Source organism: Campylobacter sp. US55 (assembly GCF_004378955.1).
Taxonomy (GTDB): Bacteria; Campylobacterota; Campylobacteria; order Campylobacterales; family Campylobacteraceae; genus Campylobacter_D; species Campylobacter_D jejuni.
This window is the reverse complement of sequence record NZ_RYYF01000005.1, coordinates 1-115,343: the sequence shown is the minus strand read 5'-3', so window position 1 is coordinate 115,343 and position 115,343 is coordinate 1. Positions and strand designations below refer to the sequence as shown.

General features: G+C 30.3%; 108 protein-coding genes, 2 tRNA genes and 3 pseudogenes. 39 read left to right on the top strand and 74 right to left on the bottom strand.

Annotated features, from left to right (window positions below; translation table 11 throughout):
• Positions 1–7: 7 nt before the first annotated feature.
• Together rsmH and ELQ07_RS04865 are read left to right on the top strand one after the other, a co-directional pair.
• Positions 8–946: a 16S rRNA (cytosine(1402)-N(4))-methyltransferase RsmH gene (gene rsmH, locus ELQ07_RS04870; RefSeq protein ID WP_134224816.1), complete on the top strand. Its 939-nt coding sequence runs from the start codon at positions 8–10 to the stop codon at positions 944–946.
• Positions 946–1,866 carry a hypothetical protein gene (locus ELQ07_RS04865; RefSeq protein ID WP_134224815.1) on the top strand — a complete coding sequence of 307 codons (921 nt, stop codon included), beginning with the start codon at positions 946–948 and terminating at the stop codon, positions 1,864–1,866. The genes rsmH and ELQ07_RS04865 overlap by 1 nt, the downstream gene beginning before the upstream one ends.
• On the opposite strand, the gene ELQ07_RS04860 is transcribed toward ELQ07_RS04865, so the two are convergent.
• Positions 1,854–2,345, bottom strand: coding sequence for a hypothetical protein (locus ELQ07_RS04860; protein WP_134224814.1), 492 nt, complete (start codon positions 2,343–2,345; stop codon positions 1,854–1,856). The two genes, ELQ07_RS04865 and ELQ07_RS04860, sit on opposite strands and share 13 nt — an antisense overlap.
• Before the next feature lie 148 nt (positions 2,346–2,493).
• Here ELQ07_RS04860 and ELQ07_RS04855 point away from each other — a divergent pair, with 148 nt between their 5' ends.
• Positions 2,494–6,246 carry a class I SAM-dependent DNA methyltransferase gene (locus tag ELQ07_RS04855; protein WP_134224813.1) on the top strand — a complete coding sequence of 1,251 codons (3,753 nt, stop codon included), beginning with the start codon at positions 2,494–2,496 and terminating at the stop codon, positions 6,244–6,246.
• A 27-nt stretch (positions 6,247–6,273) separates the two neighbouring features.
• On the opposite strand, the gene ELQ07_RS04850 is transcribed toward ELQ07_RS04855, so the two are convergent.
• Together ELQ07_RS04850 and pta are read right to left on the bottom strand one after the other, a co-directional pair.
• A complete protein-coding gene (locus tag ELQ07_RS04850) occupies positions 6,274–7,464 on the bottom strand; it encodes an acetate kinase (RefSeq protein WP_134224812.1) in 1,191 nt (396 codons plus the stop codon).
• Between the two features lie 13 nt (positions 7,465–7,477).
• Positions 7,478–8,983, bottom strand: coding sequence for a phosphate acetyltransferase (pta, locus tag ELQ07_RS04845; RefSeq protein ID WP_072238616.1), 1,506 nt, complete (start codon positions 8,981–8,983; stop codon positions 7,478–7,480).
• Positions 8,984–9,072: 89 nt separating this feature from the next.
• On the opposite strand from pta, the gene flgH reads away from it, so the two are divergent.
• Complete coding sequence (gene flgH / locus ELQ07_RS04840; RefSeq protein WP_002854917.1) at positions 9,073–9,771, top strand: flagellar basal body L-ring protein FlgH; 699 nt, start codon at positions 9,073–9,075, stop codon at positions 9,769–9,771.
• A gap of 29 nt (positions 9,772–9,800) precedes the next feature.
• On the opposite strand, the gene ispG is transcribed toward flgH, so the two are convergent.
• The 5 genes from ispG to ELQ07_RS04815 all read right to left on the bottom strand — a co-directional run bounded on the left by ispG (position 9,801) and on the right by ELQ07_RS04815 (position 13,671).
• Positions 9,801–10,874: a flavodoxin-dependent (E)-4-hydroxy-3-methylbut-2-enyl-diphosphate synthase gene (ispG, locus tag ELQ07_RS04835; RefSeq protein ID WP_134224811.1), complete on the bottom strand. Its 1,074-nt coding sequence runs from the start codon at positions 10,872–10,874 to the stop codon at positions 9,801–9,803.
• A gap of 65 nt (positions 10,875–10,939) precedes the next feature.
• Positions 10,940–12,793, bottom strand: coding sequence for a primosomal protein N' (locus tag ELQ07_RS04830; protein WP_134224810.1), 1,854 nt, complete (start codon positions 12,791–12,793; stop codon positions 10,940–10,942).
• On the bottom strand, positions 12,775–13,212 hold the full coding sequence (locus ELQ07_RS04825) for a prepilin-type N-terminal cleavage/methylation domain-containing protein (protein WP_002852324.1): 438 nt from the start codon (positions 13,210–13,212) through the stop codon (positions 12,775–12,777). The genes ELQ07_RS04830 and ELQ07_RS04825 overlap by 19 nt, the downstream gene beginning before the upstream one ends.
• Complete coding sequence (locus tag ELQ07_RS04820) at positions 13,209–13,451, bottom strand: hypothetical protein (RefSeq protein WP_002854947.1); 243 nt, start codon at positions 13,449–13,451, stop codon at positions 13,209–13,211. Before ELQ07_RS04820 ends, ELQ07_RS04825 begins: the two co-directional genes overlap by 4 nt.
• Positions 13,441–13,671: a hypothetical protein gene (locus tag ELQ07_RS04815; protein WP_002852327.1), complete on the bottom strand. Its 231-nt coding sequence runs from the start codon at positions 13,669–13,671 to the stop codon at positions 13,441–13,443. The genes ELQ07_RS04820 and ELQ07_RS04815 overlap by 11 nt, the downstream gene beginning before the upstream one ends.
• A 153-nt stretch (positions 13,672–13,824) precedes the next feature.
• On the opposite strand from ELQ07_RS04815, the gene uvrB reads away from it, so the two are divergent.
• Entirely contained in the window at positions 13,825–15,798 is a 1,974-nt protein-coding gene (gene uvrB, locus ELQ07_RS04810; RefSeq protein ID WP_134224809.1) for an excinuclease ABC subunit UvrB, read from the top strand.
• On the opposite strand, the gene ELQ07_RS04805 is transcribed toward uvrB, so the two are convergent.
• The 10 genes and pseudogenes from ELQ07_RS04805 to ELQ07_RS04760 all read right to left on the bottom strand — a co-directional run bounded on the left by ELQ07_RS04805 (position 15,793) and on the right by ELQ07_RS04760 (position 26,632).
• Positions 15,793–17,724: a sensor histidine kinase KdpD gene (locus tag ELQ07_RS04805; RefSeq protein WP_070316955.1), complete on the bottom strand. Its 1,932-nt coding sequence runs from the start codon at positions 17,722–17,724 to the stop codon at positions 15,793–15,795. The two genes, uvrB and ELQ07_RS04805, sit on opposite strands and share 6 nt — an antisense overlap.
• 2 nt (positions 17,725–17,726) lie before the next feature.
• Positions 17,727–18,335 carry a potassium-transporting ATPase subunit KdpC gene (gene kdpC, locus ELQ07_RS04800; protein ID WP_070316954.1) on the bottom strand — a complete coding sequence of 203 codons (609 nt, stop codon included), beginning with the start codon at positions 18,333–18,335 and terminating at the stop codon, positions 17,727–17,729.
• 1 nt (position 18,336) lies between these two features.
• Entirely contained in the window at positions 18,337–20,382 is a 2,046-nt protein-coding gene (gene kdpB, locus ELQ07_RS04795; protein WP_134224808.1) for a potassium-transporting ATPase subunit KdpB, read from the bottom strand.
• Positions 20,383–20,391: 9 nt separating this feature from the next.
• Positions 20,392–22,083 (bottom strand): potassium-transporting ATPase subunit KdpA, encoded by a 1,692-nt coding sequence (gene kdpA / locus ELQ07_RS04790; RefSeq protein WP_134224807.1) that lies wholly within the window; start codon positions 22,081–22,083, stop codon positions 20,392–20,394.
• A 9-nt stretch (positions 22,084–22,092) separates the two neighbouring features.
• A pseudogene (kdpF, locus tag ELQ07_RS04785) lies at positions 22,093–22,280 on the bottom strand (K(+)-transporting ATPase subunit F).
• Positions 22,281–22,421: 141 nt separating this feature from the next.
• Complete coding sequence (locus ELQ07_RS04780; RefSeq protein WP_070316951.1) at positions 22,422–23,846, bottom strand: anaerobic C4-dicarboxylate transporter; 1,425 nt, start codon at positions 23,844–23,846, stop codon at positions 22,422–22,424.
• A 165-nt stretch (positions 23,847–24,011) separates the two neighbouring features.
• The gene (locus ELQ07_RS04775; RefSeq protein ID WP_134224806.1) at positions 24,012–25,262 is read right to left on the bottom strand and encodes an RNA polymerase factor sigma-54; all 1,251 of its coding nucleotides are present in this window, start codon (positions 25,260–25,262) and stop codon (positions 24,012–24,014) included.
• Positions 25,262–25,990 (bottom strand): LPS export ABC transporter ATP-binding protein, encoded by a 729-nt coding sequence (gene lptB / locus ELQ07_RS04770; protein ID WP_002855252.1) that lies wholly within the window; start codon positions 25,988–25,990, stop codon positions 25,262–25,264. Before lptB ends, ELQ07_RS04775 begins: the two co-directional genes overlap by 1 nt.
• On the bottom strand, positions 25,983–26,390 hold the full coding sequence (gene tsaE, locus ELQ07_RS04765) for a tRNA (adenosine(37)-N6)-threonylcarbamoyltransferase complex ATPase subunit type 1 TsaE (protein WP_002854905.1): 408 nt from the start codon (positions 26,388–26,390) through the stop codon (positions 25,983–25,985). The genes lptB and tsaE overlap by 8 nt, the downstream gene beginning before the upstream one ends.
• A complete protein-coding gene (locus tag ELQ07_RS04760; RefSeq protein ID WP_134224805.1) occupies positions 26,387–26,632 on the bottom strand; it encodes an RNA-binding S4 domain-containing protein in 246 nt (81 codons plus the stop codon). Before ELQ07_RS04760 ends, tsaE begins: the two co-directional genes overlap by 4 nt.
• Positions 26,633–26,785: 153 nt before the next feature.
• Here ELQ07_RS04760 and ELQ07_RS04750 point away from each other — a divergent pair, with 153 nt between their 5' ends.
• From ELQ07_RS04750 to ELQ07_RS04700, 10 genes and pseudogenes are all read left to right on the top strand, one after another.
• The gene (locus ELQ07_RS04750) at positions 26,786–28,006 is read left to right on the top strand and encodes an argininosuccinate synthase (protein ID WP_134224803.1); all 1,221 of its coding nucleotides are present in this window, start codon (positions 26,786–26,788) and stop codon (positions 28,004–28,006) included.
• Between the two features lie 12 nt (positions 28,007–28,018).
• The gene (rplI, locus tag ELQ07_RS04745; RefSeq protein WP_070298739.1) at positions 28,019–28,462 is read left to right on the top strand and encodes a 50S ribosomal protein L9; all 444 of its coding nucleotides are present in this window, start codon (positions 28,019–28,021) and stop codon (positions 28,460–28,462) included.
• On the top strand, positions 28,462–29,004 hold the full coding sequence (gene hslV, locus ELQ07_RS04740; protein WP_002781630.1) for an ATP-dependent protease subunit HslV: 543 nt from the start codon (positions 28,462–28,464) through the stop codon (positions 29,002–29,004). The genes rplI and hslV overlap by 1 nt, the downstream gene beginning before the upstream one ends.
• Positions 29,001–30,320: an ATP-dependent protease ATPase subunit HslU gene (gene hslU / locus ELQ07_RS04735; RefSeq protein WP_002877690.1), complete on the top strand. Its 1,320-nt coding sequence runs from the start codon at positions 29,001–29,003 to the stop codon at positions 30,318–30,320. Before hslV ends, hslU begins: the two co-directional genes overlap by 4 nt.
• Positions 30,317–31,192: a GTPase Era gene (era, locus tag ELQ07_RS04730; protein WP_134224802.1), complete on the top strand. Its 876-nt coding sequence runs from the start codon at positions 30,317–30,319 to the stop codon at positions 31,190–31,192. The genes hslU and era overlap by 4 nt, the downstream gene beginning before the upstream one ends.
• Positions 31,179–32,285 (top strand): hypothetical protein, encoded by a 1,107-nt coding sequence (locus ELQ07_RS04725; protein ID WP_134224801.1) that lies wholly within the window; start codon positions 31,179–31,181, stop codon positions 32,283–32,285. The genes era and ELQ07_RS04725 overlap by 14 nt, the downstream gene beginning before the upstream one ends.
• A complete protein-coding gene (locus ELQ07_RS04720) occupies positions 32,278–32,826 on the top strand; it encodes a hypothetical protein (RefSeq protein WP_002855032.1) in 549 nt (182 codons plus the stop codon). Before ELQ07_RS04725 ends, ELQ07_RS04720 begins: the two co-directional genes overlap by 8 nt.
• Before the next feature lie 126 nt (positions 32,827–32,952).
• Positions 32,953–34,437: pseudogene (locus tag ELQ07_RS08430) on the top strand (peptide MFS transporter).
• A gap of 170 nt (positions 34,438–34,607) precedes the next feature.
• Entirely contained in the window at positions 34,608–36,161 is a 1,554-nt protein-coding gene (locus ELQ07_RS04705) for a peptide MFS transporter (protein ID WP_134224799.1), read from the top strand.
• A 15-nt stretch (positions 36,162–36,176) separates the two neighbouring features.
• Positions 36,177–37,967 carry an aminopeptidase P family protein gene (locus ELQ07_RS04700; RefSeq protein ID WP_070316948.1) on the top strand — a complete coding sequence of 597 codons (1,791 nt, stop codon included), beginning with the start codon at positions 36,177–36,179 and terminating at the stop codon, positions 37,965–37,967.
• A 119-nt stretch (positions 37,968–38,086) separates the two neighbouring features.
• Here ELQ07_RS04700 and mrdA read toward each other — a convergent pair whose 3' ends face one another.
• From mrdA to ELQ07_RS04640, 12 genes are all read right to left on the bottom strand, one after another.
• Positions 38,087–39,892 carry a penicillin-binding protein 2 gene (gene mrdA / locus ELQ07_RS04695; protein ID WP_002859991.1) on the bottom strand — a complete coding sequence of 602 codons (1,806 nt, stop codon included), beginning with the start codon at positions 39,890–39,892 and terminating at the stop codon, positions 38,087–38,089.
• Positions 39,893–40,387, bottom strand: coding sequence for a membrane protein (locus ELQ07_RS04690; protein WP_002857018.1), 495 nt, complete (start codon positions 40,385–40,387; stop codon positions 39,893–39,895).
• Positions 40,384–40,980, bottom strand: coding sequence for a ribosome biogenesis GTP-binding protein YihA/YsxC (gene yihA / locus ELQ07_RS04685; protein WP_002876714.1), 597 nt, complete (start codon positions 40,978–40,980; stop codon positions 40,384–40,386). Before yihA ends, ELQ07_RS04690 begins: the two co-directional genes overlap by 4 nt.
• On the bottom strand, positions 40,977–41,438 hold the full coding sequence (locus ELQ07_RS04680) for an LptA/OstA family protein (RefSeq protein WP_002859586.1): 462 nt from the start codon (positions 41,436–41,438) through the stop codon (positions 40,977–40,979). The genes yihA and ELQ07_RS04680 overlap by 4 nt, the downstream gene beginning before the upstream one ends.
• Positions 41,420–41,935 carry a hypothetical protein gene (locus ELQ07_RS04675; RefSeq protein ID WP_002876713.1) on the bottom strand — a complete coding sequence of 172 codons (516 nt, stop codon included), beginning with the start codon at positions 41,933–41,935 and terminating at the stop codon, positions 41,420–41,422. The genes ELQ07_RS04680 and ELQ07_RS04675 overlap by 19 nt, the downstream gene beginning before the upstream one ends.
• The gene (locus tag ELQ07_RS04670; RefSeq protein ID WP_002876712.1) at positions 41,926–42,414 is read right to left on the bottom strand and encodes an HAD-IIIA family hydrolase; all 489 of its coding nucleotides are present in this window, start codon (positions 42,412–42,414) and stop codon (positions 41,926–41,928) included. Before ELQ07_RS04670 ends, ELQ07_RS04675 begins: the two co-directional genes overlap by 10 nt.
• Positions 42,415–42,419: 5 nt before the next feature.
• The gene (locus ELQ07_RS04665) at positions 42,420–43,247 is read right to left on the bottom strand and encodes a septal ring lytic transglycosylase RlpA family protein (protein ID WP_002876709.1); all 828 of its coding nucleotides are present in this window, start codon (positions 43,245–43,247) and stop codon (positions 42,420–42,422) included.
• On the bottom strand, positions 43,207–44,325 hold the full coding sequence (locus ELQ07_RS04660; RefSeq protein WP_002852087.1) for a lytic transglycosylase domain-containing protein: 1,119 nt from the start codon (positions 44,323–44,325) through the stop codon (positions 43,207–43,209). Before ELQ07_RS04660 ends, ELQ07_RS04665 begins: the two co-directional genes overlap by 41 nt.
• Entirely contained in the window at positions 44,325–45,140 is an 816-nt protein-coding gene (locus ELQ07_RS04655) for a TatD family hydrolase (RefSeq protein ID WP_002856820.1), read from the bottom strand. Before ELQ07_RS04655 ends, ELQ07_RS04660 begins: the two co-directional genes overlap by 1 nt.
• Positions 45,131–46,375: a bile resistance response regulator CbrR gene (cbrR, locus tag ELQ07_RS04650; RefSeq protein ID WP_002876704.1), complete on the bottom strand. Its 1,245-nt coding sequence runs from the start codon at positions 46,373–46,375 to the stop codon at positions 45,131–45,133. The genes ELQ07_RS04655 and cbrR overlap by 10 nt, the downstream gene beginning before the upstream one ends.
• A 102-nt stretch (positions 46,376–46,477) precedes the next feature.
• The gene (locus ELQ07_RS04645; RefSeq protein WP_002876701.1) at positions 46,478–48,001 is read right to left on the bottom strand and encodes an AAA family ATPase; all 1,524 of its coding nucleotides are present in this window, start codon (positions 47,999–48,001) and stop codon (positions 46,478–46,480) included.
• A complete protein-coding gene (locus tag ELQ07_RS04640; RefSeq protein WP_002876698.1) occupies positions 48,001–48,861 on the bottom strand; it encodes an NAD(+) kinase in 861 nt (286 codons plus the stop codon). Before ELQ07_RS04640 ends, ELQ07_RS04645 begins: the two co-directional genes overlap by 1 nt.
• A gap of 90 nt (positions 48,862–48,951) precedes the next feature.
• Here ELQ07_RS04640 and aspS point away from each other — a divergent pair, with 90 nt between their 5' ends.
• The 4 genes from aspS to msrA are packed head-to-tail and all read left to right on the top strand — an operon-like array spanning position 48,952 to position 52,344.
• Positions 48,952–50,703, top strand: coding sequence for an aspartate--tRNA ligase (gene aspS, locus ELQ07_RS04635; RefSeq protein ID WP_002854803.1), 1,752 nt, complete (start codon positions 48,952–48,954; stop codon positions 50,701–50,703).
• Positions 50,700–51,278, top strand: a complete 579-nt coding sequence (locus ELQ07_RS04630; protein ID WP_002855137.1) for an adenylate kinase — start codon at positions 50,700–50,702, stop codon at positions 51,276–51,278. Before aspS ends, ELQ07_RS04630 begins: the two co-directional genes overlap by 4 nt.
• Positions 51,279–51,287: 9 nt before the next feature.
• Positions 51,288–51,806: an inorganic diphosphatase gene (ppa, locus tag ELQ07_RS04625; RefSeq protein ID WP_002855031.1), complete on the top strand. Its 519-nt coding sequence runs from the start codon at positions 51,288–51,290 to the stop codon at positions 51,804–51,806.
• A gap of 40 nt (positions 51,807–51,846) precedes the next feature.
• Positions 51,847–52,344, top strand: a complete 498-nt coding sequence (msrA, locus tag ELQ07_RS04620) for a peptide-methionine (S)-S-oxide reductase MsrA (protein ID WP_002876697.1) — start codon at positions 51,847–51,849, stop codon at positions 52,342–52,344.
• Positions 52,345–52,519: 175 nt separating this feature from the next.
• Here msrA and ELQ07_RS04615 read toward each other — a convergent pair whose 3' ends face one another.
• The 5 genes from ELQ07_RS04615 to ilvC are packed head-to-tail and all read right to left on the bottom strand — an operon-like array spanning position 52,520 to position 56,639.
• Entirely contained in the window at positions 52,520–53,359 is an 840-nt protein-coding gene (locus ELQ07_RS04615) for an RsmB/NOP family class I SAM-dependent RNA methyltransferase (RefSeq protein WP_083262324.1), read from the bottom strand.
• Positions 53,360–53,387: 28 nt separating this feature from the next.
• Complete coding sequence (gene ruvX, locus ELQ07_RS04610; RefSeq protein WP_002856861.1) at positions 53,388–53,771, bottom strand: Holliday junction resolvase RuvX; 384 nt, start codon at positions 53,769–53,771, stop codon at positions 53,388–53,390.
• Complete coding sequence (locus ELQ07_RS04605; protein WP_070295605.1) at positions 53,768–54,541, bottom strand: DNA-processing protein DprA; 774 nt, start codon at positions 54,539–54,541, stop codon at positions 53,768–53,770. Before ELQ07_RS04605 ends, ruvX begins: the two co-directional genes overlap by 4 nt.
• Positions 54,531–55,613, bottom strand: a complete 1,083-nt coding sequence (locus tag ELQ07_RS04600) for a divergent polysaccharide deacetylase family protein (RefSeq protein WP_070295604.1) — start codon at positions 55,611–55,613, stop codon at positions 54,531–54,533. Before ELQ07_RS04600 ends, ELQ07_RS04605 begins: the two co-directional genes overlap by 11 nt.
• 3 nt (positions 55,614–55,616) lie before the next feature.
• A complete protein-coding gene (gene ilvC, locus ELQ07_RS04595; protein WP_002921147.1) occupies positions 55,617–56,639 on the bottom strand; it encodes a ketol-acid reductoisomerase in 1,023 nt (340 codons plus the stop codon).
• 118 nt (positions 56,640–56,757) lie between these two features.
• Here ilvC and ELQ07_RS04590 point away from each other — a divergent pair, with 118 nt between their 5' ends.
• Both ELQ07_RS04590 and holA read left to right on the top strand, forming a co-directional pair.
• The gene (locus ELQ07_RS04590) at positions 56,758–58,692 is read left to right on the top strand and encodes a ribonuclease R family protein (RefSeq protein ID WP_134224798.1); all 1,935 of its coding nucleotides are present in this window, start codon (positions 56,758–56,760) and stop codon (positions 58,690–58,692) included.
• On the top strand, positions 58,685–59,650 hold the full coding sequence (holA, locus tag ELQ07_RS04585; RefSeq protein ID WP_052835103.1) for a DNA polymerase III subunit delta: 966 nt from the start codon (positions 58,685–58,687) through the stop codon (positions 59,648–59,650). Before ELQ07_RS04590 ends, holA begins: the two co-directional genes overlap by 8 nt.
• A 1-nt stretch (position 59,651) precedes the next feature.
• On the opposite strand, the gene hypA is transcribed toward holA, so the two are convergent.
• The 14 genes from hypA to ELQ07_RS04515 all read right to left on the bottom strand — a co-directional run bounded on the left by hypA (position 59,652) and on the right by ELQ07_RS04515 (position 75,075).
• On the bottom strand, positions 59,652–59,996 hold the full coding sequence (hypA, locus tag ELQ07_RS04580) for a hydrogenase maturation nickel metallochaperone HypA (protein WP_134224797.1): 345 nt from the start codon (positions 59,994–59,996) through the stop codon (positions 59,652–59,654).
• Positions 59,996–60,970: a hydrogenase expression/formation protein HypE gene (gene hypE / locus ELQ07_RS04575; RefSeq protein WP_052835099.1), complete on the bottom strand. Its 975-nt coding sequence runs from the start codon at positions 60,968–60,970 to the stop codon at positions 59,996–59,998. The genes hypA and hypE overlap by 1 nt, the downstream gene beginning before the upstream one ends.
• Positions 60,967–62,058 (bottom strand): hydrogenase formation protein HypD, encoded by a 1,092-nt coding sequence (hypD, locus tag ELQ07_RS04570; RefSeq protein ID WP_134224796.1) that lies wholly within the window; start codon positions 62,056–62,058, stop codon positions 60,967–60,969. The genes hypE and hypD overlap by 4 nt, the downstream gene beginning before the upstream one ends.
• Positions 62,042–62,323 carry a HypC/HybG/HupF family hydrogenase formation chaperone gene (locus ELQ07_RS04565; RefSeq protein WP_002776342.1) on the bottom strand — a complete coding sequence of 94 codons (282 nt, stop codon included), beginning with the start codon at positions 62,321–62,323 and terminating at the stop codon, positions 62,042–62,044. The genes hypD and ELQ07_RS04565 overlap by 17 nt, the downstream gene beginning before the upstream one ends.
• The gene (gene hypB, locus ELQ07_RS04560) at positions 62,323–63,066 is read right to left on the bottom strand and encodes a hydrogenase nickel incorporation protein HypB (RefSeq protein WP_052835097.1); all 744 of its coding nucleotides are present in this window, start codon (positions 63,064–63,066) and stop codon (positions 62,323–62,325) included. Before hypB ends, ELQ07_RS04565 begins: the two co-directional genes overlap by 1 nt.
• 77 nt (positions 63,067–63,143) lie before the next feature.
• A complete protein-coding gene (gene hypF / locus ELQ07_RS04555; protein ID WP_070316941.1) occupies positions 63,144–65,333 on the bottom strand; it encodes a carbamoyltransferase HypF in 2,190 nt (729 codons plus the stop codon).
• Positions 65,314–66,834, bottom strand: a complete 1,521-nt coding sequence (locus tag ELQ07_RS04550) for a hypothetical protein (protein ID WP_052835095.1) — start codon at positions 66,832–66,834, stop codon at positions 65,314–65,316. Before ELQ07_RS04550 ends, hypF begins: the two co-directional genes overlap by 20 nt.
• Positions 66,835–66,875: 41 nt before the next feature.
• Positions 66,876–67,523: a M48 family metallopeptidase gene (locus tag ELQ07_RS04545; protein WP_134224825.1), complete on the bottom strand. Its 648-nt coding sequence runs from the start codon at positions 67,521–67,523 to the stop codon at positions 66,876–66,878.
• A complete protein-coding gene (locus ELQ07_RS04540) occupies positions 67,499–68,815 on the bottom strand; it encodes an MATE family efflux transporter (RefSeq protein WP_134224795.1) in 1,317 nt (438 codons plus the stop codon). Before ELQ07_RS04540 ends, ELQ07_RS04545 begins: the two co-directional genes overlap by 25 nt.
• A 2-nt stretch (positions 68,816–68,817) precedes the next feature.
• Complete coding sequence (locus ELQ07_RS04535) at positions 68,818–71,262, bottom strand: hypothetical protein (protein ID WP_134224794.1); 2,445 nt, start codon at positions 71,260–71,262, stop codon at positions 68,818–68,820.
• 71 nt (positions 71,263–71,333) lie between these two features.
• Positions 71,334–72,074, bottom strand: a complete 741-nt coding sequence (pstB, locus tag ELQ07_RS04530; RefSeq protein WP_096702995.1) for a phosphate ABC transporter ATP-binding protein PstB — start codon at positions 72,072–72,074, stop codon at positions 71,334–71,336.
• Positions 72,071–73,159, bottom strand: coding sequence for a phosphate ABC transporter permease PstA (pstA, locus tag ELQ07_RS04525; RefSeq protein WP_134224793.1), 1,089 nt, complete (start codon positions 73,157–73,159; stop codon positions 72,071–72,073). The genes pstB and pstA overlap by 4 nt, the downstream gene beginning before the upstream one ends.
• Positions 73,156–74,070 (bottom strand): phosphate ABC transporter permease subunit PstC, encoded by a 915-nt coding sequence (gene pstC, locus ELQ07_RS04520; protein WP_070316937.1) that lies wholly within the window; start codon positions 74,068–74,070, stop codon positions 73,156–73,158. The genes pstA and pstC overlap by 4 nt, the downstream gene beginning before the upstream one ends.
• 9 nt (positions 74,071–74,079) lie before the next feature.
• The gene (locus ELQ07_RS04515; RefSeq protein WP_134224792.1) at positions 74,080–75,075 is read right to left on the bottom strand and encodes a substrate-binding domain-containing protein; all 996 of its coding nucleotides are present in this window, start codon (positions 75,073–75,075) and stop codon (positions 74,080–74,082) included.
• A 180-nt stretch (positions 75,076–75,255) separates the two neighbouring features.
• On the opposite strand from ELQ07_RS04515, the gene ctf reads away from it, so the two are divergent.
• The 4 genes from ctf to ELQ07_RS04495 are packed head-to-tail and all read left to right on the top strand — an operon-like array spanning position 75,256 to position 79,354.
• On the top strand, positions 75,256–75,759 hold the full coding sequence (ctf, locus tag ELQ07_RS04510) for a non-heme ferritin (RefSeq protein ID WP_002852256.1): 504 nt from the start codon (positions 75,256–75,258) through the stop codon (positions 75,757–75,759).
• A 42-nt stretch (positions 75,760–75,801) separates the two neighbouring features.
• On the top strand, positions 75,802–77,178 hold the full coding sequence (locus ELQ07_RS04505; RefSeq protein WP_088303729.1) for an MBOAT family protein: 1,377 nt from the start codon (positions 75,802–75,804) through the stop codon (positions 77,176–77,178).
• Positions 77,179–78,189: a GDSL-type esterase/lipase family protein gene (locus ELQ07_RS04500; RefSeq protein WP_134224791.1), complete on the top strand. Its 1,011-nt coding sequence runs from the start codon at positions 77,179–77,181 to the stop codon at positions 78,187–78,189.
• The gene (locus ELQ07_RS04495; protein WP_088303731.1) at positions 78,176–79,354 is read left to right on the top strand and encodes an SGNH/GDSL hydrolase family protein; all 1,179 of its coding nucleotides are present in this window, start codon (positions 78,176–78,178) and stop codon (positions 79,352–79,354) included. Before ELQ07_RS04500 ends, ELQ07_RS04495 begins: the two co-directional genes overlap by 14 nt.
• Before the next feature lies 1 nt (position 79,355).
• Here ELQ07_RS04495 and ELQ07_RS04490 read toward each other — a convergent pair whose 3' ends face one another.
• From ELQ07_RS04490 to ppk2, 5 genes are all read right to left on the bottom strand, one after another.
• The gene (locus tag ELQ07_RS04490; protein ID WP_134224790.1) at positions 79,356–80,726 is read right to left on the bottom strand and encodes a TolC family protein; all 1,371 of its coding nucleotides are present in this window, start codon (positions 80,724–80,726) and stop codon (positions 79,356–79,358) included.
• 1 nt (position 80,727) lies between these two features.
• Complete coding sequence (locus tag ELQ07_RS04485; protein WP_134224789.1) at positions 80,728–82,653, bottom strand: ABC transporter permease; 1,926 nt, start codon at positions 82,651–82,653, stop codon at positions 80,728–80,730.
• The gene (locus tag ELQ07_RS04480) at positions 82,653–83,825 is read right to left on the bottom strand and encodes an efflux RND transporter periplasmic adaptor subunit (protein ID WP_070276045.1); all 1,173 of its coding nucleotides are present in this window, start codon (positions 83,823–83,825) and stop codon (positions 82,653–82,655) included. The genes ELQ07_RS04485 and ELQ07_RS04480 overlap by 1 nt, the downstream gene beginning before the upstream one ends.
• A 78-nt stretch (positions 83,826–83,903) precedes the next feature.
• Positions 83,904–85,094 (bottom strand): M20 family metallopeptidase, encoded by a 1,191-nt coding sequence (locus tag ELQ07_RS04475; RefSeq protein WP_070316930.1) that lies wholly within the window; start codon positions 85,092–85,094, stop codon positions 83,904–83,906.
• Between the two features lie 8 nt (positions 85,095–85,102).
• Positions 85,103–85,984: a polyphosphate kinase 2 gene (ppk2, locus tag ELQ07_RS04470; protein WP_070316929.1), complete on the bottom strand. Its 882-nt coding sequence runs from the start codon at positions 85,982–85,984 to the stop codon at positions 85,103–85,105.
• Positions 85,985–86,078: 94 nt separating this feature from the next.
• Here ppk2 and ELQ07_RS04465 point away from each other — a divergent pair, with 94 nt between their 5' ends.
• The 3 genes and pseudogenes from ELQ07_RS04465 (at position 86,079) to ELQ07_RS04455 (ending at position 89,842) form a co-directional block, all read left to right on the top strand.
• A complete protein-coding gene (locus ELQ07_RS04465; RefSeq protein ID WP_134224788.1) occupies positions 86,079–87,782 on the top strand; it encodes a protein-disulfide reductase DsbD in 1,704 nt (567 codons plus the stop codon).
• Positions 87,779–88,448, top strand: a pseudogene (locus ELQ07_RS04460) (MOSC domain-containing protein). Before ELQ07_RS04465 ends, ELQ07_RS04460 begins: the two are co-directional and overlap by 4 nt.
• Before the next feature lie 50 nt (positions 88,449–88,498).
• Positions 88,499–89,842 carry a sodium-dependent transporter gene (locus tag ELQ07_RS04455; protein ID WP_070316927.1) on the top strand — a complete coding sequence of 448 codons (1,344 nt, stop codon included), beginning with the start codon at positions 88,499–88,501 and terminating at the stop codon, positions 89,840–89,842.
• On the opposite strand, the gene ELQ07_RS04450 is transcribed toward ELQ07_RS04455, so the two are convergent.
• The 5 genes from ELQ07_RS04450 to peb4 form a co-directional block, all read right to left on the bottom strand.
• Positions 89,834–90,709 carry a 1-aminocyclopropane-1-carboxylate deaminase/D-cysteine desulfhydrase gene (locus ELQ07_RS04450; RefSeq protein WP_070316926.1) on the bottom strand — a complete coding sequence of 292 codons (876 nt, stop codon included), beginning with the start codon at positions 90,707–90,709 and terminating at the stop codon, positions 89,834–89,836. The genes ELQ07_RS04455 and ELQ07_RS04450 overlap by 9 nt on opposite strands.
• Positions 90,696–91,649, bottom strand: a complete 954-nt coding sequence (locus ELQ07_RS04445) for an OmpA family protein (protein ID WP_070316925.1) — start codon at positions 91,647–91,649, stop codon at positions 90,696–90,698. Before ELQ07_RS04445 ends, ELQ07_RS04450 begins: the two co-directional genes overlap by 14 nt.
• Positions 91,646–93,088, bottom strand: coding sequence for a MotA/TolQ/ExbB proton channel family protein (locus ELQ07_RS04440; protein WP_070316924.1), 1,443 nt, complete (start codon positions 93,086–93,088; stop codon positions 91,646–91,648). Before ELQ07_RS04440 ends, ELQ07_RS04445 begins: the two co-directional genes overlap by 4 nt.
• A gap of 94 nt (positions 93,089–93,182) precedes the next feature.
• A complete protein-coding gene (gene fbaA / locus ELQ07_RS04435; protein ID WP_070316923.1) occupies positions 93,183–94,247 on the bottom strand; it encodes a class II fructose-bisphosphate aldolase in 1,065 nt (354 codons plus the stop codon).
• Positions 94,247–95,068 carry a peptidylprolyl isomerase PEB4 gene (peb4, locus tag ELQ07_RS04430; protein WP_070316922.1) on the bottom strand — a complete coding sequence of 274 codons (822 nt, stop codon included), beginning with the start codon at positions 95,066–95,068 and terminating at the stop codon, positions 94,247–94,249. Before peb4 ends, fbaA begins: the two co-directional genes overlap by 1 nt.
• 80 nt (positions 95,069–95,148) lie before the next feature.
• Between peb4 and nth the strand changes: the two genes are divergently transcribed.
• The 5 genes from nth to ELQ07_RS04405 are packed head-to-tail and all read left to right on the top strand — an operon-like array spanning position 95,149 to position 97,775.
• Positions 95,149–95,775, top strand: a complete 627-nt coding sequence (nth, locus tag ELQ07_RS04425) for an endonuclease III (protein WP_070316921.1) — start codon at positions 95,149–95,151, stop codon at positions 95,773–95,775.
• Entirely contained in the window at positions 95,772–96,422 is a 651-nt protein-coding gene (locus tag ELQ07_RS04420) for a DNA/RNA non-specific endonuclease (protein ID WP_070316920.1), read from the top strand. Before nth ends, ELQ07_RS04420 begins: the two co-directional genes overlap by 4 nt.
• A gap of 10 nt (positions 96,423–96,432) precedes the next feature.
• Positions 96,433–97,065, top strand: coding sequence for a trimeric intracellular cation channel family protein (locus tag ELQ07_RS04415; protein ID WP_002852232.1), 633 nt, complete (start codon positions 96,433–96,435; stop codon positions 97,063–97,065).
• A 57-nt stretch (positions 97,066–97,122) separates the two neighbouring features.
• Positions 97,123–97,563 (top strand): EexN family lipoprotein, encoded by a 441-nt coding sequence (locus ELQ07_RS04410; RefSeq protein WP_096703010.1) that lies wholly within the window; start codon positions 97,123–97,125, stop codon positions 97,561–97,563.
• Complete coding sequence (locus ELQ07_RS04405; protein WP_079005306.1) at positions 97,554–97,775, top strand: EexN family lipoprotein; 222 nt, start codon at positions 97,554–97,556, stop codon at positions 97,773–97,775. Before ELQ07_RS04410 ends, ELQ07_RS04405 begins: the two co-directional genes overlap by 10 nt.
• Here ELQ07_RS04405 and cmoA read toward each other — a convergent pair.
• From cmoA to ELQ07_RS04355, 10 genes are read right to left on the bottom strand one after another with little or no spacing between them, the layout of a single operon-like run.
• Complete coding sequence (cmoA, locus tag ELQ07_RS04400) at positions 97,765–98,475, bottom strand: carboxy-S-adenosyl-L-methionine synthase CmoA (RefSeq protein ID WP_079862136.1); 711 nt, start codon at positions 98,473–98,475, stop codon at positions 97,765–97,767. The two genes, ELQ07_RS04405 and cmoA, sit on opposite strands and share 11 nt — an antisense overlap.
• Positions 98,462–99,316, bottom strand: a complete 855-nt coding sequence (locus ELQ07_RS04395) for a bifunctional riboflavin kinase/FAD synthetase (protein ID WP_079862135.1) — start codon at positions 99,314–99,316, stop codon at positions 98,462–98,464. Before ELQ07_RS04395 ends, cmoA begins: the two co-directional genes overlap by 14 nt.
• Positions 99,282–100,043 (bottom strand): TlyA family RNA methyltransferase, encoded by a 762-nt coding sequence (locus ELQ07_RS04390; protein ID WP_070316916.1) that lies wholly within the window; start codon positions 100,041–100,043, stop codon positions 99,282–99,284. The genes ELQ07_RS04395 and ELQ07_RS04390 overlap by 35 nt, the downstream gene beginning before the upstream one ends.
• On the bottom strand, positions 100,040–101,044 hold the full coding sequence (locus ELQ07_RS04385) for a hypothetical protein (RefSeq protein WP_079862141.1): 1,005 nt from the start codon (positions 101,042–101,044) through the stop codon (positions 100,040–100,042). Before ELQ07_RS04385 ends, ELQ07_RS04390 begins: the two co-directional genes overlap by 4 nt.
• Positions 101,025–102,968, bottom strand: coding sequence for an NAD-dependent DNA ligase LigA (gene ligA / locus ELQ07_RS04380; protein WP_096703012.1), 1,944 nt, complete (start codon positions 102,966–102,968; stop codon positions 101,025–101,027). The genes ELQ07_RS04385 and ligA overlap by 20 nt, the downstream gene beginning before the upstream one ends.
• The gene (gene folP, locus ELQ07_RS04375) at positions 102,969–104,111 is read right to left on the bottom strand and encodes a dihydropteroate synthase (protein ID WP_096703014.1); all 1,143 of its coding nucleotides are present in this window, start codon (positions 104,109–104,111) and stop codon (positions 102,969–102,971) included.
• A 1-nt stretch (position 104,112) separates the two neighbouring features.
• Positions 104,113–104,712, bottom strand: a complete 600-nt coding sequence (locus ELQ07_RS04370) for a DNA polymerase III subunit delta' (RefSeq protein WP_002867699.1) — start codon at positions 104,710–104,712, stop codon at positions 104,113–104,115.
• 5 nt (positions 104,713–104,717) lie between these two features.
• On the bottom strand, positions 104,718–105,254 hold the full coding sequence (locus ELQ07_RS04365) for a HobA family DNA replication regulator (RefSeq protein ID WP_002861289.1): 537 nt from the start codon (positions 105,252–105,254) through the stop codon (positions 104,718–104,720).
• Positions 105,255–106,457 (bottom strand): aspartate kinase, encoded by a 1,203-nt coding sequence (locus ELQ07_RS04360; protein WP_052823846.1) that lies wholly within the window; start codon positions 106,455–106,457, stop codon positions 105,255–105,257. It lies immediately after the preceding gene.
• Position 106,458: 1 nt separating this feature from the next.
• Positions 106,459–106,929 (bottom strand): RNA pyrophosphohydrolase, encoded by a 471-nt coding sequence (locus ELQ07_RS04355; RefSeq protein WP_032581179.1) that lies wholly within the window; start codon positions 106,927–106,929, stop codon positions 106,459–106,461.
• Between the two features lie 100 nt (positions 106,930–107,029).
• Between ELQ07_RS04355 and hemW the strand changes: the two genes are divergently transcribed.
• Genes hemW through queA form a run of 4 tightly spaced genes read left to right on the top strand, consistent with a single transcriptional unit; the run spans position 107,030 to position 110,322 of the window.
• Positions 107,030–108,097, top strand: a complete 1,068-nt coding sequence (gene hemW, locus ELQ07_RS04350; protein WP_002933508.1) for a radical SAM family heme chaperone HemW — start codon at positions 107,030–107,032, stop codon at positions 108,095–108,097.
• A gap of 58 nt (positions 108,098–108,155) precedes the next feature.
• Positions 108,156–108,563, top strand: coding sequence for a Sec-independent protein translocase protein TatB (tatB, locus tag ELQ07_RS04345; protein WP_134224787.1), 408 nt, complete (start codon positions 108,156–108,158; stop codon positions 108,561–108,563).
• On the top strand, positions 108,564–109,301 hold the full coding sequence (gene tatC, locus ELQ07_RS04340; protein ID WP_002856930.1) for a twin-arginine translocase subunit TatC: 738 nt from the start codon (positions 108,564–108,566) through the stop codon (positions 109,299–109,301).
• Entirely contained in the window at positions 109,294–110,322 is a 1,029-nt protein-coding gene (gene queA / locus ELQ07_RS04335) for a tRNA preQ1(34) S-adenosylmethionine ribosyltransferase-isomerase QueA (protein ID WP_096703018.1), read from the top strand. The genes tatC and queA overlap by 8 nt, the downstream gene beginning before the upstream one ends.
• Here the strand turns inward: queA and lpxD are convergent.
• Genes lpxD through ELQ07_RS04310 form a run of 5 tightly spaced genes read right to left on the bottom strand, consistent with a single transcriptional unit; the run spans position 110,311 to position 114,926 of the window.
• Complete coding sequence (lpxD, locus tag ELQ07_RS04330) at positions 110,311–111,276, bottom strand: UDP-3-O-(3-hydroxymyristoyl)glucosamine N-acyltransferase (protein WP_134224786.1); 966 nt, start codon at positions 111,274–111,276, stop codon at positions 110,311–110,313. The genes queA and lpxD overlap by 12 nt on opposite strands.
• Complete coding sequence (ilvN, locus tag ELQ07_RS04325) at positions 111,273–111,737, bottom strand: acetolactate synthase small subunit (protein WP_002852211.1); 465 nt, start codon at positions 111,735–111,737, stop codon at positions 111,273–111,275. Before ilvN ends, lpxD begins: the two co-directional genes overlap by 4 nt.
• Complete coding sequence (locus ELQ07_RS04320; RefSeq protein WP_070316908.1) at positions 111,734–113,434, bottom strand: acetolactate synthase large subunit; 1,701 nt, start codon at positions 113,432–113,434, stop codon at positions 111,734–111,736. The genes ilvN and ELQ07_RS04320 overlap by 4 nt, the downstream gene beginning before the upstream one ends.
• A 17-nt stretch (positions 113,435–113,451) precedes the next feature.
• Entirely contained in the window at positions 113,452–113,895 is a 444-nt protein-coding gene (locus ELQ07_RS04315) for a GatB/YqeY domain-containing protein (protein WP_002881863.1), read from the bottom strand.
• An 11-nt stretch (positions 113,896–113,906) separates the two neighbouring features.
• Entirely contained in the window at positions 113,907–114,926 is a 1,020-nt protein-coding gene (locus ELQ07_RS04310; protein WP_070316907.1) for a bifunctional 3,4-dihydroxy-2-butanone 4-phosphate synthase/GTP cyclohydrolase II, read from the bottom strand.
• A gap of 93 nt (positions 114,927–115,019) precedes the next feature.
• Between ELQ07_RS04310 and ELQ07_RS04305 the strand changes: the two genes are divergently transcribed.
• Both ELQ07_RS04305 and ELQ07_RS04300 read left to right on the top strand, forming a co-directional pair.
• Positions 115,020–115,094, top strand: a tRNA-Gln gene (locus ELQ07_RS04305).
• Positions 115,095–115,127: 33 nt separating this feature from the next.
• Positions 115,128–115,203: transfer RNA gene (locus tag ELQ07_RS04300), tRNA-Met, on the top strand.
• Positions 115,204–115,343: the final 140 nt, after the last annotated feature.

The following is a 115,343-nucleotide window of genomic DNA, read 5'->3' as shown; positions in this document are numbered from 1 at the left end:
ATTAGGATTGATTTTGGAAATTCCTCATATCCCAGTTTTACTTAATGAAGTTCAAGAGATTTTTAAAAATCTTAAAACAGGTTATTTTTTAGACTGCACTTTAGGATTTGGCGGACATAGTGAAGCTTTGCTTAAAAATCATCCTGATCTTAAATTCATTGCTTGTGATCAAGATCAACAAGCTTTAGAATTTTCTAAAAAACGTCTTAAAGATTTTCATAATAGGATAACTTTTATACAAAGTAATTTTAGTGAAGTTTTAGAAAAAATTTCACACAAAGAAGAATTAAGAGGTATTTTAGCAGATATTGGAGTTTCTTCATTTCAACTTGATAATAACGAAAGAGGTTTTAGCGTAAATTCTGACTTTTTGGATATGAGAATGAATCAAAACTCCAAAATATCGGCTTATGAGATTATTAATACTTATACAAAAGAGCAATTAATTTCCATTTTTAAAGAATATGGAGAATTACACGATGCACATTTTATTGCTGAAAAAATTTGCTTAGAAAGAAGTAAAAATCCAATCAAAAGTGCCAAGGAACTTTATCAAATCATAGGAAAAGGCAAACAAAATCATAGAAAAATTTCCAAAGCTACTTTAACATTTCAAGCCATTAGAATAGAAGTAAATCAAGAACTTAAAGTGCTTAAAGATTTTCTTGGGCATTTAGAAAATTTAAAACCAAAAAATTGCATTTTAGCAATCATTAGTTTTCATTCTTTGGAAGATAGAATAGTAAAAAATTTTTTCAAAAAATGGTCAAAAAACTGCATTTGTGATGAAAAAATAATGCGTTGCGAATGTGGAAATAACCATAGCCTAGGGCAAATAATAACCAAAAAAGCTATAAGCGTAAGCAAGGAAGAACTTTTAAAAAATTCTCGCTCTAGTTGTGCTAAAATGCGGGCTTTTTATTTTAATAATTTGGATAATAAATAATGCTAGAAGATGATTTTATAAAAGAACGCCAAAACATACGCCAAAAAATGCTGAAATTTTCTCGTGCCATAAATCAAGGCAAACCGCTTGATGATGATTTAAGAGATGAAATTTCTAGCGATGATATTTTAAGACGTCGTTTTAAAAAAAAGACTCCTAATAAATTCTTAGAAGAACTCGATGAAGAGTATGAGTCAAAACATACTAAAAAATCAAATATATATTTAAAAGAAGATCTGATCAATGTTAAATTAGAAGAAAAGCAATCTCTTGCTAAAAAAATTTTTTCCAAAATGAAAGAAAGAAAAAAAGAAGAAAATAAAAAAACTAAAAAGATTTTTTCGTTTGGAAGAAAAAAAATAAACGAGATAAAAAATATTCAAACCAAACCAAAAATTCAAACAAAAAATGATCAAAATCCTATCCAAGATAAAAAAGAAAAAAAAGAATCCATAAAATCTATAGAAAAAATTCAAAAAACTGAGCCCAAGATACAAATTTCTCAAACTATAGAAAAACAACCCAATATTAAACAAAGTTTGGAAAATTTACAAAAAAAGATAACACCACAAGAAAATAAACAAGAACTTCCAAAACCACCTAATCAAGCTCAAGAAAAACAACAAAATGATGAAGATACTCAAAAAGCAAAAAATGTTTTACTAGAAGGCTTCTCTAATGCCACCAAAGAAGATAGAAACCTAAATTTCAATCATCTTCTTTTTGCGGCTTTGCTTGTTAGTTTTGCGTTATTTTTATTTGCTCCACAAATTTATATTAGAAATCAAATTTATTATCTTAGTAGAGAAATTGCTACATTAAGAACAGAAGAAAGCGTTTTAAACGAAGAAAATAAAGATTTAAAAAGAAGGCTTGAAAATATGCGATTCCAAAATCAAATTTTAGATTATTTAGAATGAATAATTTTATCTAAAACATACTGCTCTAAATTTGCTTTTGGAATTTCTTCTTTTAAGGCTTCCTTATAAATTTCACCTGCCATTATAGAGTATTTTTCATAAGTAAAATAAGGAAAATGCAAAGCCCAGGCTTTTTGTATTATTTTTTTTGAGATTATTTTGCGAGTATAAACTTTAAAAATATCATATCCTATAAATACACAAGCAGTAACCATAACAGCACTCACTATGCTTATATGAAAGTCAAGTTTTGTTAAAAAATAATGAGTAATTAAAAGCAATGGCAACAAAACCACAGCACAAAAAACACCATAATAAATATAAGAATTTAGAATTTTGAAATTAAAATTTAGCTTAGAGGGATCTACAAGCATACCGTCATTAAAAAGTGCATTTGCTTCTAATAAATCTTTTATAAGAACAGGTTGTTCTGATACTTTAAATAAAAAACGAAGGCTAAATTCTTTAAATTTTTTCATAATCCATGCTTTATTTTTTAATTAAAATTTTATCCAAAGAAAATTAATTCCAACTAAAAAATCATTTTCATAAATAAGCACAAGTCTTTAAATTTTTTAGATATAATTTAAAATGTCAAATTTTTAAAAATACTTTAGAAAGAAAGCCATGAATTACTATCAAGAACTTAAAAAATACCTCAACAATAATCTTTTTACAAGCTATTCTTTAGAAATTGACTTTCCTAACATTTACAATTTTAACGCAAATCAAAAAGCCTTTAAAGATATTTTAACTAAAATTACAAAAATTTACGACAAAAACAAATTTACAAAACAAAATGAACATCAATTTGAAGATGAATTTATATCAAAAGTATTAGAAATTTTAGGGTGGTACTTTGTAAGACAGGATGAAAAAATCATACAAGGAAAAGTAGAAAAACCCGATTTTCTACTTTTTAGCAATGACAAATTAAAATCAAAATACGAAAATTTAGACAAAGAAACAAAAAAATCAAGCAATGATTTCACAATCATTTTAGAGTCAAAAGCTTATAATATAGAAATAGACAATAAAAAAGTAAAAGACAACCCACACTTTCAAATTCTAAGATATCTAGGTAATCTTAAGAAAAATTATGGTTTTTTAACCAATGGTAGATTTTGGCGTTTTTATGACAATTCTATACTGAATTCAAACAAAGTTTTTTACGAAATCAATCTAGAAAAAATCATTGAAGATCAAAATATTGAAGCTTTTGCGTATTTTTATAGCGTATTTAGCGCTTTTAATTTCACAGAAAAAGAAGATCATTTAGAAATAACTCTACAAAACAATAAACTTTCAAAAATCAAAATAGAAGATGATTTAAAATCTATCATTTATGGAACCAATGGAAATGAATCTTTATTTGAATTCATAGGCTCTAGAATTTACAATAAAACAAAGGCGGATTTAAAACTAATCTATGAAAATTCTTTATATTTTATCTTTAGGCTTTTATTTATTGCTTATTTTGAAGATAAATTTGAAATTATACTAGAAAAACATAAGTATTTTAAAAGTAAAATCAGTCTTAGAACCTTACTTGAAAATTTACAAGAAGATGAAAGCTCAAGTGGTGGTTTTGGAGAACTTGAAAATATTTTCAACATTTACAACAAAGGCAAGGGAAATTTTGACATGCCTGTTTTTAATGGCGGTTTGTTTGATGAGAGCAAAACCGCTCTTTTAAGCACGCCAAAAATCTTTAACGATAAAGATTTAAAATTCATTTTAAACCAATTATTAAATTTTAAAGATAAAAATCTAAGCTTTAAAAGAGATTACAAAACTTTAAGTGTAGAACATTTAGGAACGATTTATGAAGGCTTGCTTTCTTATTTTTTTGAAATAGCAAATGAAGATATTTACTATGTAAGCTATAAAGAAAAATCAAAAGAAATAGAATGTTATTTTGATAATTATGATTTTAAAATTTTAGAAAAATCAAAAAAAGTAGAAAAATACACCTTTTACAAAAAAGGGCAAATTTACCTTAAAAATACTAGCAACTCAAGAAAAGCAAGCGCAAGCTTTTACACACCTCAATCCATAGCTAATTTTTTAATCCAAAGTGCTTTAAAAGACAAACTAAACAATGAAAATATTTTGAAATTTAAAATACTAGACAATGCTTGCGGTAGTGGACATTTTTTAGTTGGAGTTTTAAATGCTATTACACACATTGTTTTATCAGATTTTGATCATTTTACAAATTTAAAAGAACTTTACGAAGAAGAAAAAGAAAATATTTTAAACTATATAAAAGATTTTGTGCAAGACTATGAAGTAGATGAGAGTGATATTTTAAAACGACTTTTACTAAAACGCATTATTTATGGGGTGGATTTAAACCCTTTTAGCATAGAGCTTACTAAACTTAGCCTTTGGATAGATAGTTTTATCTTTGGAACCCCACTTTCTTTTATAGAACACCACATAAAGTGCGGCAATGCCTTGATAAATTCTAATCTAAGTGATTTTAAAGATTTGATAAAACAAAACTCAAGCAACCTTTTTACAAATTCCATAACACAAGAATTTGAAATTTTACAAGAAGTATTTGAAAAACTTGATAATCTAAAAGATACCAACGAAGAACAAATCAAACAATCTAAACAAATCTATCAAAATGAAATCACACCAAAACTTGATAAACTAAATTTATATCTAAATTATATCAACACGCTTCATTTTGTCAACAAAGAAGAATTACAAATTCTAAAAGCCCTAAGTCAAGATGATATACAAAATTTAAGCCAAAATGAACAAGCAAAAAACATCATTAGCAAATATCAAAAAGAATTTAATTTCTTTAACTATGAGTTAGAATTTCCTGAAATCATAGAAAATCAAGTCTTTAAAGGCTTTGATATCATCATAGGTAATCCACCTTGGGATAAAACTAAATTTAGTGATGATGATTTCTTTCCACAATATAAAAGCGATTATAGAAGCTTAATCGCTAGCAAGAAAAAAGAAATTCAAGCAAATTTGCTGGCTAAAGATTATATAAAGCAAAATTACGAAAAACAAAAAGCATATATAAATGATTTAAGCGAGTATTATAAAAAAGCCTATCCTTTAAACAAAGGCAGTGGAGATGGAAATTTATTTCGTCTTTTTGTAGAAAAAAATCTTTCTCTTTTAAAACAAGATGGAAATTTAGCTTATGTTTTACCTAGTGCTTTGATGTTTGAAGATGGAAGCTTAACTTTAAGAAAAGAAATTTTAGAAAATAAAACTTTAGAATATTTTTATAGTTTTGAAAATAGACAAGCTATATTTGCTGATGTGGATTCAAGGTATAAATTTGCTCTTATGCAAGTAAAAAACACACAAGCAAATCACACTCATCAAATCAAAACGATGTTTTATAAAACAGATATAAACTCACTAAAAAACAAAGATGAAATTTTAACTCTAAATTTAGAAGATATCAAAAAGCTAAGCCCAACTCACCTAGCCTTAATGGAGTTAAAAGACAAACAGGCTTTAGAAATTCTAAGAAAATGCTACAATGCTTTTCAAAACTTATCTTTTGATTATATAGATTTTAGAAGAGAACTTGATATGACAAATGATAAAGATTTGTTTATAGAAGAGTTTAGGGAAGGACTTTTACCCTTATATGAAGGTAAAATAATACATCAATTTGATGCAAATTTTAGCCAAACTACTTATTTTTTAGAAAAGTCTAAATTTGATGAGCGTTTAAAAAGCAAAGAACTTTCAAGAGCTAAAAAAGCTACACAAAAAGAATTAAATCCTAAATTGATAAAATACGATAGAGAATTTTTTAGACTTGGATATAGAGCTGTTGCAAGTGACACTAACGAAAGAACTTTGATAGCTTCTTTATTGCCAAAAAATTGTGGGTGTGGAAATAGTATTTATTCTAATATTCCAAAACTATATATTTTAAAAGATGATGAAATTTGCATGGATATAGCGCCTTATGAAAAGATTTTATTTGTTTTGGCTTTGTTAAATTCTTTAGTGGTTGATTTTATCATAAGAAATATGGTGCAAATCAATGTAAATAAAACTTACCTAGAAAGAATTCCTCTGCCTCAACCAAGTGATGAAGAAATTCAAAACAATGAAATTTATAAAACCCTCGCTAAAAATGCTTTGCTATTACAGCTTTATAATGATCAAAATCATCATTTTGATGAGCTAAAACAAGAATTTAATATAAAAAATGAAGAAATTCCAAAAACTAAAAAGGCTTATAATATCTTAAGAGCAAAAAATGATTTATTAGTTAAAGAACTTTATGATTTAAGTGATGATGAATTTTCTTACATGATAAGCACTTTTAAAGTTTTAAATGAAAAGCAAAGTGAATATATAACCTTGCTAAAAACTATATAAATGAAAGATTTATATAGTTTTTAAAATTTAATTTTTACCGATAAGTTCTTCTGTGATTCTAGCGATTTCTAATTCTTCATCTGTAGGAATAACAAGCACCTTAACTTTAGAATTTGCATGATTTATCATTCTTTCGCCCGAAATCCTTTGTTTGTTAAGTTCAAAATCTAACTCGATACCAAGATGAGCTAATCTCTCACATACTTTTTGTCGAACCAAACTATCATTTTCTCCTATGCCACCTGTAAAAATAATAGCATCGGTTTTTGGCAACACAGCAAAGTAGGATCCTATATATTTAACAAGACGATAACAAAACATATCAAGAGCCAAGCGTGCTTTATCATTACCTTGTTCTATCTCTCTTTCTATATCTCTAAAATCATTATAACCGCAAATTCCATATACTCCACTTTTTTTATTCATCAGTGTATCTATTTCTTCTATAGTTAAACCCTTAAGATGACTAATAAAAGGTAAAATAGCAGGATCTAAATCTCCACAACGCGTTCCCATAATAAGTCCTTCAAGCGGAGTAAATCCCATAGAAGTATCTACACTCTTACCTTTTTCTATGGCACATACACTTGCACCATTTCCAAGATGAGCGGAGATAACATTTAGTTCACTTTTATCTTTTTCAAGCAAACTTGCCGCTCTAGAACTGACAAAAGCATGAGAAGTCCCATGAAAACCATATCTTCTAATATTATGCTTATCATAAAAATCATAAGGCAAAGCATACATATAAGCAAAATCAGGCATAGTGCGATGAAAAGCTGTATCGAAAATAGCCACATTTGCAACACTAGGTGCAGCTTTAATCATTGTTTTTATACCTGCTAAATGGGCAGGATTATGCAAAGGAGCAAAAATACTAACCCTATCTATCTCTTTAAGAACATAGTCATCTACTAAACAATGCTCACTTAAATTTCTTCCCCCGTGAACTATACGATGACCACAGCCATCAAGAGCATTTAAATCTGCTAAAATTCCTGATTCTTTAAAAAGCTCGTTGACTATACTAAGTCCTTCTTCGTGATTATTTATCGTTAATTCTCTTTCAAAACTTTCATTATTTAAAACATTTTTTAATATAACTTTTGAATTTTGCTCTCCGATTTTCTCTACTAAGCCACTCGCTTTAACGACTTTATTATCAAAAAATTTAAATTTAATCGATGAAGAACCCGAATTTAAAACTAAAATTTTCATTTATTATTCCTTTCTATTGAGCTTGTATAGCACTTAAAATAACAGTATCTACAATATCATCTACCAAACATCCACGACTTAAATCATTAACAGGTTTTTTAAGACCTTGCAAAATAGGACCGATTGCTAAAGCATTAGCAGTTCTTTGAACTGCTTTGTAACAAATATTTGCTGCATTAAGATCAGGAAAAATATATACATTTGCATGGCCTGCTATCTTAGAATTTGGCATTTTCTTTGCTGCAGTCTTTGGATCATAAGCGCAATCAAACTGCATAGGACCATCTATATTTAACTCAGGGTATTTTTCTTTAGCAATCTTTAATGCTTCTTTTACAAGATCTACGCTTTCTCCCTTACCGCTATCACCACTAGAATAAGAAAGCAAAGCTATTCTTGGTTCAAGTCCAAAAGATTTAGCAGTCATAGCACTTACATAAGCACTAGTTGCAAGCTGTTCAGCAGTTGGACTTGGGTTTACAGCACAATCAGCAAAAGCTAAAACTTGATCTTCAAGCCCCATAAAGAAAATTCCCGAAACAGAACTAATACCTTCTTTGGTTTTAATAAGCTGCAATGCAGGGCGAATCGTTTCAGCCGTAGTAGTTGATGCTCCACTAACCATAGCATCAGCTTTTCCAGTATGTATAAGCAAAGTTCCAAAATAAGTTTTATCCTGAACTAGCATCTTAGCCTCTTCTAAACTCATTCCTTTAGATTTTCTTGCCTCGTAAAGAATGGAAGTAAATTCTTGATTATATTCTGAATTGAGCGGATTCATAATTTGTATAGTACTTAAATCAAGACTTAATCTAGCAGCATCTTGTTTGATTTTTTCCTCATCACCCAATAAAATAAGATCAACAACTTTACTTTTTAATAAAATTTCAGCAGCTTTTAAAATTCTCTCATCATTACTTTCTGGCAAAACAACAGTTTTTTTATTTTTTACGCTTTGTTTAATCAACTCATATTTAAAACGATGCGGAGTTATAAAATCATACTCTTCAAGCTTTTGCACTTCTTCAAAATTAAAATTTTCATTAATCAAAACATAATTACGACCATCTAGGGCATGATCGAAATATTTTTGAGCTATAAGTTTATCTTCATCGTTAATAATAGCAGCGATAGGGGTATTAAGATTTTTAGCCAATTTTATACTAAGATCAAATCCATCAAGTATTCCAAATTCGCAAAAGCTATTTACAAGCACAAAATCGTATTTGCGTTTTAACTCTTCGTATTCTTCTAAAATAACATTAAAAAAATTATGAGGATCTTTGCTAAATTCCTCCATTGCCTCTCTAAAGGTAAAACCATAAGCGCTTTTTACAGTTTGATTGATATTAAATTCTTCCAACCAACCTTGCAAAACAGGGACGCGATGTATGTATATTACAGGGCAATAAATTGCGATATTTTTGTAAATTTTGCTATAATTTTTAAGCAAATTTGTACTAATAATAGTATTTAACTCATCACTTCTAGATCTCATCAAATAAAGATTTGCCATCATTTTCTCCTTGAATTTATAAATGTGGAACACTCTTTGCTTTTTCTAATTTTAACAAAGAAAAATAAAAATTCATATTTTAAAGGACGAAAATGAAAAAAGTTTTATTTTATGTGTTACCGTTTGCATTTTTTGGTTGTTCTGCAACGGTTGATCCGCAAATTTCAATGAAACCACCTGCTTATGTAGAAGAACTTGCACCAAAACAAAGTAATAATATAGAAAGTGCACCAGGATCGCTTTTTGGCAAAGGGGATAATCCTTTATTTTCAGATAAAAAAGCTATGAATGTAAATGATTTAGTTACAGTTGTTATACAAGAAAGTACCACTCAAAGCACACAAGCCAATAAAGCAACAAGTAGAACTAATACCTCAAATTTAGGCGGAGGTGCTTTAACAGGAAGTTCAGGAGTGGTAGCTAATGCTCTTAATAAAGTCAATGCTTATTCTAATATAGGCTTTCAAACCAATAGTTCAAACAACTACACAGGAACAGGTTCGCAAAGCAGAAATGAAAGTTTCAATACTACAATTTCAACGCGTGTAATTAAAATTTTATCAAATGGTAATTATTTTATCGAAGGCTCAAGAGAGCTTTTAATCAACGGAGAGAAACAAATCATACAATTAAGCGGTGTTATTCGTCCTTATGACATCGGTCAAGACAATACTATAGATAGTAAATATATAGCAGATGCTAAAATTCTTTATAAAACAGAAGGTGAAGTGGATAGAAGCACAAGAAAACCTTGGGGTAGCAAAGTTATAGAAGCGATATGGCCATTCTAAAAGCAAGGTTAAACCTTGCTTCTTGGCTTTTATTCTTTTACAGTCCTACTTTTAACCTCATCTTCAACTTCAGCTAAAAATCTATCTACAAGTTCACTTTCTTTTAATTTAGCTACAACTTCACCATGTCTTATGACAAGTCCTTGATTTTTCCCAAAGGCTATAGCCACATCAGCCCCCTTAGCCTCACCTAAAGCATTTACCACACAACCCATGACACTGATATTTAAAGGTTCTTTTATATGCTTGGTTTTTTCTTCTACGATTTTAATTGCACTTAACAAATCACTTTGAATCCTGCCGCAAGTTGGACATGAAATGATATTTACTCCGCTTTTTTGCACTCCACTATCTTGCAAAATCGCTCTTGCTACACGAATTTCTTCTTCAAGCTCGCCCGTCATAGAAACACGCATGGTATCGCCTATACCTTTAAGAAGCAAATTTCCTAAAGCTATAGAACTTTTTACAGTGCTATGAAATTTAGTTCCCGCTTCAGTTACCCCTAAGTGAAAAGGATAATCACAAAGCGGTCTTAATCTCTCATAAGCTTCTATAGTTTTTTGAGCATCTGAAGTCTTCATGGAAATTTTAATATCAAAAAAGTCTAAATCCTCTAAAAGCTTGATATTATACATCGCACTTTCTAGCATAGCATCAACACCATAGCCAAATTTATCGCTAAATTGTTTTTCTATGGAGCCGTGATTTACACCGATGCGTATAGGGATACCCCGTTCCTTACATGCTTTTACCACTTCTTTGATATTTTCTTTAGAGCCTATATTGCCAGGATTTATACGCACTCCATCGATAAATTCAGCACAATATACAGCCAAATTATGATTAAAATGAATATCTACGATTAAAGGCAAAGGACTTTTAGCTTTAATTTCTTTTAAAGCCCTTGCATCAGCCATATCCAAGCATGCCAAACGCACTATATTTGCTCCTGCAAAATAAAGACGATTAATTTGTTCTAAAGAACCTTCTATATCTCTTGTTTTAGTAAAAAGCATAGATTGAACTGAAATGGGTGCATCACCGCCTATTAAAACATCTCCTACTTTGATTTGTCTGGTTTTAAATCTTTTATACTCCATAACTTCACTCTTTGAAAAATTTTAATATCAAATTTTAACTTTTTATTGCTTTGTTTTTTATAATTTCATATGAAATCAATTGGATCAATATCCGCACTTACATTTTTAAATTGCAAAATATAATTTTCAATTGCCACTAAAGCTTTGTGATTTTCACTTCTAAGCAATAAATAAAAACGATATTTTCCATGCAGCATTTCAACTCCACAAATTCCATAGCCCACCAATTCTACCTGTTTGATATTTTTAAATTGAAAGGCAAATTTTTCACAAAGTTTTTGTGCATTTTTTTGATCTTTATCTTCTATAAGAACTCTTAAAAGGCGTTTAAATGGAGGGTAAAGATCTTTTCTATTTTCTAACTCATCTTTTAAAAAAGCATCATAATCTTCTATATACCTTTCAAAAAAAGCTCTATTTTTTGTTTGTAAAAGCACTCTTGCTTCACCTTTACGCCCTGCCCTACCAGCAACTTGCATAGCTAAAGCTAAAGTTTCTTCACTCGCTCTAAAACTAGGACGAAACAAATACTCATCAAGCCCTAAAATCACACTCAAATCCACACTATGATAATCATGCCCTTTAGCAAGCATAGAGGTGCCAATAAGTATATCGATCTTATTTTCATTAAAGTCTTTTAAAATAGTATTAAGCCTTTTAACGCTTGTGATTTCATCGCTATCAAATTTTACTATTTTTGCTAAAGGCAAAGCATTTTGCAAAAGCTCTAAAAGTTCAGCAGTCCCCATTTTTCTAGCTTCTAACATTTCTCCTTTACAACTTGGACAATTTTGCTCTATCAAAGAAGTATAATTACAATAATGACATTTTAAAACATTTTTCTTTTTATGCATACTCATAGCGATAGAACAAAAAGGACATTTTATCGTTTCCCCACAATCCTTGCAAATGATTTGTCTAAAATTAGCCCTTGTAGGTAAAAACACTATAGCTTGTTTTTGATGTTTTAAACTTTTTTCTAATTCGCTTAAAAGCATAGGTGTTATACCAAGCTCATTTTCATCATATAAAAAATGTTTTTTACTGTCAAAAAAAGTTCCTTTTAGTCTAAAACTTTTTTGTTTATAAAAGCTCGTTAAAGATGGAGTTGCAGAACCTAAAACCACTTTAATATTATTTTTTTGACCCAAAAAAAGTGCTAAATCTCTTGCATTGATAAAAGGCTGATTAGAAGCCTTATAAGAATTATCGTGTTCTTCATCTACTACAATAAGTCCTAAATTTCTAAAAGGCAAAAACAAAGCCGATCTTGCACCCGCTACTAAAAGCACTTCTCCCTTGCAAAAACGCTCTAAATATTCTTGCTTTTTTTTCTTTGAAATTTTAGAATGCCACAGGAAAAAATTATCCTTAAAATACACTTCCAAACGCTTTTGCATTTGTGGAGTGAGTGCGATTTCTGGCATCAAAAGTAAAGCTTGTTTACCCTGTTCTAAACACTCTTTTATCAAAGAAATATAAATTTCAGTCTTGCCACTACCTGTATCAGCAAAAAGCAAGGAATTATTTTCTTTTTGAAGAAAACTTAAGGCATTTTGTTGTTGATTGCTTAGCTTAGGGGTATCTTTAAAAAACATTTTGTGACATTTATACTTAGGACTAGTTTCAAAAAAACCCAAAACAAAACCAAGTTTTGAAGCATAATAATAAACAATAAAATTTACCAATTCAAACTGCAAAGGAGTTAGAAAATACCCTGTAATTTCTTTAATTTCTACGGTTTTAAAATCAGGTTTTTGACATTCTTTAAGCACGATAGCTTTAAGGTTTTTTTTAGTTTTTAAATCCACTAATACTTGTGTTAAAGGTTTGATTTCATCAAAACTATGAAAAGTTAAATTATCCAAATACAAACCACAAATTGCAAGCTCATAATATCTTATATCAGATCTTTGCATCTAGAACTTCCTATACACTTTAACAAACCTTCTTTAGAATCATAAATAAATTCAACCATCTCTTTGGCATTTAATGCAAATCTATAGTGATTTTTACCTATTTTTATCCAAGATTTAAAATCAGAATAAATAGGTGTATCAAGCAAAGAATAATCACAATCATTTAAACAATAAAAGAGTTTTTCTTTGGCTTGATTGTTTTGTGCATTATCTAAAATTTCTGGAAAATTTAAATTTTTAAGTCTCATTTGACTACGCATTAAAGCAAGAGCTGAGCTTAGCATTTCATAGTCCATTTTTAATTTTAAAATTTTAACCTCATCTTTTGTAGTATTGATAAAAGATAAAGATAAGCTTGATAAAATTCCCAAAATCAAAATCACAAAAACAAGCTCAAGCAAAGTAAAAGCTTTATTCATTTTGTCGGGAGTTCTTCATTGATTGCTTTTATTAGTTTCTTAAGTTCTCTTTCTAAAATATAATTTTCATAACTTTTTTTAACAAACGCATCTACAAAGCGTTTAAGTTCTATTTTTTTAGTACCGCCAGAAATTAAAGCGATATCATCTTCTAAAAAATTTGCAAATTCTTCACTGCACTTAACAATGAAATCTTTTGCATTGACATTAACAATAACTTGTTTTAGATTATCTGCCAAGAACAGCCTCTATTTTCTTATAAATATCTTCGCTTTCTATATTGCGAGATTTAAGTTCTTCTTCTAAACGCATGATTTGATTACTTTTTGCTTCATTTTGTGCTTTCACACTTACAAGCTCATTTCTTAAAGCCTCATTGGCTTCGCAAACTTCGTTATACTTTTCAATTAATTCATTTACTTTATCTGTCATAGTATTGATTATTTTTTCATCAAACATATTTTTGCCTTCTTAAGAAATTTGTAATTTATGGAAAATATTATTTGATATTGTAGCAGAAAAAAATTTAAATTTAGGTTTTTATTGTCAATTAATTTTTAATTAAAGCATTTTCTTTTAAAATTTTTTCAAAAATAAAAATAAAGTAGAAAAATGTTAGAACTTACCAGCGAATTTAAACTCAGTCCCGATCAACAAGAAGCCATAAAAGGTATAGTAAAAAGTATAAAAAAAGGCAACAAATATCAAACCTTACTAGGCGTTACAGGAAGTGGAAAAACCTTTACCATGGCAAATGTCATTAAAGAACTTAATATACCTACCCTTATCATGAGTCACAACAAAAGCCTTTGTGCACAACTTTATAGCGAATTTAAAGGCTTTTTTTCTAAAAATCATGTGGAATATTTTATATCTTATTATGATTATTATCAACCTGAAGCCTATATCCCACGCACTGATGTTTTCATAGAAAAAGACAGCTCCACTAATGAAGACTTAGAGCGTTTAAGACTGAGTGCCACTGCTTCTCTTTTAAGTTATGAAGATGTGGTTTGTATAGCTAGTGTTTCAGCAAATTATGGACTTGGCAATCCAAATGAATACATAGGCATGGTTTTAATCTTTGAACTAGGTATGCAAATTTCACAAAAAGAACTTTTAAAAAAACTTGTAGATATGGGTTATAAAAGAAATGATAATTTTTTTGATCGTACAGATTTTAGAGTTCAAGGAGATATTATAGACATTTATCCAGCTTATTATGAAGATGAAGTAGTAAGACTTGAATTTTTTGGCGATGAACTTGATGCTATGTATCATTACAATGTTTTAGAAAATAAAAAAGGCAAAGATTTAAAACGCTTCATACTCTATCCTACAAGCCAGTTTAGCGTGGGCGAAACAAGACTAAAACAAGCGATAAAAGATATCAAAGCAGAACTTAACGAACGCCTTGCTTATTTTGAACATGAAAATAAACTCGTAGAATATCAACGCCTTAAACAAAGAGTTGAATTTGATCTTGAGATGCTTACAAGCACAGGAATGTGTAAAGGAGTTGAAAACTATGCAAGGCATTTAACAGGACTTAAAGAAGGTGATACTCCTTATACACTTTTTGATTATTTTGCGATTAAAGATAGGAAATTTCTTGTTATAGTCGATGAAAGCCATGTATCTTTACCACAATTTAGAGGTATGTTTGCAGGAGATAGAAGCAGAAAACAAACCTTGGTGGATTATGGTTTTCGTTTGCCTTCAGCCTTGGATAACCGTCCTTTAATGTTTGATGAATTTATCCATAAAAATTGTCAATTTCTTTTTGTTTCAGCTACACCTGCACCTTTAGAACTTGAACTTAGCAAAGAAAACATCTTTCATCAAATCATGCGTCCTACAGGACTGCTTGATCCTTTAATAGAATTAAAAGATAGTGATAATCAGGTTGAAATTTTATTTGATGAGGCTAAAAAAGTCATACAAAGAAACGAACGGGTTTTAGTAACCGTGCTAACTAAAAAACTCGCTGAAGAACTTACAAGGTATTATTTAGAGCTTGGTATAAAAGTCAAATACATGCACTCAGACATCGATGCTATAGAACGCAATGAAATCATAAGAGGTTTAAGAAGCGGTGCTTTTGATATGCTAATTGGCATTAACTTACTTAGAGAAGGACTTGATTTGCCTGAAGTTTCACTCATTGCCATTATGGATGCAGATAAGGAAGGCTTTTTAAGAAGCACTACAAGTTTAATCCAAACCATGGGAAGAGCAGCTAGAAATGTCAATGGTAAGGTTTTGCTTTTTTGCAAAAAAATCACAAAATCCATGCAAGAAGCTATGGATACCACCAATGAACGCCGCAAACTTCAAATGGCTTATAATAAAAAATACAATATTACCCCAACTTCAGTCAAACGCCATATTGAAGAGAGCTTGAAAAATGAAGAGGATTTAGGCGAAATTTATCGCAAAGGTAAAAAACTAGAAAAAATGCCTGCTAACGAAAGAGCAAAAATTGTCAAAGAATTAAGAAAGCAAATGCTTGAAGCAGCTAAAGCACTTGAGTTTGAAAAAGCTGCTGCTATTAGAGATGAGATTAATAAATTAAGGGATTTATAATAAAAATATATCCCTTGTTCTAACTCCTGCCTCATTAAGTAAAGCACTTAAAATTTCATACTGAAAGTCTTGCAAGGGACGTTTTTCTTTTAAAACTATACCTATGACCCCTTTAGTTTTTTCCCCATCTTCTATAGGTAAATACATAGCATTAGCATTAGGCAAGGTATTTGTACAAACACCTGCTCTTTCTTTATTTGTTGCAACCCATTGAGCAATAGCAATCTCATCAGCACTAAAACAATTTTTTAACATTTGCTTATCATCGTTAAAAAACAACAAAGGTTTCGATAAAATATTGTTTTTATTTATAGGATAAATAATAATAGGTAAATTTAATAATTTTAAAGCTTGATTTCCAAGTTGTTCCCAAAGCTCTTGTTTGCTTTTCACTCTTGCTAACTTTTCACTATTTTCAAGCAAAATAGCCGTTCTATAAGCTCTTTCAGTGAGTTCTTTAGATTGCAATTTTAATCTTCTAGTAAAAACAGCTGTTAAAAATCCAACTATAAACATAGTTGTAAAAGTAATAATATTTCCACTATCATGAACTTTAAGACTAAAAATAGGTTCTAAAAAGAAAAAATTATAAATCAAAACACTTACCAAAGAAGAATAAAAGGCGAAAATTTTATTATCAGAAATAAAAGAAGAAGCAAAAACTGCTAAAATAAAAATCATAACTATATTACTTGGCTGAGTATTAAATTTATGAAATACAAAAGCTATAAAAGTTGCTAAAAGCAAAACTCCTGTGATTTTTAAAAAACCTAAAAAATCAAAACCTTTTTTACTTCGTATTTTAGGAGTAGAAATTTGATTTTCATTAACAAGATATAAATCAATATTGGGTGCTTTTTTAGCAACAGCTTCAAAAATCTCTTCTTTAAACTTTTTTTTATCTTTATTTTTACCTAAAACAATTTTAGAAACATTGCTAAGGCTTGAATACTCTGCAATTTGTCTTGCTATATCATCATCATATACGCTAATGATTTCAGCATCAAAACTTTTAGCTAGTTCTATATTTTCTTCTAAGGCTTTTTCTTCTTTAATATTGGGATTTTTTATATAAAGCGCACTCAATTTAGCATGAAAAGCTAAAGCAAGTCTTGCAGCTGCACGAATAACCTTTGCATTTGAAGCATTAATACAAACTAAAATATGCTCTCCAGTATGATAAGCTAAATCATCATTAATAAGCCTTTGTTCACTTGCTCTTAAATTCACTCTTGAAGCAAGTCTTCTTAAGGCAATCTCACGCAAAGCTATAAGTCTTTCTTGACGAAAGAAATTTTCAAGTGCTAGTTTAGCTTGTTTTTCCTTATAAATTTTACCATCTTGCATTCTTTTTAAAAGCTTATTAGGTTCAATATCAACAAGTTCTACCTGATCAGCCTCATCAAAAATACGATCAGGAATACGCTCTTTAACTTCTATCTTACTGATATTAGCGACTAAATCATTTAAACTTTCTAAATGTTGTATATTTAAAGTAGTATAAACATCAATCCCTGCTTTTAGAAGTTCTTCTATATCTTGAAAACGCTTTTCATTACGCAACCCTTTAGCATTAGTGTGTGCAAGCTCATCTACTAAAACCAAAGCAGGTTTTCTCTTAAGGGTAGCGTCTAAATCAAATTCTTTTAATACTATATTTTTATAAGGAATTTCAAGATTAGCTATACTTTCAAAACCTTGTGTTAAAGCCATTGTTTCAGGTCTATCGTGAGGCTCTATATAGCCTAAAACAACATCAACTCCATTATCCCTTAAAGTTCTAGCTTCACTTAACATAGCATAAGTTTTTCCAGAACCTGCAGCATAACCTAAGAAGATTTTTAATTTTGCAAGTTTGTTTTTTTCTTCTTCCTTGGCTTTAACCTCAAGTTTTTTAAGAATTTGTTCAGGACTTTGTCTTTGCATGTTTATTCTTTTTTCATGGCTTTAGCAATAGCTATATTAACAGCTAAAACATTAACCTTTTCTTCCCCAAAAATCCCTAAAAATTTAGACTCGGTATTTTCTTGAATGATTTTTTCTAGTTCTTCTTTGGTAATTTTTGAAGATTGACTTATCCTAGGAATTTGCACTAGGGCTGCTTGAAGACTGATATGAGGATCAAGTCCTGATCCTGAAGCGCTTAACAAATCCAAAGGAATTTGTTCTTTTGTAATTTGCGGATTTTCATCTAAAAATTTTTGCAAATCTTTTTGCACACGCTCTTTTAAAGCAGGATTTGACATAGCATAATTAAATCCACCTGAACTTACACTGCTTTCATTTGTATCACTTGTATTGTAATTTGATACAGATACTCTTGAATGTAGAAAATAAGGCTTATTAAAATCTTGACCCAAAAGCTTTGAACCTACCGCTTTGCTTATATCCAAAGTCGGACGACCTTCTTTATCCACTAAACTTCCACTTGATTGATAAGGAAAAATAAATTTTGCAACTGTATTTAAAGCAAAAGGATAAACAAAAGTACACAATATTAGCATTACCACAAAAAAACTAAGCAAAGTTCTAAGCATATCACACTCCTAAAATTCTAAGTATCCAAGCTGTAGGAATATCAATTATTTTTATCCCTATAAAAGGTGCGATCATACCGCCTAAACCATAAATACTCAAATTTCTTAAAAGCAAATGCTCGCTTTTCATAGGCTTAAATTTAACTCCACGCATAGCAATAGGTATGAGCAAAGGTATAATAATAGCATTAAAAATAAGTGCTGATAAAATAGCGCTTTGCGGGGTAGCCAAATGCATAATATTTAAAATTTGTATTTGAGGTAAAACCACACTAAACATAGCAGGTAAAATAGCAAAATACTTAGCAATATCATTTGCCATACTAAAAGTTGTAAGACTACCCCTAGTAATAAGCAAACCTTTTCCTATTTCAACCACTTCTAAAATTTTAGTAGGATTAGAATCAAGATCTATCATATTGGCTGCTTCTTTGGCTGCTTGAGTTCCTGAGTTCATAGCTATACCTACATCAGCTTGTGCAAGAGCTGGAGCATCATTGGTTCCATCTCCTGTCATGGCTACTATCTTACCTTGGGCTTGTTCTTTTTTAATGGCTTCTATTTTATCTTCAGGCTTGCATTCTGCTATAAATCCATCAAGCCCTGCTTCTTTGGCTATAGTAGCTGCTGTTAAAGGATTATCTCCGGTACACATTAAAGTTTTTATGCCCATTTTTCTAAGCTCATCAAAGCGCTCTTTAAGCCCTGGTTTTACAGTATCCTTTAGATAAATTACTCCTAAAATTTTTTCATTTTTACACACTACCAAAGGAGTGCCACCGAGATTTGAAATTTCCATTACCTTAGTTTCTAAATCGCTAGGAATTTTTCCATTCATTTCGCTTATATAAGCTCTTATAGCATCAAAAGCACCTTTGCGAATTTTTGTATTATCTTGCAAATCCACACCACTCATTCTATTTTGAGCGCTAAATTCGATAAATTCTTTAATATCATTACCTTCTAATTCATAACCCATTTTTTGAGCCAATGTAACTATGCTTTTACCTTCTGGAGTTTCATCTTTTAAAGAGGATAAAACACAAGCTTTAATCATTTCTTCTTTACTTATACCTTGGACTTCATAAAATTCATTTGCCAAACGGTTTCCAAAAGTAATCGTTCCTGTTTTATCTAAAATCATGGTATCAACATCACCACAACTTTCAACAGCCTTGCCTGAAAGTGCGATCACATTAAAACGCGTTACCCTGTCCATACCTGCTATTCCTATAGCCGATAAAAGCCCCCCTATAGTTGTAGGAATAAGACATACAAGCAATGCTACTAACCACGAAATAGGCAAACTCACACCTAAAAATTGCATAAAAGGATATAAACTTACAACCACTACTAAAAAACTCAAACTAAGCACAATTAAAAGAGTATTAAGAGCAATTTCATTTGGAGTTTTTTGACGCGCAGCACCTTCTACAAGATTGATCATTTTATCTAAAAAACTTTCCCCAGCTCCAACTAAAATTTTAATCTTTAAAAAATCAGTTAAAACCGTAGTCCCGCCCGTAACAGAAGAAAAATCACCGCCCGCTTCACGCATAACAGGAGCACTTTCACCTGTAATAGCTGATTCATCAACACTTGCAGCACCTTCTATAACTTCTCCATCATTAGGTATAAGTTCACCTGCTTTAACTAAAACTATATCACCTATTTTTAACTCGCTAGAATTAAGCATTTCTTCACTGCCATCACTTTTTATGCGTCTAGCTTTAGAATCCTTTTTACTTTGTCTTAAGGTAGCTGCTTGGGCTTTACCCCTTCCTTCTGCAATACTTTCTGCAAAATTTGCAAAAAGCAAGGTTACAAATAAAATAAAAGTGATTAAGATGTTATAAATTCTTTCATCGGAATTTCCATTAAACAAAGTAGGAAAAATACTTAAAATCAAAGTAAGAATCAATCCAACTTCCACCATAAACATAACAGGATTTTTTATCATAAAGCGTGGATCAAATTTTAAAAATGCTCCTTTTATGGCATTATTTAAAATTTCTTTTGTAATGAGTTTATTTTGTTTTTTAGACATTGACTCTCCTTAATACCATAAAGATAAATATTCTGCAACGCTTGATAAAGTAAGCACTGGAAAAAAAGTAAGTGCAGTAAAAATATATATAATACAAACAAGCACAAACATAAAAGTTAAATTATCCGTTTTTAAAGAATTTGCAGTATTTTCTTGTGTATTTTTAGCCAAAAGCGATCCAGCTATAGCAAGCTGAGCTATTAAAACCAAATAACGCCCACAAAACATAGCAAAAGCTGTACTTAAATTCCAAAATAAATTATCATCTTTTAAACCTTCAAGTCCTGAACCATTATTTGCTACCGAAGAACTAAATTCATACAAAATTTGAGCCAAGCCATGAAAGCTAGGATTGCTTATACTATCTTTTGCAAAAACAACAGCTAATGCACTTAAAACAAGGATTAATAAAGGATGGATAAGAATTACCAAAGCTATAAGCTTCATTTGTGCGCTTTCTATTTTTTTACCCAAGAATTCTGGAGTTCTGCCTATCATTAATGCACAAATAAACACGGTTAAAAGCACATAAATAATCATATTCATAAGCCCTACTCCTTCGCCACCAAAAGCTACATTTAACATCATATTTAACAAAGTAGCACTGATGCTTAAAGGATTTAAACTATCGTGCATATTATTGACGCTTCCTGTAGTAAAAGCAGTAGTTACAGCACTAAATAAACTCGAACCATCTGTGCCAAATCTTATTTCTTTACCTTCTAAATTTCCCAAATTTGCATTTAAACCCAAAGAATCCAAATTTGGATTTGACATTTTTTCGCTAAAATAAATTAAAAGCAAAGAAATGATAAAAATAATCCCCATTGCACCAAAAATAACTCCCCCTTCTTTTCCCATAAGAGCAAAACCTTGTCTTTCTTTTCTATGATAAACCATCAATCCAAAAGCTACAACACAGGCGCTAGGAATAAGCATCATGGATAAAATTTGCAAAAAATTTGTAAGTGAAGTAGGATTTTCAAAAGGCATGCTTGAATTAGCACCAAAAAAACCACCCCCATTTGTCCCTAAATGTTTTATAGACTCAAGAGCTGCAACAGGACCTGTGGCAATACTTTGAAATTTATTTTCTAAAGTAAGCACGCTAAAATTTGCGTGATAGTTTTGCACTACGCCTTCAGAGATAAAAATTACAGCCAAAATAAAACTTAAAGGCAACATCAAACGCGTAATAATACGCGTAAAATCTTCATAAAAATTTCCCATTTGCATGCCACATAAAGCACGACAAAAAGCCATACAAGCAGAATATCCACTTGCACTTGAAACAAACATAGCAAGTAAAATGCCTGTATTTTGCGAAAGCAAACTTAAAGCACTCTCTCCACTATAATGCTGAAGGTTTGTATTTGTAATAAAACTAATTACAGTATTTAAATTCAAATCCCCTTTCATAGAATTTATCGAATTGGGATTTAAAAAAAGTTTATCTTGCAAATAAAAAATCACGAAAGAAAAAATAGCCACTAAGGCATTAAAAGCAATTAAATGCAAAGAATATTTTTGCCAAGTCATATTTTTTCTATCAATCGCACAAATTTTATAAATTAAGTTATCAATTGGATTAAAAATAAAATCAAAAATAGTTTTTTTACAGCTTGCAATTTTATAAAGATAATTTCCAAAAATTAAAGCTAATATAAAAGCTATAATCAGTGTTATTAAAATTTCTAGCATATTTTTCCTTTAAAATTTTTCAGGATATAATAGAGCATAAAATAAATAAAGAGCAAGTATTAAGCTTAAAACTAGTAAAAATATCATCCGCGTGTCCTAGTTTGAATTTCACAAAAACGGATAAAAAACCATAAACTACCAAAAGCTAAAAGCAGAAGCAAAGCAAAGATAACATCCATAGGATAGCCCTTTCTCATTGATTCAAAATAGGATTTATTCTATCCTTGTTAAGCTTATATTTTGATTAATACTAATTTTATGATTTATTTATAATTTTTATCTATATTAAATAAAAAGATAAATGAAGAATTTAGCAGGAAAAATCCTGCTAAAAATTGTTAAAGATAACCCGCTGCCATAGCAATAAAATATCCTGCTATACAAGAAGTGATTACACCTATAAGACCTGGCAAAATAAAACTATGATTGATAACAAATTTACCAATGTGAGTAGTACCTGATCTATCAAATTGTATAGTAGCTAAATCGCTTGGATAAGTTGGTAAAATATAATACCCATAACAAGCAGCCGCAAAGGCAACAATTACACCAGGTTCAACACCAATTCCTAAAGCCAAAGGAACAAAAGCCGAAATAGCTGCTGCTTGGGAGTTTACAAATTTTGAAATTAAAAGAAGCATTGCAGCATAAGTCCAAGGATGCTCTTTTACTATATCTCCAAGCGCTGCTTTCATCATAGGAGTGTGAACTGCAAACATAGTATCAGCCATCCAAGAAATTCCAAAAACCGCAACAAGTGCTATCATACCTGATTTAAAAATTTCATTAGAGCCGATTTTCTTTGCATCTGTTTTAGTAAAGATGATAATCAAAGAACCTGCTAAAAGCATAAACATCTGAATAACTGAAACCATGGATAAAACATCCATTTTAGGGTTGCCTAAAGCATCTACTTGAGGAATGCCATTTTTTACAACTTGTCCCCAGTTTGGGCGCAAGAAATCAAATACACCTAATAAAGCTACTAAAGCAATAGCTCCTAAGAAAATCCACATTGCAACCCAATTGCTTTTTGGAAGTTTAACGCCTAAAAGTGTTTTAGAATCCCCGTAAACATATTTTTTAAATTCAGGATCTTTAAGTTTTTCTTGAAATACTTCATCTTTATCCAAATCTTTTCCTCTAAACCAAGAAAAAATTCCTATACACAATACACCAAATAATGTACTAGGTATGGTAATTTGAAGAAGATTGATATAACCATCAAAACCTACTAATTTATGATTAGCATTTAAAAGCAAAGCAGTCAAACTCACAACAGCCACAGATACAGGAGATGCAATAATACCCATTTGTGATGATATAGAAGCTGCCGCCATTGGACGCTCAGGACGAATACCGTTTTTAATCGCTATATCATAAATAATAGGCATAATAGTATAAACCACATGTCCTGTTCCACAAAGTATAGTCAAAAAGCAGGTTACAAAAGGCGCTAATATTGTTAAAAACTTAGGATTGCGTCTTAAAATTCTTTCTGCTATTTGAAGCATAACATCTAAACCACCACTTGCTTGCAAAGTTGCACTCGCAACCACTACCGCTAAAATTGTAAGCATAACATCTATGGCTGGTTTTCCAGGCTTTATATGAAAAGCAAATACAAGCATTAAAATACCTATACCACCAAGTAAACCAAGCGCTATGCCGCCTTTTTTTGCACCGTAAAAAAGACAAATTAAAACGATAATGATTTGGACTGCAAATTGCCCTCCCTCGCTAAGGCTTGTTAAAAAGTCCATTTTAACTCCTTTGAAAATTAATATTTAAAAACAGTTATTATTGTATCACATTTTTAAACTAAAGAATAATATTTCCAAAAATAAAAAATAATAATTTTTTAAATTATTTAAATTAAATTTAAATATAAAAGAAAAGTGTAATGGGTTTGATAGATTGATAGAATTTTATCCTTCAAGTTCATATAATTTTTTTCTATCTGTAGAACTTGCTATATTAAGATGTTTGCGATATTTTGTAATAGTTCTTCGCCCTATATCGACCTTAAATTCTTCTTTGATTAATTCTAAAATTTTACTATCGCTTAAAGGTTTATTGCGATCTTCATTCTTTACTAAATTTGCCACAAATTCTTTAACACCTACATTTGAAGTCTCCCCCTCTTCATCAAGAGCAAAAGCAAAAAAATCACGCAAGGGAATAAGTCCTCTTTCACAACTTAAATATTTATTTGCCACAGCTCTTGATATAGTCGAAGCATTGCGTTCTAAATCAAGTGCTAAATCCTTAAAAGTCATAGGTTTTATCTCTTTTCCCATGAAAAAATCATATTGATATTCTACTATCATAAGCCCTATTTTATAAAGAGTAGCTTTTCTCATCGCTAAAGCATCAACTAAATTTTTTGCTTCTTTGATGTAATGACTTAAAAAATCATGCTCTAAACCATCAGTTTGGATTGAAATTTCAGGATAATAATCATCATTGATTTTTACTTTAATTTCACCATTTTCTTTATAAACAAAAATATCAGGAACAATTATACGAGAATCTTCAAAATATTCCAAAAAAGGAGGAGTGCTAAAACGCTTAAGTATAGCCAATGCTTCTTTATATAAAGGCTCTTTGGTATAGTTTTGTATATTTTCAAAATCCATAATCAACATTCTACAAAACTCATCAATATCTTCATCTAACTCCATATTTTCAAGAGCAAATAAAAATGCTTCTTTATAATCTTTAGCTCCCGCTCCTACAGGATCTAAAAATTTAAATCTTGCTCTTACTCGCTCAATTTCTTCCAAAGAATACTCTTTTAAAAATTCTCCATCGTATTCAAAATATCCTTCCTCATTTAAGCATTCTATAATTTTTTTTGCAAGTTCTTGAGATTTGTTTGTAGGAAACAAAGGAGGAAGAATCTGTTCATTTAAAAACTCATAAACGCTTTTTTTGGCAAGTCCTTTACTATCCACAAGGGCCGAATTTACATTATGTTTATAAAATGAATCAAAATAATTCTTACCCTTATCATGAGTTTGTATCGAATCTTGAACATTTAAGAAAGGATTATCCTCAGCAAATTTATCTAAATTTTCTTTTAAATCCTCTATGTTTGCTTGTAAAATCGGCAACCAAGAGCGTAAAGTTTGAGAAATTTTAGTCTTGGGTGCTTGGGTGATTTTTTGCTTTAACATCAATCAAGGAGTTTAAACTCCGCTCCTAAATAATACTTTTTCACGTCTTTATTGGTTGCAATTTCATCAGCATTCCCGCTAGCAAGTAAAGAACCCGATCTTATAACATAAGCTCTATCACAAATAGCCAAAGTCTCACGCACATTATGATCGGTAATTAAAACCCCAATCCCCAATCTTTTAAGCTCTTTAATTAAAGTTTGAATTTCAGCCACTGCTATAGGATCAACACCTGCAAAAGGCTCATCAAGAAGTAAAAACTTAGGTTCGCACATCAAGCTTCTAGCGATCTCACAACGCCTTCTTTCACCTCCACTTAAACTTAAACCTTTCCTTAAACGAATAGGTTCTATACTTAAGAGTTCAAGCATTTGCTCAACTTTATCATGTAAAATTTTTTTATCTTTATAAAAAATCTGAGCCGCTAAAAGCAGGTTATCTTCTACGCTTAAATCCTTAAAAATACTACTTTCTTGAGGTAAATAACCTATCCCTGATCTAGCTCTTTTATTTAAAGGATCTTTTGTCACATCTAAACCGTCTAAAAGAACTTTTCCACTACTTGGGGAAATAAGTCCACATATCATATAAAAAGTTGTCGTTTTTCCTGCACCATTTGGCCCTAAAAGTCCTACAACTTCTCCGCTATTAACCTCTAAAGAAATTCCATGTATAATCTTAGTTTTTTTAATAATTTTTTCTAAATTTACAATTTCTAATTTACTCATAAATTTCATACTTTCTTTTGTCGTCTTTAATGCTAATTTTAATCTGGATAGTAGAAATTCCAAATTTCATTAAAGTTTTTTTCAAATTTTCACCGCCCCATTCAACCAAATGCAAACCTTTTTCAAAAAAATTTTCAAATAAACCATTCGCTAAAAGTCCTTCTAAACCTTCTTGATAAATATCATAATGATAAATGCAAATATCATGATTTTCATATTTTTGCATAGTGGAAAAAGTTGGAGAATCTACCCTTGCATCAAGACCAAGAAATTTAACCCAAGCTTGTACTAAGCTTGTTTTTCCGCTAGCCAAATCTCCTTGAAGCAAAACAACACCTTCTTTAGGCATTATTTGAAGCATCGTTTTGATCTCATCTTTTGCTAAAATAAATTCTTTCATAATTTTACCACATATTCATTTTGTGCGTTTTTAGGAATGCTTTTCGTACTAGGTAGAGCTAGCACTTTATATTTTTGAGTGTATTCAGTAAAATGCAAAGTGATGATATCACCCACCTTAACCTCTTTACTCGCCCTAACAATAACGCCATTAATCCCCACTACACCACTTTTACACATATCCTCAGAAATAGCTCTTCTTTTCGTGATATTAACTACATTTAAAAATTTATCTACTCTCATAAAAGCAATTTTAGCAAAAAAAATCAATTTTTGGAACAAAATTTGCTTATGCCTTTGCTTTATTTTTAAGAAAATAGCAAGTAAAAACTTTTCTTTAATGAAATTTGGATACAATTTTATAATTTTCAAATCTATTTTAACAAAGGATATCTTATGAAAAATGAAGCAAAAAAAGTAGTTTTAGCGTATTCTGGAGGGCTTGATACGAGCATCATTTTAAAATGGCTTCAAGATGAGTATAATTGTGAAGTTGTAACTTTTACAGCAGATATTGGTCAAGGCGAAGAACTTGAACCTGCAAGAAAAAAAGCCCTTTCTTTAGGCATAAAAGAAGAAAATATTTTCATTAAAGATTTAAGAGATGAATTTGTTAAAGATTATGTATTTCCTATGTTTAGAGCCAATGCGATTTATGAAGGAGAGTATCTTTTAGGAACAAGCATAGCAAGACCACTTATAGCAAAAACTCAAGCACAAATCGCCCTGCAAACAGGTGCTGATGCAGTAAGTCATGGCGCCACAGGTAAAGGAAATGATCAAGTGCGTTTTGAACTTGGTTATCTTGCTTTTAGTCCCGATTTAAAAATCATCGCTCCATGGCGTGAGTGGGATTTAAACAGTCGTGAAAAACTCCTTGCTTATGCACAAAAACACGGTATTGATATTTCTAAGAAAAAAGGAAAATCCCCTTATTCTATGGACGCAAATTTACTTCATATTTCTTATGAAGGACTTGTTTTAGAAGATCCTGCACACGCACCTGAAGAAGATATGTGGAGATGGAGTAAAAGCCCAAAAGACGCTCCAAATGAAAGTGAAATTATAGAACTTGATTTCCAAAAGGGAGATTTAGTAGCGATAAATGGAGAAAAACTAAGTCCCGCAGGACTTTTAACCAAACTTAACGAACTAGGCTGCAAACACGGTATAGGACGCCTTGATATAGTAGAAAATCGCTATGTAGGCATGAAAAGCCGTGGTTGTTACGAAACTCCAGGCGGTACTATACTTTTAAAAGCACATAGAGCGCTTGAAAGCATCACGCTTGATAGAGAAGCAGCACACTTAAAAGATGAACTCATGCCAAAATACGCAAGTTTAATTTATAATGGCTATTGGTTCTCGCCTGAAAGAATGATGCTTCAAGCCTTAATCGACGAGTCACAAATTCATGCCAATGGCAGAGTAAAACTCGAGCTTTACAAAGGCAATGTGATGATTATAGGACGCGAAAGTGCAAATGATAGCTTGTTTAACGCAGCTTATTGTACTTTTGAAGAAGATGAAGTGTATAATCAAAAAGACGCAGCAGGCTTTATCAAGCTTAATGCTTTGCGTTTTATCATCGCAGGAAAAAATGGAAGAAAATTTTAATAAAGGAATAAAATGAAAGTATTATTAATCAAAGATGTAAAAGCACTTGGAAAAGCAGGAGAAATAAAAGAAGTAAAAGACGGCTACGGACAAAATTTCTTAATCGCTAAAGGCTTTGCTAAAGCAGCTACTAATGAAGTTTTAAGAAAATATGAAAGCGACAAGAAAAAAGAGGCTGAAAATTTACGCTTTGAAATCGCAAATTTAGAAAAACTCAAAGAAGAGCTTAGCAAAATCACTCTTGAAATTTCAAAACCCGTAGGTGTAAATGGAAGTTTGTTTGGTGGCGTAACCAAAGATGAAATCGCTCACGCCCTAAAAGAACAAAGCCATATAGAAATCGATAAAAAAAGTTTAGAATGCGACACCTTAAAAAGCTTAGGAATCCACGAAGTAAGCGTAAAACTTGGACACGCAATCCATGCTAAATTTAACATAAATATAAAGGCAGAATAATGTTTCACGCAACAACGATTTTAGCTTACAAAGGTAAAAATAAATCCGTAATTGGCGGAGATGGACAAGTAAGCTTTGGAAATACGGTGCTAAAAGGCAATGCTGTAAAGATTAGAAAACTCAACAATGGCAAAGTTTTAGCAGGTTTTGCAGGATCAACAGCTGATGCTTTTAATCTTTTTGATATGTTTGAAAATCTCCTTCAAAGTTCTAAAGGCGATCTTTTAAAAGCAGCAATTGACTTTTCTAAAGAATGGAGAAAAGACAAATACCTAAGAAAACTTGAAGCCATGATGCTCGTACTTGATAGAAATCACATTTTTCTACTTTCTGGTACAGGCGATGTGGTCGAACCTGAAGATGGACAAATCGCAGCCATAGGAAGTGGTGGAAACTATGCACTTTCAGCTGCTAGAGCCTTAGCAAAACATACCGATTTAGATGAAGAAGAACTTGTAAAATCAAGTCTTCAAATCGCAGGTGAAATTTGCATTTATACCAATACCAATATCAAAACTTATGTAATCGAGGATGAGAAATGAATCTAACTCCAAAAGAAATCGTTAAATTTTTAGATGATTATGTTATAGGACAAAAAAAAGCTAAAAAAATCATAGCTATAGCTTTAAGAAATCGCTACCGCAGAATGCAACTTAGCCCTGAGTTGCAAGATGATATAGTGCCAAAAAATATCTTGATGATAGGCTCTACAGGTGTAGGAAAAACAGAAATCGCTAGGCGTTTAGCTAAAATGATGGGCTTTCCTTTTATCAAAATCGAGGCGAGTAAATATACTGAAGTAGGTTTTGTAGGTCGTGATGTAGAAAGCATGGTAAGAGATCTTGCCAATGCGGCTTTAAATTTGGTAAAAAACGAACAAAGGGAAAAAAACAAAGATAAAATCGATGAATTTATAGAAAATAAAATTTTAGAAAAACTTTTGCCACCTCTACCAAAGGGTATCAGCGATGAAAAACAAGAAGAATATAAAAACAGTCTTGAAAAAATGAGAACTAAGCTAAGAAATGGCGATCTTGATGAAAGCACCATAGAGATAGAAATTTCACAAAATATGTTCGATACCAATCCCAACCTACCTCCTGAAATGGGTGCAATGCAAGATATAGTTAAGGTTATAGGCGTTGGCAGTAAAAAAGTCAAAAAAGAAATGAAAATCAAAGACGCTAAAAATGCTTTAAAAAACGAAGCAGGAGAAAAAATCCTAGATCAAGAAAGTATCAAAAGTGAAGCCTTAAAAAGAGCAGAAAATGAAGGGATTATTTTTATTGATGAAATCGATAAAATCGCTGTTTCAAGCGGAAATTCAAACCGCCAAGATCCAAGTAAAGAAGGGGTACAAAGAGACTTACTTCCTATAGTTGAGGGATCAAATGTACAAACAAAAATAGGTACTTTAAAAACCGATCATATTCTTTTTATCGCTGCAGGAGCTTTTCATCTTAGCAAACCAAGTGATCTTATCCCTGAACTTCAGGGACGCTTTCCTTTAAGAGTGGAATTAGATAGTCTTGATGATAAAGCTCTTTATGAAATTTTAACACGCCCTAAAAATTCACTTTTAAAACAATACTCTCAGCTTTTAAAAACTGAAAATTTAGAACTTGAATTTGATGATGAAGCCATTAAAGAAATAGCAAAAATAGCTTCAAGAGCCAATGAAGAAATGCAAGATATAGGTGCTAGACGCTTACATACTGTGATAGAAAAATTACTTGAAGATCTAAGCTTTGAAGCTGATGAGTATGCGGGTAAAAAATTCGTAGTGGATAAAAAAATAGTAGAAGAAAAACTCGGAGATATCATAGAAAATAAAGATCTTGCAAGGTATATTTTGTGAAAAGTGGCTTTGTTAGCATCATAGGGCGTACTAATGCAGGAAAAAGTACTTTAATCAATTCCTTATTAGAAGAAAAAATCGCCCTAGTTTCTCACAAACAAAACGCCACAAGACGTAAAATCAAAGCCATAGTGATGCATGAAAAAAATCAAATCATTTTCATCGATACCCCAGGACTTCACGAAAGCGGTGCTACACTTAATCAACTGCTTGTCCAAAGTGCTATTAAATCTATGGGGGATTGTGATGTGATTTTATTTGTGGCGAGTGTTTTTGATAGTACAAAAGACTATGAAAATTTTCTTAGTCTAAACCCACAAGTACCACATATCATCGCTTTAAATAAAGTAGATTTAACCGACAATGCTACGCTTTTAAAAAAACTTAGCGAATATGCAAAATTTAGCCAACATTTTAAGGCTATCATTCCTTATTCTTCTAAGAAAAAAAGCTATAAAAAAGGCTTGTTAGATGAGATAGTAAAATATCTTGACGAACATGAATATTTTTATGATCCTGAATTTTTAAGTGCGAGTAGCGAAAAAGAACTTTATAGAGATTTCATACTTGAAAGTATTTATGAAAATTTAAGCGATGAGCTTCCTTATAGTAGCGAAGTGCTTATCCATCGCACCAAAGACACACCTAATCTTTTAATCCTAGAAGCCAATATCATCACCGATACAAACTCTCACAAGGGTATGCTTATAGGAAAAGAAGGGGCGACTTTAAAAAGAATAGGCAAAGATGCACGCTTTAAAATTTCAAAACTTGCACAAAAAAAGGTACTTTTAAAGCTTTTCGTAACAGTGAAAAAAAACTGGCAAAAAGATGAAGAATTTTTAAAAAAACTTTTAAATGATGAAAATTGATTCATTAAATAAAATAAATTTTATAAAATCTACAGATTTGCTTTATGCTCAAAGAACAGGAATATCCAAAGAAGACGAACTTTTTAACAATTTAACCGCAGATTTTAAGCTAAGCAAACCCTTTGACTATCAAATAGCTTTTTTTAAACATAATGAAATTTATCATTGTTTTTTAGCGCCTGTTTACAAATTGAAAAAAAGTCGTTTTTGCTTTCCTGAGCCTTTAATTTTTCAAGCTTTATTTGATGAAAGATTTATTGAGGAAAGTGATTATTGTGTTTTAAATTTATATGATCAAACTTTATATTTATATTTTTACCAAGAAGGAAAATTTATCAATCTTAAAAAAATCGAAAATTTCAACCCAGGTAATATGGATTTATTTTTTAAACAAAATCGATTTACAGAACTTTTAAAACACTATGAAAGCAAATTGCTACTTTATCAGGATTTGGATACAATCAAACATTACTTCTCATCTCAAATAAAATGTTTAAATCTAAATGATATTCTTGATAAAAATAGTTTATTGAAATTAAGTTCATATAGTATAAAAAATCTAGATCAAAATTGTAATTTTATCAAGCATAATAAAATAAAAATATCTATTTCTTTTAAAATTATATTAATATTTATTTTTAGCTTTAGTCTTAGCATGATGATTTTATTATTTAAAGATTTTATAGAGTACAAACAAAATAAGGAAATTCAAAATAAAAATTTTATCATACAAGAAGAAATTTCTAAACTAAAACAAGATAAGCAAAAATTATTAACAAACATACAAGATTTAAACTTTACTCTTTCCAATAAAATATCATCTACACAACAACAATTTCATATTTTATCCACCATAACAAAAGAAATCAATTTAGATAAAAATAAAGCAATCATTCTAAATCAAATCTTATCATGGCTTAACTCCAATGACCTTAAAATCACAAATCTTGAATTTGAACAAACAAAAATCATTCTTTCTTTTATCGATGAAAACCACTTTAAAAGAGCATTAGAAAATCTAAATTCTGCTTTTAAAATTCTTGATAAAAATGAAGAAACATTGAATATCATATTAGAAGTCATACATGAATAAAATAGAAGTATTTTTGCAGAATTTAAATCCTAGGGAAAAATTTCTTTTTATTTCTTTTATCTGTCTTTGTGCTTTGTTTTTAGCTTTTAAAATTCACGATCACTTTTTGGAAGATATTTTTCAAAAAACATTAGTAGAACATAATTACCTTGCATTAAATGAAGCAAAAATAGAAAATTCACATCTTAAAGAAATAGAAACAAAGCTAACAAAACAGATAAAAACAGAGGAAGAAAAATTAAAATACTATAAAGAAAAATTGCATTTATTTTCTTATGATAAAGATTTTTTCAATAAAAAAATCAATAATTTATCCAAAAATTTAACCATTAATGAAATAAAATTTTCCCAAGAAAACAAAAATTTTATCCACTATAATTATGTTTCTCTAAGTTTAAATGGCAACTTTAAAGACTTGCTCAATTTTATACAAAATTTAGAAAATCTTCCTATAGCTTTAAAAATTGATAAAATAAAACTATACAATACACAGGGTTTAAAATTAAAGCTTGATTTAATGTTTAAATTTGTTAATTTATAATAATATTAAATTACAATATTTTTAAATATTATTATAAAAAAAATATTTAAAAATATTGTAATTTAATTATTTTTCTATTACTATTAGTTAAAATATTTTAAGCATAAAAAAGAAAGGTATTGGGAAGTGACTAAACAAGAAATACAAAAACTCGATACAAATTTCCTAGGTCATCCCAAGCCTTTATTCTCTCTATCAATGGTAGAACTTTGGGAAAGATTTGCTTTTCATGGCAACAACCATAAGCAAAGGTGGACTTGGAATAAGCACTGAATACGCCTCGGCAATTTATGGCATTTTTGCAGGATGCTTGTATTTAGCAGCACTTCCTGGAGGCTGGATTACTGATAATTATTTAGGGCAAAAAAAGGCTTTATTTCTAGGTTCTTTTATTATAGCTTTAGGACATATTAGCATTTTAAGTACACCTATATTTTTCCTAGGACTTACTTTTATCGTTATTGGTACTGGATTTTTTAAAACTAGTGCTTCTGTAACAGTTGGAATGTTGTATAAACAAAATGATACAAGATGCGATACTGGCTATACGATTTTTTATATAGGAATTAACATTGGAGCATTCATTGCTCCTCTTATATGTGGTTTTGTTCAAGCAAAATGGAATTATCATTTAGGATTTGGCATAGGAGGTTTAGGTATGCTAATCTCTTTGCTTATTTTATATTTTAAAGCTACCCCTGAACTTAAAGAATTTCATAAAAATTGTACTTTAAAGCAAAACTGGGAACAACCATTTAAAAAAAGTAAAAATTTAACTCTTATACTAAGTATAAGCTTGTTAAGTATTATTGGATTTTTTCTAATTTTTATTAATCTTGCAGATATTAATCCCATAATACTATCAAAAAAACTTCTAATTGTAATTTTACTATGTTTGGTAATTTATTTCATATATCTTTTTGTTTTTAAAACCTTAAATAAAAGAGAAAAACAGCAATTAACAATTTTAATTGTTTTATTCTTTGCAGCCACTTTTTTTTGGAGTACTTTTGAACAAAAACCTACCGCTTATAATCTTTTTGCGCAAGATTTTACAAATAGAAATATTTTTGATTGGAAAATTCCAACTGGTTTCAATCTTTTAATCCAATTTTTATCATCATACTTGCTCCTATAGCAAGTTATATTTGGATATTTTTAGAGAAAAAAAATATATATTTTTCTTCCATTGGAAAATTTACTTTAGGAATATTATTTGCTGGTATTGGTTTTATGATGATAACCTTTGCTTCACAAAATCTAATAAACAACAATGGTTTGCCAATATCCATGGCTTGGATTATCATAAGTATATTCTTTTTAACACTTGGGGAATTATGCGTGTCTCCTATTGGACTCTCTATAATGGCTAAGGTTGCCCCTGATTTAATCAAAAATCAAATCATGGGACTTTGGTTTGTAGCAAGTGCACTTGGAAATTTTGTTGCAGGACTTATAGGGGGAAATGTCAATATTAAAAACATCGATCAACTTCCTAATATTTTTGGACAATGCATGTGGATGCTTTTTGTTGCAGCGCTTTTACTTTTTATTGCTAAAAAACCAATTTATAAAATTCTTAACGAAAAAAATAAGCAATTATCTAACTAAACTTAAAATACAAAATACACCAAAGTTGAAAATTGATCTTAATATTTCTTTTTTTATATTTGCAAAAAAGTAACATTATGATATAAATCATTTAAAAATATTACAAAGTTATACATATTTTTTAATTTTTTGTCTATAATTTATAAATAAAAATACACAAAGGATATAAATTGAGTAAAAATGTAAAAAATTTAGATACTTCATTTTTTGGACATCCAAAACCACTTTTATCTCTTTCACTTACTGAGCTTTGGGAAAGATTTTCTTTTTACGGAATTCGTCCCTTGCTTTACCTTTTTATGATAGCAAGTTTTGAAAAAAGTGGAATGAACTTAAAACCTGAAGAAGCAAGTGCAATTATGGGAATTTTTGCAAGTTGTTTATATCTTGCTGCTTTGCCAGGTGGATGGCTTGCGGATAATTACTTAGGACAAAAAAGAGCAATTTTACTAGGTGCTTTAACTATAGCATTTGGACATTTGTGCATAGCCTTTTCTTATTTTAATAATAAAATGATTTTTGTTGGTATGGTTTTTTTGGTTATAGGTACAGGACTTTTTAAAACTTGCGCTTCTGTAATGGTTGGAATGCTTTATAAAAAAAATGATGCAAGGCGTGACTCTGGTTTTACTCTTTTTTATATGTGCTTTAATTTTGGTGCTTTTGTAGCTCCTTTAATTTGCGGCTTTTTACAAAAAGAATACGGATGGCATTTTGGTTTTGGTGCAGGTGGGATTGGTATGCTTTTAGCGGTAATTATTTTCTACCTAAAAACTATGCCTGATTTAAAAGAATTTGATGAAAAAGTTGGCATAGACTCTACTTGGGATAGACCAAGCAAAAAAAGCAAAAACGCATTTTACATCATCATTGTATCAGGTATTGTTTTGCTTGGAGCAATATTTTTAATCCTTGGTGGTTTTATAAAATTAGATGCACAAGTTATTAATAAAAATATTATTCTAACTATCTTAGCTTGTGCTGGAATTTATTTTTTATATCTTTTCGCTTTTACTTCTTTAAAAATAGAAGAAAAAAGAAATTTAATTATTTTTATTGTTTTATTTTTAGCGGCTGCGTTATTTTGGTCAGTATATGAGCAACAATACACTTCTTTTAATTTTTTTGCAGAAAAATTAACGGATAAAACCATATTAAATTATGAAATTCCTACAATATGGTTTCAATCTCTTGGAGGTTTATTTGTTATACTTTTTGCACCTTTTAGTGCTTTTATATGGACTATATGTGCCAAAAATAATAAAGAAATTTCATCTATTATTAAATTTGCATTAGGACTTTTGGGTGCAGCTTTGGCATTTTTAATAATGGCTTTAGCTTCAAATCATGCAATTAGTTTAAATGGCGATGCTAATACATTAAGAGAAAATTTAGAAAATTCATCACAAATTATTTTAGTTTCACCTTGGTGGCTTGTCAGTAGCTTTTTGCTTATGGTTTTAGGAGAGCTTTGCCTTTCCCCTGTGGGACTTTCTATAATGACAAAAATTGCACCTAATTTAATTAAATCTCAAGTCATGGGACTTTGGTTTGTAGCAAGTGCATTAGGCAATGCTTTAGCTGGATTCATAGGTGGTAAAGCAAGTGAAGAAAATATAGCTTATTTGCCAATTTTATTTTACCAATGTATGTGGATATTACTTGGTGCTGTTATAATTTTACTTATACTCAAAAAACCTATCAATAAAATACTAAAAAATTAATATTAAGGAGAAAATATGAGTATTTACAAACAAAGAGTATTAGAACTTAGAAGATTAATGAAAGAAAATAATATTGACGCCTATCTCATCTTAAGCGCGGATCCGCATTTGAGCGAATATTTACCAGAATATTACAAAAACAGAGTCTTTATCAGTGGCTTTAAGGGTTCTGTTGGAACAGTTCTTATCACACAAGAAGAGGGCTTTTTGTGGGTAGATGGAAGATATTGGCTTCAAGCACAAAAGGAATTAGAAGGTAGTGGCATACTTTTACAAAAGCAAGATGCTAAAAATACTTTTACCAAATGGTTGGAAAAAAATTTAAGCGAAGATCAAATTTTAGGCATCGATTTTGCACTTTTACCTTTATCTTTGCAAAAAGATTTAAAGATTAATTGCAAGGCAAATTTAAAACATATAGATTTGATAAGTCCACTTTGGAAAGATCGTCCCACTTTACCACAAGAAAAAATTTATGAACACGAACTAGAATACTGCTCTTACTCAAGAAAAGAAAAATTAGCATTAGTGCGTCAAAAAATGAAAAATTTAAATGCTACTTCTCATTTAATCTCCAGCCTTGATGATATAGCTTGGCTTACAAATTTAAGAGGGAATGATGTAAATTATAATCCTGTATTTTTAAGTCATTTGCTAATCTTGGAAGACAAAGCTTTGCTTTTTGTTGATCAGAAAAAAGCAAATTCAGAACTTGAAAAAAAATTAAATTTAGATGGGTTTTGGCTTAAAAATTATGATGAAATCATCATGGAGCTTGAAAAACTTGCAAATACAAATTTGCTTATTGAACCTTCAAAAATGACCGCTTTACTCATAAATTCTTTAGACAAAAGCGTAAAAATCATTCAAGAAATTAATCCAAGCACTCACTTAAAAGCAGTTAAAAATACAAAAGAAATAGCGCATATACAAGATGCTATGATAGAAGATGGAGTGGCTTTATGTAAATTTTTTGCATGGCTTGAAGAAGCGATAGAAAATAAAGAATTAATAAGCGAATTAGACATAGATGCTAAAGCAAGCGAATTTAGAGCACAAAGCAAGCACTACATAAGTGATAGTTTTGCCACTATAGCAGGCTTTAACGAAAACGCAGCATATCCACATTATAAAGCCACAAAAGAGAGTTTTGCTTATCTTAAAAAAGATGGGCTTTTACTTATTGATTCTGGTGGACAATATAAAAACGGCACAACAGATATTACACGCGTTGTACCAATAGGAAAGGCTAATGCAGAACAAATTCATGACTATACCTTGGTTTTAAAAGCACATATTGCCATTTCCAGTGCAATTTTTCCAAAAGATATAGCTATGCCCTTACTTGATGCAATCACACGCGCACCTTTATGGAAAGAACAAATTGACTATATACACGGCACAGGACATGGCGTGGGATATTTTTTAAATGTCCATGAAGGTCCACAAGTTTTATCTTATCTATCCCCTGTGCTTGAAAAAACAAAAGCCAAAGAAGGTATGCTAACCTCCATAGAGCCAGGTATTTATAAAGTAGGTAAATGGGGTATAAGACTTGAAAATTTAGTTATTCATACCAAAGTAGAAAATCCTAAAAATAAAGATTTTGGAGAGTTTTTATACTTTAAACCTGTTACTCTTTGTCCTTTTGAAATATCTTGTATTGATACAAAAATGTTAGATGAAAAAGAAAAAGAATGGTTAAACAATTATCACAAAGAAGTATTTGAAAAACTTTCTCCTAAGCTAGGTGATTATCCAAAAGCTCTAGTTTGGCTTGAAAAAAGAACAAAAGCCATCTTTTAAGATACTTTTGTTAACATAGATAAATTTTCCTTGTATCAAACTTATAATTTGTTTAATACAAGGTTTTTAAACCAATTGCTAAAAAAGTTTTTTTGAAAAACTCAATTTACAACTAAAAATTATTTAAAATATCCAAGTTCAATCATTTTTTGATAAATTTTAGCTACAGTTGCCCCTGAAGTAATATTTCTCCCACCATGTTCCAAAAGAACGGTAACTACATATTTTGGCTTAGAATAAGGAGCATAAGAAGTAAGCCACGCATGAGATCTAGTATAATACTCAAATTGTTTTTCATCGACCCTATTTTTATCTGTTTGTGAAAATCCCACAACCTGAGCAGTTCCTGTTTTTGCTGCAACTTTCACATCAAGATTATGCAAATAACGATAAGAGGTTCCTCCTTGCTCATTAGCAACAGCATACATTGCATCTCTTATATAAGGCAATTGACTCTTTTCAAATAAAGTAAAAATTTCTTTTTTATTTTCATCCATTTGATTTTCTATAGTTGTATTATTATTTTCTATGCTTTTTAAAAAATGAGGTATAACCTCTCCACCTTTTGCGATTTGAGCTGTATATCTAGCAATTTGCATAGGTGTTGCAAGAAAATTACCTTGACCTATAGCTGTATTTAAAGTATCACCTTGAAACCAAGATTGTCTATATCTTTGCATCTTCCATTCTTTGCTTGGTAAAGTTCCTACAAATTCACTAGGTAAATCTACCCCTGTTTTCGCTCCAAAGCCAATGCGAGATAAAGTTTCACTTATTTGATCGATTCCAACTTGCAAACTGCCATTATAAAAATAAACATCACAACTATATTTTATCGCATGTTTTAAATCCACAGGTCCATGGCCTGATCGATTCCAACATCTAAAAAACCTGCCTCCAAGCTCAATACTTCCATTGCAAACATATTGAGTTGATGGACTAATATTTTTAGAATTTAAAAAAGAAAGCCCTACTCCCATTTTTACAACAGAACCTGGAGGATAATATCCATTTATAAGTTTATTTGTAAAAGGATGATCAAGACTATTTGAAAGCTCATCCCAATCCTTAAAAGAAATCCCTGTTACAAAAGGATTAAGATCATATTCAGGGAAACTCCCTGCAGCTAAAATAGATCCATCATTTACATTCATAATTATAGCAGCTCCAGCATTCCCTTCAAACAATGAAGTTAAATAAGACTGAAGCTCTATATCTATCGTAAGTTCTATATCATTAGACATAGCAGGAGTGTAAGAAAGCTGTTCTACTTCTTGATTTAAGGCATTAACCTTATAAACCCTAGTTCCTTTTTCTCCTTGTAAAATATCATTATAATAGCGTTCTATACCACTTTTTCCCGTATAATTAGAAAGTTTTGCTATTTCATTTTCTTGAACATCTTGCAAATTTGCCTTACCTACATACCCAATAATATGCGAAGCTAATTTTCCAAAAGGATATTTTCTTTTTACAACAGGATCTATTTTTATTGTTTTATTAAGATTTAACTCTGAATAATGCGGAATAATCTCATCATAGGGTATAAAATCTACAACTTTAATAAAATCTTGATTATAGTAAGAATCATTTCTCTTATAAATTTCTGCTAATTTACTAGCATTTAAATCGGGAAATAAATTTGTAAGTTCAGATAATTCTTTATCCAAAATTCCTTTATTTGACTTTTTAATACTCAAATAAGGTTTAATAGAAATACTAAAACCCAAATCATTAATAGCCAATAAAGTTCCATTTCTATCTGTAATTTGACCCCTAACAGGTGGCAAAAATTCAGTTTTTATGGCATTTTGTTTAGCAAGCTCTTCATAATATACATTTGATTTTATACTCAAATAATACACACGACTTAATAAAAATATAAAAAACAATAGTATAAATCCAACAACTAAACGCATTCTCATTTAAATTTTACCTTTAAAAAACACATAAGCTAAACAACATTCTATAAAAACTGAAACAATATACGCCCATCCTAAAATTTTAATTTTTTCATCTCCAATATAAGACAATATCATATCCAAAAACAAAATAATGCCGTAAGCACAAAGCACAAAAACAACAGGGATAAATTTACCAATTTTTAAATTTGTCTTAATCCAATCTGCACAAAGATAATAAAAAATAAAAAATGCCAACCAAGATGAAAAAATAAAAAAATTATAAGTTATATCAGTAAAAAATAAAAAAAATAAAGAAAAATACCATCTAAAATCAAGCTTTGAAAAAGTTCTTTCTCTCTCTTCTAGTAAGCAAAACATATAACAGAAAAAAATCCCATAAAGTAACGGAGCATATACAAAAGTCGAACCAAGAATCTGATAGATTAGAAAAAAAAATCCTAAAAAGACATAAGCTCCATTAAATTTTGCTTTATAAGCACTTAAATTTCTTCTCATTTACCAAGACCTAAAGTTTGATTGATAATAATATCTTCCAAAGAATCAAGGCCAAATTTATTCAAATTTGAAACTAAAATAGAGTCTTTAAATTCATTTTTTAACTTAGCTTTTTCACTTTGATTTAATTTATCGCATTTGGTAAAAACTTTTAAAATTTTTTGATCAGGTCGTAAAAATCTTTTCAAATAGTCATTTAAATTTACATCGATCTCTAAATGAGTATGTCTTGAATCGATTAAATGTATAAATAACTTTATCGAGGTTCTTAATTTTAAAAATTCATCTAAGTTTTGATTCCATATTTCTTTTAAATTTTTAGAAACCTTTGCATAACCAAACCCTGGCAAATCGATAAAATTGATATTAAATTTTTCTTCATTTCTTTTGCAAGTTACTTCGAAAAAATTTATAAGCTGAGTTTTTCCAGGAGTTGCCGAACTTTTGGCTAAATTTTTTTGTTTACACAAAGAATTGATTAAAGAACTTTTTCCGACATTAGAACGCCCCAAAAATGCTACTTCACTAAAATTTGAGCTCAAATTCTCATCAAATTTCACTAAAGAAGTGATAAATTTAGCACTAATTATCATTTGTCTTTAAGGTCAAATACAAAACGAGCAGGTTTTTGATCCTTACTCTCTACTCGATAAATATTAGCTTTTCTATCGACTATTATTTTATCACCAAAAAGTTTTTGATTGCTTCCAAGCTCATTTATATAAGCATGACCATTAATCTCGTAAGTATCTTTAATAACATTATAAATAAATTTATCTCCACTACCTTTATAAGTTTTACCTTTTAAAACAATCTTAAACCTAGCATTTTGCATTGCTTCATAACGAATAGGTTTGCGATTTTTATCCGTATAAATAATCAATTTTTCAGAATTTAAAATATCATCACCCCTAATTACTTCTACATTTCCACTAAGAATACTTTCACCCTTATTTTCATCTGAGTAAAAATTTAAAGCTTTTACTTCAATTTGAGTTGCCCAAGTTACACTTACACAAGCTAACAATAAAATTATTTGTCTTGCAACCACGCATTTACTCCTTGGATATTTAAAATTTTGTTTTTTACATCATAGTTTAAAGTATTTCCGTTAATAATACTTCCATTGATCAGAGCTTTAAAATTAGTATTTGTGTGTAAAATTTTATCCTTAGGTTGGTATTCTACCTCTTGAGAAATAATTTTGACATTATCAGAACCTATATAAGTAACATTTCCTTCAAACAAAACCTTGCTCATATCTTTATTAAAAAACTCTAAACGATTTGCACTAAGATTAAAATCTAAATTTAAAGTAATAAAATCATTAAATTCATCTCTATCTGTATATCTCACCCAAGAATTTGCCTTATAATATGCCTTAATTGTACTAGCATTACTCTCATAAGCTTTCAAATTTTTAGCCTCAATATTTTTAAAATTTAAAGCATTAGTTTGCAAATTCAAAGAATACGGATCTTGCAAACTTAAAATCGTAAAAGTAATTGTAAAAAGAGCAATTAAAATTCCAAAAATTTTTATAGCCAAAGCTTATTCCATTCTTCTTTTAGACGATTTTTTTCTACTAAAATTTCTATCATCTGTGCTACAGCAGCCTTACCACCTTTTTTGCTAAGCACTATGTCTACATTTAAATCTTTATGACCATCTTTTGGCTTAAAACTAAGTCCTACACTTTCAAGCAAAGCCTTATCGTTAAAATAATCTCCAATAGCCGCACACTGAGAAAAATCTAAATTAAGCTTTTGTAAAATTTCTTTTGCGCAAGCTAACTTATCCTTGATACCTTGATATAAAATTTCTATTTTTAAATCTTTAGCTCTTTTTTCAAGACAAGGACAATTTCTACCTGTAATAATAGCAATTTTTTTACCAAGCTTTAGCCAAGCCTCGATAGCCGCTCCATCTTTTACATCAAATTCTTTAATAAATTCTCCATTAGAAGTATAAATAATTTTTCCATCAGTTAAACAGCCATCTACATCCAAAAAAATCAATTCTGTCATAATTTCTACTCTCTTACAACAAATGCGCCTGAAAATGCACCACTTGCAGCAAAATCCCTTGCTTCATCTTCACTTCTAAAGCCTGTTAAGAAAACGCGATTTAACCCATCCACTGAACTTGTGCGTATAGTGGAGCTATAAGTTCTATAAGTTTTATATCTTGCTGCTATCGTTTGTGCTCCAGCTGGGTTTTTAAAGGCTCCAATTTGAACCATGAAATTTCCACCTTCATAAATTTGTCCATTATTTGCAATCTCTCCACTATTTCCATAGTTTACATTAGAATGTACAATATTATTACCCGAGCTACTTGAACCAAATCCTATAACCTCAAGCCTTACTGGAGCTGTTCCTGAAGCAATCATATCAATTTGACTAGCAGCTCCTTTTGATAAATCTATAATACGATTATTTACAAAAGGACCTCTATCATTCACACGAACGGTAACTTGACGATTGTTATTTAGATTGGTTACTTTTAAAATGGTATTCATAGGTAAAGTTTTATGAGCCGCGGTTAAACCGTTTTGATTATAGGTTTCGCCATTAGAGGTTTTTTTACCATGAAAACCTGGACCATACCAACTTGCAATACCATCAGCAGTTTCACCTACTGCTACAACAGTAGGATAATAAGTTTTACCGTTGATAGTATAAGGCTTCATCGTTCCTTTAGTCCCTGAAGAACTAGGACTGCTTTTAAAATCATTTGAAGGATAATACACTTGAGCATTATCCAAGCTAGAAAAAAAACTAGTGCCTAAACAACCACTAAAAAATAAAGCCCCTAGACTAACGGCTGACAACTTTAGTGTAATTGTTTTTATTTGCATTTTTATTCTCCTTAATTGGTATAATTAATTTTTGATTAATACTAAGATGATTTTTTGCTATTTTATTGAATTCTCGAATTTCATCAACACTTATATTGTAATTTTTTGCTATTTTATATAAAGAGTCACCAGACTTAACGGTATAAGTTCTTGTCATAGGTATAGTTGTATCAACCTTCGCAAGTTTTTCTGCTTTAAAATTTTTATCAAAAAATGCTACTTTATTAAGTGGTATATACATATAATACCCTTTACCAGGAGGCGTAAAATTATGTTTAAATTGTGGATTATATTTCTTAAATGTTGCAAGATCCATATTTAAATTTTTAGCTATTTCTTTTAAAGATGCAGAAGAAGGCACATCAACTTTTGCAAATTCATTGCTTAAAGCATAATTCATTAAAGACGCATCTTTATCTAGTAAAAAATCTCTATCATTGGCCAAAAAAGCAAGCGTTAAAATCTTTCTTATAAAATTTCTAGTTTCTAAAGAAAGATATTTCTTATCAGGGTTCAATAAAACACTTAAATCATCACTTCCTGCTTGCTTGATAGCTTGTCTTAGTTTGCCATTTCCGCAATTATAAGCTAAAAGCGCTAAATACCATTTGCCAAATTCTTCTTTTAACTCTTTTAAATAATTTGTAGCAGCATAAGTTGACTTGACTGGATCACGCCTTTCATCAACATAAGCATCGATTCTTAAACCCAAATTTCTAGCTGTTGGTTGCATAAATTGCCAAACCCCTACAGCCTTGGCATTAGAAACGCTATGAGTTTTCAAGCCTGATTCAACCATAGCTAGATACAAAATCTCATCAGGAACTTCCTGCTGGGCTAAAATTTTTCTTATCATAGGAGTAACTTTTGAAAAATTTTGCATACTATCTATTAAAGTTTGAGCATGTTTTGATTTTATATCTTGTTGAGTTTGCACAAAAATCAAATCACTAATAAAACTTGGATTAATATCTAAATTTCTTAAAACATTCATTTGTCTTTCATAAAATTCAGGAGTATTAATTTGTGCAAAAAGAAAATTAAAACATATTAAAAAACACAATAAAATTTTTTTCATTAATAACCTTTAAAAAATAATTTTTCAGAATTGTTAAAACAAATTTCTAGAAGCTCTTTTCTTGATAAATTCAATACTTCACACATTTTGTTTGCTACAAATTGAGTTAACAAAGGTTCATTTCTTTTACCGCGATAAGGCTCTGGAGTAAGATATGGAGCATCAGTTTCAAGTAGTAGTTTATCTTTTGGAATTTTAGGCAAAATCTCAACTAATTTCTTAGCATTTTTAAAAGTTAAAACTCCCCCAATACCAAAATAAAATCCCTCTTCAAAAAGAGTTAGCAAATGTTCGCTTGCATTAAAGCAGTGTAAAACTCCTCCTACAAGATCCTTAGAATACCCATGTAAAATCTCATAAGTATCATGATTTGCTTCTCTTGAGTGAATGATAACAGGTTTTTTAAATTCAATAGCAAGCTCAAGCTGTGCAATAAAAATCTTTTTTTGATTTTCTTTTTCTTTTTGAATTTCTTCAGCAAGATCACTTTTAAAACGGAAATAATCAAGCCCACATTCACCTACAGCTACACACTTTTCATCGCATAAATACTGCCTTAAAATTTTCTCATCATAATTATCAATTTCATAAGGATGCACCCCTGCTGCAAAAAAAATATTTTTATATTTATGAGCAATTGTAGCTGCATAAGGCAAGTCTTTTATATCAGCACCAGGTATGATAATTTTCTCTATACCATTTTTAAAAGCACGATTTAAAGTTTCATCTAAATCATCTTTAAATGCTTCACTGTCTAGATGGCAATGTGTATCAACAATCCTTAAACCATCTTGAAAATCAAGATTTAAGAACATACTTCAACTCTATCCTTGCCATTATCTTTTGCTTGAGACAATATTTTACTTGCTTTATCAACCAAAGAATCAATCTTATCTCCACTTTTTCCAAAAACCACGCCTATAGAAGCTGTAAAAAAGACTTCATCTAAATTAACTAAAACACCAGCTTTTTTTATATTTACTCGTATACGAGAAAAGATTTTAATCGCTCTTTCTTGGGATATATTTTTAAGTAAAATACAAATTTTTTCTGCGCTATATCTACCTACAAGATCTCTTCCTTTAGTTTCATTAACTATTTCATTAGCACAGATTTTAATTACTTCATCACCAACTTCACGACCGTATTCATCGTTAATCATTTGAAGATTATCTATATCTAAGAAAGCAAAAGCAAATTCCTCGTCTTTTGTTGCTATTTCGTTAAAATAATCATCTATTCCATCGATTAAAGCATTATAATTTTTAACCCCAGATACAGGATCTAAAACATTATAAGTGCTTAAAAATTTTTTATCATCCATGTAAGATAAACAACGATCTAAGCGACAATTAAAACTTTCTTTGTTTAAAGGCTTAAACAAATATTCATTAACTCCATTTTTAAAAGAATTCGCTTCAAATGAATTATTATGATCCCCTAAAAGAATCACACCTAATTCATCATCGCTAAAACGTTCTCTTACTTGAGTCAAAAGCTCAAAACCGCTAATTACTGGCATATTGACATCTGCTATAATAAGCTTAACATCATTATTATCATTTAAATAACTCATTGCTTCTTCACCATGAGCTGCAGCTAAAACATTAAATTGTCTTTGAGTAAGTATTTTTTTAATTTCATTACGTTCAGGTAGCTTGCTCATAGCTAAAATCACTTTAGTTTTTGCATATTGATTAAGTTTTACAATAGAACTAATAATCTCATCAATGCAAGTTTCACTTTCTTTAAAAATATAATCTAATATATCTTTATCCATAAATTTTTCTTTAGTAGCCTTATCACCACTAGCTGTAAGAACAATAGCAGGAATTTTCTTTTCTATAACATAATCCACAACTTCACCATTTGGGGCATCTGGCAAACATAAATCCACAAAAGCTAAAAAATAATCATTATTCACTAATTCCTTAGCTTCGGCGAAACCAAAAGCAATATCTACCTCATAATCTAAAGTCATTTGAATTTTTTTAGCTAAAAGTTTGCCGAGCATTTTATTGTCATCAATAATTAAAATTTTCTTATTCATAGTGTGTAAAATACCTTTATATCTAAAATTTTTAATATATTTGTTTCAAAGAAAGGAAATTTTATAGTTATATATTCTAACATAGTAAAATAAAAAATCCGCTTAATTCTTAAACAAGGTCTTAGCAAATTCGATTGCTTCATCACTAACAAGCTCTCCGCTTACCATCCTAGCAAGCTCTTTAATTCTTTCTTCTTGATCAAGCTTTTTTACCTTGCTTTCTTCGCCATTTTTTTCAACTAAAAAATGATTATGTGCCTTAGAGGAAAGTTGAGGCAAATGAGAAATAGCAAAAATTTGATAAAACTTAGAAAGCTCTTCTAAAACCTTGGCTATACTCATAGCCTCTTTTCCACTTAAATTTGCATCAATTTCATCTAAAAATAATATCCCTTTACCTGCATTTAAAATTTTACATTCTGTGGCTATAAAAGCAAGTCTTAAGCGATTTAATTCACCCGAACTTAAATTTTTTAAATGAGCTAAATTAATATCTAGCATTATCTCATCTTTGCCTAAAATTGAAATTTTTTCATTTTCTTTAAGTGTCAAACTTGCGTCTTTCATATAAAGATCTTTAAGATAATTATTTAAACATTTTTCTAATTTTTTAAGGTTTTTCTTTCTTGTTTGACTTAAAATTTGCGCTTTTTCTTCTAATTTTTGTTTTAATTCTTGAAATTTTTTTTCAAGTTCTTTTTTTTCAAAACTTAAATTTTCATAATGTTCTAGTTCATGTTTTTTTTGTTTTAAAACCTCTAAAGCATTTTCTATGCTTTCATAACGCTTGATGAGATAGGACAAATTTTCAATGCGATCTAAAAGCGTCTCCACATCAAAATCCAAATCTTCCATTTTTTGATTTTCACAAATCACGCGTAATTCATTTAAACATTCACTAAAAAAACTTGCATCAACTTCGCTTAAATTTAAAGCTTCAATAACAACTTTTTCAAGCTCAAAAATACGCTCTGCCTTACTCCAAGCTTCTTCTAATTTATCTTTTTTAGAAAGCTTTTTTTTAAGTATTAAAAGCTCTTCATACTCACCTATTTTAGGATTAATGCTTGAAATTTTTTCAATTTGCACTCTAGCTAATTCTTTTAATTCTTCTACTTTTTTTTCTTCTTCCAAAATTGCATTAAGCTCATTAGAAATTTGACTATAAGCATTAAAATCTTTTTTAAAATCTTCTAAAAAGGAAATAAAATTTGTATTTTCTTGCATTTCTAAGGCATCTAAGAGATTTAAAAATTTTTCATTTCCAAATTCGTTATTTTCCTTTGCACTTAAATACTTAATAAAAGTTTTACTTAAATTTTGCAAACTTTTTTTCGCTATGCTTTGATTGTTAATAAAATATTTTGTGTTTTTTTCTTTTAAAAGCTTAAAAACATTCTCCTCTTCGCTTTCTATGCCAAAACTTTCTAAATCTAACTTATCATCTAGTTCTATTTCGACAATTTTAGCCTCACTTTCACTCAAAGAAAATGCGGATAAAATTCCTTTAAACAAAACTGATTTTCCAGCTCCACTTAGGCCTGTAAAAACGGTAAGCCCTTTAGAAATTTCAAGCTCAGCCTTTTTAAAACCAAGATTTTCTTTCATAAAAATTCTATTTATCATCAATTTCCCCAGTGTAATTTTTCTTTTAAAATTTGAAAATAATCCCTATTTTTTGGGTGAATTAAAGCCACATTTTTATCACTTAAACCCACTTTTATACTTTTAAAATCATTCATTTTATAATTTTCTTGCCCATCAATACAAAGTATGCAATCCTTTGCCATAATCTCTATTTCAAAACCTTTTGGCAAAACAATAGGGCGTTGTGTTAAAGAATGAGAACAAACAGGAGTTAAGATAAAAGCTTGAGCTAAAGTATAAACTATGGGTCCATTTGCGCTTAAATTATAAGCTGTTGAACCCGCAGGAGTTGCAACAATAAGCCCATCTCCAAAATATTCATTAAATTTCTTTTCTTTTCTAAAAACTTCTATATGAGCCATAGAAGCTTGATTGTTTTTACTGATGACCACATCGTTAAAAGCTAATTTTTCTAAAATTTTTCCTTGCTTATCTTCTAAAAAAACACTTAATAAATAAGGCTTTTCTATTCTAAATTCTCCTTGAAAAAAAGCTTGAAAAAAATTTTCAGCTTCATCAACTTTAAAATCTGTTAAAAAACCTAAATGTCCAGCATGAATTCCTAAAACTGCTTTATCATATTCACAAGCTTTACGACATAAAGAAATCAAAGTTCCATCTCCACCTAAAGAAATAACAAAATCAGATATTTTAAACAAATCATCCAATCCATACTTTGGCAAATCTAAAATTTCAGAACTTTCTTTAAACAATACAAGTTCAACTTTATATATAGATAAAATCGATTGAAGTTTTAAAATTTCCTTATCTAAACTCACATTGGGTCGTGTAACAAGTCCGATTTTTTTAATATTTTTATAATCCATTTTATTTTGCATAAAAAATTATATCAAATCTTAGCAAAGCAAAAGAATAAAAATACTATAATTTTGCTCATTATCTTAAAAAATCTTTTTCAAGGAATAAATTTGCGAAGTCATTATAATACAGACTTGGGAATTTCCCATGTTGGTCAAAGCGTTAAACTTTGCGGTTGGGTAAATAGCTACCGCGATCATGGTGGAGTTATTTTTATAGATTTAAGAGATAGAAGTGGTATTATCCAACTTGTTTGCGATCCAAATGATAGCAAAGAAGCTCATGAAATCGCTTCCAATGCAAGAAATGAATTTGTACTTATTGCAGAAGGTGCTATTCGTCCGCGTGGCGAAGGACTTGTAAATCCTAAATTAAAAACAGGAGAAATCGAAGTAGTTGTTTCTAAACTTACCATAGAAAATGAAAGTGCCGTACCTCCTTTTGCTATCGCCGATGAAAGTGTAAATGAAGAATTACGCTTAAAATATCGCTTTTTAGATTTAAGAAATCCTAAACTTTATGAAAATTTTGCCTTGCGTTCTAAAGCTTGTATAGCAGCTAGAAATTCTTTGGCAAATATGGGATTTTTAGAAGTTGAAACCCCTATTCTTACCAAAGCTACTCCCGAAGGCGCAAGAGATTATCTCGTGCCTTCTCGTGTGCATCAGGGTGAATTTTATGCTCTTCCACAAAGCCCTCAGCTTTTCAAACAACTTTTAATGTGTAGCGGTTTTGATCGTTATTTTCAAATCGCAAAATGTTTTAGAGATGAAGATTTAAGAGCTGATCGCCAACCTGAATTCACACAAATTGATGTTGAAATGAGTTTTTGCGAACAAAAAGATGTAATCAATGTAGCTGAAACTTTTTTAAAAGATATTTTCAAAGCTTGCGGCAAAGAAATTCAAACCCCTTTTAGACAAATGCAATACAAAGACGCTATGGAGAATTATGGCTCTGATAAGCCGGATTTAAGATTTGATCTTAAATTTATTGATGTGATTGATATTTTTGCTAAGTCAAATAATGAAATTTTTGCAAATATTGCCAAAGATACAAAGAAAAATCGCATCAAAGCCATACGCGTTCCAAAAGGCGATACTATTTTTTCAAAAAGACAAATGCAAAGATTTGAAGAATTTGTGCGTAAATTTGGTGCTCAAGGCTTAGCTTTTATACAAGTTAAAGAAGATGGACTTAAAGGTCCGCTTTGCAAATTCTTTAGCGAAGAAGATTTAAATGAGCTAAGCAAACGCTGTGAACTTGAAGTAGGAGATGTGGTATTTTTCGGTGCAGGAGCTAAAAAAACCGTGCTTGATTATATGGGAAGATTTAGAATTTTCTTAGCCAACGAGTTAAATCTTATAGATCCAAATGCCTTAGAATTCTTATGGGTTGTTGATTTTCCTATGTTTGAACAAAATGATGATGGAAGTTATTCTGCGATGCACCATCCTTTTACCATGCCAAAAAATATCGATGAGACTGATTTAGAAGAAATTTCATCTATTGCTTATGATGTAGTGTTAAATGGCGTTGAGCTAGGTGGAGGTAGTATAAGAATCCATAAAAACGATATTCAACAAAAAGTATTTAAACTTTTAAATATCGATGAAGAACAACAAAAAGAAAAATTTGGCTTCTTACTTGATGCTTTAAGTTTTGGTGCTCCACCACATGGAGGTATCGCTATAGGACTTGATAGACTCATCATGCTAGTTACAGGAGCAAACAGCATAAGAGAGGTTATAGCCTTTCCAAAAACCCAAAGAGCGCAATGCTTAATGACAGATGCACCATCGCCTGCCAGCAATGAAGCAATGAGAGAATTAGGAATCAAATTAAGGGAGAATATAAAATGAAAGAATTGTTTTTAATCATAGGTGCACCAGGTAGTGGAAAAACTACCGATGCTAGTTTAATCGCACAAGCAGATGCGACAAATATCACACACTATTCAACAGGAGATCTTTTAAGAGCTGAAGTAGCAAGTGGGAGTGAGCTTGGAAAAACTATAGATAGTTTTATATCCAAAGGCAATCTTGTTCCTTTAGATGTTGTTGTAAATACTATAGTTTGCGCACTAAAAGCTGCTCCAACTAAAACTATTATCATCGATGGCTATCCAAGAAGCGTAGAACAAATGATGGAATTTGACAAGGTTTTAAGTGAGCAAAATGAAATTTGTCTTAAAGGTGTTATAGAAGTAAGAGTAAGCGAAGAAGTTGCCAAAGAAAGAGTTTTAGGCAGAAATCGTGGTGCAGATGATAATGAAGAAGTGTTTTATAATAGAATGAAAGTTTATACAGAACCTTTAAATGAAATTTTAGATTTTTATCAAAAGAAAAAACTTCATTTTATTATCGATGGGGAACGCACTATCGAACCTATTGTTGCAGACATGAAAGAACTGATTAAAAAAATTCAAAGTATATAAGGAGAAAAAATGGATTTAAGCAAAATCAAAATCGGAGATATTCCAAATAAAATCAATGCCGTAATTGAAATTCCATACGGATCAAGCATCAAATACGAAATCGATAAAGATAGTGGTGCTATCATGGTAGATCGCGTTATGGCTAGTGCGATGTTTTACCCAGCAAACTATGGTTTTATTGCCAATACTTTGGCTGATGATGGTGATCCTGTGGATATTTTAGTGCTTAATGAATATCCTATCCAAGCTGGAGCCGTGATTCCTTGCCGCTTAATTGGTGTTTTAATCATGGAAGATGAAAGCGGAATGGATGAAAAACTTCTTGCAGTTCCAAATTCAAAAATAGATGCAAGATATGACAATATAAAAACTTACACAGATTTACCACAAGCAACTTTAAATAAAATCAAAAATTTCTTTGAAACTTATAAAATTTTAGAGCCAAACAAATGGGTTAAAGTACAAGATTTTAAAGATGAAAAAGCTGCAATTGAAATTTTAGAAAAAGCAATCAAAAACTACAAATAATCCTAGCCCTTCAAAGGGCTAAACTCAAGGAAAACTCGCAATGAAAAATATCGTTTTAGGTGGTGGTTGTTTTTGGTGTGTTGAAGCCGTATTTGAACGCCTAAAAGGTGTAATCGATACTGAAGTTGGATATAGCGGAGGAAATCCAAATCCTAGCTATGAAAGCGTGTGTAATGGTGATGGTAACATAGAAGTTGTCAAAATAAATTACGATGAAAAACAAATCTCTCTTCTTGAAATCTTAACACTCTTTTTTAAAATTCATGATCCAACAAGTATAGATAAACAAGGTGGAGATATTGGTATACAATATCGCTCAATAATCTTTTACGAAAATGAAGAAGATAAAATTTTAGCTCAAAATTTCATCGAAGAACAGCAAAAAATATTTAGCAAAAAAATAGTTACTAAAATTTCAAGATTGCAAACTTACTACAAAGCTGAAAACTATCATCAACATTATTTTATAAATAATCCCAATCAAGGATATTGTCAAGCTGTAATAGTTCCAAAACTGCAAAAAATACAATCAGACTAATTTCATCTTTTTAAGGTTAAAAAAATTTCAACTTTATTCACAGCCTTTTCACGCTGTGATTTTCTTTTCAAAGTACTTAAAAATAGAACTTTAAGCTTTAAAATAAAGAAAAAATTATTTATTGTTTTTTAAGTTTTTTTATGAATTTGTATTTAAATGTGAATAATTTTATCAATTAACATAATTTCCTAAGCTTAGCTATAAAAAATCCATCATAGTCTAAGCTTGGTAAAATCCGTCTGCATTTTGAAATTTCAGCAAATTCTTCACTTTGCCCTGCTTTAGCCTCAACATTTTCCAAATCAATATCTAAAAGCTCTAATTTAAACTCGCTTTTTAAAGCATTCTCTATCACTTCTTCATTTTCTTCTTTGGTAAAGGTGCAAGTACTATATACAAGCTCTCCGCCTATTTTTAATGCCTTTAAAGCAGAATGTAGAAGTTTTTTTTGAGTTTTTGCAATATTTTTGATTTCTTTATAACTTTTTTCCAAATCAAAACCTATTTTAGCAAAAGTTGAACAAGGTGCATCAAGTAAAATTTTATCAAATTTTAAAGGACATAAATTGCCTATATTTTTACCATCTTTCATAAAAACTTTAGCAATCACGCCGTAATTTTTAAGATTTTTTTGCAAAATAAAAAATCTATCCCTACTCATCTCATTGCAAGCTAAATAACCTGTATTTTGCATAAAATTTGCAAGATTGATACTTTTACCACCCGGAGCTGCACACATATCAAGAACACTTTGCCCTGCTTTAACTTCTAAATTTAAAGCACACAAATAAGAAGAATAATTTTGTATATAAAAGTGCGCCTCATTAAAAGCTTTCATAGAACTTAAGATAGCCTTATCTTTGGCGTCAAACAAATAACAATAAGCGTTGATCTTTTTAAATTTTAAATTTTGTTTTAAAAATTCTTTTTCTAATTCTTCAATGCTGGTTTTTAAAGCATTTGCAAATACACAAACATTTTTTTCTTGAGTAAAAGAAGATAAAATATTTTGCATTTCATCTTTGGTATAAAGTTTTTCTATTCTAGAGAGCAAAATAATCCTTTATCATGATAAAAGCGGATAAAGAGTCTAATTTACCATCTTTTTTGCGTGTATTGGCTACACCGTATCCTAAAGCTTCTTTACTTGTTCCACTTTCATCTACAAAGCAAATTTCTTTATCAAATTCAAGCAAAGAAACAAAATGCTTAATGCGTCTTGTCATTTCTTCTTCGCTTGATCCACCCTTAGGAATGCCTACAATGAGTAAAGAAATTTCATGTATTTTAAGTAAATTTTTGATTTCATTGGCGGCTTGATTGCGATTTTTTCTTAAAACTGCATCTAAAGGCAAAGCGATCTTTTTATCTACGCAAAGCGCTACACCTATGCGTTTTAAACCTACATCTAAAGCCAAAGCTCTCATACTAAAACCCTTATAAAAAGCCCTTCTATGGAAATTTTTCCCTCAAGTTCGTATTCATAAACTTTTTGTCCATAAATTTTTAAAGCCTCATCAACACTCACACCTTTTTTACAAAACTCTAAAAGTTCATCTTGATTTGTATCTATACTTGCAAACTCACTTACAAATTCTTTGAAATCACAAATCAATTTTGCTTTATTTTCTTTTAAAAGCAAATTAGTTGCTGTGCTTTCTCCTAGTCTTTGCGGTAAAACATATAAAGGTTTATTGAGTTCTAAAGCAAGTTTTGCACTTTGCATAGAACCACTTTTTATATCTGCTTGTGCAACTACAACGGCCTTACTTAAAGCAATAACCAAACGATTTCTTAGTAAAAAGTCATAATTTTTTGGCAAATAATCATCTTCGTATTCGCTTAAAGCCAAAGCATTTTCATAAATTTGTTTAATGATTTTTTCATTAGTTCTTGGATAAATTTGATCTAAACCATTAGCAAAAATACCTATAGTATTTGGCATAGCCGCCACACTTGCGGTGATATCCACACCCAAAGCACCGCCACTTACCACACAAAGATGAGCATTTTTAAGCATACTCGCTAAAGAAAAAACACAATTTTTCGTATAAACACTCATACGCCTTGAACCTATAATAGCGATTTTATCTTGTTTTAATAAAGATAAATTTCCTTTATAGTGTAATTTTTTAGGAGGCTTTTTTAAATCTTTAAAAAGTTCTAAAAATTCATCAGGCAAAATTTCACTTGCCATAAATTTCACTCAAATACACAAGATCAACGCCTTTTAACAAATCCTTACTTTGCTCTAAAGCTTTAAAAGTATTTTTCCTAGGATGTCCTATGGCTATAACAAAACCTTTTTTTTGTGCAAGTTTTACTGCACTTTCGAGTTGTTTTTTAACATAATTAACATCATCCTCATTATCCAAAAACACATCTCTTTGTATATAAGGCATACTGAGTTCTTTAGCGATTTTATTTGCCTTAGAATTTCCTATAGTTTTAGAATCTACAAAAAATATATTTTGATTTTTTAAAGCCTCGTAAAGCTTTCTCATAGCTTCTTCATTGCTTGTAAATAAACTTCCTGTGTGATTATTGATATATCTTAAATCCTTAAAATCTTTTTTAATTTGCTTGATTTTTTTAAAAATTCTTTCTTTGCTATCATTTGGATTTAAAGTATCAAGCTCGGGTTTATTGTAATTAATCGCTGCTAAAGGTAAATGCACCATATAAAAATCAAATTTTAAAGCAAGTTTTGGCGTTTCGCTATGGTTTTTATCTGGCGGGAAAAAAGAAGGATTTAACTTTAAATTTAAAGCTTTTAAACCTCTAACCTGACTTGCATTTGCCATATCATCGATAATAATAGCAAGTTTTGGTTTTTTAGAAATTTTATTTAAATGAATATCTTCATCAAAAGTTAAATTTTGATCTTGAGTTAAATTTGTATCTTTTGGAATAAAATTGTGTTCCAAACTCTGATTTTGTTCTAAACTTAAATTCTGCTCTACATTGCTTAAATTTTGCTCATTTAAACTTATATTTAAATCATCAATTTCTTGAATTTTTTGCTCTAAAATACTTACAGATTTATTATTATCAAACTCATTCTCTTGAAAAATACCAATTTCATAATGATCTTTATTTGATGAAATTAAATCTTCTTGTTTATCAATAAAATAATCCGGCTTAACAGAAGAAACATCTTGGGAATTTTGATATTTTACTAAAATTCCCAAAGCTAAAGCTATACAAAGTAAAAAAAGTATAGCTATGATTAAATAACGCTGAATTTGAACTAATTTTTTCTTTGACAATGTTTAGTTCTTATCTTTATCTACTAATTTTTTAGCACTGATCCAAGGCATCATCGCACGCAAATTACGCCCTGTTTTTTCTATCAAAGAATCATTCATATTTTTGCGTTCTGCATGCATTCTAGCAAAACCTGCACGGCGTTCTAAGATAAAATCTTTTGCAAAAACACCATTTTGTATATCTTTTAAAACACCTTTCATCGCTTTTTTAGTCTCTTCAGTAATAATCTTTGGCCCTGTAATATAATCGCCGTATTCTGCAGTATTTGAGATAGAATAACGCATATCTGCAATACCACCTTGATAAATCAAATCCACAATGAGTTTCATTTCATGCAAACACTCAAAATAAGCCATTTCAGGTTCATAACCTGCTTCAACCAAAGTCTCAAAACCTGCTTGAATCAAAGCACTAAGCCCACCACAAAGCACAGCTTGTTCACCAAAAAGATCTGTTTCTGTTTCGGCTTTAAAGGTTGTTTCTATAATACCTGTGCGTCCGCCCCCAATCGCACTTGCATAACTTAAGGCTAAATTTTTAGCATTTTTACTTTCATCTTGATGGATGGCTATTAAACAAGGAGTTCCACCTCCTAAAGTAAATTCATTTCTTACTGTATGTCCTGGTGCTTTAGGTGCTATCATGATAACATCTATACCTTTTGGAGCAACAATTTGACCATAGTGGATATTAAAACCGTGCGCAAAAGCTATAGCCTTGCCTTCACTTAAATTTGGTTTTATTTCGACATTAAAAATATCTGCTTGAATTTCATCAGGAGCTAAAATCATAACCACATCTGCTGTCTTAGAAGCTTCACTTACACTCATTACTTCAAAACCAGCATTTTTTGCTTTAACAGCACTTACACTACCTTCACGAAGTCCGATAATTACATTTACGCCATTATCTCTTAAATTCATCGCATGAGCGTGTCCTTGAGAGCCAAAGCCTATAATTGCTACTTTTTTTGATTTGATTAAATTTAAATCACAATCTTTATCATAATATACTGTAATAGCCATATTCACTCCTTAAAAATTCAAAAATTAAAGGTATTATTATAGCAATTAAAGTATAAATTTCATATTTTTTTTATAAACTTTATGTAAGAATTTTACAAAAAATCATAAAGTATCAAAAGTGAAAGAATTTTTAAACAGTCTTAGTTATGGCATTAGCTCTCATGAAGTAAGCAATGAATTTAAACAAATTTTAAGAGAGCTTTTAGCTAATCATATCATCAAAGAACACAAAAACAAATACTATCTTAACAATGGTTTTGCCTTTGGAGTACTTGATATTTCAAGCAAAGGCACAGGTTTTTTACAATGCTTTGATGAAAGTTTTAAAAAAGATCTTTTGATAGAAAACAAAAACCTAAAAGGTGCAAACTATAAAGATATAGTCGCGGTAAAACTTCTACCTTTAAAGAAAAAACGCCCCAGTGCAAAGGTGATTTTGGTTCTAAAAAGAGCCAATGAAACCTCTTTAGTGATCACCAAAAGGTATGGCGAAGCCGTGCTTGGAATGAATATCAAAACAGGATTAAGCACTGCCTTAAAAGCTTCTCAAAAATCTTTAAAAGCACTACCTTTAGGGACAATTTTAAAAATAGAAAATGAAAATAACAATATCATAGAAGTTTTAGGACATATCGATGATGAAAGCGTAGATGAAAAAATCTCCCTAGCTCTTTTTAATAAAAATAACGAATTTAGCGACGCTTGTATCAAAGAAGCTCTAGCAAACGGCGATAGTGTTGATGCGAGTATGTATGAAAATCGCATGGATTTAAGAGCCTTGCCTTTTTGCACCATAGATCCTATACATGCAAAAGATTTTGATGATGCGATTTATTTTGACATCCAAAAACGAGAAATTTATGTAGCTATTGCTGATGTTAGCGAATATGTTTATGCTTATAGTACTATAGATAAAGAAGCAAGAAATCGTGGATTTTCTATTTATTTTCCACATATTGCTATACCTATGCTGCCTCATCCTTTAAGTGAAAATATCTGTTCTTTAAAACCTCATTTAGATCGCTTAGCGTATTGTTTTAAAATCACACTCGATCATGAAAATAAAGTCATCAAAGAAGAACTTTTTGAAGGTATTATCAACTCAAAACGCCGTTTTAATTACGATGAAGTTGATGAAATTTTAGTACAAAAACCTGATTTAAAAGAGCTTTCATGGCTTTATGAGCTTTTTGAAATCACAAAAAATTTACGCAAAATGCGTCTTAAAAATGCCTTTGAATTTCGCACCGAAGAATTAAGAATGAATCTAGATGAAAACTTAAGTCTAAAAAGCACAGTTTTTGAAAAAGACACACCTTCGCATAATTTGATCGAAGATTGTATGCTTTTAGCCAATAAAGCCGCAGCAAAACTCATAGATATAGGCGTTTTTAGAAATCACTTAAGCGCTGATGTAAGAAAAATCGATAAGCTTTTAAATGAATTACGCGAACTCGGAATCGATGTAAATTTTAAGCCCAATCTTCCTGAACTCATACGAGACATACAAGCTTTAGCCGATGAGTTAAATTTAAGAGCAGAAGTAGATAAACTCATCATCAAAGCACAAAAAAAAGCGGAATATTCTAGTGTAAATGCGGGACATTTTGGCTTAGGTTTTGATAAATACTCACATTTTACAAGCCCTATAAGAAGGTATTCTGATCTTATTTTACACAGACTTTTAAAAGCCAAACAAAAAAACGATGAAAAACTTTTTAATTATCTACTTTTAAACATAGAAAGCACTTGCGAGAATCTTAGCACACTTGAAAGAGAGGCGGATAAGGTTGCTTTTGATTTTATGGATAGAAAATTTGCTAGATGGGCGGCTAAAAATATAGGCAAAAAATTTAAAGCTTTAGTTGTGCAAAATGATGGAGTTTGCATAGCTAAACTAGATGATGAAATCAAAGGAGCAGATATAATCCTTTATGATACGCGTGTAAATTTGCTAGAAAGTGTTGAAGTGCAAATCATGGAAGCAGATATAGTTATGGCAAAAATTTATGCTAAAATCACCCAAAGACTCATAAAGGAAGAAAATGTATAGAAAAGAGCTTCAAACCTTACTTTCTAAAGATTCAATACCTAATTTTTTCTTTCTTTATGGAGCAGATAATTTTCAAAGCGAACTTTATGCTGAATTTATAAAAGAAAAATATAAGCCCGATGAAACTTTAAAACTTTTTTTTGAAGAATACAACTTCACTCGTGCAAGTGATTTTTTAAGTACAGGATCGCTTTTTAGTGAAAAAAAATTACTAGAAATCAAAACTTCTAAAAAAATTCCAACAAAAGATCTTAAAATTTTAGTAGATCTTTGTAAAAACAATACGGACAATTTCTTTCTTTTAGAGCTTTATGATGAAAACTCAAAGCAAAGCGACATAGAAAAAATTTTCTCTCCTCATTTTGTAAGATTTTTTAAAGCTAACGGAGCTAGAGAAGGCGTGGAGCTTTTAAGTATAAAAGCAAAACAACTAGGGGTTGAAATCACTCAAAATGCTTTGTTTACCCTTTTTACAAGTTTTGATGAGAATTTATATCTTGCTGCGAGCGAGCTTAATAAATTTAGTGGTTTAAGAGTAGATGAAAAAACCATAGAACAATACTGCTATAGTTTGAATACAGGAAGTTTTGAAAGCTTTTTTGAGAAAATTTTAAAAAAACAAGACTTTAAAAGCGAACTTGAAAAAATTTTAGATAATTTTAATGAAATTGCTTTAATCAACTCTTTGTATAATTCTTTTTATCGTTTGTTTAAAATCGCACTTTATGCTAAAGTCAATGGTAAAATTGACTTTAAAGATCTTTTAGGCTATACTCCACCTCCTCAAGTGGGACAAAATTTAAGCTCTCAAGCCTTTAGTTTAAAAATCGAACAATATAAAGAAATTTTCACTCTTTTGCTTAAAAGCGAATACGAGCTTAAAACCAATTCTAAGCTCGTAAAAAAAGAATTTTTGATTTCAAATTTACTTAAACTTGCAAGGATTTTGAAAAGCTAACTTACTCCATCACAAGTCGCATAAGGTGTAAGTCCTCACCTTGTGTGATTTTATATTCTATACTTTGACATTTAGGACACTTAAAAACATTTTCTTCTAAAATACTTGTTTGATCACATTTTAAGCATAAAATTTCAAGCGGGGCAAGTTCTATAAAAAGTTTAGCATTTTTACAAATATTTGAGCTTTCTTTAAAAGTTTCAAAACAACGCTTAAAAAGATCCACTTCTATACCGCTTAAACGCCCAATTTTTACATAAATTTCTTGCACATTGCAAACCTTATTGTTTAAGGCATTTTCTTCGCAAAGTTCGATTAAAGATTCTACTATACTTAATTCGTGCATTAGCAAATTCTTGGCAAAAGTTCGCCTTTAGGGCTTTCTAAAAAGCGTTTTGCCCCATAAGCGTTTTGTAAGATCACGCGTGCTTTTTTCTCTTCTAAAACTTCTCCTATAATACTCGCATTTGCATTGTATTTTTTTAGAATTTCTAAGGCTTTTAACTCATCTTCTTTTTCCACGCAAAGTATAAAAGTGCCTTCATTTGCAAGCTCATAAGCTTCATAACCAAAAAGCTCACAAAGTCCTAAAACCTCATCTTGAACGATGATTTTTTCTTCAAAGATCAAAAGATCATTTCCGCTTTGCTTTGCCCACTCATTTAAAACCGCACTAAGCCCCCCACGAGTAGCATCTCTCATGGCTACAACCTTTATATCTTTTTCTAAAAGCTCTAAAACCTCTTTATCTAAAGCCTTACAATCACTTTTAATATCAGCTTCTAGCTCATTTCTTTTGATTAAAACACTAGCTCCATGCCTTCCTATATCGCCTGAAAGAAGTATGCTAAGCCCTGCTTTGATATTTTTACTTTCTTTTTTAGAAATAATTTCACCTAAGGCTGTAGTGTTGATATAAATTTCATCTGCCTTACCCTTAGGAACAACTTTAGTATCACCACAAACCAACATAACTCCACATTTTTCACATTCTTCTTTAATGCTTTTTAAAATGCGTTCTAGTTTTTCTAGCTCAAAACCTTCCTCTAAGATAAGCCCTAAACTTAGATATTTTGGCTTAGCACCTACCATCAAAATATCATTAACAGAACCACAAACACAAAGTTTGCCTATATTAATCCCTTCATCTAAAAAAATCGGACTTAAAACAAAAGAATCCGTGCTTAAAGCCAAATTTCCCAAAATTGCCGCATCATTATTTGCGTTTAAAATTTCATTATCAAAGATCTTAAAAAGCTTAGCTAAAAGCTCATTCATCTCTTCTCCGCCACCTCCGTGGGCTAAGGAAATATTTTTCATACATTCACCTTTGAGTATTTATAATACGCCGCACAAGCACCCTCGCCAGAAACCATACAACTTCCTATAGGACTTCTTGGCGTACAAGCCTTGCCAAAAACTTTACAATCATAAGGCTTAGCCAAACCTCTTAAAATTTGCCCACAAATACAGGCTTTGCTTTCATTTTTACTTTGCACCGTACAATCAAATTTTTTACTCGCATCATAGGCACTAAATTCTTCTTTTAACTCCAAGCCTCCATCTTTAATAAGTCCTAAGCCACGAAATTCAAAATCACACACTCTAAAGTATTTTTTTACTAAATTTCGTGCTTTAACATTGCCTTCTTTGCTTACAGCTCTTTTGTATTGATTATACACTTTAAAAGTGTCTTCATTGCTTTGTTTTATGATATTTAACACACTTTCTAAAATATCAACTGGCTCAAAACCACTCACCGCTATAGGGGTTTTAAATTTTGCCGCTAAAGGCTCATAAATACCATAACCTGTTATTACACTCACATGAGAAGGGCCTAAAAAAGCATTGATTTTTACATTTTCATCATTCATGATCGCTTCTACAGGTGCTGGAACTGTGATATGATTGATATGAAAAAAGACATTATTTATTTTCTCTTCTATAACCTTTTGAAGAAGTAAAGCGCTCATAGGCGTAGTGGTTTCAAAACCTATAGCAAAAAAGATGATATTTTTGTTTAAATTTTGCTTAGCGATTTCCAAAACCTCAAGTGGAGAATAAAGCGCTCTAACATCAGCCCCTTTAGCTCTTAAATCAAGCAGAGAAATTTCACTTCCAGGCACCCTTAAAAGATCTCCTAAAGTACAAAAAATCGTATCTTTCATAGAGGCTAGTTTAATAGCTGTATCAATGCGAACTCTTGGCATAACACAAACAGGACATCCTGGCCCATGGATAAAGTTAATTTCCTTTGGTAAAATAGAAGGCAGGGCATATTTCATGATACTATGCGTATGCCCACCGCAAATTTCCATGATGTTAATAGGATTTTTAAGTTCTTGTTCTATGAGTTTTTTTAAAGCTAAAATGCTTTCTTTATCTCTAAATTCATCGATGAAATTCATTTAAACCCAAATCTCCCTCATCACTTTTTATCTCTCCACTATTCATTTTTTCTACTATTTCTTGATAGGTTTTAATGCTTTCTAGCGCAGCTTCTTTGTCGATTTTTTCCATAGCAACGCCTACATGGATTAAGACATAATCGCCTTGTTTTAAAGGCTCATCAATCAAATCCAAATTAACTTTTCTTTTCACACCTAAAGTTTGTACTAAAGCATTATTTAACTCATCGATTTCCAAAATTTCAGAAGGTATAGATAAACACATTAAAAAAGCTCCTTTTTAAGTTTAAGCACCTTATACCAAAGCTCCATATTAGTGCCATTTTTTGCATCAAGAGTGATAATATCTGCTCTAGGATTTAATTCTTTAATCAACTTAGTTGCCTCTTTAACATCAAAATCAAAATGATGAGCCAAATCTGCCTTTGTGATTAAAACTATATCAGCCTTTTTAAACATCACAGGATATTTTTGCGGTTTATCACTTCCTTCAGTTACCGAAAGCAAAACTACATTTAAATGCTCTCCTAAATCATAACTTGCAGGACAAACTAAATTTCCAACATTTTCTATAAAAAGCAAATCCACATCATCAATGGCTAAATGATGCAAAGCTTCATGCACCATAAAAGCATCCAAATGACAGCTTTGCCCTGTAGTGATTTGATATGCCAAAGCTCCAGCATTTTTTACTCTTAGGGCGTCATTATTGGTTTCTAAATCCCCTTCAATCACAGCGATTTTAAACTCATTTTTCAAAGCCTTAATCGTGCTTTCTAAAAGAGTGGTTTTTCCACTACCTGGAGAACTCATTAAATTAATACAAAGCGTGTTAGCTTCATTAAAATGCGCTCTATTGTGCTTAGCTTCTTCATCATTTTTGCTTAAAATTTTAGAAATCACTTCTATGGTTTTACTTTCTTTTAAGCTTGGATTTTCATGGTGGTGATCATGATGATGATCGTGCGTATGGTTTGAATTTATAGAACAGCCGCAATCTTTACACATTTTCTTTCCTTTTATATTTTTTGTTTCATTTTAACCTTAAAAGCATTAAAAAATTATGAGTTTTTAGAATATTTGCTTTATTTTTCTAAATTTAAAAAATGTACCATTTGTCCTAAGGCTATGGAGCTATCATTGCAAGGGTATTTTAAAGGTACAAAAAAATCAAAATTTTTAGCTTTTAAAATTTCAAGTAAGGTTTTATTTTGAAAAACTCCTCCGCTTAAAAGCACTTTTAAATCATAATCTTTGCTAAAATCTATGATAAAATTTGCCAAGGCATTAAACATACCTGTAATTGCCTTAGTTTTTTCATCTTGTAAAGCCCCTAGGATTAAATTTTTAAAATTAACCTGCCCTTTTTCTACAAAAAGCTTGTAAGAAAAATCAAGATTTTTATCATAAAAAGCTTCACACATTAAGCCAACTTGAGCTTCATAAGAACTTTTTTCTAAGTTAAAAACAATACTTCCAAAAGCATCGATAATGCGTCCTAAAGAACTCGTTTGTAAGTTAGAATGTGAATAAATTTTTTTAAGATTTTCAAGTTTGATTTTTGGAATTTTTGCTAAAAACTCCTTAGCCTTATCTTCTAAATCATAATGAAAAATAAGACTTAGAGCCAAATTTTGTATATTTTTAATATCACTATTTATAAGAGTGAAATTTTCAAAATGTGCAATTCTTTCATATTCTTTCAAATTTCCTACAAAAACTTCTCCACCCCAAATTTTGCCATCTTCACCATAACCTGTTCCATCACAAATAAAAGCTAAAGCCTTTTCATCTTTTGCAAAATTTTCTTCATATTCAAAATAAGCCGCACAAAAATGCGCATAATGATGAGAAATTTTAATCCTTTCTTCAAATTCTTTTGCATAGCTAAAATGCGGGTGTTTATCGCATAAAATCGCATCAAATTTCAAATCATAATTTTGTTTAAAAAATTCTAAAAGTTTAAAAAATCTCTCATACACATCTAAGCTTTTCAAATCCCCTATATAAGGAGAAATTAAAAGTTTATTTTCATAAAAAACCACAAATTCATTTTTAAGCTCCGCTCCCAAAGCTAAAAAAGTGCCTTTTTTATTAAAATTTCTTTCCAAATAAAAAGGATTTAAGCCCCTTGAAGTACGCAAAAACATGGTTTCACCATTTACCACTTGAGCTATGCTATCATCACTTGCATTCATAATTTCTCTATCATAATCTAAATAAAAATCAAATACTTCGCTAAGTTTTTGACACAAATTAAACTCATCTTTAATAATACTTTCTCCGCTTAAATTCGCACTTGTTGCTACAAGACTTCCTTTAAAATACTCAAAAAGCAAAAGATGTAAAGGCGTATAAGCTAGCATAATACCAATTTTATCAACATCAGGTGCGATTAAAGAAAAGGCTTTTTTCGCCTTTAAAATCACAATAGGAGCTAAAACCCCACCAAGCAAAGCTTCTTCTTTTTCATCTATAAAGGCAAGTTCTTTAGCACTTTGTAAATCTTTACACATCAAAGCAAAAGGTTTTTTAGGGCGATTTTTTCTAAGTCTTAGAGCTTTTAAAGCTTCTTCATTAAAAGCATCGCACATGAGATGAAAACCACCCATGCCTTTTATGGCTAAAATTTTACCTTCCTTTAAAAACTTCGCACTTTGCATAAAAGCTTCTTGATCTTTAGCTAAAATTTCACCCTTTGGATTTTTAAGAAAAACATTGATTTTACACTTAGGACAACTAATAGGCTGGGCATGAAAACGCCTATTTTTAGGATCTTCGTATTCGCTTTTACAAAACTCACACATCAATAATTCTTGCATAGAAGTATGGGTTCTATCATAAGGAAGACTTTTTATAATACTAAAGCGTGGCCCACAATGTGTGCAAGTGATAAAAGGATATAAAAAGCGTGGATTTTTTTCATCAAAAAATTCTTTTTTACACTCTTTACAAAGCGCAAAATCACTTAACATAGGTGTGCTTTTTGCATTCTTTAAAGAAGGAGTGATACTAAAATTTTCATAGTTTGGAATAGAAATTTGTGTGATTATAAGCTTATCTATTCTTGCTAAAGGCGGGAGATTATTTTTTAAATTTTCTATGAAATTTTCACATTCTTTTTGAGTGCAAGAAAGGATGATTTCCACCCCAAAACCATCATTTCTTACCTCTCCAAAAAGCTTTGATTTCAAAGCTAGTTCATAAACTAAGGGACGAAAACCCACCCCTTGAACTAAACCTGAAATTTTGATCTTATATCCTAAGTGGCACATCGCTTAATTGACAATTTTTAAGATGTTTGAGAGTATTTTTAAGCAAAGATTTATGTTCAAACAAAGATCCACTTATAAGTGCTAAATCGCTTTGCTTTTTCTCTCTTAATTCATCATAAGTATCACGCAAGAAATAAGCCAAACTTTCAACCGCTCCATAAGCGATATTAGCACTATCTACACCTGCTAACATAAAACTCATAGCAGATCTTAAGGTTCTTGTATAATCAAAACTTTTATCTTCTTTCAAACGATAATCAATCTTTACTCCACGAGGCATTTTTGACTCATCGGCAATTTTTAAAAGCTCACTAGCACTCTCTTGTAAATTTTTACCCAAATTTAGCACTCTACCCACTAAGCCAAGTAAAGAATAAAAATTATTTCGAAGTTCAAAACTTTCATCTAAAAGAGGAAATTCCTTGCTAAAATTTTCTAAAAGCCTTGCGCCAATTTCATCTTTTTTAATCTCTTCATAAAGCTCTTTGCTGTGTTTTGGTAAAGAAAGTTTAAGCAAATTAAGCTCTTTATTGATAAGCAAAATATCTTCATCATCTTTACTTAGCTCTAAAATAAAAGCCTTTTCCTTATAACGGCTTACAAGATAAGAAATTCTTGCCATATTTTTATCTTTTTTAGAAAAAATAAGCTCTCTTGCCTTAGCATTGATAAATTCAAAACCCTCCAAAACCACCACTTGCTCATCTAAAGCACTGATATAAAAATCTTTTTGATATTCTTCTATCTTTTTTACGCTTAAAAATTTATATTCATTTCCAAAAAGTTTCAAACCTAAAGCAAAGCAAAACAAATCTCTAGCAAGTCTGATTTTAAAATCATTAAAATCAAGATTATGATTTTTTCTAAACATGGCATTAAGCCTTAGCTTCATCAAAGGTTTTTCCAAACTTGCAAGAAGTTTTAAATTTTCATTTGAACAAACAAAAACTGAATTTATAGCTTTAATATCACAAGGAAGCAAAAAATCTCCTATAAATTCGTTCTTAAACAAAGAAAATTCATAAATGCCATTTTTATCTTTTAAATAAATCTTTTTTTCTTGACTTAACAAATCAAAGGCAAAATTTAAAAAAGTATTGAAATTTTCTTCATTGATTTTTTCAAATTCTGATAAATTGCTTGAAAATTCACACTCACAAAACACGCCCCATTCGTTTTTGTTTAAAAGTTTTTTTTCTTGATAGGCATTAGAATTTAAATGAGTAATATAAGAAAATCTTGAAAATTCTTTACCTTCTGGCATACAAAGGTTAAAATCCTGTCCCGCTTTTACATCAAATTTTTTCAAAAAAACACTATGACTCATGAAATTCAAAGAATCACAAAAAGTCTTTAAATTTTCTTCATCTGCATCGATAGAAAAATGATAAATATTTTCTTCTTTGCTAAGGGTATAATTGTAATTTTTCGCATAAAAACGCAATAAATATTCAAAAATATCATTATCCGCATTATAAATAAAATCAAAATCCAAAGTCATATTATGCCTTTTTTGAAAAATAAACTATAAATATAACATTTTTAACTTAAAAATTCTTTCTCTCTTTGTCTAAAATCGCTCATAAAATGCTCCATAAAAGCGTAAAATTCTTTGCTGTGATTAGGGAATTTTAAGTGGCTTATTTCATGCAAAATCACATATTCAATAGCCCTTAAACTCTTTTGAATGAGTTTTAAATTTAAATTAACATAAGCTTTATTATGATTACAAGAACCCCAACGCGTTTTCATATTTTTAATGCTTAAGTGTGTGTAAAATAAACCTGTTTTTTGACTCCATTTTTTAAGATAAAAAGTAAAAATCTTTTTGGCATTTTGTCTTAAAAATAAATCTAATTTTGCTTCATTTTGACAAAGAATTTTATCTTTATCAAAATAAGTTTTTTTAGCATTTTCATCAAAAATAATTTTATATTTTTTAGCTAAAAAGATTAACTCATCATCTTTTAAAGCTTTTTTATCAAATCTTTTTTTTGCCTCATTTATCCAAGGGTTTGATTTATCTAAAAACTCATAAACACTTTTAAAGGTGCAAAAATAAGGAATGCTAAGAACAAACTCACCCCTTTCATTGAGCCTTAATCTTAAAGTTTTTATGCGTTTTTTAGAATAAAAATAACACTCATCTTTATAAATAAAAGATTTTAAACTAGAGCTTTGCCTTGCCATTTTTTGCTTTTCCATCTATATGAATTTACCATTCCACGCAAAAACTCATCCGCACAAAATCCTATCCAAATCCCTAAAATTCCAAGATTAAAATAAAAACAAAGCACATAACCCACAGGCAAAGATACCCCCATCATAAAAACAAGTCCGCTAAAAAATGGAAACTTAGCATCGCCACTTGCGCGCAAGGAATTAACCATAACTATATTAAAAGTTCGTGAAATTTCAAGAAAGATTGAAAGAGCAAATAAAGGTATCATTAAATTTTTTAGCTCTTCTTTAAGCCCTAAAATTTGCATAGTAAAATCTTGACAAAGATAATTCAAAAGTGCCACTAAAGCACTCGCTATCACACTAAAATATAAAGCACGCCAAGCATGTTTATAAGCGATATTTATATATCTAGCACCGACTAATTTACCTACTATAATTTCATTAGCTATGCTCGTAGCTTGTCCTATAAGCATGATAAGCATTGAAATTTGAAAATAAATCGTTTGCACACTCAAACTCGTCTCGCCTAAGCTTGCTACAAAAGCAAAAGCTATAGTGTATTGAACTATCCACAAAAGATTTTCTCCTGCTGAAAACCCACCTATATTTAAAACCTTTTTTAAAACTTCTTTTTCAAGTTTTATCATTTCTTTGATTTTAAGATGAATTTTAAGTTTATAAAAAAGTATCACAAGTAAAGCCACTATAGCAACAATACGGGCAAAAATATTACTAAGTCCTACTCCAAAAAGTTCTAATTTTGTATAATGCAAAACATAATAATTTCCACAAATCACCACTATATCCATCAAAAAGCCTATAAGCATCACCCAATAAGCCATATTATAAACCCTTACAATGGCCGCTAAAACAATTCCTATGGCATCAAAAAACAAACAAATTGCAAGCATATGTAAGTAAATTTCACTATCTTTAAGCAATTCTTGTGGAATTTTTAAAAGATAAAGCAAATACTCCCCATGCCATAAAATAAGCGCACCACACACAAAGCCTAAAAGTGCATTTAAGAACAAACTTTGATGAATCACTTTTCTTGCTAAAACATGATCTTTTGCACCAATAGCCTGAGCTATCACCACACTACAACCCACACTTAAAAATGAAAAAATAGTGATAAAAAGATCTAAAATTTGATTTCCAGCCCCCATAGCACCCACAAGAAAATTAGAATAATGCGACACCATAGCAGTATTGATAATCACAGTTAAATACTTAGAAAGCAAATCCCAAAATATAGGAATACTAAGTCTTGTTAAAGAAAGTTGTTTTTTTGCCATGATTATTCTTTTAAAAAGCCGTATTCATAAATTTTTGGCTCTAACTTTTTAGCTAAAGCATTTAAAGCTATGTTTAAATCACTTAGTAAAATTTTATAATGCTCGTCTTTTGCTTGGCTAGGAAGCTTCATCCTATCTTTTTCATCTCTGCCTTGAAAAAATTCTTTTATATCATAAAGTGAAGCATTGACAAGATAGCCTTTATCCTCACTATGTGTGTGATAATACTTAAAAAGTTCTTTTCCTGCTTTTAAGAGCTCTTGAGCTTCAAGACTGAATTCTATCTTTGCTAACTCATCGCCAAAAAGCGAATTTTCATCTTTTATCTTACCCTTTATAAATTTATACATAAAATCACTTTCAAAAGCTTCTTTTGTGATACCTAGTTCTTTTTCACTAAAAGGTATAAAATGATTTATCCCTTCTTTTGCACTTATGCGATTTTGCCCATGAAAAAGCATAAAAGCTAAACAATCACTTTTAAACTCATCATCGTTTTTGTATAAATCATTAGGATATAAAAACTGATCTCTATCATTTATCCAAGTAGCATTTATAGCATGACGAACAGAGAAATATACAGCACCATTCAACAGGTTTTTTAGCGAGAATATGTAAAAATTAAAATGCTCTATTCCTTTGTTAAGAGAAAGATATAATTGGCTATTATGTTGAAAATCTGGGCTTGGGTTTCCCATAAATCCAAATTTCTCTTGTGATTTTTTATCATCAAAAATCTTGATCCATTTATTAATACTTTCTTTTTGATCATTATAAAAAGTTTTTATTCCTAAAAAACTCCCATTTTTATTAAATGTATCAAGTTTTATTTTTTTAATTTCTTCTTTTTTACTCATATCCCATATCAAAAATCCTATGGGAAAATTTCCTTTTACATTATCAAAGGTATTAGCAGGCACCATAAAGCCTTTTAAAAATTTAGCCTTAAAATTCTCTCTAAATTTTATAAAATTGGTAGAATTTACATATTTTAATTTAGAAAAACTAGCCATTAAACAATCTTCTATCTCACAATAAATTCTGATAAAAAATTGTGCAAAAAGCTCATTGTTCGCTTTTCCTAAAATGTCTTTATATTTTTCACAAATTTTATTTTCTCTTGCTACTTTACCTTTATTTTTTCCTGTATTTGTAACCTGTGTAGCGCTTGTAGCCTCCGCATAAGGTGGGTTGATAAAGATTATTAATTTTTTGCGTTTATTTTCATCTTTTAAAATCTCTTGTAAATTTAAAGGTAATTTTGATTTTTGGATGATTTTACTCTTATCATCCACTTTATCAAAGAATTCATCATTTAAAAAATCAAATTGAAAAACATGATTTTCAAATAAATTCGCACCATTTTTTATACGCTCATGTATCACATCTATATCAGCTTTATCAAGAGTAGAACAAAAGATATTTTTTTTATTTGTAAAATTTGCTAGCAAATTTCCTGTTCCACCCGCTAAATCCCATATATAATACTCCTCTTCATAATCCTCCCCAAAAGTTTTAGAAAGATACTCACAAGCCTTATCCACCCAAATTCTTGGGGTAAAAAATGCTCCTTTTCGCTCTCTTACATCTTGATCTACAAGTAAATCTCTACGCTTTATAATATAATCCCAAAATTCTTTCCTTGGAGGACGCTCGTAAATCGCCCAAAATCCATGATGGGCTTTTTGATTATCTTTAAAAGAAGTGCGTTCGTTAATGATAGAGCCTAAATCACTTTTTGTTTTATTAAACTCATAATAATCTTTTTTAAGAATGGCAAATAAATTTTGACTGATGGTTTCATTTTCGTTTGAGAGTAAATCAGCCAAATAAAAATCAGCATCTATGATCCCGCTTTTTTTAGCCAAATTCCAATCAATACTGATAGTATCTTTAACCATTTTATTCCATTTGTGATAAATGCTTACAAAATTGTTTTTATCGATTTTAATTTTGCTTATATTTTCGCTTGTAAGATTTTCTTTTATGAAAGTTTTTAATTCTTCATCATTTTTTTCATAATAAAAAATTTGTGCTGTATTTAAAATACTATCTAATTCTTTTAGAAGTTTTAAAAACTGCTCGCTTTTATGATTACTAGGTGTTACACTAAAGTTTATATCGCTTTGATAAAAAATTTCTTGCAAGGAAGAAAAAGGTAAAAAGGCTATCTTTTCAGCGTCAAAAGCACAAAGTAAATTTGGAGTTTGCTCTGTATAAAATTTATATTTTCCTATGGTAAGTACAAGCTGAACAAAAGACTTTTTAAGCTCGCTTTTTCCTTGTTTGGCTTCAGCCCAAAGTAAATTAACTTCGCCTAAAAGTCCTAAATTTTGAGTGATACAAAAATCAATCTTAGTACCTACATAATTAAACTTAGAAAAATACAAATCCTTAATCTTGCTTTTTAAAGGCTCTTCGCTAAGTTTTAAAAGTGTTTCAAACAAAACTATATCCTTATGAAATTCTTTTTTAAGGATATAATTTTAATACAAAGATACTTGTTTTTGTATAAATCTCACCCAAAAGCACCGCTTAAGTAAGCTTTGGTTTTTTCTTGTTTTGGATTTTCAAAAAATTCTTTACTTTCACCAAATTCTATAAGCTCACCTAGGTGAAAAAATGCAGTATAATCAGCCACGCGTTTACCTTGTTGCATATTATGCGTTACCATAATCATAGAAAGATTATGACTTAATTCTTTTAAGAGCTCTTCTATAACACCTGAGCTAATAGGATCAAGTGCGGAAGTTGGCTCATCTAAAAGCAAGAGCTTAGGTTTTATTGCTAAAGCTCTTGCGATACAAAGGCGTTGTTGTTGTCCGCCTGAAAGAGCTAGAGCATTTTGCTTTAATTTATCTTTAACCTCTTCAAAAAGTCCTACTTTTTGCAAACAATCCACCACCAAAACTTCTTCTTCATCTTTATTTTTAATCATACCATGAAGTTTTGGCGCATAAGAGATATTTTCATAAATGCTTTTTACAAAAACATTAGGTTGTTGAAAAACCATGCCTACATTTTTACGCAAAGCTACTACATCTTGATTTTTAACATCTTTTCCTTCAATTTCTACCAAACCATCGATTTTTGCGATTTTATCATTCATTCTGTTAAAACAACGCAAAAAAGTGGATTTACCGCATCCTGAAGCACCGATGAGTGCGGTAATTTTGTTTTGTTCTATTTGCATATTGATATCAAATAAAGCTTGTTTTTTTCCATAAAATAAATTTAAATTTGTTGTTTTTGCTATCACTTTAATTTTCCTTGAAAATATTTTCTTAATAATATCGCACTAAGATTTAACACGACTAAAAGTCCTAAAAGCACAATAATACCCGCTGCTGTTCTTTCTAAAAATGCACGCTCTGGCATAGCCGACCATGAGTAAATTTGAGCAGGCAAAACGCTAGTTGGATCAAAAATCGAACTAGCTACATCAGGGATAAATGCTATCATACCGATAATCATCAAAGGTGCAGTCTCTCCTATAGCCCCAGCTAAAGTCAAAATAGAACCTGTTAAAATCATAGGCATAGCTAAAGGCAACATAATGCCTTTTACCATTTGAACCTTTGTCATACCTAAGGCATAGGCAGCATTTTTCATATTGATATCCACACTTTTTAAAGCCGCTTTGGTTGAAACAATGATAATAGGCAAACTCATGATCGCCAAAGTAAGCCCACCCACTAAAGCACTTGAGCGAGGCATTCCAAAAAGATTGATAAACACTCCAAGTCCTAAAAGTCCAAACAAGATACTTGGAATACTTGCAAGGTTATTAATACACACTTCTATAAAATGTGTAAATAAATTTTGCGGTGCAAATTCTTCTAAGTAAATTGCCGCTGCAACGCCTATAGGAACACTCACAACCATACAAACAAGCATAACAAGCAAAGTCCCTATAACTGAAGATAAAATTCCTGAATTTTCAGGAGATTTTGAGTCCCCATTTAAAAAGAAATTGCTATTAAATTTAAGCTCTATCTCGCCTTTTTGCACAAGATCATCAACTAAAGCTCTTTGCTTTTCACTAAGACGATTATATTTTTGTTTCATGTATTGATCTACTTCTGAATTTGCCAAAAGCCAAGTTTTTTCAGTGATTTGCCCTGTTCTTATCTTTCTTTGCTCAGCGCGAGATAAAAGATCATAAACAGGAGAATTTCTATTAGCCTCTACAAAAATATAAGTTTGCTTAAAAGATCCAATTCCAAGATAACCCACACTCCCTAAAAAGATACAAAGAAAAATTAAATTAATATAAAGCCCCATTTTACAAAGTCTTTTAAAAGACTTTGAAGCTTTTTGTCTTTTTTTAAAAAGTTTTTTCATAAATTTTTCCTTTTGTGAAAGCGATTGATAAGATAAACACTAAACATATTGATGATTAAAGTGATGATAAAAAGCACTAAACCTAAAGAAAAAGCACTTAAAGCTAAAGAACTATCAAAAGCTTGATCTCCGCTTAAAGCTTCTACGATTTTTACCGTTACCGTTGTCATATCTTCTAAAAAATTTAAAGTTAAATTTGGACGCAAAGAAGCTGCCATTACCACTATCATGGTTTCACCTAAGGCTCTTGAAAGTCCTAAAAGACAAGCTGCAACTATACCAGGAATAGCCTCAGGTAAAATCACAGCAAAAACCACTTCTTTTTTTGTCATACCTAAAGCATAAGCACCATTAATCCTTTTCTCACTTACTGCTTCAATACAATCTTGAGATAAAGAAGCCACTATAGGTACTATCATGATCCCCATGATAAAACCTGCGCCTAAAGCACTTTGAAAACTTGCTTGTATGCCAAATAAAGAAAAAAACCACACTATAAAAGGTGCTACAACTATAGCCGCAAAAAATCCAAAAACAACAGTAGGAATCCCTGCAATGATTTCTAAAATAGGTTTTAAGTAATTTTTAGATTTTTTACCAGCAAAAACACCTAAATATATAGCACACATAACCCCTAAAGGTAAAGCCGTTAGCATAGCAATCAATGAAATATAAAAAGTTCCCCAAAAAAGCGATAGTGCCCCAAAAACACCTTGTTTGCTCATACCATCTGCATTCATAAAAGCTGCATCAGCTGCCCACTGACTTGAGAATAAAAAGGTAACAACGCTTTCTTTTTGAAAGAATTTTAAAGCTTCAATTAAAATCGTAAGCATGATAGCAAAACTTACTATCACGCTTACAAAAGCACATAAAAAAAGTGCAAATTTGATTATTTTTTCTTTTAGCAAAGTTTTTCCTTAAAAAACTTTTCCAGCTTTTACAAGCTCATCATTTAAAATTTTTCTATCTTCTATATGTTTTTGAGAAGCTTTTAACTTATCATTATTTAAAGGGATAAGTCCTATTTTTTCAAGCTCTCCACCACTTTTTGCCAAATCATCACTCATATAAATTTTTGCAAATTCAAAGGCTTCTTTTGGATTTTTCTTAGCATTGATATAAATAAACAAACTTCTTGCAAGTTCGTATTTTTCATCTGCGATGCTTTCTTCGCTTGGCGTAACACCATCGATATTAGCAGCATTGATTTTGTCTGAATTACTCACTAAAAAGCTATAACCAAAAATTCCAAAAGCATCTTTATCAATAGTAAGTTTTGAAACGATTAGATTATCATTTTCGCCACTTGGGATATAAGCACCATCTTGGCGTATGGTTTTATACTCACCTTTATACTCAGGAATTTTTTTAGACACATCACTCATTACAAGCTCTTCTATAGTATCTCTTGTTCCTGAACTTGATGGTGGACCATAAACACTAATTTTACGATTTGGTAAATTTTTATTGATTTGATTCCAGTTTGTATAAGGATTTGATATAAGTTTTCCATTCTGTGGAATTTCTTTTGCTAATGCTAAGAAAAGTTCTTTTTTTGTGATATTTAATGGAGCATTGGTTTTATTTTGAGCTAAAACTATACCATCATAACCTATCATAATCCCTACTATGTCAGTTACTCCTGCTTTTTTGCAAGTTTCAAATTCGCTTAATTTCATAGGTCTTGAAGCATTAGAAATATCAGTAGTTCCTTCACAAAATACCTTAAATCCACCCCCTGTTCCCAAGCTCTCTACTATAGGAGTTTTCGTATTTTTAATCGAAGCATATTCTTCAGCTACAAAAGAAGTAAAAGGATACACAGTCGATGAACCTGCGATTTTTAAATCTGCTGCATTTAAAACACCACAAAGTGCAAAACTTGCCACACTCAAAGATAGAATTTTTTTCATTTTTTCTCCTTAACTTTAAAAAAGTAATGGAAGTTTAAAAAAACTTGGAAACATTTTGGAAACATTTTTTATTTTGTATTTTTCTTAAATATAATTTTTAACCATCGAAAAATTTAGCTTGTTTTTAAAAAAATAATATATCATTATAAAATATTTTTAAATTTTAATAAGGAGATAAGAATGCTTTCCAAAGAAGTTGTAAAATTACTCAATGAACAAATAAACAAAGAAATGTATGCAGCAAACTTATATCTTAGTATGAGTTCTTGGTGCTATGAAAACAGTCTTGATGGAGCTGGAGCCTTCTTGTTCGCACATGCAAGCGAAGAAAGCGATCATGCTAAAAAGCTTATCACTTATCTTAATGAAACAGATTCTCATGTAGAACTTCAAGAAGTAAAACAGCCTGAACAAAATTTCAAATCCTTACTTGATGTTTTTGAAAAAACCTATGAACATGAGCAATTTATCACAAAATCAATCAATACTTTAGTTGAACACATGCTAACACATAAAGATTATTCTACTTTTAATTTCTTACAATGGTATGTAAGCGAACAACACGAAGAAGAAGCACTTTTCCGCGGTATAGTTGACAAGATTAAGTTAATCGGAGAACACGGAAATGGACTTTATTTAGCTGATCAATACATCAAAAATATTGCATTAAGCAGAAAAAAATAATCTTTGCCCTACTATGGGCAAATCTCGCTTTGGATTGAAGGTATGACTTATTTTTCTCTAGAATTTAGTATTTTAATGATAGCTTTTTTTGCTATTTATTGGACTTTTAAAAATGATTACAAAATACAAAATATTTTAATTTTAATTTTCTCTTATATTATTTATATTTTAATCAATCCTTATTTCGCCTTGGTTTTATTTATATATACCTTTTTTATACACTATTTTGCCTTGCTAATTTTTGTGCGTCGCAAGCGTTATATTTTCGCTACTTGCATGGCTTTTATTATTTTAAATTTATGTTTTTTTAAATACTTTCCTAGCATCAAAGGAAGTGTTGATGAGATATTAAATTTTTTCGGTTTAGAATTTTTAAATATTGATTTAGTATTACCAATAGGGATTAGTTTTTATACCTTTACTTCTATTACTTATCTTGTAGAAGTTTATCAAAAACGCCGTTTAGAAAGTTTTTTAAATTTAGCAACCTTCTTATCATTTTTTCCAACACTACTTTCAGGGCCTATTATGCGAAGTTCTTTTTTCTTTGAACAGGCCTATCAAAAACGCGAATTTAAACATGCAAATTTAATCATCATCTTGCTTGTTTTTGGTATAGTTAAAAAAGTTTTAATAGCTAATTACCTTGGAATTTATGCTAAAAGTATTTTAGACTTTCCACAATCTTATAATTTCATACAACTTTTAAGCGCAATTTACGCCTATGCGATTCAAATATACTGCGATTTTAGCGGATATGTTGATTTAGTTTGTGCTTTTGCTTTAATGTTAGGTTTTACCCTTCCACCTAACTTTAACATGCCTTATCTTGCAAAAAACCTAAAAGATTTTTGGGCTAGATGGCATATCAGTCTTTCAACCTTTATAAGAGATTATATCTATATACCTTTAGGGGGCAATAGAAAAGGAATGCCACGCACTATAGTTAACATACTCATCGCTTTTATACTTTCAGGTATGTGGCATGGCAATACACTTGCTTTTATTGTTTGGGGTTTATTGCATGGTATTGGCATAGTTTTTATACATTTGCTAGCTTTAAGCAAATTTAGTTTAAAAAAAATTCCAGCTTTAGGAAGATTTTTAACCTTTCAATTTGTATGTTTTACTTGGATTTTCTTTTATTATAGCAAAAATCTAGAAGATGCAATAGAATATTTTAAAGCTTGTTATTATAATTTCTTCCAAATTCCATCTTATAACGATATTTATATGTTGGTTGCTTTTGGGGTTCTTTTTATGATCTATCCTTTATTTATTAATTTTAAAGAATATTGCATTAAGATTTTAAATCTTACTCCATTTTTGCTAAAACCTTTTATCATAGCTTTTATTTTACTTTTGGTTTTTGCTTTTATGCCAGATGGAATTCCTGATTTTATTTATTCGAGTTTTTAAATGAGTGTAGTTAGATTTTTCTTCATTTTGATTATAGTGCTTGGCTTGGTTGTTGTAGTTATGAATCAGAGCATTAGCTCTTATATAGAACAAAAATATCACTTTGCATTCTATCCTCATAATGATCTTTTAAAAGAAGCTAATGGCTTTAAAATTAAATTAGAACAAATTCGTGCAATTTTAAGCAACGAACCCTTGCCTCAAACCAATGAAGAAACTACAAATCAAGAAAATAAATCAACAGATGAAAACTTAAGTAAAATAGATAAAATTTCAAATACTTTGGAAAATGATGACAACACTACTCATAAAGAAGCAAATCTAACCTTAATCCAAGATGCAAATATTAGTTTTATCGACAATACCAAATTAGAGCTACAAAATGGAGATGAGTTTTTATTTATCGGAGATTCTTTAATGCAAGGTGTTGCAATAGCCTTAAATAGAGATTTAAGAAATTTAAATCTTAAGGTAACCGATCTTAGTAAACAAAATACAGGCCTTTCTTATAAATCCTATTTTGACTGGTCAAAAGCCACCAATGAAGCTTTTGTTAAAAACTCAAATATTAAATATCTTGTTGTTCTTCTTGGCGCTAATGATCCTTGGGATATTAAAAAAGGAGGAAATTACCATCGTTTTGGCTCCCCTTCTTGGATAGATATTTATACAAATCGTGTAGATGAAATCATTAAAATCGCTAAAAAACATAAAGCCAAAGTTTTTTGGTTTGAAATCCCTCCTGTAAAAAAAGAAGATTTGAACAAAAAAATACAAGTGCTCAATAAAATTTACAGCGATGAAATTCTTAAAAATAAAGAAATTTTTATCAACACTAAGCTATTTTTTAGTGTCAATGATGAATACTCAGCTTATATAAAAGATGAAAACAATAGAAGTATAAAAGTAAGAACAGATGATGGGGTTCATTTTACTCCAAGTGGCGCAAGAGAAATGTCTAAACTTTTATTAGAACACATAAAACTTAAGGAAGAAAATGCTAGTAAATAAATTTAAAATTATCTTATTGTTTTTTATTATTTTTACTAGCTCTTATGCACAAAATTTAAATACAAATGACACAATAGATTCCATGCTCAATCAAAACAAAAATCACTCTGCTTTAACAAGTTATGTATTAAAAAAAGATCTTAAAAATCTAGAAAAAAAATTAGAAAAAAATCAAAACATAGGAATTAGAATTTATGGAGATTCTCATATGGCGGCTGATTTCTTTCCGCGTGTCATAAGAGGATATTTAATCCGCTCTAACTCTATAGGTTTTGCCTATCCTCTACAGCCCAAATATCAACAAAATCTTAATCTTGTTTATTCTTATAAAAACTTTGAAATTTTAAACTCAAGAAATCCTGCTAATACTGGACATAATTTTCCACTAGGTGGGATAATAGCCAAAGCAAAAATCAAAGGCGCAAAAATCAACCTTGATACAACCTTAGATAAAAAAAAATTCAAGATAGGATTTTTATTTAAAGCCAAGCAAAATACCAATGCTTTTAGCATCAAAGATGCAAAAAACCAAAGCTATGAGTTAAGAACTACACAAATTAACAAATGGTCTTATAAAGAACTAGAACTTGATCTTCCTTTGCAAATTTCAGCCTTACAAAAGGATGCTGAACTAGGAGGATATTTCATCACAAATAAAAATAATAATGTTTTCTTAGATACCATTGCAATCAATGGTGCCAAAAGTGATTTATGGCTCTCTTGGAATCAAGCAGTTGTAAAAAAAGAACTAGGACTTTTACACAATGATTTAATTATTCTTGCCTATGGTTCTAATGATGCACTCTTTAAAGGGTTTGAAAAACAAAAATTCAAAAATAATTTAAAAAAATGGATTAGCATTTTAAAAACTTATAATAAAAACGCTGTTATCATGCTAATCTCTCCACCAACAGTAGTTCAAAAACAAGGTAAAAACTACAAGCTTGCTCCTGATTTTTTTACTATACGCAAAGCATTATATGAAGTTGCTAAAGAAGAAAAAACTCTTATTTTTGATATGCATCAGTTTATGCAAGATAGCGGAGGAAAAAACAAATGGATAGAGCAAAAGCTTTCGCTCAATGATGTACATCTTACTATAAAAGGCTATGAGCTGATGGCTAAAAAATTACTCGAGGATTTAAAAAATATCATCGATTATTAAATTAATACTTAGGAAATTCTAAGTTTTCATCATTAAAACTTAAAGCTGTGATTTGATAGTAAGAATTAATGGTTTTTAAAAGATTAAATCTAGCTCTTAAAAATTCTTGCTGGGTAGAATTTAAAGTATTGTTTGCATCCAAATAATCTTTTAATTCACTTTTTCCTAAAATATATTTTTCATAATACGCCTTAGTGATAAGCTCTTGTTTAATGTTAATACTTTGCAAATTTTGCAAAAGTAAGGTGTTACTTTGATAATCTTTATAATTCAATACAAATTCATTCATCGCACTTTGCAAGGCTTGCTCATAAGAAATTAAAAGTTGCTCATAGGTAAATTGAGAAATTTTGATATTTTGCTTTACTCTACCATAATCTAAGAAAGGTAAAGAAATCTTAACATTACCACTTAAAATTTCAAATTTAAAACTATCATCAATTTTTTTATCACTCCCACTTAATGCTCCACCTAAAGAAATACTAGGCAAAATAGATTTTTGCATGGAAGAATAATCCTTAAAGGCTGATTTTAAGCTATTGAGTTTAGATCTCACATCTGCACGGTACGCTAAAGCTTTTAAAGGTATATTAAAATCAGGACTTAAGGTTTTAAAATCATTTAAAGATAAAGTTTTAAAATACTCTATGTAAGCAAAACCTTCTTGCTTTGCTAATAAATCTTGTAAATTTTTTATGAGTAAATTACGATTTTGATCATTGCTTAATAAATTTTGTTTAGCTCTTAATAAGCTTTGTTCTATGTTTAAAAGATCTAATTCTTCTATTTTTCCAAGCTTGTATTTATAACTATAAAGCTCTTTCATTTGTTCTAAATTTGAAAGATAAGCTCGAAGCAATTTATCTACATCGTTAAAATAAGCCAGCTCAAAAACATCATTTAAAGCTGTATTGATCATGCTTATTTTTAAATTTTCAAGATCATAAGCACTTGCTTTTGCACTAAATTCACTCGCACTTGCACTATCTCTTAATTTTCCATAAATATCAAGCTCATAGCTTAAATTTAAAGAATGATTGAAATTTTTACTTTGTTTGCCTGAATTTAAATCTTTATCTCCACCAAAACCCAAATTTCCACTTAAAGTCGGATATAAATCATAATCAATCAAATCGGCTCTAGACAAAGCTGAAAGCAAAGTTTTTCTAGCAATATTAATATCGCTATTATTCAATAAAACAAAATTTAGAAATTCATTTAATTTTGCATTATCATAAGATCTATACCAATCATAAGTAAGATTTAAATCTTTCATTTGTTCTTGGGTTAAATCAACTTCTTTAGGCAAGCTAAGTTTTGCACCACAAGCACTCAAGAAAAATGCTAAAAAAATGCTAAATATTACTCTCATATCATTCCTTTGATAATGCACTAATAGGATTTAAATTTGCTGCATTTCTTGCAGGGAAAAAACCAAAAACCACACCGATAAACATAGAACTTAAAAGTCCCAAAAGCACAGAATAGGCATTTAAAATCATAGGAAAATCAGTACTTAAAGTATTAAAAGCAAAAATAACAAAAATCGATAAAATCACACCTAAAATCGCCCCTATAGTACAAATCATAACCGCTTCGATTAAAAACTGCATCATAATATCTTCTCTTCTAGCCCCTATAGCCATGCGTGTGCCTATTTCTCTTGTTCTTTCACTTACAGAAACAAGCATGATGTTCATCACTCCTATACCCCCAACAATCAAAGCAATCACAGCCACACAAGCGGTAAGTATGGTTGTAGTGCGTTTATTTGCTGTAATAGCTTGCTTAAAGGTGTCAGAATTAAAAGTAAAAAAATCCTTTTGTCCGCGTTTAATTTCTAAAATTCTTATAATAGCATTTTCAGCCAAAGTTGAACTCACATCATCTTTAACCTTAACTATAATTTCACGCAAATTTCTATCTCCTGTAAGCTTATTCATCAGTGTTGTATAGGGTATATAAAGACGCACTACATTATCTTCTATAGGTTTGTCTGTATCTTTTTGCAAAACTCCTATGATCTTAAAAGGTTGAGAATTAAAAAGTACCACACGACCTAAAATATTTTCACTTTTTTCATCAGGAAAAAGATTTTTTTTAGCATTAAAATCTAGCACAGCAACATTGGTACTATTTTTTACATCATCATTATTTAAAATTCTTCCCGCATCTATCCTTAAACCTTCTATAGCAAAATTATTTACCCCCACTCCTTCAGCTCTTGCACTTAAAGAAATATTGGTATAAGTTGCCACACCTGAAGTATTTGAATGAGCATCCACTGCTTCTAAATATTCTAGGGATCTTAGCGTTTCTAAATCGCTAAAATTAAGCCTTGTTTTACCCGAACGCAAATCCCCAAACCCTTTTCCAGGGCGAATTTCAATAGTATTTGTCCCAAGTCTCGCAATAGACTCAAGCACTTTAGCTTGCGAGCCCAATCCTAAAGCTACAACACAAACTACAGAAGCAATACCTATGATGATTCCAAGCATAGTTAAAATAGAACGAAGTTTGTGCACAAGTATAGAAGAATAAGCTATCTTAAAACACTCAAAGGCTTGATTTTTAAGCAAAGTAAATGTTTTTTTCTCTTTAGACATTGTTTTTAAAGTGAGTTTTTCTTGAGCTTTTTCCTTTTTAGTATCGCTTAAAATTTCTCCATCTTTAATCTCTATAACCCTTTTAGCTTGTGCTGCGATTTTTGGATCGTGAGTTACTAAGACTATAGTATGACCTTGCGCGTTAAGTTTTTGTAAAATTTCAAGTACCATAATACCGCTTTTACTATCCAAAGCTCCCGTTGGCTCATCAGCCAAAATAAGCTCTCCACCATTCATTAAAGCTCTTGCTATAGAAACGCGTTGTTGCTGTCCTCCGCTTAATTCATTCGGTTTAGAATCTAACTTATGAGCTAGTTCTAAATCATTTAAAAGTTTTTTAGCGTTTTGACTTCTTTCTTGTAAATTTTTTCCCGCATAAACTGCAGGTAAAGAGACATTTTCTTTAGCACTAAGCAAGCTTAAAAGATTATATCTTTGAAATATAAAGCCTATTTTTTCACGCCTTAATCTTGCTTTTTCATCGTTATTAAGTTTAGTGACTTCATACTCATCAAAAACATAAGTTCCACTACTTGGTGTATCTAATGTTCCTATGATATTCAAAAGTGAAGTTTTACCACTTCCACTTTGTCCTATAATGGCAACAAATTCACCTTTTTCTATACTTAAACTTACATTTTTTAAAATGGCATTTTCGCCTATATTCTTGCAAATATTTTTAAGAAAAATCATTAAAATCTCAACTTCATTTTAGGAGCTAAGCCATCAGCACTTGAGCTTACTATCAATTCTTCATTTTCATTTACACCTTCTAAAATTTGAGTGTTGATAGAATCTTTAATGCCAAGTTTGACATATTTTTTAACAGCTTTTTGATTTTCTAAAATTTCAACATAATAGCCTTTTGGATCGCTTTTAATTGCATAAGTTGGCACTGCTAAAACAGCCTTTGCACTCGCTACGACAATTTCATTTTGTATACTCATACCAATACGCAAAAAATCATCTTTATTGGCTACATAAAATTTTGCGTAATAATAAATAGCATTTGATGAGCTTGAGCTTGAAGAACTCGAACTTGATGAGCTTGAGCTTGTACTAGAATCACTCACTTCAGTATCAGCTGGATCTATACTTGCAATAGTAGCATGATAAGTTTTTTGAGGATCATTAAGCAAAGAAAAATCAAGCTCTGTTCCTACTTTTATCTTACTCACATCAGCCTCTGCTATTTCCATTCTTACTTCCATTTCGTCTAAATTAGCTATACGGACTATAGTAGGAGTGTTTTGATTAGCATTAACTGTTTGTCCTTCATCTACAGCTACATTAATCACAACACCATCCATAGGAGCAGTAATGGTTGTATAACCTAAATCTTTTTGTGCATTTTTAAGAGTGATTTCAAGCTGAACTACTTGAGCATTAAGCTCTGCAACATTAGCTTTTAAAGTATAATAATTATTTTTTTGAGTTTCTAAATTTTCAAGAGAACTTGCTTTAGCTGCATAAAGTTTTTGCTCTCTTTGATACTGCTTATTCGCAATCTCAAGAGCAACTTTTTTACTCTCTAAATTAGCCTTAGCGCTTTCAAGCTGAGCTTTTGTAATATCTAAATCGTTTTGTTGTTTATCTTTGTCAATTTGAGCGATCAAATCACCTTGCTTTACATGAGTTCCCACATCAACATAAAGTTTTATAATTTGTCCGCTAACTTGAGCACCCACATCGACTTGATCTTTGGCATATACCTTTCCTACTGCCTCTATGGTTTGAGATATATCTTTTTTTTGTATTTTTTGAGTTAAATAGCTGATTTTTTCATCATTATTAAAAAAAATAAAATAAGCCCCAACACTTCCAAGTATTGCAATTAAAATGATTAAAACAATCTTCTTTTTCATAATAACAAATCCTAAAGAAAAATCAAGATTAAATTTTACTCATTTTTTGTGAATTTTTTGTGAATTTTTAATTCTATTTTATAAATTTAAAAATTCTAAAGCCATCATCACATCACCCTGCATTAAAACTTTTAAATTTTCATCATCCCAACAAAAAGTAGAACTATGGTGCAAAGCTGGATGATTTAAATCCTTTGAAATTCCAACAAATACATAAGCTCCCATTCTTTCTCGTGTTAAAAAAGCAAAATCTTCAGCCCCCATGTCAGGTTTAGAAGAAACAATGATATTTTCTTCTCCTAAGACCTTTGCAAAAGCTTTTCTTGCTATTAAAGCAGCTTTTTCATCATTAATCAATGGAGGAAATTCTTTAGTATATTTAAGCTTATAATCTCCACCATTAGATTTTGCTGTAGCAGCAGCCACTTCTTCTAGAGAACTTTTTAAAATATCTTGTGTTTTATCATTTAAAAAACGCACAGTTCCTTTTAAATAAGCATTTGTAGGAATAACATTATAAGTAGTTCCTGCACAAATTTGACCTACGGTAATCACCCCTGCTTCATAAGGGGCTAAACGCCTAGAAACAACACTTTGTATATTATTTACAAATTGCGTTGCCATAATTATAGGATCTATACAAGTATGCGGATGAGCTCCATGTCCTCCTCTGCCAATAAATTCCAAATCAAAAATATCCGTTCCAGCCATCATTTCGCCACTTACAATTTGAGCAGTATTTTCAAGCAAAGACCCCCATAAATGACAACCAAAAACCGCATCAACATAAGGATTTTCCAATACACCTGATTCTATCATAGGTTTAGCTCCACCGCTTCCCTCTTCTGCGGGCTGAAACATAAATTTAATCGTGCCACAAAATTCATCTTTGAGCTCATTTAATATCAAAGCAGCTCCCAAAAGTCCTGCTGTATGTCCATCATGTCCACATGCGTGCATCTTACCATCAATTTTTGAAGCATAACTTAGATTAGTTTTTTCTTGTACAAGCAAAGCATCCATATCCGCTCTTAAAAGAACGCATTTTGGTTTTTTCTGACTCTTCTTTTTTCCTTCTATAGTAGCTAAAATTCCTGTTTTTGCAATATTTTTTTGATATTTAATGCCAAACTCATCTAAAATTTTACACACTAAACGAGCTGTATTTTCTTCTTCAAATTCAAGCTCAGGATGCATATGAATTTGATGTCTTAAATCAACTACTTTATCATAGTACTTTAGTGCTAAATTTTCAACCAGCTTTTGCATTCTTTTCCTTAATCTAAATCTTTTATTTTTTCATCTGCTTTTTTACTGTCAAGTTTTTCCAAATTCGCCTCCATTTTTCGTATTTCTTCTTCTCCGCTACGCACTAATTTTGCATCAATTTTGGAAAAATCTCCAGTTTTTTTATTTGGATATTCTACCTTAGAAAGTATAAAACGCAATAAATTTAATCTTGCTTTTTTCTTATCATCAGAAGAAATAATAGTCCAAGGACAAGTTGGAGTATTAGATGCTAAAAGCATAGAGTATTTAGCTAAAGTATATTTATCCCATAATTCTTGCGATTTTTGATCCACAGGAGATAATTTATATTGTTTAAGTGGATCACTTCGGCGTTTTTCAAAACGTTTTTTTTGCTCATCTTTTGATACTGAAAAATAAAATTTAAAAAAAATAATATCACTATTTGAAATCATATTTTCAAACAAAGGCACCTCTCTTAAAAAATCCTTATGTTGTTGCGGTGTACAAAAACCCATAACCGGTTCTACTCCTGCACGATTATACCAAGATCTGTCAAAAATCACAATCTCACCGGCTGAGGGCAAATGTGCTATATAACGCTGAAAATACCACTGTGTTTTTTCCACATCACTAGGTTTTTCAAGAGCCACAACGCGGCAACCACGCGGATTTAAATGCTCAATCAAACGTTTAATCGCTCCACCTTTTCCAGCCGCATCACGCCCTTCTATAAGTATAAGAACCTTTAAACCTTTGGCTTTAACATGATTTTGAAATTTCAAAAGCTCAATTTGCAAATTCTTTAAATCTTTTTCATATTCTATTGTACTTTTCTTTCTTTTAACAGAAACATAAATTTCATTCTTTTTAACAGCCACTTGCGTTTTTGGAGAATTATTTTCTTGCATTTTCAAACCTTTATAAAGTATTTAAAGCAAATTTACCATAATAAATTATAATTGAAGCTAAAAATAAAGGAAAAAATAAGTTTTTAGGAAATTTATGCGTATTTTTGGTATTATTTTATTAAGTTTTTGTTTATGTTTTGCTTCTATATTGTCTTTAAAGGAAGCTTTTAATGTAAAATCAAACTCTTATAATAACTCTATCTCAATTGATATTGAACTTGGAAAAGATATTTATCTTTATTCTAATAAACTTAAATTATATATAAACGAAAAAGATATAAGTTCTTTGATTAATCTACCTCAAAGTTCTACAAGAGATAATGAAAATGTTTATTATCAAAAATTAAATTTAGCTTTGCCAAATTTATTACTAGAGCGCTTTGCAAAAAATACCACAAATTTAATCAAACTCGAATTTCAAGGTTGTTCCGAACAAGGCTTGTGTTATAATCCTCAAACTTGGTACTTTGATCTCATTTCTAAAAAAAATGCTTTTGAAATTTCAAAACCTTACAAAACTCAAAAAACAGATAAAAAAACTAAAATTGAATCTGAAGAAAGCTCTATAGCAAATTTTTTAGCAACAGATAACTTTTTTTGGATTTTGCTAAGTTTTTTTGGCTATGGACTTTTACTCTCCTTAACACCTTGTATTTTACCTATGATTCCGATTTTATCTTCTCTTATCGTAGCAAAAAGTAATGCTAAATTTTCAAAAAAATATAGTTTTTTTCTCTCTTTTATCTATGTTTTTTTCATGTCTTTAGCCTATGCTATTGCTGGAGTTATAGCAAGTTTTCTAGGAGCAAGTATTCAAGGAATTTTACAAAAACCTATTATTTTAATTCTTTTTGCTCTAATTTTCATAGCTTTTGCTTTTGCTATGTTTGGAGCTTTTCGTTTTGAATTGCCATTAAAATTTCAAACCTTTATACATAAAAAAAGCGAAAAAGGGAAAGGAGTTTTAGGTATAGCCATCATGGGATTTTTATCTGCTTTAATAGTAGGTCCTTGCGTAGCAGCTCCTTTAGCAGGTGCTTTAATTTATATAGCCAATACAGGCAATGCTTTATTAGGCGGTAGTGCGCTTTTTATCATGAGTTTTGGCATGGGTATACCTTTGCTTTTCATAGGCTTAGGATTAGGTTTTATTAAACCTGGTTTTTGGATGGAAAAAGTAAAAATTTTCTTTGGTTTTGTTATGTTGACTATGGCTATTTGGATACTTTCTAGAATTATTGAAGAAAATTACATTTTAATTGCCTATGGAATTTTAGGTGTATTTTTTAGTGTTTTTATGGGAATTTTTGAAAAAAGTTTTACAATAATTTCTAAAATTAAAAAAAGTATTTTAATTCTTATTTTAGCTTATTCTCTAAGTATTTTCCTAGGGGGACTTTTTGGGGCTAAAAATTTCTTAAATCCTTTAAATTTCAATACTATATCTGCCTCAAAACATGCTTTAAGCTATGATTATATCAACAATTTTGAACAATTAAAGCAAGAAATACAAACAAATACAAAGCCCATAATGCTTGATTTTACTGCATCTTGGTGTGAAAATTGCAAACTTTTAGATGAATTAACCTTTAGCGATGAAAGAATCATACAAAAAATGCAAAATTACAAACTTATCAAAGTTGATGTAAGCGAAAATAATAATGAACAAATTAAAACCATGAAAGAATTTAATGTTTTTGGCCCACCTGTTTTAATTTTCTTTGAAAATGGAAAAGAAAAATTAAAAATCACGGGTTTTATCAGTGCTGATGATTTATTAAAAAAACTAGAACCATGAAAATTCAAAGTTTGCAAATAGGTAAAATTAAAAACTATAAAAATTTCCAAAACGTATTTATTAAAGATACTTATCTAGAAGAAACACAAATTAATTTTCTAGGTATTTTAGATGATCAAATAGCTGATAAAATTCATCATGGAGGCTACCATAAGGCTTATTTTTGCCAACTCTTGTCAAAACTTATTATATATGGGAAAGATTTCTTAATAAAAAGCTAAATTTTGGCTCAATGGATGAAAATGTGAGCATCGATGGGCTTTGTGAACAAAATGTTTGCATAGGTGATATACATCAAATTTCAAATGCAATACTGCAAGTAAGCGAACCTAGAAAACCTTGTGTAAAAATTTCTAAAATTCACAATAATTCAAATTTTACACATGAAATTTTTAAAACGGGTTTGAGTGGATGGTATTATAAAGTTTTACAAGTTGGACAAATACGAAAGCATGAAAACATTAAAATTTTAGAAAAAAATTCTACTTCACTTAGTGTATTTGAACTCGATCAACTTTTTTACTCCCTACATCAAGCTCTTAGACAAAATCCGAATTTATTAGATAAATTAGAAAATTAAACTCTTTCATATCTCAAAATTGGCACGAAACGATACACAAACGCTTAAAAAATACTTACGATATAAGCTATATGGATAGCTTATAAGTTTTTAAAGTTATTTTTAGGTAAAATAATTCTTTTTTGAAAGGATAATCATGCAAAGACAAACATGGAGCAGCACACTAACTTATATTCTAACAGTTGCTGGAGCAACCATAGGGTTTGGAGCAACTTGGCGTTTTCCTTATCTTGTAGGAGAAAATGGTGGCGGTGCTTATGTATTAGTTTTTTGTATAGCTATGATTATCATAGGCATTCCTGTTATTTTAGTTGAAAATGTCATAGGCAGAAAAGCGATGACAAATAGCGTAGATGCTTTTAAACAAAAATGGCAAAGTATTGGATATATGGGACTTTTAGGAAGCTTTGGCATAATGGCTTACTACATGGTACTTGGAGGATGGGTTTTAGTTTATATTTGGGAATTAACCCTAGGGAATTTTAGCCTTGCCAATGTAGTAAGCAAAGAATTTACTCATCAGTTTTTTAACGACAAAATAGCCTTCAATCCTTTAGGAGTTGGTATTTTTACCACTGTTTTTGTAATTATTAATTATATTATTTTAAAAAGAGGCATTATAGATGGTATAGAAAAATCCGTAAAATTTTTAATGCCTTTATTATTTATCTGTCTTGTTATTGTTGTGGGACGCAATTTAACCCTTGATGGAGCTATGGCTGGAGTTAAATTTTATCTTGAACCTGATTTTAGTAAAATTTTATCACCAAAACTTTTAATCGATGTTTTAGGACAAGTCTTTTTTGCTTTATCCTTAGGTTTTGGGGTAATGATAACACTTTCATCTCATCTTAATAAAAATGAAAATATGGCAAAAACCGCTATTTATACAGGGGTTTTAAATACTATCATAGCTGTTTTGGCTGGTTTTATGATTTTTCCAGCACTTTTCTCAGCGGGACTTGCTCCAGATAGCGGGCCTTCTTTGGTTTTTGAAACTTTACCTATAGCATTTTCTCATATCCATTTTGGCACCATTGTGTGTATTTTATTTTTTGTCTTACTCTTGATTGCAGCTTTAACCACAAGCTTGCCAATTTATCAAGTTATTATTAGCGTATTAGAAGAAAAATTTAAATATTCTAAAAATCTTTCTATTAACCTAACTCTAGGGTTTATCTTCATACTTGGCAATCTTCCTTGTATTCTAACTTATGGGCCTTGGCGTGACATTGTTATCATAAAAGGAAAAAACATTTTTGATAGTTTTGATTTCATTAGTGGAAATATTTTGTTTGTTTTAACTGCATTTTTTTGCTGCATTTATGTAGGTTGGATTTTAGGCAAACAAGAAAGTCTAAAAGAACTTAGCAATAACAATACACTTAAAAGTTCATGGTTTGGAATTTGGTTTTATTATGTAAAATATATAGTACCTTTGATTATTTTAATCATTTTTATCTATGGAATTTTAAACTAATTTTTTAAATTTATATCTCTCTAACATAGTGGAATTTCCTAAAATTCCACCTTGATGTATATAAAGCAATGGTTTTTTCCACTCTTGTTTTAATGCTATACTTAATCCTAAAATATCATACAACAAATCAAATTCTATATTGCACTTTAACTTTAAATCCATATAAAGCTCATAAAATTCTTTATACGGTCTAGCAAAGTGATATTTTTTATCACTTGTTAAAAATTCTAAATTTGAAAAATCATAGCTTGGATCTAATGTTAAAATTTGTTTTTTAAGATATTTAATATCACCTACACAAGCGCAAGTAAATACTTTAAATTTAGAATACTTTGCCAAAAAAGCTGCCGAAGTGCCTGTACCCGAAGGTAAAAAAATATCAAAATCAAGCTTTAAACTTTGACTTTGCATTTGAATTTCTTGAGCAAGTTCCATATAGCCATATTGAGCTTCTAAATTAGCTATGCCTTGTTTTATAAAAATATCATCTTTTTTACACAAAGAAAAAGCAAATTGCTTTAAGGATAAAGAATGGATATTTTCTACAAAATCAACACCATTTTCTAAAGCTAAAGCATAGTTTCCACAAGGATTATTCTTAAGAAAAGTAGAAATTTTTTCACAAGCAAAAACAAGCTTATATGATCTTTGTTTAGCAAAAATACTTAATGCCGCCAAAGCATTACTTTGGCTTCCTCCATAACTTACAAAAGATTGATTTTTAGGATATCTTTGATGGATATAAAAAGCAAGTTTCCTAGCTTTATTTCCATTAATTTCTCCTAATAAATCATCTCTTTTAATATAAAATTCAAATCCGTTAAAATTGATTTTTTGTATAGGACTAATTGTTTTAATGAAATTCAAAGAATTTTTCTACATCCTTTAAAGCATTATCATTTTTAATGCTAAATTTTATTTCTATGCGACGACTCTTATCCTTATCTTCAACTCCGTTAACAAACACAGGATCTGAAAAAGAACGTCCACTTGCCATTAAAAGCTTTTGAAGCTTATCACCCTTATAAAAAGTATAGATAAAATTCATCACCTCATAAGCTCTTTTTTGCGACAAATCTAAATTATAAATATAAGATCCATCACTATCAGTATGTCCTTCAATAATGATATTTTCAATGTTAGAAAAAATTTTTGGATCTTCAAGAATAGCATCAAAATATTCGCTTAAGATTTTTCTCAAACTTGCCTTTGCCTCATTTTTTAACACATAAGAATCTTTATCAAAAAGTACTTCAGCAGGCAAAGAAATAGATCCTGTCTTTTCATCTATAGTGATATTATTATCAAGTTTGCTTTGCAATTCCTTGCTTAAATTTTCACGAATCAAACCAAGATTTTGTACCTTTTCTTTAGCTTTTTGAAAATCTTCTTGTAAATTTTTAAGCTCTTCATCTTTTTTCTCTAGTTGACCTAGTAAAATCAAAATTTGCTTATCTTTATTATCTAAAGTTGAGTTCAAATCTTTACTTAACTGCTTGTAATTTGTAATATTAGCCTCTAATTCTGCTTTTTGAGAATTAGCAAGATTTAAAGCACTAGAAGCATTGTTTAAATCAGAACTTAGTTTAAACACTATGGCTTCTTTATTTCTAAGCTCTTCTTTGCTCTCCTCTAAGCGCGCCTCTTGTTTATTGAGATTATCTTTGATTTCTTTTAAATCACTTTGAGTTAAAACATATTTTACAACAATAGCACCTATTAGCAAAATAAAAACAAACATCAATCCTGCCATTAAATCAGCATAAGCTATCCAAAAATTGCTATCTTCTTTTGACTCATTTTTCATTTATTTTCTTTATCTTCATTTTTTAACTCATCATTGCTTTCTTGCTTAGATATTTCTGCTTGAATTTCATCTTGATTTTCTTCAGTCTTAGACTCTGAAAAATCTTCTATTTGTTTGGTTTCATTTTCTTTATTCTGATTTTCACCCCCAGAAAGCTTGCTCATCATTTGACTTGTTTCTTCATCAAGTGCTTTCATTTCTTTTTTAAGCTCATCCATCATTTTGATTTTAGCATCGATACTTTTTTCTTCTTCGTATACTTCTTTAAATTTATGCATACCTTCAAACAAGCTTGCTTTAAATCCCTCAAAAACCTTTTCTTGACTTTCCAACATTGCTTTTTCATAAAGTTCAAAATTTTTACCAAAACGCTCTACTTTTTCATCGAATGCACTTAGCGTCTTATCAAGATGATGAATTTTATCACTACTGATATCGAGCAAGCGATTATATTGTTCTGACATTCTTGTATTGATTTCTTTTAAATTTTGATTGAGCAAACCTATACCATTTAACATTTCACTATAAAGCTTTCCAAGATCGCGTTGATCTCTTTGTGCTTTACTAAGCTCACCCATGGTTTGTTTGATGTGTTCACTACTTAATCTAATAGCCTTTTCTTCTACATTTAGCATATCTTGGAAAATACCAAATTTTCTATCAATAGCATGATCAAGCTCTGCAAAAAAATCATCATTACTAACTTGTTTAAAAATTGCTCCAATTTTTTCAAAATGTTGCAAACTCTCGGTTAAATATCTTTGATCAAGCTCTTCTTTTGTCCAAAAAAATCCACTTGTAGCGTTTTTTTGACGATTTAGTAAACGATCTATTTTACTTTTACCATATTTTTCAAAAAACATCCACCATAATGCAAGAAAAATTCCATAAATTGAAACATAAAAAGCAGTTCCTACTCCACTTAACAAATCTGCAATTTCTTGTTCTAAAGCGGCTGTATCACTAGAGCTAAAATTTGGCATTGAAAAAGCTATGCTGATAAAAGTCCCTAAAATTCCCATCATTGGAAAAATTGCCGAACCTATACTAGCAAAATTCTCATTTCTTGCACCTTTAATATATGTATAAGCAAAGTCATCAAAATTGGCATTTGATTTTGTGTCTTTACCTATGGCAAGAAAATGCCTCATAATATATCTTTTTAAAGCCTGTTTAAATTCATCTTTTTGTTGTTCAAAAATACTATACGCATACTCAGCACTATGTCTAGCAAAAATCAATGCTGTAAAAAAAATCACACCTGTCATAATAACCGTATGTAATTCAACCTTAAAGTCAATTACATTAAAATAACCCAATAAAATCAAAATATAAAGAAAAGCTGGAATAAAAATAATTTTAAAATAAACCAAAGAACCTCTTGCATCTTTGCCTTCAGGCAAAACAAGTTCTGAAATTTCATCTGATTTAATATCCATGAAACCAATACCTCATTAAAAATTTTATTTTAAAGATTGCTACTTAATTTGATAAAAATTTTTAAAACAAAATAAAACTAAGCCTTTAAAATGCTTAGTTTTTGTTTATACAGTTTAAATCTTCAAAAGCGACTTCAAGACGCTTTATCATGCTTTCTTCACCACTTCTTAACCAAACACGCGGATCATAGTATTTTTTATTTGGCTTGTCATCACCTTCTGGATTTCCAATTTGTCCTTGCAAATAAACCCTATTTTTAAGTTCATATTCACGCACCCCATCCCAAAAGGCCCACTGAGTATCTGTGTCAATATTCATCTTAATTACGCCATAACTTACTGCATCTTTAATATCTTTTAGCTCACTACCGCTACCGCCATGAAATACAAAATTTATAGGCTTATCGCTATTTAAAGCAAATTTATCTTTTACAAATTTTTGCGAATTTTTTAAAATTTCAGGTTGTAAACTAACATTTCCTGGCTTGTAAACTCCATGTACATTTCCAAAGCTTGCTGCGATTGAAAATTTATCACTAATTTTTCCAAGTCTTTCATATGCAAGTGCTACATCTTCTGGTTGGGTATAAAGCTTGGAATTATCAATACCTGTATTATCCACTCCATCTTCTTCGCCACCTGTACAACCTAGTTCTATTTCAAGCGCGACACCTAAAACATTAAGTTTTTGAAGATAAACTTCACAAGTGCTAAGATTTTCTTCTAAACTTTCTTCGCTAAGATCAAGCATATGAGAACTAAATAAAGCTTGTCCATGGGTTTTTTTATATTGTGCATTTGCCTCAATAAGCCCATCAATCCAAGGCAAAAGTTTTCTTGCAGCATGATCAGTGTGTAAAATCACAGGTACACCATAAGCTTTAGCAAGTAAATGCACATGTTTAGCCCCACTAATTGCACCTAAAACTTCTCCATTAGGACAATTTTTCCCTGCATAAAATTTTGCCCCGCCATTTGAAAACTGAATAATAACTGGAGAGTTAACTTTTTTTGCAGCTTCTAAAACTGCATTAATAGAATCAGTTCCTACAACATTAACAGCAGGGATAGCAAAACCTTCTGCTTTGGCATAATCATAAACTTTATTAAGCTCATCTCCGCTAATCACCCCTGCTTTTACAATGTCTAAAACACCCATTATTTATATTCCACTTTAGCACTATTTAAAAGATCTTGGCCTTTTTGATTGATAACTTTTTTAAATTCTTCAAATTTAAGTCCGTTTTCAATACCTTGTTTTACTTCATCAAATTTGATTTGACCTTTAGCCTGCGAATTTTCTTTTAAGATTACATGATAACCAAAATTCGTTTTTACCGGAGTTGTAGTAATAGTACCATTTTTAAGTGCGAAAGCAGCATCTGTAAAAGGCTTTACCATAGTTGATTGATCAAACCAACCAAGCTCACCACCTTGGTTTTTTGAACCTGGATCAATTGATTTCTCTTTAGCAAGCTCGCTAAATTTAGCATCTAGTTCTTTACCTTTTAAACCTTTAAGTTCGTTAATAATATCCTTAGCCTCCTTTTCTGTCGCTACTAAGATATGTTTTGCTTGCACTCTTGCAGGTTTTACATATTTGTCTTTATTTTGATCATAAAAAGCTTTAACTTTAGCCGCATCAATTTTAATAGTATTTAAAATTTTCTCTTGATAAACATTAACAAGTATTGCATCTTTTGCACGATCAAGTTCTTTTGTGTATAAAGGATCTTTTTCTAAATTTTGTTTTTTAGCATCTTGCAAAATTAAATCTTGCATAATATATTGCTGAATAAGAGCTTTTTTTTGATTATCTGGCAAAGTTTTAAAATCCTGTCCTCTAAGCATAGGGGCGAAAAATTCACTTACTTCTGTATCACTAATGCTCTTGCCATTAACGGTGGCTACCGTAGCTGCATTTACATTTAAAGCTACACCTGCAATCAAAGCTGCTGTGACTAAAGAAAATTTTTTCATTAGGTTTCCTTTTTAATAAAATGTATATAAAATCAATTATATCTAAACTTGGTTTAAAGCTAATTAACTAAAATTAAAAAATGAAAAGAAATTTAGAAATCAAAGAACTTTTTTTAAAACATTTTGACAAGCCTGTAACAGAGCTTAAATTTTCAAACCTATACGAGCTTTTAGTCTGTGTGATGCTTTCAGCCCAATGCACTGATAAAAGAGTCAATCTCATCACTCCTGATCTTTTTAAGGCTTATCCTGATATCAAATCCCTTGCAAATGCAAATTTATCAAGCCTTAAAACCTATATACAAACTTGTTCATTTTTTAATAATAAAGCACAAAATCTTATAAAAATGGCAAAAGCAGTTTGTGAAAATTTTAACGGAAAAATTCCCCTTGATGAACAAAATTTAAAATCATTAGCAGGCGTAGGACAAAAAACCGCTCATGTAGTTTTAATAGAATGGTGCGGAGCAAATTTCATGGCTGTAGATACTCATGTTTTTAGAGTTTCTCACCGCTTAGGACTTAGCAAAGCAAAAACTCCAGAAGCTACGGAAGAAGATTTAACAGGCATATTTAAAGACAATCTTAACTATCTTCATCAAGCCATGGTTCTTTTTGGACGTTATACCTGTAAAGCTAAAAAACCTTTATGTAAAGAATGTTTTTTAAATCATCTTTGCAAAAGTAAAGATAAGGAACTTAAATGAAAATTTTCATCTTTTCACTAGCTATATCTCTTAATATTTTTGCCTTAGAACCTTACAAGCCTAGTGCTAATTTTTCTTCTTATTTTAACAATATAAACTGTTCGCAAATCTTAGATAAGTTTTTTTATCTAAATTGCTATGATTATAAACTCAAAGGTACAAAAGCCGTTGCTTATAAAATAGAAGCTTCAAATTTGAAAGATAAGCAAATTAAAAAACGGCCGCGCTTTGAAGATGATACAAATATTCCTAAAAAATACCGCACTACTTGGAGTGATTATAAAAACAGCGGCTACACGCGAGGACACACTGCACCCAATGCTTCTTTTAGCTTTAGTAAAGCTGCTCAAAATTCAGTATTTTTAATGAGCAATATTACCCCACAAATTGCTCAAATAAATAATAAAATTTGGAGTGAAATCGAACAAAGAGAAAGAAGTTTAGCTTTAAAATTTCAAAGTATCGAAGTTTTAAATTTAGTACTTTACGATAAAGAACCACAATACATTAAAAACCGTATTGCTATACCAAGTTTTTATGTAAAAATTATTAAAACTCCGAAATTTAAAGAATGTTATCAAGTACCAAACCATGAAGTAAATGATGAAAATATTAAACAGTATCAAATAAATTGTGATAAATTTTAAGGTATAAATTATGGAGATAAATGCTCTTACGATAACCACTCTTTATATCATAGGTATTTCCGCAGAAGGAATGACAGGGGCTTTAGCTGCAGGACGCCATAAAATGGATCTTTTTGGAGTTATTTTTATTGCTCTCGTAACAGCAATTGGAGGTGGAAGCATACGAGATGTGCTTTTAGGACATTATCCTTTAACTTGGGTTAAACATCCTGAATATATTATTTTAATCTGTTTTTGCGCCCTTGTAGCCACAAAAATTCCACGCGTAGTAACCAAACTTGAAACTTTATTTCTAACTCTTGATGCTATAGGACTTGTTGTTTTTAGTATACTTGGAGCTCAAATAGCTATAGATCAAAACCATGGGTTTATCATAGCCGTTGCTGCTGCTGTAATTACCGGTGTTTTTGGTGGAATTTTAAGAGATATTTTATGTATGAGAATCCCCTTGGTGTTTCAAAAAGAAATTTATGCAGGAATTGCCATAATTGCAGGAGCAATCTATTATTCTCTAATAATTTGGCTTGAGCTTAATGCCCTAGTTTGCACACTTTTAACTCTTTTTATAGGAGTTTTTGCAAGGCTTTTAGCTATCAAATATCAATGGTCTTTACCTATTTTTTCTTACAATGAAGAAAAATAATTTATCGTTGCTTTATACAAGTTTGCTAAGATGTTAAAAATTTTAGGAGATTGATAAATGCGAAGAATAAGTATTTTACTTACGATTTTAATAGTTATCAATATAACAGCTTGCGATAACAAAACAGAAAATTACTACAAAAATCATCTTAGAGAAGCAAAAGAAAAAGCGAAAGAATGCAAAGAAAGCGGAACTATTAGCGAAGATTGTATTAATGCATTAAAAGTTGGTATTAAGCCAACAAATGAAGAGAGTAAATACAGTCCGAACATACCAAAAAAATCTGATAATCAAATATTAGAAACTTTAAAACAAAATGATTTAGAAAAAGAAAAAACCACAAAAGATATTAACCAAAGTTCAGAAAATAATAAAAGTATTATAATACCACCTATAACAGAAACACCTTCTGAAATTTATCCTTCCAAAACAACAGAAAACAATCAAAGTTCTATCTTTAGCGATGATATCAATATAACACAGGAAAAATTACCATGAAAATAACTCTTTTTTTAAGCCTTATTGGTATATTTTTTGCAGCATGCGAACAAACCAAAAGTGTAGAATATTATCAAAATCATCCTGAAGAAGCAAAAAAAAGAAGTTTAGAATGCAGACACAAAGCTATCATCAGTCAAGATTGTGTTAATGCATATAAGGTAGGTTTTCCAAAAGATGAATGGGAAGATGAAAATATTTCTAATCCTTAAAAGCTATGAAAGTTTCAAAATTCGCCCATTTAAAAATACTTTCTATTTTCTTAAAACCTGCCTTTTCTAGCATATTTAAATTTTCTTTTTGACTATAAGGAATTAAAACATTTTCTAAAGCTTCTCTTTTAGTTGCAATTTCAAACTTAGAATAGCCTTGTTTTTCTTTATAATCAGCATAAAGTTCTATGATATTTTTAGACAAAAAAGCATCTTCATAAAGGATTTTTTCACTCATAATCAAAATGCCTTTAGAGTTTAAATTTTTATAAATTTTATCAAGCAATTCTTGTCTTTTAGGAGGGCGAATAAACTGCATGGTATAATTTGCCACAAAAACATCGCAAACAAAAAAATCAAACTCACATAAATTAGCTTCAAAAAAACTTATATCAAGTCCATAAGCTTTAGTTTTTGACTTTGCAACTTCAAGCATAGAAGCAGAATTATCCACGCCAAAAAGTTTAAAATCCTTTCTTAGATTTGCCAAAAAAATCAAAAAATTAACACTTGAGCAGCCTAAATCACAAACACTTGCACTTGTAGGTAAAATTTTAGCCAATAAATTAGCACAAAGTTCTAAATTTTCTCTATAAAATGGTACAGAACGATTGATCATATCATCAAAAACACTAGCCACGCTTTTATCAAATTCAAATTGTTTTTTAGGGCTTTGTTTAAAAAGTTCATCTTTCATCATTTTTCCTTAATAATTCTCTAGCTTGTTCTATGTCTTTGGTAATTTGATTTTTAAGTTTTTTTAGATCCTGAAATTTTTGATTCTCTCTTAGAAAAAATATAAACTCGAGTTCAAAAAACTCCCCTTGTGTGAAATTTTCACCCAATTCTTCTAAAATATGACTTTCTATAGCAAAATTTTCATCGCTTGATCTTACACCTAAAAAACTCACACTTTTATAAATATTTTTTTGGCTTTTTAACAAAGTAGCATAAACACCATTTTGAGGCAAAAAATAGCCTTTACAATCTAAATTTATAGTCGCAAAAAGTTCCTTAGAACCCAAACCTTGTCCTTTAATCATCTTCCCTTTGATGCTATAATCTCTTCCTAAAAATTCTTTTGCTTTTTGCAAATTTGCTTTTGATAAAAAATCCTTAATTAAACTTGCATGAACACCTATTCCACCTATGCTAAATTCATCAACTATTATAGTTTTTATCCCACTTAAAGACTCAATATCTTTAGCACTATAAGCCCTATTTTTCCCAAAAGAAAAATCATATCCCACTACTATAAATTTTAAATTGACAAATTCTTTTTTCAAAAAACTTAAAAAATCTTTACCATCTAAAGATTTTATACTTTCAAAATCCACTTCTATAACTTTTTTTCCTGAAATTTCTTCTTTTTGACGATTTGAGCAAAGAAATTGACCCTTAAATTTATTAATAACTAATAAAGCCCCATTCTCATCTAAACATTTTACAAGTTTTAGATGTCCTAAATGCACGCCATCAAAACAACCTATAGCCAAAGAGGTAATATTAATTTTTGATATAGTAGTAAAAATATTCAATATTGCCTTCCTTTCCTTTAATGCTTGATTTTTGCGTATTTTTTAAAAGCCAACCTAACTTAGCACATGCTTTTTCAAAATCCATTCTTGTTTTTAAGATTGCCTTGTCATCTTTTAAAACACCCTTTTTATCTCTTTTGATATTTTTTCCCACTTCAAACTGAGGTTTAAAAAGTAAAATAATTTCCTTTAAAGCCAAATTATCGATATAATAAAGTAAATTAATAAGAGAAATAAAACTCACATCACAAGTAATAAGTTCAAATTTTTCTTCACTTTTAAAGGCTCTAAGATCTGTATTTTCATATAAAATAATTTTTTCATTTACTCTTAAACTTGGATGGAGTTGATTACTACCCACATCAAGAGCAGTGATTTTTAAAGCCTGATTTTCAAGTAAAATTTGCACAAAACCGCCCGTGCTAGATCCTATATCAAGACAATTTTTATGTTTTATTTCAATATTATTTTCTTCTAAAAAATTTTTTAATTTCAAAGCTGCTCTTGAAACATAAATTTCACTTAAAAGATCCAATTTTAACTCATTGGTTAAAAGTATATCTTCAGGATTTAAATCTTGCGTTTTTTTTAAATTTTCTAAAAAATTTTTCACATCAAAAGAAGCTTTAAAACTTTTACCATTAAGCAAAACCTCTTCATTTTCTATAAGCTCTAAGGCTTTATTTCTACTGATATTTAAACGCTTTGAAACAAAAAAATCAAATCTCATTTTAAACTCTCATTTATTCTTTTTTCTAAGTCTTCTTTTTCTTTAGAAAACCACCAAATGCCTATTTCAAAAGCATTTTTTTTAAAAATTTCTCTAAGATCTTTAAGATCTTTTTCAAAAAGATCTTTTTCTTTTTGAATTAAACTTAAATTATGATCTTTTAAAAAATCAAAATTATTCATCCATAAAAGTATTTGTTCTTGTTCGGATTTTAAGGCATTATTTCTTTGCTCTTTTAAAAAATAACTTCCTAAAACCATGATAAAACACAAAAATAAAACAATTATTTTTATCTTTATTTTCAAAACAAAATTAAAAACAAAAGCTAAAAGAGAACAAAACATAAAAAAATTAAAAAAATCAAAAATAAAATTTAAAACCCTAAATCCCAAATATCCAAAATAAGAAAAAATAAAAAATTTTAAATTTGAAACAAAATACAATAATTCAGATAAAAAATCAAAATAAACAAAAGAAGAACTTTTATAAGCGATGATTTTCCTAGAAAAAAGTTCTAAATTTAAAAGTTCATTGTAAGTAAAAAAAAGCCCATAAAATGCATAAAATAAAGCAGTAAAAAAACTAGCGATAACAACTATTCTAAAATCATTATAAGCATTATCTACAAATTGCAAATGTAATTCTTTTTTTAAAAATATCATCAATAAAGGCAAAATTATAAATATAAAAACAAAATCAATTTTTTCAAGATTTAAAAAATTTAAAAATAAAGAAATAAGTCCAAAAATCGCCAAGAAAAAACTAAAAATATAAAGATAAAAATCCCCCATACTAATACGATAAAACAAACTTCCCTTAATCAAAGTAGCTTCTTTTATAATATTTTTTCTAAGCTTTAAAAATAAAAAGAATTCCCAAAAAAGTGTTAAAAAAATAGGAATTAAAAAAAATAAAGAAAAAGCACTCCTTTGCCAAGTTAGCAAAAAGCCAAAAAGGCTTAAAAGCGTTAAAATATAAGAACTATTCTTTAACAAGCTCATTAAAAGCACTTTCATCTATACATTTTACTTCAAGCTCTTTAGCCTTACTAAGCTTAGAACCTGCCTCTTCTCCAAAAAGCACATAGTCAGTCTTTTTAGAAACTGAGCCGCTTACCTTACCCCCAAGCTTTTCTATCAAAGCCTTAAACTCATCTCTTGGGCGTGAAAGAGTGCCTGTAATTACAAAAGTTTTACCAAAAATCACACCATCGCTTTTGATTTCAAGTTTTTCTATTTTCAAATTTAAAAGCTTGTAAAACTCATCAATTCTTGTACGATTAACACGCGTAAATTCGCAAAGACTTAAAGCCATTTGCTCTCCAAAACCTTCTAAATTGGCATAAGCTTCAAAGCTTTGCTTGTGCCACTCTTTACCAAAACTTAAACTTAATTTTTTAGCCGCAACCTCGCCAATATGCTCTATTCCTAAAGCTGTGATAAAACGAAAAAGCTCACATTCTCTTGCTTGTTCTATGGCATTTAAAAGATTGTTAATTTTCTTTTCCTTAAAGCCTTCCAAACCTTCAAAATCACTAAATTTTAAATGAAAAATACTCTCAAGTGTAGTGATTTTTTTGTGCTTGTATAAAAGCTCTACTATATTTTCTCCCAGTCCGTCGATATTAAGACATTTTTTAGAAACAAAATGAATGATAGAATTTACAAGTCTATCTTCACAGTCTATATTTTGACATTTTATTAAAGTTCCTTCATCTAAAAGCTCACTTTGGCAAGTAGGACAAAGCTTAGGGCGTGAAATTTCCATCTCTAAACCTTCTCTACGATCTTTAAAAACCTTAGTGATTTTAGGGATAACATCGCCACTTCTTATCACGCTTACAAAATCATTGATTTTAACATCAAGTCTTGCAATCTCATCAAAATTATGGAGTGTGGCTGATTTTACTACAACCCCATCTAAATTTACAGGTTCTAAAACCGCCACAGGAGTGATCACTCCACTTCTTCCCACTTGTAAATTTACACCTATTAAACGCGTGGTTTTTTCAAGTGCAGGAAATTTAAAAGCTGCCATAAATTTTGGAAATTTTACTGTATAGCCTAATTCTTCACAAAGTGCAAGATCATCAACCCTTACCACCATACCATCCATCATCATAGGCTTTTTTTCTCTTAAAGCTAAAAGCTCATCATAAGCTTTTAAAACCTCGTCTAAATTAACACAAAGTCTTACAAAATCATCTTTTAAAAAACCGAGCTCTCTGATAAATTGCATCACCTCGCTATGTTTGGTAAAATTTAAGGTATTTTCCCCTACTCCCCAAGGATAAAATTTCAAATTCCTTTCTTTGGTGATGCTTGTATCAAGCTGCCTTAAACTCCCACTTGCAGCATTGCGTGGATTGGCAAATAAACTTTGATTTAAAAGGGCTCTTTTTTCGTTGATTTTCTCAAAATCATCTTTTAAAATCACCACTTCTCCACGAATTTCTATCCTTTCTTTATAGGCTATATTTTTAGGTATATTTTCTATCTCAAAAACATTAAGCGTTATATCCTCACCCACTTCGCCATCGCCCCTAGTGGCACCGCTTACTAATTTACCATTTTCATAAAGCAAATTTAAACTCGCTCCATCAAATTTAGGCTCTATAAAAAAGTTTTTTTCACATTTTGCGCGTTTTGCCCAAGCCCTAAGCTCACTCTCATCAAACACATCTTCCATCGACCACATACGCTTTAAATGAGCTATTTTTTTAAACTCGCTTTGTATAGTAGGAGCTATTTTTTGCGTTGGAGAGTCTTTTGAAATTTCATCTTTATTTTGTTCTTCAAAAGCTCTTAATTCTCTGATTAAAGCATCGTATTCTTCATCGCTAGCCAAGGGTTCATCTTTTTCATAATATGCCCTCATCCACAAATTGGCTAAAGCAACTTTTTCTAAATACTCTTCTTTTTTCATCTAAACTCCTATATTATCCATTGCCTGCGCTAAAGCAAAAAGTTGTTTGTGCTCATATAAATCATGCACTCTTATAATACTAGCACCATTTTCAAAAGCCTTTAAATGCAAATACAAAGTTCCTGCTAAACGATCTTTAATCTCGCTTTGAAAATACGCATTAATCACACTTTTGCGACTCGCACCTATAAGCAAAGGCTTGTTAAATTGCAAAAAATGCTCTAAGTGTTTGATTAAAATCATATTATGCCCCGCACTCTTTCCAAAACCAATACCTACATCTAAAATACTTTCTTTTACTCCAAAACTTTCTAAAAGTTCAAGTTTTTCTTTAAAAAATAAAGTCATCTCATCAAGTAAATCTTCATAAAAAGGATTATCTTGCATGTTATTTGGATTGTTTTGCATGTGCATTAAGCAATATTTTGCCTCATATTTACTTGCAAGTTTGGCTAGATTAAGATTTCTTAAACTTGTAATATCATTAATGAGTTTAAAACCCTTATTTAAAGCATATTCTAGACAATATTCATCAAAACTATCTAAACTAAAAATCGCTTTTTCATGATAATTTTTCTCATAAATTAAGTCAAGTATTTTTTTCAGTCTTTTAAATTCCTCTTCCTTACCACAATACTCACTCCCAGGTCTTGAACTTACCGCACCTATATCGATATATTCAGGCTTTAAAGCAAGAAAGTCATTAAGCCTTTTTTCAAAGTCTTCTTCGCTCACACGACTTTTTGCATTAAAACTGTCTTCATTGACATTAATCACTACCATAAGCTCAGCTTTTTTTGGTTTTAAAAAATCTTTTTGCAAAAAAAGAGCCAAATTTTTAAGTCCAAAATCTTGAAGCTTTTCTTTAGCAATAAGCTTTTGAATTTGTTCTTTACTTGCCATTAAAAGTGCATTTGAATGAGTGATTTTTGCAGTAATTACTTCTTTATGAGTAATAAGTTCAGCTCCTACTCTTAAAGCATCTTGTTTTAAAATATTTGCTGCAGGAGTGGAAATATCTTTGATAAAAATAAAATGAATTTTTGTTTTTTCACTCATAATCTTTTGTCCCATTTTATGGGGATTTATGAAAGAACAAAGCAAATTAAAATCGGTATTTGGATTGATTTTAAAAAATTTCATTTTATTTCTTTGTATAATAATTTAGTAAAAGAGTAGCTAAAAGCACCCCGCTTTTAGAATTTAATTTTGCAAGCTCATAGCCTTCATAAAAAAACTCTAATTCTTCAGCATTAAAATCTTTATATTTCACACATTCTTTAGCAAGTAATGCGATTTGATCCATAAGTTCATTTTTATCCAAATTTTCATTTTTTTGCAAAAAATCAAAAAGCATTCTTAAATCCATTCTTTTAAGATCTAAATCAAGTTTTTTAACTTCCTTTTCAACTTTTCTTTTTTCACAAATAAGACGTGATTTTATAGTAGGTAAAAGTAAATTTTTAGAAGGTACCACAATAAGAAATTTAATATTTTTTGGAGGTTCTTCGAGAAGTTTAAGTAAAAAATTTTGTGCTTCTATCCTATAAGAATCCGCCATTAAAACAATAATTTTTTCTTCGGTTTCTGCGATATAGCTTTCTTTTTCAACTGCTCTTGCATCATCAAGTAAAAATTCATTTTGTGGCATAAAAAATCTTAATTTTTTAATACCAAAATTATTAATCATTTCTTCTTTAATACCTAAAAAATCTTCACTGATAATAATCTTACTAATAAACAAAATATTTATCCTAATTGCACCTTGGAAAATAATATTGCATCCAAACTTACATCAAAAAGTTGATATAAACTAATAAGCTTGATATCCAAGTCTTTATCTTTAGAATTTAAATAAAAACTATCTTGTAACTGCTCATCAAAAAGCCACAATAAACTATCATCTCTTGATTTAGCGATTAAAGATTTATTATCAGAAGCACTTCCTATGTAAAAATACACATAACCATTAGGAAAAGAAATGTCAAGCAAGTCATTAAGTAAAGCTATATCTTCTGAACTTTGTACTTTCTTCTTGCATAAAGAATTTAACGACACAAAAGGAAGCATGGGACGAGCGGCTTTTGAATTTATATTTTTTAAAAAATACTCTTCATACCAAGATCTTTGTTCATCGCACATTAAGACAAAAGTGCGTCCCTCTAAAAGATATTTAAGTCTTGCAGCCATCAAAGGAGCCCATTCTAAACGACGCGACTCCAACCATGCCATAAAAGCTCCGCCATTGCGAATATTTTCAAGAGTAAAACTTAAAAAATCACTCATTTATTTATCAAGTCCGTAGCACTCATGTAGTGCTCTAACTGCAAGTTCTCCGTATTTTTCATGAACTATCATTGAAATTTTTATTTCACTAGTAGAAATCATACCGATATTAATCCCCTCATCAGCTAAAGCTTTAAAAGCTTTACTTGCCACTCCTGAATGTGATTTCATGCCTACACCGACTATAGAAACTTTTACTACGGCACTATCACTTTCTATAGTTGTTTTTGAGCTTAAAATTTTTTGCATAGCATTTTTAGCTAATTCAAGTTCATTTTGAGGAACCGTAAAACCCAAATTTGTAGCGCCATCAACTCCAACATTTTGTATAATCATATCTACATTAATATTTTCATTTGCTAAAACAGAAAAAATTTCAGCTGCGATTCCAGGCTTATCTTCTACATTTCTTAAAGTCACTCTTGCTTGATTTTTATCCAAAGCAATACCACTTACTAAAGCTTGTTCCATTCCATCTTCCTTTGTTATCATTGTTCCTTCGTTATTGTTAAAACTACTTCTAGTTACTAAGTTAACATTTAATTTTTTTGCAAGCTCTACAGAGCGATTTTGCAAAACTTTTGCACCCAAACTTGCAAGTTCAAGCATTTCTTCATAAGAAATTTTATCCAATTTCTTTGCCTTTGGTTCAATTCTTGGATCTGTTGTATAAACCCCATCAACATCGGTATAAATTTCACACAAATCCGCATTTAAGGCACCTGCTACCGCCACAGCACTTAAGTCGCTTCCACCACGCCCTAAGGTAGTTACATTACCTTCCTCATCTACACCTTGAAAACCTGCTATAACAACTATTTTACCATTTTGAAGTTCTGATTTTATCGCTTTTGTATCAATATGATGAATTCTTGCCTTTGTAAAAACACTATCTGTAATAATTCCCGCTTTTCTCCCAGAAAATGATATAGCAGGATAACCCTTTTCATTTAAAGCGATGGAAAGTAAAGCGCTTGTTACACGCTCTCCACTGCTTAAAAGCATATCCATATCTTTACCATTAGGAGTTTTACTAAAATATTCAGCTTGCTCGATAAGAGTATTTGTCACCCCACTCATTGCAGATACTACAACAACAAGTTGATTACCTTGTTGTACACTTTGGATAACCCTATTGGCTACTGCTTCGATACGCTCAAGTGTTCCAACGCTTGTTCCACCATATTTTTGAACTATAAGCATTTTAGATATAACCTTTCTCTTCAAAATATTTGATCACTCTAACATAAATATTTTTTTTGAAATGATTAATCATTTCAAAAATTTGTTTAACACTCACAAATTGATAATCATCAAATTCAGGATGCTTGGTATTGATATTGATTGTAGCACCGTGCTTTAAACGCACTAAAAAATATTTTTGAATCTGTCCATCATAAGGATACATTTTTTTAACAATTTTACTCGGAAAATCATAACTCAACCATTCTGGATACTCAGCAATGATTTCAACCTCATCAGTGCCTATTTCTTCTTTTAGTTCTCTAAATAAAGCGTTTTTGACACTTTCACCTTTATCAATACCTCCTTGTGGAAATTGCCAAATATTATCCATATCACTTCTTTTAGCTATAAAAATCTTACACTCAAAAGGATAAGAACTTGATAAAACAATAGCTGCAACATTTGGTCTATAATTTTTCTCGTTTTCCACAATATTTTTCCTTAAATCTCAAGAATATAATTTTAACCTAAATCAAATCAAATTTTTATTAAAATACATTAAAAATTTAATAAAATATTTTAGGGTTTTTATGTATTTTTATATCCATATTCCATTTTGTGAAAGCAAATGTAATTATTGCGCTTTTACAAGTTTGAAAAAAAATGATTATGAAAAAGCTTATTTTCAGGCTTTAAAAGAAGATATTGTTTTTCAATTAAAACAATTTAACATTCAATCAAATCAAATTAAAACCTTATTCATAGGCGGAGGAACACCAAGTTGTGTCGATGCGTATAATTATGAAGATATTTTTAAAATTTTATATCCCTTACTAGATAAAAATGTAGAAATTTCATGCGAAGCTAATCCCAACTCAGCAACATTAAATTGGCTTAAAAATATGAAAAATTTAGGAGTTAATCGCATTTCTTTTGGAGCTCAAAGTTTTCATCCTAAAAAACTTCACTTTCTTGGAAGAATTCATAATCAAGAAATGATTATCAAAGCATTAGAAAATGCAAATAAAGTAGGTTTTAAAAATATCAATTTAGATCTTATTTATGATACAAAATTAGACAATAAAAAAATGCTTGAATTTGAACTCTTACACTTAAAACAAATCAAGGCTTTAATCACACACCTTAGTGCTTATAATTTAACCATAGAATCAAACACAGCCTTTGCCAAAAAAGAACATTTCAAAAAAAATGCTCCTAATTTAATGAAATTTTTCATCAAACAACTTCTAGAGCTTGACTTTTTTCAATATGAAATCAGTAATTTTTCAAAAACCAAAGCCCAAATTTGCAAACATAATCTTGCTTATTGGCAAGGAAAAAACTACCTAGCTTGTGGATTAAGTGCGGTAGGATTTTATGAAAATAAGCGTTTTTATACAGCAAAAAATTTAAAAAATTACATAGAAAATCCTACTTTTAGATCTATAGAGCAACTAAGCTCCAAAGACTTGAATTTAGAACATCTATTTTTAGGACTTAGAAGTATAGTAGGGATTGATGAAACAAAACTCAATCAATGGCAAAAAGACAAAATAAATATATTATTAAAAGAAAAAAAACTTTTTTACAAAAATAAAAGATATTTTAATCCTAATTTTCTCATTAGCGACGAACTTGCTTTATATCTCTCATCTTAAATTTAAGTTTTTTAAGTAAAATATTTATTTAAAATATCAAATCAAAGAGTAACGATTAATGAGTTTTGGTGAAATTATAGTTATTTTAGTTGTAGCGATTTTAGTCTTAGGGCCTGATAAACTTCCAGAAGCTATAGTACAAATAGCAAAAATTCTAAAGGCTGTAAAACGCAACATAGATGATGCAAAATCAAGCATAGAAAAAGAAATACGCATCAATGACTTAAAAGAAGAGGCTAAGAAATACAAAGATGAATTTTCAAGCACTAATGAAAATATACGCAAAAAACTCAGTTTTGAAGAATTTGATGACCTTAAAAGAGATATTTTAGATAAAACAAAGGTAGATTTAACCTTTGATAGCAGAGATAATAACGTAAAAAATAACCTTAGCGGACAAAATTTAAATACAGAAGAAAAACCAAATCTTAGCAAATTAGAAACACAAGATAAAACGGAAAAATAAATGTTTGAAGAATTAAGACCTCATTTAATAGAACTTAGAAAACGCCTTTTTATAAGCGTTGCTTGCATTGTAGTTATGTTTATTGTATGTTTTGCTCTACGAAGCTATATCTTAGATATTTTAAAAGCTCCACTTATAGCTGTTTTACCCGAAGTAGCCAAACATGTGAATGTAATTGAAGTACAAGAAGCCTTATTTACCGCAATGAAGGTTAGTTTTTTTGCAGCCTTTATCTTTTCTCTACCTGTGATTTTTTGGCAATTTTGGAAATTTGTAGCTCCAGGACTTTATGATAATGAAAAACGCCTTGTGGTGCCTTTTGTTAGCTTTGCAAGCATTATGTTTGCCTTGGGGGCTTGTTTTTGCTATTTTGTTGTAGTGCCTTTGGCTTTTAAATTTTTGATTAATTTTGGTTTAAATGAAGATTTTAATCCTGTGATTACCATAGGAACTTATGTAGATTTTTTTACGAAAGTTGTTGTGGCTTTTGGCTTAGCTTTTGAAATGCCTGTAATTGCCTTTTTCTTTGCTAAAATCGGACTTATAGATGATAGTTTTTTAAAACGCCATTTTCGCATAGCTGTTTTAGTTATTTTTGTTTTTTCAGCCTTTATGACTCCACCTGATGTTTTATCTCAATTTTTAATGGCAGGACCACTTTGCGGACTTTATGGACTTTCTATTTTAATTGTTCAAAAGGTAAATCCTGCCCCAAAAGATAAAGAAAGCGATGAATAAAGACTTACTTCTTTCAAGCTATGATTACACTCTAGCTAATAAACTCATAGCCAACTATCCTGCAAATCCAAAAGAAGATGCTAAGCTTTTGGTTTTTGATCGCAAAAACAAAGAAATTTTTCACACTACTTTTAAAAATTTAAAAGACTTTTTACCCGACTGCGCGATTTTTTTCAATGATACCAAAGTTATTAAAGCAAGAATTTATGGCAATAAAGCAAGCGGAGGAAAAATAGAGCTTTTCTTACATCAACCTTTTTTAAATTCTCACAATCCGCTTTTTCTAGCTCAAATTAAAGGGCGGGTTAAAAAAGATGAAATCTTATATTTTAAAGAGGATTTAAAAGCGCGCGTTGTAGAACTTTTAGATGATGGTCTTCGAAAGGTTCAATTTTTTCAAAATGATAAAACCTTAGACACCTCAAATCTTTACAACCTGCTTGACAAGATAGGACATATACCCTTGCCTCCTTATATTAAAAGGGAAGATGAAAAAAGCGATTTGAAAGATTATCAAAGTATCTTTGCAAAAAATTTAGGTGCAGTGGCTGCTCCGACTGCAAGTTTACATTTTAGTGAGACTATGCTTGAAAATTTAAGAAAAAAACACGAAATTTATCATTTAACCTTACATGTAGGAGCTGGAACCTTTAAAAGCGTGGAATGTGAAAATATACAAGAGCATAAAATGCATAGTGAATTTTTTAATATTCCGCAGCAAGCATGTGAAATTATAGATTCTAAACAAGCTATTTTAGGCGTAGGAACAACGGTAACAAGAACCATAGAATATTATGCAAGAACTAAAACAAAAAGCGGTTTTTGTGATCTTTTTTTACACCCGCAAAATCCACCTATAAGACAAAATCATCTTTTAACCAATTTTCATTTACCAAAATCTACTCTTATCATGCTAGTTTCAGCTTTTATCGGTAGAGAACAGTGTTTAAAACTTTATGAACTCGCCATAAAAGAAAAATATCGCTTTTACTCTTATGGCGATGCGATGTTAATCTTGTGATTTTTCTTTAAAATTTATTGCTATTTTAGCTTGAAGTTTTAGCCAATCTTTTTGAAGCATGATAGGAAAACCACCATAAACACGCCCGCCTTCTAAATTTTTACTCACACCGCCTCTTGCAGCTATGGTGCTAAAATCGCCTATTTTTAAATGTCCACTCGTTGCACTTTGACCACCCATAATAACATTGCGTCCTAACTCACTTGAACCTGAAATTCCAGTTTGCGCCACAATGATACAATTTTGACCTATATTGCAATTATGTCCGATTTGAACTAGATTGTCTACCTTAGTACCTGCTTTGATAATAGTGCTATCAAAAACTGCTCTATCTATAGTTGTACAAGCCCCTACTTCTACAAAATCTTCTAAAATCACATTGCCATTATGATAAATTTTATAATGTTCGCCGTTTTTATTGTGCGCATAACCAAAGCCATCGCTTCCTATTACACAATTGGCAAGCAAATGACATTTTTTACCGATTTTAGTGTCATTATAAATAACTGCATTAGGATGGATAATACTCTCATCACCAATGCTGACATTATCGCCTATATAAGCTCCTGCCATAATGATTACATTTTCACCGATATTTACATTATCACCTATATAAACATTAGGCATGATTCTTGCGCTTTTTGCAATATTTTGTACTTTTTCTTTAGCTGTGCTTATCAAAGGTTTAGCAAAAAGCTTGCTTAAAAAAGCAAAACTCAAATGTGGACTTTGAGTAATCAAAGCTTTAGTATCTTTAGGTACTAAATTTTCATATTCTTTAGATACTAAAATAGCAGCAGCTCCTGTGTGAGGTATATCTTTGGTATTTTTCTCACCATCACAATAAGTAAGCTCTGTAAAATTTGCTTTCAATAAAGAATTTAAAGCACTGATTTCTATATCCTCGCCTTTATATTCCAAGCTTAAAAATTCTGCTATTTCACTTAATTTCATTTAATCTCCATCAAAACAGATCCACTGCGAACTATATCACTAGGATTGTATTTTTTAATTGTTTTTAAAAAATTATCAATGCGATTTGCATCATCAGCAACCATTAAAAACAAAAAATTCTCATTGCTATTTGCAATAGTACCATTATAAGCTTTCAAAACGGCATCAAGTCCACCTAAATTTTCATTTAAAGGAATTTTCACCAAAGCCATTTCTTTGTCAATAAATTCCTCACTTTCTATCACTTTATAAGTAGGAATAAGCTTATGAAGTTGTTTGACTATCTGCTCAAAAGTTCTTTCATTTCCTGAAGTGACTATATTAATACGCGAAAATTCTTTATTTTCCAAAGGTGCTACTGTAAGCGAGTCAATATTATAGCCTCTTCCTGAAAAAAGTCCTACTATACGAGATAAAACCCCATGCTCATTTAAAACAATTACCGATAAAACCCTTCTCATTGTCTATCCTTTGCCTTTGGTAAAATCATATTATAAATCGCACCTCCTGCAGGTACCATAGGTAAAACATCTTCAAAACGATCAATTTTTACATTTAAAATAGAGGTTTTATCGCTTTTTAAAGCTTGGCTAAAAGCTTGAATGAATTCTTCTTTGTTTGAAATTTCATAACCTTCGCAACCAAAACCTTGAGCAATTTTGATAAAATCAGGCTGAGTATTTAAATCTGTTTGTGAAAAATGCTCTTTATAAAACATACTTTGCCATTGTCTTACCATACCTAAAAAGGCATTGTTTAAAATAATATTTATAGTTTTTATACCATACTCATGAGCAGTCATAAGCTCTTGGATATTCATCAAAACCGATCCATCGCCTACGAAATTAATCACCACTTCTTCACCCACAGCAAGCTTTGCACCCAAGGCAGCAGGTAAAGAATATCCCATAGTTCCTTGCCCTCCACTTGTTGCAAGTTGTCTTGGATAATTAAAAGGATAAAACTGTGCTACCCACATTTGATGCTGACCCACATCAGTAATAATCCTTGCATCTGGAGCCATTTTCGCACATTCTTCAATCACCCATTGCGGTTTTAAAATCTCATTGCTATCTTCATAAGAAAGCGGATAAAGTTCATTATAACGCTTTAAAGTTTCGCGCCATTCTTTAAAAATTGTATTAAAATTTTCCTTTTTAAGCTCTTCTAAAAGCTCTTTAAGAACTTCTTTAATATCTCCTACTATAGGATAATGTGCATTGATAATCTTTGAAATAGAACTAGGATCAATATCAACATGAACTATAGTCGCATGTTTAGCAAATTCACTTGTTTTTCCTGTAATCCTATCATCAAATCTTGCTCCTACACTCACAAGCAAATCACACTCACTTAAAGCCATATTAGCAGCATAGCTTCCATGCATACCTGCCATTTTAAGATTAAAAACATCATCACTTCTTAAAGTTCCAAGCGCCATTAAGGTTTCAACTGCTGGAATTTTTGTAAATTTTATAAGCTCTCTGATTTGCTCACTTGCATTAGAACTGATACAACCTCCACCCAAGTAAAATAAAGGTCTTTTTGCTTCTTTTAAAAGCTCTGCAAATTTTTTAATTTGCTTTGAGTTACCCTTATAAACGGGTTTATAAGTTTTCATAGAAATTTCTTTAGGATATTCCCAAAGTCCCAAAGTTGCACTTACATCTTTTGGCACATCTATATGCACAGGCCCAGGCCTACCACTTCTTGCTATATAAAAAGCCTCTTTTAAAATGCGTGGAAACTCTTCTATGCAAGTAACTAAATAATTATGCTTCACGCAAGGTCTTGAAATACCTACTGCATCAATTTCTTGAAAAGCATCTGTACCAATAAGAGAATTTGCTACCTGCCCTGAAATCAACACCAAAGGGATAGAATCACTATAAGCCGTAGCTAGACCTGTAATAGTATTTGTAAAACCTGGTCCGCTTGTAACTATAGCTACACCCACTTCTCCGCTCATTCTTGCGTAAGCATCAGCAGCATGCAAGGCCGCTTGTTCATGACGCACTAAAATATGTTTAAAATATTTTTGATTGTAAATTTCATCATAAATATTAAGTGCAGCGCCTCCAGGATAACCAAAAACAATTTTAACATTTTCTTCTTTTAAAGCCTCGCAAATCATTGCTGAACCGCTTAACTCTTTCATAATAACACTCCAAAAAATTATTGTAAAAGCTCTTTAAGTGCTAAATTAAGTCTTTTGCCATCAACACTCGCACCTAATTTTATTTTAGCTTCTTTCATTACCAAACCTTGTTCTTTTAGTGAACTTACACCCAATTCTTCTATAAGTTGTTTTAAGACTAAAGTTAACTCCTCATCACTTAGTTGTTTAGGCAGATAAATTTCAAAAAGACTTATTTCATTTTGTTCTTTTTGTGCTAAATCTTCACGATTTGCCTTAAGATAAAGTTCGATTGCGTCTTTGCGTTTTTTGATTTCACTTGCAATGATTTTATAAATTCTTTCATTATCTAATTCTATTCTTTCATCCACTTCTATTTGCTTAAAAGCTGCATTTAGAGTTCTTAAACTATCTCTTTTAAAATCATCTTTTTGTTTCATTGCCTCTTTGATATCGTTTAAAATTTGTTCTTTTAAAGTCATTTTTTTCCTTTTTAGTTAAAATTACAAGCTTTAAGGTTTAAACCAAAACCTTCTAAGCCTATATAGTCTTTATCACAACTTTGAGATAAAAGTTTAATTTCTTCTATACCAAAATATCTTAAAATCTGTGCTCCTATACCATAGTTTTTGTATTGAGTGGTACTGGATTTTTCTCCTTGCATGAAAACTATAACGCCACCATTTTCACTAAGAAATTTGATTTGCTCTAAAAGTTTTGAAAATTTATCTGAAGTTAAAAGCTCAAAATCACTACCACTGATATGAAATTTAACATTTTCGCATTTTTTGATATCTTTAAAGCAAAAAGCTATGTGTTGGGTTTGATTATGATCACTAAAGATAAATTTTTCTGCTTTAAAGCCTGCTAAAACACTTTGACTTTTTTCTTCAAGCTTAATAAGACTTTCATGTTTTAGGCGATATTCTATAAGATCGCTTACGGCTATCATATTTAAATCATGTTTTTGGCAAAAAATTTCTAGATCTTCTCTTCTTGCCATATCTCCATTATCTTTTACAATTTCACAAATCACACAAGCACCTTTTAATCCTGCTAATTTACAAAGATCAACCGTGCCTTCTGTATGACCTGTGCGTTCTAAAACCCCACCTTTTTTTGCGATTAAAGGATTGATATGCCCTGGTCTTACAAAATCACTCGCTTTAGCATTATCATCGGCAAAAATTTGTATAGTCATATTTCTTTCATAGGCGCTAACTCCCGTTGTAGTATCTTTTGCATCTACGGTTATAGTAAAAGCAGTTTCGTGGTTTGAAGTATTTTTAGGCACCATTAAAGGAAGTTCAAATTTTTTTGCTAAAGCTTCATCTAAGGCTACACAAACCACACCACGAGCTTCTTTTATCATGAAATTTACTTTTTCTTGGGTGCTAAATTGTGCAGGAAAGATTAAATCGCCTTCATTTTCTCTATCTTCTGCATCTACCATAACAAGCATTTTTCCTGCTTGTAAATCCTTAATTGCTTGTTCTACACTAACAAATTTCATCTTTATTTCCTTAAAATTTTTAAAATTATAACTTAAATTGCTTGACAAATAAATTAAAATTCATTATAATCACACTTTTAAAAAAATATTTATTGGGGTATCGCCAAGCGGTAAGGCAACAGGTTTTGGTCCTGTCATTCAGGGGTTCGAATCCCTTTACCCCATCCACTTCTTATTTTATATTTCAAATATCTTATATGCCGCGAAGTAGAGCAGTGGTTAGCTCGTCGGGCTCATAACCCGAAGGTCGGGAGTTCAAATCTCCCCTTCGCAACCAAATGTATTAATCTTTAATCCTCTTCACTTCTTTTTATTCGTATTAAAATAATTTAAAATAATTGTATTGTTATAATTTTTGTTGAGTTTTTAAAATACTTTAAAAGAATGATTGCAATCCAAAAAGAGTTTAACAACCTT

What these genes read in the sequence shown, in the direction of transcription:
- ELQ07_RS04865 (WP_134224815.1), top strand. Translation starts at nt 946, where the DNA reads ATGCTAGAAGATGATTTTATAAAAGAACGCCAAAACATACGCCAAAAA.
- ELQ07_RS04860 (WP_134224814.1), bottom strand. Translation starts at nt 2,345, where the DNA reads ATGAAAAAATTTAAAGAATTTAGCCTTCGTTTTTTATTTAAAGTATCA.
- ELQ07_RS04855 (WP_134224813.1), top strand. Translation starts at nt 2,494, where the DNA reads ATGAATTACTATCAAGAACTTAAAAAATACCTCAACAATAATCTTTTT.
- ELQ07_RS04850 (WP_134224812.1), bottom strand. Translation starts at nt 7,464, where the DNA reads ATGAAAATTTTAGTTTTAAATTCGGGTTCTTCATCGATTAAATTTAAA.
- pta (WP_072238616.1), bottom strand. Translation starts at nt 8,983, where the DNA reads ATGATGGCAAATCTTTATTTGATGAGATCTAGAAGTGATGAGTTAAAT.
- flgH (WP_002854917.1), top strand. Translation starts at nt 9,073, where the DNA reads ATGAAAAAAGTTTTATTTTATGTGTTACCGTTTGCATTTTTTGGTTGT.
- ispG (WP_134224811.1), bottom strand. Translation starts at nt 10,874, where the DNA reads ATGGAGTATAAAAGATTTAAAACCAGACAAATCAAAGTAGGAGATGTT.
- ELQ07_RS04830 (WP_134224810.1), bottom strand. Translation starts at nt 12,793, where the DNA reads ATGCAAAGATCTGATATAAGATATTATGAGCTTGCAATTTGTGGTTTG.
- ELQ07_RS04825 (WP_002852324.1), bottom strand. Translation starts at nt 13,212, where the DNA reads ATGAATAAAGCTTTTACTTTGCTTGAGCTTGTTTTTGTGATTTTGATT.
- ELQ07_RS04815 (WP_002852327.1), bottom strand. Translation starts at nt 13,671, where the DNA reads ATGTTTGATGAAAAAATAATCAATACTATGACAGATAAAGTAAATGAA.
- uvrB (WP_134224809.1), top strand. Translation starts at nt 13,825, where the DNA reads ATGTTAGAACTTACCAGCGAATTTAAACTCAGTCCCGATCAACAAGAA.
- ELQ07_RS04805 (WP_070316955.1), bottom strand. Translation starts at nt 17,724, where the DNA reads ATGCAAAGACAAAGTCCTGAACAAATTCTTAAAAAACTTGAGGTTAAA.
- kdpC (WP_070316954.1), bottom strand. Translation starts at nt 18,335, where the DNA reads ATGCTTAGAACTTTGCTTAGTTTTTTTGTGGTAATGCTAATATTGTGT.
- kdpB (WP_134224808.1), bottom strand. Translation starts at nt 20,382, where the DNA reads ATGTCTAAAAAACAAAATAAACTCATTACAAAAGAAATTTTAAATAAT.
- kdpA (WP_134224807.1), bottom strand. Translation starts at nt 22,083, where the DNA reads ATGCTAGAAATTTTAATAACACTGATTATAGCTTTTATATTAGCTTTA.
- ELQ07_RS04780 (WP_070316951.1), bottom strand. Translation starts at nt 23,846, where the DNA reads ATGGACTTTTTAACAAGCCTTAGCGAGGGAGGGCAATTTGCAGTCCAA.
- ELQ07_RS04775 (WP_134224806.1), bottom strand. Translation starts at nt 25,262, where the DNA reads ATGTTAAAGCAAAAAATCACCCAAGCACCCAAGACTAAAATTTCTCAA.
- lptB (WP_002855252.1), bottom strand. Translation starts at nt 25,990, where the DNA reads ATGAGTAAATTAGAAATTGTAAATTTAGAAAAAATTATTAAAAAAACT.
- tsaE (WP_002854905.1), bottom strand. Translation starts at nt 26,390, where the DNA reads ATGAAAGAATTTATTTTAGCAAAAGATGAGATCAAAACGATGCTTCAA.
- ELQ07_RS04760 (WP_134224805.1), bottom strand. Translation starts at nt 26,632, where the DNA reads ATGAGAGTAGATAAATTTTTAAATGTAGTTAATATCACGAAAAGAAGA.
- ELQ07_RS04750 (WP_134224803.1), top strand. Translation starts at nt 26,786, where the DNA reads ATGAAAAATGAAGCAAAAAAAGTAGTTTTAGCGTATTCTGGAGGGCTT.
- rplI (WP_070298739.1), top strand. Translation starts at nt 28,019, where the DNA reads ATGAAAGTATTATTAATCAAAGATGTAAAAGCACTTGGAAAAGCAGGA.
- hslV (WP_002781630.1), top strand. Translation starts at nt 28,462, where the DNA reads ATGTTTCACGCAACAACGATTTTAGCTTACAAAGGTAAAAATAAATCC.
- hslU (WP_002877690.1), top strand. Translation starts at nt 29,001, where the DNA reads ATGAATCTAACTCCAAAAGAAATCGTTAAATTTTTAGATGATTATGTT.
- ELQ07_RS04725 (WP_134224801.1), top strand. Translation starts at nt 31,179, where the DNA reads ATGATGAAAATTGATTCATTAAATAAAATAAATTTTATAAAATCTACA.
- ELQ07_RS04720 (WP_002855032.1), top strand. Translation starts at nt 32,278, where the DNA reads ATGAATAAAATAGAAGTATTTTTGCAGAATTTAAATCCTAGGGAAAAA.
- ELQ07_RS04700 (WP_070316948.1), top strand. Translation starts at nt 36,177, where the DNA reads ATGAGTATTTACAAACAAAGAGTATTAGAACTTAGAAGATTAATGAAA.
- mrdA (WP_002859991.1), bottom strand. Translation starts at nt 39,892, where the DNA reads ATGAGAATGCGTTTAGTTGTTGGATTTATACTATTGTTTTTTATATTT.
- ELQ07_RS04690 (WP_002857018.1), bottom strand. Translation starts at nt 40,387, where the DNA reads ATGAGAAGAAATTTAAGTGCTTATAAAGCAAAATTTAATGGAGCTTAT.
- yihA (WP_002876714.1), bottom strand. Translation starts at nt 40,980, where the DNA reads ATGATAATTAGTGCTAAATTTATCACTTCTTTAGTGAAATTTGATGAG.
- ELQ07_RS04670 (WP_002876712.1), bottom strand. Translation starts at nt 42,414, where the DNA reads ATGACAGAATTGATTTTTTTGGATGTAGATGGCTGTTTAACTGATGGA.
- ELQ07_RS04665 (WP_002876709.1), bottom strand. Translation starts at nt 43,247, where the DNA reads ATGCAAATAAAAACAATTACACTAAAGTTGTCAGCCGTTAGTCTAGGG.
- ELQ07_RS04660 (WP_002852087.1), bottom strand. Translation starts at nt 44,325, where the DNA reads ATGAAAAAAATTTTATTGTGTTTTTTAATATGTTTTAATTTTCTTTTT.
- ELQ07_RS04655 (WP_002856820.1), bottom strand. Translation starts at nt 45,140, where the DNA reads ATGTTCTTAAATCTTGATTTTCAAGATGGTTTAAGGATTGTTGATACA.
- cbrR (WP_002876704.1), bottom strand. Translation starts at nt 46,375, where the DNA reads ATGAATAAGAAAATTTTAATTATTGATGACAATAAAATGCTCGGCAAA.
- ELQ07_RS04645 (WP_002876701.1), bottom strand. Translation starts at nt 48,001, where the DNA reads ATGATAAATAGAATTTTTATGAAAGAAAATCTTGGTTTTAAAAAGGCT.
- ELQ07_RS04640 (WP_002876698.1), bottom strand. Translation starts at nt 48,861, where the DNA reads ATGCAAAATAAAATGGATTATAAAAATATTAAAAAAATCGGACTTGTT.
- ELQ07_RS04630 (WP_002855137.1), top strand. Translation starts at nt 50,700, where the DNA reads ATGAAAGAATTGTTTTTAATCATAGGTGCACCAGGTAGTGGAAAAACT.
- ppa (WP_002855031.1), top strand. Translation starts at nt 51,288, where the DNA reads ATGGATTTAAGCAAAATCAAAATCGGAGATATTCCAAATAAAATCAAT.
- msrA (WP_002876697.1), top strand. Translation starts at nt 51,847, where the DNA reads ATGAAAAATATCGTTTTAGGTGGTGGTTGTTTTTGGTGTGTTGAAGCC.
- ELQ07_RS04615 (WP_083262324.1), bottom strand. Translation starts at nt 53,359, where the DNA reads ATGCAAAATATTTTATCTTCTTTTACTCAAGAAAAAAATGTTTGTGTA.
- ruvX (WP_002856861.1), bottom strand. Translation starts at nt 53,771, where the DNA reads ATGAGAGCTTTGGCTTTAGATGTAGGTTTAAAACGCATAGGTGTAGCG.
- ELQ07_RS04605 (WP_070295605.1), bottom strand. Translation starts at nt 54,541, where the DNA reads ATGGCAAGTGAAATTTTGCCTGATGAATTTTTAGAACTTTTTAAAGAT.
- ilvC (WP_002921147.1), bottom strand. Translation starts at nt 56,639, where the DNA reads ATGGCTATTACAGTATATTATGATAAAGATTGTGATTTAAATTTAATC.
- holA (WP_052835103.1), top strand. Translation starts at nt 58,685, where the DNA reads ATGTATAGAAAAGAGCTTCAAACCTTACTTTCTAAAGATTCAATACCT.
- hypA (WP_134224797.1), bottom strand. Translation starts at nt 59,996, where the DNA reads ATGCACGAATTAAGTATAGTAGAATCTTTAATCGAACTTTGCGAAGAA.
- hypE (WP_052835099.1), bottom strand. Translation starts at nt 60,970, where the DNA reads ATGAAAAATATTTCCTTAGCCCACGGAGGTGGCGGAGAAGAGATGAAT.
- hypD (WP_134224796.1), bottom strand. Translation starts at nt 62,058, where the DNA reads ATGAATTTCATCGATGAATTTAGAGATAAAGAAAGCATTTTAGCTTTA.
- ELQ07_RS04565 (WP_002776342.1), bottom strand. Translation starts at nt 62,323, where the DNA reads ATGTGTTTATCTATACCTTCTGAAATTTTGGAAATCGATGAGTTAAAT.
- hypB (WP_052835097.1), bottom strand. Translation starts at nt 63,066, where the DNA reads ATGTGTAAAGATTGCGGCTGTTCTATAAATTCAAACCATACGCACGAT.
- hypF (WP_070316941.1), bottom strand. Translation starts at nt 65,333, where the DNA reads ATGTGCCACTTAGGATATAAGATCAAAATTTCAGGTTTAGTTCAAGGG.
- ELQ07_RS04550 (WP_052835095.1), bottom strand. Translation starts at nt 66,834, where the DNA reads ATGACTTTGGATTTTGATTTTATTTATAATGCGGATAATGATATTTTT.
- ELQ07_RS04545 (WP_134224825.1), bottom strand. Translation starts at nt 67,523, where the DNA reads ATGGCAAGGCAAAGCTCTAGTTTAAAATCTTTTATTTATAAAGATGAG.
- ELQ07_RS04540 (WP_134224795.1), bottom strand. Translation starts at nt 68,815, where the DNA reads ATGGCAAAAAAACAACTTTCTTTAACAAGACTTAGTATTCCTATATTT.
- pstA (WP_134224793.1), bottom strand. Translation starts at nt 73,159, where the DNA reads ATGAAAAAACTTTTTAAAAAAAGACAAAAAGCTTCAAAGTCTTTTAAA.
- ELQ07_RS04515 (WP_134224792.1), bottom strand. Translation starts at nt 75,075, where the DNA reads ATGAAAAAAATTCTATCTTTGAGTGTGGCAAGTTTTGCACTTTGTGGT.
- ctf (WP_002852256.1), top strand. Translation starts at nt 75,256, where the DNA reads ATGCTTTCCAAAGAAGTTGTAAAATTACTCAATGAACAAATAAACAAA.
- ELQ07_RS04505 (WP_088303729.1), top strand. Translation starts at nt 75,802, where the DNA reads ATGACTTATTTTTCTCTAGAATTTAGTATTTTAATGATAGCTTTTTTT.
- ELQ07_RS04500 (WP_134224791.1), top strand. Translation starts at nt 77,179, where the DNA reads ATGAGTGTAGTTAGATTTTTCTTCATTTTGATTATAGTGCTTGGCTTG.
- ELQ07_RS04495 (WP_088303731.1), top strand. Translation starts at nt 78,176, where the DNA reads ATGCTAGTAAATAAATTTAAAATTATCTTATTGTTTTTTATTATTTTT.
- ELQ07_RS04490 (WP_134224790.1), bottom strand. Translation starts at nt 80,726, where the DNA reads ATGAGAGTAATATTTAGCATTTTTTTAGCATTTTTCTTGAGTGCTTGT.
- ELQ07_RS04485 (WP_134224789.1), bottom strand. Translation starts at nt 82,653, where the DNA reads ATGATTTTTCTTAAAAATATTTGCAAGAATATAGGCGAAAATGCCATT.
- ELQ07_RS04480 (WP_070276045.1), bottom strand. Translation starts at nt 83,825, where the DNA reads ATGAAAAAGAAGATTGTTTTAATCATTTTAATTGCAATACTTGGAAGT.
- ELQ07_RS04475 (WP_070316930.1), bottom strand. Translation starts at nt 85,094, where the DNA reads ATGCAAAAGCTGGTTGAAAATTTAGCACTAAAGTACTATGATAAAGTA.
- ppk2 (WP_070316929.1), bottom strand. Translation starts at nt 85,984, where the DNA reads ATGCAAGAAAATAATTCTCCAAAAACGCAAGTGGCTGTTAAAAAGAAT.
- ELQ07_RS04465 (WP_134224788.1), top strand. Translation starts at nt 86,079, where the DNA reads ATGCGTATTTTTGGTATTATTTTATTAAGTTTTTGTTTATGTTTTGCT.
- ELQ07_RS04455 (WP_070316927.1), top strand. Translation starts at nt 88,499, where the DNA reads ATGCAAAGACAAACATGGAGCAGCACACTAACTTATATTCTAACAGTT.
- ELQ07_RS04445 (WP_070316925.1), bottom strand. Translation starts at nt 91,649, where the DNA reads ATGAAAAATGAGTCAAAAGAAGATAGCAATTTTTGGATAGCTTATGCT.
- ELQ07_RS04440 (WP_070316924.1), bottom strand. Translation starts at nt 93,088, where the DNA reads ATGGATATTAAATCAGATGAAATTTCAGAACTTGTTTTGCCTGAAGGC.
- fbaA (WP_070316923.1), bottom strand. Translation starts at nt 94,247, where the DNA reads ATGGGTGTTTTAGACATTGTAAAAGCAGGGGTGATTAGCGGAGATGAG.
- peb4 (WP_070316922.1), bottom strand. Translation starts at nt 95,068, where the DNA reads ATGAAAAAATTTTCTTTAGTCACAGCAGCTTTGATTGCAGGTGTAGCT.
- nth (WP_070316921.1), top strand. Translation starts at nt 95,149, where the DNA reads ATGAAAAGAAATTTAGAAATCAAAGAACTTTTTTTAAAACATTTTGAC.
- ELQ07_RS04420 (WP_070316920.1), top strand. Translation starts at nt 95,772, where the DNA reads ATGAAAATTTTCATCTTTTCACTAGCTATATCTCTTAATATTTTTGCC.
- ELQ07_RS04415 (WP_002852232.1), top strand. Translation starts at nt 96,433, where the DNA reads ATGGAGATAAATGCTCTTACGATAACCACTCTTTATATCATAGGTATT.
- ELQ07_RS04410 (WP_096703010.1), top strand. Translation starts at nt 97,123, where the DNA reads ATGCGAAGAATAAGTATTTTACTTACGATTTTAATAGTTATCAATATA.
- cmoA (WP_079862136.1), bottom strand. Translation starts at nt 98,475, where the DNA reads ATGATGAAAGATGAACTTTTTAAACAAAGCCCTAAAAAACAATTTGAA.
- ELQ07_RS04390 (WP_070316916.1), bottom strand. Translation starts at nt 100,043, where the DNA reads ATGAGATTTGATTTTTTTGTTTCAAAGCGTTTAAATATCAGTAGAAAT.
- ELQ07_RS04385 (WP_079862141.1), bottom strand. Translation starts at nt 101,044, where the DNA reads ATGAGCTTGTTAAAGAATAGTTCTTATATTTTAACGCTTTTAAGCCTT.
- ligA (WP_096703012.1), bottom strand. Translation starts at nt 102,968, where the DNA reads ATGAAAAAAGAAGAGTATTTAGAAAAAGTTGCTTTAGCCAATTTGTGG.
- folP (WP_096703014.1), bottom strand. Translation starts at nt 104,111, where the DNA reads ATGAAATTTTTTAAAATCAATCCAAATACCGATTTTAATTTGCTTTGT.
- ELQ07_RS04365 (WP_002861289.1), bottom strand. Translation starts at nt 105,254, where the DNA reads ATGAGTGATTTTTTAAGTTTTACTCTTGAAAATATTCGCAATGGCGGA.
- ELQ07_RS04360 (WP_052823846.1), bottom strand. Translation starts at nt 106,457, where the DNA reads ATGCTTATAGTTCAAAAATATGGTGGAACAAGCGTTGGAACACTTGAG.
- hemW (WP_002933508.1), top strand. Translation starts at nt 107,030, where the DNA reads ATGTATTTTTATATCCATATTCCATTTTGTGAAAGCAAATGTAATTAT.
- tatB (WP_134224787.1), top strand. Translation starts at nt 108,156, where the DNA reads ATGAGTTTTGGTGAAATTATAGTTATTTTAGTTGTAGCGATTTTAGTC.
- tatC (WP_002856930.1), top strand. Translation starts at nt 108,564, where the DNA reads ATGTTTGAAGAATTAAGACCTCATTTAATAGAACTTAGAAAACGCCTT.
- queA (WP_096703018.1), top strand. Translation starts at nt 109,294, where the DNA reads ATGAATAAAGACTTACTTCTTTCAAGCTATGATTACACTCTAGCTAAT.
- lpxD (WP_134224786.1), bottom strand. Translation starts at nt 111,276, where the DNA reads ATGAAATTAAGTGAAATAGCAGAATTTTTAAGCTTGGAATATAAAGGC.
- ilvN (WP_002852211.1), bottom strand. Translation starts at nt 111,737, where the DNA reads ATGAGAAGGGTTTTATCGGTAATTGTTTTAAATGAGCATGGGGTTTTA.
- ELQ07_RS04320 (WP_070316908.1), bottom strand. Translation starts at nt 113,434, where the DNA reads ATGAAAGAGTTAAGCGGTTCAGCAATGATTTGCGAGGCTTTAAAAGAA.
- ELQ07_RS04315 (WP_002881863.1), bottom strand. Translation starts at nt 113,895, where the DNA reads ATGACTTTAAAAGAACAAATTTTAAACGATATCAAAGAGGCAATGAAA.
- ELQ07_RS04310 (WP_070316907.1), bottom strand. Translation starts at nt 114,926, where the DNA reads ATGAAATTTGTTAGTGTAGAACAAGCAATTAAGGATTTACAAGCAGGA.